Raw genomic sequence first — 112,554 nt, forward strand, 5'->3', positions numbered from 1 at the left:
TCACCACCCAAGAATCTATTTTATATGCCAAACGCATTAACGCGGTTTGGTGCTCAAACAACTCATCCCGGAACAATTTCCGCCACTCTTAATATGTGGCCGCAACAATCACCATCTCCACCTTGAGTGCAGGATTAGCCAATTTCGCCTGAACACACGCCCGCGTCGGAGCAACACCATCGGGCAGCCAATCATCCCAAAGAACATTCATTGCCTCGTAGTCAGCCATATCGGCAAGATAGATGGTCACCATCAACAACCGCGACTTGTCACTCCCTGCCTGCTCCAGCAAGCGCTCGACACCGGATAACAGATTCGACATCTGGGCAGCAATGTCGCCATCACTATTGGAGGGCACCTCGACCAGATAGACTGTGCCATTGTGTACAACACTGTCTGAATAGCGGCGAGTAGTGCCGTTGCGCTTGATGGACATATGAATGGGCTCCCTGAATGCGTGAAGCCCATGCGGTTCAGGCATGGGCTTCTTTTACTGCACCCCGGCACATCAGGCTGGGGTATTCGGCTTTTCGCCGTTACGGAGTACTACACGGTAATCTCAAGAATGCTCTTTGCGAAAACTGCCATAGAATCTCCTGCTACGCAGCAGTACTGGTGCAGCTTGCCGGGGCTTGCTGCTAACCTCGGCACAGGTTCAGATTATCACTCCGGCAAAAAAAAGCTACATCTTTCTCCAACAATTTTCGCTCACCAATTTTCGTTTCGGCTGGCGCTGTCGATTTCCTGCTACAGGGACTTCGCCCCGCACAAATGATGGGTGAGAATAGGCGGATTAACCGATAATTCAGTCATGGATAATCTGTTCAAAGATACCGCAACCCTGGAGCTCTCCTGCTGGCTCGAGCCGGGTGCCGAGTTGCCAGGCTGGGACATCCTCAAGGGCAGTCCCTTTGGTGCAACCCTGTCCGACCCGGAAGGTGGCGAACCCACTCCCGGCGATCAACTGATCACCGTCCAGAATTATTTCGCCGAGTATCACCTCGAGTACTTCCGGCAACGGCGCTACAACCACTTTCCCAGCCGCCTGCATGCGCTCCTCCTGTTTGCGACACGCACAGATGCGATGACCTTCCGCAGCAAGCACCCGCAACGCGTGTTCGGCAAGAACCTGGTCTGCGCCCGCACCAAAGGTGCATATATATGCTCATTCCACGACGCCAGCTGGCTGGACTACCTGCGCCTGCCGCACAGCCTGTCACTGAGCGCACTCGACGAAGTGGCGGAATATTACTGGTCGGGCAAAACAGTCGAGGAAGTCGGCCTGACCTTCATGAACGAACCCTGGCAGGACCCGCCGGTCATCGAGGCCCTTTACCAGGGACCGCTCGAGCCAATCAACAGCCAGGCCCAATCCGGCTGGCTGCCCGGTTTTCGTTAAGGAAACACCCATGCGACGCATCGTCATTATCGCCGTCATCATCACAAGCCTTGGCCTGGCTTACGCCTGGTTCAGCCGCAGCAAGCCAATTCCGGTTGTATTGAAGGAAGTCACCGCCGGCAAGGTTGAGGCGACATTGGCCAACACCCGCGCCGGCACTGTCGAGGCCTGCCTGCGCACCAAGCTGTCTACCATCATTGGCGGGCGCATCGAATTCCTAGGCGTCAAGGAAGGCGACAAGGTCAAGAAGGGGCAATTGCTGCTCAAGCTGTGGAATGACGACCAACAAGCCCAAGCGACTCTGGCCCAGTCGCAGATCGCGCTGGCCGGCAAGCGCACCGATGAAGCCTGTCTGGTAGCGGTCAACGCCGAAAAAGAGGCAAAAAGGCAGGCCGAGTTGCGCGAGAAGGGTTTCGTCTCGCCCAGCCGCGAAGAAGCCGCCCGCACTGAAGCTGAAGCAAGGCGCGCCAGTTGCAATACAGCCAAGGCGGATGTTGCCCAGGCCGAAGCGAAATTCCGCGCCACCCGCGTTGAACAGGGACGGGTCGCACTCTATGCGCCCTTTGACGGCACAGTGGCAAAAATCGTCGGTGAACTCGGCGAATACTCGACCCCGTCCCCCCCTGGCGTCCCCACGCCGCCCGCCATCGATCTCATCGATGACACCTGTCTCTACGTCAAGGCGCCGATGGATGAAGTCGACGCCCCCAAGATAACGGCCGGCCAGCCGGTACGCATCACCCTCGATGCCTTACCGGGCAAATTACTGCCGGGCAAGGTAAGGCGCGTCGCGCCCTATGTCTCGGCCGTCGAAAAACAGGCGCGCACCGTGGATATCGAAGTCGACTTCGCGCAACCGGACGCCACCGGCAAACTGCTGGTCGGCTACAGCGCCGACGTCGAAATCATCCTTGCCGGCCGGGAGAATGTGCTGCGCATCCCGACCGCCGCCATCCAGGAGGGCGGCAAGGTCCTTGTATACAATGTAGATAGCGGCAAACTCGACGAGCGCCAGATCAAGACCGGGCTGAGCAACTGGGAATACACCGAAGTGCTTGAAGGCCTGAGTGCTGGCGAGCGGATTGCGACCTCGCTCGAGAAGGATGGCATCAAGGCGGGCGCCAGTGTCGTTCCGGACGACAAGACCAAGGGCAAATAGCCCATGGCGCTGATCGAACTCAAGGACATCGAACGGGTCTTCCAGCTCGGCGACTCAACGGTCCACGCGCTGGCACAGCTCAATTTGAGCATTGCCGCCGGCGAATACGTCGCGGTGATGGGGCCGTCAGGTTCAGGCAAATCAACGCTGCTCAACCTGCTCGGCCTGCTCGACCATCCGAGCAGCGGCACTTACCGACTGGAAGATCGCGACGTCACGACGCTGTCTCCCGACGAGCAGGCGCAAGTGCGCAGCCAGCGCATCGGTTTCGTTTTTCAGAGCTTTCATCTCGTCCCACGCCTGACTGCCGCCGAAAACATTGCCCTGCCCATGATGCTGGCCGGCATTCCGACAAAGGAGCGCGCACAACGGGTCGAACTGGCGCTCGCCAATTTCGCCCTGGAACATCGCGCCGACCACCGCCCCGACCAGCTTTCCGGTGGGCAGCGTCAGCGTGTGGCAATCGCCCGCGCGACGATAATGCAGCCGGCGCTGATTCTCGCTGACGAACCGACTGGCAATCTCGACCGCCACACCGGCGACGAAGTTGTGCATCTGCTTGAGGGCTTGAACAGCAGCGGCGTCACGCTGGTGGTCGTGACCCACGACCCGGCGCTCGGCGCCCGAGCCAAACGGCAACTGATCATGGAAGACGGCCGCCTGAAACAGGACAGCGCGCATGCGCCTGGCTGACACCTTGCGCTTTGCTCGCGACGCGGCCGCCGGCTACCCGATGCGGACGACGCTTTCGGTGCTCGCCATGTCGATCGGGGTCGCTGCCGTCGTCATTCTCACCGCGCTGGGCGATGGCGCCCGCCGCTACGTCGTCGGCCAGTTTTCCTCGATCGGCACCAATCTGGTCATCGTGCTGCCCGGACGCTCCGGCACCGGTGGTTTCAACCCGGCCAACGCCATCACCAGCACGCCGCGCGACCTGAGCATCGACGACGCCGGCGCGCTGCGCCGCGCCCCCTCCGTCAGTCGCCTCGCACCGCTCGCCGTCGGCACGTCGGAAATCAGCTTCGGCGGCCGCCTGCGCGAAGTCATGGTCGCCGGCTCGACGCATGAATTCCTGCCCATCCGCAATTTCGAACTGGCACAGGGACAGGGGCTGCCGGACGAAGACTGGAATCGCGGCTCGCCGGTCGCCGTGATCGGCGCCACGATCCGCGAGGAAATGTTCGGCAACACACCCGCTGTCGGCCAGTTGATCCGCGTCGGCGACCGTCGCCTGCGCGTGGTCGGCGTGCTCAAGTCGGTCGGCCAGGGCCTGGGCATGAATACCGACGAGCTGGTCATCGTCCCGGTCGCACTGGCCCAGGCGATGTTCAATTCCAACACCCTGTTCCGCATCCTGGTCGAAGCCAAGAGCCGCGAGGCGATTCCCGAGGCCAAGGAACAGGTCATGGAAATCCTCAAGCAACGCCACCGCGGCGAGGAGGACGTCACCGTCATCACCCAGGATGCCATCCTGGCCACTTTCGACAAGCTGCTCGGCGCACTGACCATGGGCGTTGCCGGCATCGCCGCAATCAGTCTGGCCGTCGCCGGCATCCTGGTGATGAACGTGATGCTGGTCGCGGTCACCCAGCGCACCGGCGAAATCGGCCTGCTCAAGGCGCTCGGCGCAACGGCGCGCACGATCCGGCTGGCCTTCCTGGCCGAAGCCGCGATGCTGTCTACTGTCGGTGCCCTGGTCGGCTATCTGCTCGGCCAACTGGGCGCCTTCATCCTGCGCCAGGTCTTTCCGGTTTTTCCGGCTTACCCGCCGGACTGGGCGGTGATCGCCGGCCTCGGCACGGCGCTCGGCACCGGCCTGCTGTTCGGCGTCATGCCGGCCCGCCGCGCCGCCCGGCTTGATCCGGTACAAGCCTTGATGAAGCACTGACCATGCTGCTCGCCGATTCGCTTCGTCTTGCCATTCGCGCCGTCACCGCGCAACGCCTGCGCAGCTTCCTGACCCTTCTCGGCATCGCCGTCGGCATTGCCGCCGTAATCCTGCTCACCTCGATCGGCGAAGGCATCCATCGTTTCGTGCTCGGCGAGTTCACGCAATTCGGCACCAACGTCATCTCGGCGGTGCCCGGCAAGACCAAGACCGGCGGCTCGACTTCCGGCCTGCCATCGAGCGCCCGCCCGCTATCGATCGAAGATGCCCGCTCGCTCGAACGCCTGCCGCACGTCGTCGCCGTCACGCCCAATGTGCGCGGCAATGCCGAGGTCGAGGGCAATGGCCGGACGCGACGCACACTTATATATGGCGTCAATGCGAAATTGCCCCTGATTTTCCGGTCGACCGTCCAGAGCGGCCAGTTTTTGCCACCGGACGACGAAGGCAGCGCCCGCGCCTTCGTCGTGCTCGGCAGCAAGCTGCGCAGCGAGCTGTTCGGCAGCGAAAATCCGCTCGGTCAGCGCCTGCGCATCGGCGGCCTGCATTTCCGGGTGATCGGCGTGATGGCCGCAAAAGGCCAGTTCCTCGGCATCGATCTTGACGACACCGCCTTTATCCCGACCGCACGTGCCCAGGAGTTGTTCAATCGCGAAGGTGTCGATGAAATCAATATTGCCGCCGAAGAAGGCGTGCCATCGAGCATCGTCGCCAACGCGATCAAGCAGCGCCTGATCGCCCGGCACGGACGCGAGGATTTCACGGTGATCTCGCAGGAAGAGATGTTGAAGACGCTCTCCAACATCCTCAACGTACTGACCATGGCAGTGGGCGCGCTGGGCGGCATTTCACTGCTGGTCGGCGGCGTCGGCATCGTCACCATCATGACCATCGCGGTCAGTGAACGCACCGGCGAGATCGGCCTGCTGGTCGCGCTCGGCGCCCGCCGCCGTACCATCCTGCTGCTGTTTCTCGGCGAAGCGGTGGCGCTCTCGGCGATCGGCGGTTTGCTCGGCCTGCTCCTCGGCTTCGGACTGGCGCAGCTGATTCATTTCGTCCTGCCCGCCTTGCCGGTGCACACCCCGCTCAGCTTCGTGCTGCTCGCGGAGGCAATCGCCATCAGCATCGGCCTCGCCGCCGGGGTTTTGCCCGCCCGCCGGGCGGCGCGCCTCGATCCGGTCGAAGCCTTGCGCTCCGAGTAAGGCCTGTCATACCTCCATACGCTGACGTATGCTAGAGTTCATCATTCAAATTTCAATCAGATGATCAGGAGATCAGCATGACCTATTACATCGACCAGCTCGAACCCGGCATGTCGGCCAGCACCTCGAAGACCGTCACCGAAGCCGACATCATCCTGTTTGCCGGCATCTCGACCGACGTCAACCCGGCCCACCTCGACGAGGAATACGCCAAGGGCACCATGTTCGGCACGCGCATCGCCCACGGCATGCTCTCCGCCGGCTTCATCTCGGCCACCCTGGCCAACAAGCTGCCCGGACCCGGCACCATTTACCTGTCGCAAACCCTGAAGTTCAAGGCCCCGGTCAAGCCGGGCGACACCGTCACCGCCACCGTCACCGTGCGCGAAGTCAATGCCGCCAAGAACCGCGTCATTCTCGACACCGTGTGCACCGTGGCCGGCAAGACCGTCATCGAAGGCGAGTGCCTGATGATGCCGCCGGTTCGTCCGGCCGCCTGATTGCAGGCTGCAAAGTAAAAAACGCCGGCTGCGAGCCGGCGTTTTTGTTTGTAGCGGTCGACCGGAAAATTCAGGCCAAAATCAGAAAGCCTCGTCGGCGCGCAGGAAACGCCAATGGCCGAGCGGCAAATCGCCGAGTTTGACCCGGCCGATGCGCACCCGCTTCAAACCGATGACACGCAAGCCGACCAGCTCGCACATGCGGCGAATCTGGCGCTTCTTGCCTTCCTTCAGGATGAAATGCAGCTGATCTTCGTTCAGTTGCTTGACCCAGGCCTTCTTGAGCGGCTTGCCGTCGAGTTCGAGACCGAACTGCAGCAGACGCAGACCACCCGGAATCATCTCGCCGGCAACCCGGACCAGATATTCCTTCTCGGCATCGCTTTCCTCGCCGATCAGCTTCTTGGCGACCCGACCATCCTGGGTCAGGACCAGCAAACCAGTCGAATCGACGTCAAGCCGCCCGGCCGGCGCCAGACCGCGCATCATCCACGGCTTGAATTCCGGATCGCCGGACTGGCGCACCCAGGTTTCCGCCGAAATCAATGTCACCGCCGGCGTAAAGCCCGGCTCGGGCTGACTGGAAACATAACCGACCGGCTTGTTGAGCAGGATGGTGACCTGCTTGGCCTGGTCATGCTTGGCTTCCTTGGTGATCGTGATCTCGGCATTCGGGTCGATGCGCGAACCGAGTTCGGAAACCCGTTCGCCATTGACGAAGACCCAGCCGCGCTCGATCCACAGATCGGCCTCGCGGCGCGAGCACATGGCGCGCTCCGACATCACCTTGGAAAGACGCACACCACTCGGCACATCGGCCGGATCACGCACCGGACGAACTACCGGCTGGCGCACTGGCGGCCGCGCGTCGCGCGTCGGTGCCGCCGTACGCGGCTTGTCCTGCTCGCGTGGGCGATGCTTGTTGCTGTTCAGCTCCGACTTGCGCAAGGGCTTTTTCGCCTCCGAACGCAACGATTCGGCAGACTTGACCGCGCTCAACGTGCCGGTCGGCCGCTCGCGGACCTCAGGCTCTGCAACCGGCATTTCTGCCTTGATTTCAGTGTCGACCGCTGGCGCCGGGCGCGCTGCCGCAACCGGATTGGCAGCGGCTTCCGGCTGGCGCCACTTGGCCCACGGATCGTCACCCGCCGGCGCGGCCGCCGGCTTTTTCGACTTGTAATCGCGCGCGTTATCGCTCATTGCACGGCAAGCAGTTCGACCTCGAAAATCAGCGTCGCATTCGGCGGAATCACGCCGCCGGCACCCCGGGCGCCGTAGCCGAGTTCAGACGGAATGGTCAGCTTGCGGGTGCCGCCGATCTTCATGCCCTGGACACCTTCGTCCCAACCAGCGATCACATGACGCTGACCGAGCGGGAAATCGAAGGGATCGTTACGATCCTTGCTCGAATCGAACTTGCTGCCGTTGGTCAGCCAGCCGGTGTAATGCACGACAACGTGATCGCCAGCCTTGGCTTCGGCGCCTTCGCCAACAACGGTGTCTTCGTAGATCAGGCCGGAGGCCGTGGTAATTTCAGCCATGAATAGCTCCAGGGTTGCCGAGTCGTTCGACTCGCGAATCGCTGTTTGCCCGCCACAAGCGGGATGACAGGATCGGGTGGAAAGAAAGGCGAAAAGTCTACCACAACCCCGGCACAAGACTTTGACTTGCCAGAGAATTTCCGTATAATGCGCGGTTCTTTGTAGCACCCTTTAGATTTATTTTCGGAGTCCAACCCATGTATGCGGTCATAAAAACCGGCGGTAAGCAGTATCGCGTTACCAATGGTCTAAAACTTAAAGTAGAACAGATACCGGCAGACGTTGGCGCAGAAGTTACTCTCGACCAGGTCCTCATGGCAGGCGAAGGCGAGTCGGTAAAGATCGGCGCTCCCTTCCTTGCTGGCGCAACCGTCAAAGCCACCGTGATTTCGCACGGCCGCCACGACAAGGTCAAGATCTTCAAGATGCGTCGTCGTAAGCATTACCAAAAGCATCAAGGCCATCGTCAGAACTACACCGAACTGCGCATCGATTCGATCGCCGCTTAAGTTCAGACAAGGAGCTAATAAATGGCACACAAAAAAGCAGGCGGTAGTTCACGTAACGGCCGCGACTCACAAGCCCAACGACTGGGCGTCAAGCGCTACGGCGGTCAATTCGTCCTGGCTGGCAACATCATTGTTCGTCAGCGCGGCACCGAATTCCATCCGGGCGAAAACGTTGGCTGCGGCAAGGATCACACCCTGTTCGCACTGAAGGACGGCGTGATTCAGTTCTCCGTCAAGGGCTTGAAAAAGCGCCGCGTTGTGACCATCGTTCCGGCTGCCGAATAAATCAGGCACGGCGGAACCCAAGAGCCCTATCCGCCTGGATAGGGCTTTTTTACTTTATGCCACCGATTTTTAGTGGCCCCCAGCAGATGTAGAGGCGGAACATGAAATTTATCGACGAAGCCAAGATTTACCTGAAAGCCGGCGATGGCGGCAATGGCGCGGCGACCTTCCGTCGCGAAAAATACATCCCGATGGGTGGCCCGAACGGTGGCGACGGAGGACGCGGCGGCAGCATCTATGCCGTGGCCGACCGCAACATCAATACGCTGGTCGACTATCGCTACACCCGCAAATTCATCGGCAAGCGCGGTGAAAACGGCGGCGGCGCCGACCAGTACGGCGCCGGCGGCGACGACATCATCCTGCGCATGCCGGTTGGCACGGTGATCTACAACGAGCACACCGAAGAAATCGTTGCCGATCTCTCCGAGCACGATCAGAAGGTCCTGATCGCCAGGGGCGGCAAAGGCGGCCTCGGCAACCTGCACTTCAAGTCATCGACCAACCGCGCCCCGCGCCAGAAAACCAACGGCGAGCAAGGTGAAGAATTCGACCTGCGCCTGGAACTGCGCGTGCTCGCCGACGTCGGCCTGCTCGGCCTGCCCAATGCCGGCAAGAGCACGCTGATCCGCGCCATCTCCTCGGCCCGCCCCAAGGTGGCCGACTACCCGTTCACCACGCTGCACCCGAATCTCGGCGTCGTCCGCGTTGATGACGAAAAGAGCTTCGTCATGGCCGACGTCCCGGGCCTGATCGAAGGCGCCGCCGACGGCGCCGGCCTCGGCATCCGCTTCCTGAAGCACCTGCAGCGCACACGCATCCTGCTGCACCTCGTCGACATTGCCCCGATCGACCCGGACTCCAACCCGGTGCGCGACGCCAAGGCCATCGTCGGCGAACTGATCAAGCACGACCCCGAACTCGCCAACAAGCCGCGCTGGCTGGTCCTCAACAAGCTCGACCTGATTCCGGAAGAAGACCGCGAAAAGGCCGTCAAGGATTTCCTCAAGGCCTACAAGAAAGCCACCAAGTACGATGGCCCCCATTTCTCGATTTCAGCCATCAACGGCGAAGGCACCAAGCCGCTGATTTACGCGATCAGCGAAGCCCTCGAACAGATGGCCAAGCCGGAAATCGGCGACCTTGATGACAACGACGCCGACAGCGACGAAATCCCCGCCAAGCAAGACTGATCATGCAAACCACCCGCCTCGCCTCCGCCAAACGCTTCGTCGTCAAAGTCGGCTCCGCCCTCGTTACCAATAACGGCACCGGCCTCGACCTCGCCGCCATTGATGACTGGGCACGCCAGATCAGCGTCCTGCGCCAGCAAGGCAAGCAGGTGGTAATGGTTTCCTCCGGCGCAATTGCCTGCGGCATGCAGCGCCTGGGCTGGGCGAAGCGACCGCAGTCAGTGCATGAACTGCAGGCGGCCGCCGCCGTCGGCCAGATGGGCTTGGTCCAGGTCTACGAAGGCGCTTTCTCGAAATACGGCCTGCAGACCGCGCAGATCCTGCTCACCCACGACGACCTCGCCGACCGCAAGCGCTACCTGAACGCGCGCTCGACACTGACCACATTGCTTGAACTCGGCGTCGTGCCGATCATCAACGAGAACGACACGGTCGTTACCGACGAGATCAAATTCGGCGACAACGACACGCTGGGCGCCCTGGTTGCCAACCTGATCGAAGCTGACGCCCTGATCATCCTGACCGACCAGATCGGCCTGTTTACCGCCGACCCGCGCAAGGATCCGAATGCCACGCTGATCAGCGAAGCCACAGCCGGCGACGAGTCGCTCGAAGCCATGGCCGGCGGCGCCGGCACCCGCATCGGCACCGGTGGCATGATCACCAAGGTGATCGCCGCCAAACGCGCCGGGCGCAGCGGCGCCCACACCGCCATCGCCAGCGGCCGCGAAACCGACCCGATCATTCGCCTGGCCGATGGCGAAGCGGTCGGCACCCTGCTCGTTTCGCACACGCAGCCGCTCGCCGCGCGCAAACAATGGCTGGCCGACCACCTGCAACTGGCCGGTCGCCTGCTCCTCGATGCCGGCGCGGTCGACGCCCTGAAATCGGGCAAAAGCCTGCTGCCGATCGGCGTCACCGCCGCCGAAGGCGAATTCGAACGCGGCGCAGCCGTCGCCTGCATCAGCCCCGACGGCCGCGAAATCGCCCGCGGCCTGAGCAACTACGGCAGCGGCGAAGCCCGCCTGATCGCCCGCAAGAACACACCGGAGATTGAGAGCATCCTCGGCTATGTCGATGAACCGGAGATCATTCATCGCGACAATCTGATCCTCAGCTGACCAGGGCAACTCATAAACAAAAAGCCTCGGCATGCCGAGGCTTCAGACTGCTGACGCCCCCCGATTTTTCGGGGGGTTTGTTTTTCTGTTTTGGAATTCGGGCGTTTTTCGGATTCAGGCCGAAACAAGGCGGATTCTGGAATTCTCGTGGTGGAGCGCCATCGGCAGGTAATTGCGGGCGAAGTCGGCCGCAAACAGGGCTTGCCCGAGGATTTTGGCCAATAAGGCTGCCGCCTTGCGGGCCAGCAACAGGGCCATCTTCTTCATGTTCTGACAGGCCGCCGAGAGCAGGCACTGCGCTTGCACCTTGGCCAAGCCGCGGAAGCGGGCGTAACGGTGGCCGTGCAACTCCTTGGCATCGGCAAAGCTGCGCTCCACTGTTTCCTTGCGCCGGGCGTACAGCCGTTTGCCCAGGTCGCTCAGGCGATTGGCGTTGATCGCTTCCTTGAAACCTTCCCAGAGATGCCGGGTCACGAGCTTCTGATGATTCCGGCTCTGCGTGCATTGCCCGCGCACGCCACAATCAGCGCAACGGGCGGGATTCGAGGCATATTCCCGATAGCCCAGCCGATTGGTCGTCCGGTACGGCAGAACCTCCCCGGCCGGGCAGCGGTAGCAGTCCTGGACCGCATCGTAGAGATAGTCCCGTTTGTAGAAATAGCCATCGCGGTGTGTGGGTCGCTTGTAGCCCATCACCCCGAACAACTCTCGGTCAAGAATGCCCTTGCAGACTTGCGGGGTGAAATACCCGGCATCGAGCCCGACGGCGCCCACGGCCAGATCAAAGCGCTCCATGACCCGGTCCAGGCGGGCCAGATAGGGCTGGCTGTCATGGACATTGCCCGGCGTGACATGGGTATCGACGATCAGGGCATGCACGCCATCGACAGTCCGGTGATCCAGATAGAAGAAGCCGGTCGGCTTGTTGTCGCGGGCCATGAAACCTGCGTCGGGATCGACCGTGCTGACCTTGACCTCCTTCATCGGCGGTGTCGAATCATCGTCATCACGCTTGAGCGGCTTCTTGCCCGCGGCGGCACGATCCGTTTCGATGGCTGCATCCAGCTCGGCCAAATAGGCCGCCGGTGTTTGCTCGACCTGATGCACCTCAAAATGCCGTTTGTTGGCATTCGCCTTCAGAGGCGTGCTGTCCGTGTAAAGCACCCGCCCGCCAATCAGCTTGTGCTCAATGGCTTGCTCGACAATCCCGTCAAAGATGCGTTGCTCAATGTCCGTCCCGACAAAGCGGCGACGCCGATTCTGCGACAGCGTCGAGGCATCCGGCACTTTGTCCGTCAGCCGAAAGCCGAGAAACCAGCGGTAAGCCACATTGACCTCGATTTCCTTCACCAGCCGTCGCTCGGAGCGAATCCCGAACAGGTAGCCAATGAACAGCATCTTGAACAACACCACCGGATCAATCGCCGGTCGGCCATTGTTCTCGCAATACAGGTGCTGGGTCGCTTCACGAATGAAATCAAACCGGATGTGCTGGTCGAGCAGCCGGAGCAAGTGGTCTTTCGGGACCAATTGCTCCAACGTCACCATCTCCAGTTCCGTTTGGGCAGGGTAGGCAGGCTTGAGCATGTCTGCATTATAAAAAAATAAAGCCCCCAATCGCTTGGAGGCTTTGTCAGCGGTCTGAAGAAACGAGAAAATCTTGAACCACACCCCAGGACCAAGCCGCAATTCAGGCAATAAAAAAGGGCACCGAAGTGCCCTTTGTATCTTTTAATCTAGCTAAGCCAGATTAGAAGGAGTGACGCAGACCAACCGAGAAACCGGTGTAGTCAGAACCGTAGGTCGTCGAAACACCATTGGCGACCGGCAGGTTGTAGAAGTTGTTGTTAACATTTTCACCGTTGTTCAGGCGGCTAACACGAGCGTGCAGCATGGTGCGCTTGCTCAGTTCGTAACCATACATGGCGGTGATGATGTTGGACGAGGTACCGTCAACCTTGCCACCGTCGGTCTTCAGCTTGAAAGACTTGGCATACTCGAGGCCAATGGTGTTCTTGCCGAAGGTCTGGGCAACACCAACCGAAGCAGCGCTACGCTTGAGATAGGAAGTCAAACCAGCAAGGTGATCACCAGTTTCAACCTTGGTGTTGTCGTACAGAGCAGTAACCTTCGTGTTGGTCGGGAAGGTGTAAGCAGCAACAACACGGTAAACACGAGCGTCTTGACCATCTTCTGCCAGAGCCAGATCACCCAGAGCGGTCTTGCCTACGACCAGCAGATCCTTGGCCTTGTGGTAGCCAGCACCAACAAACAGCGGACCATTTTCGTATTGGCCGGCGATTTGATATTGCTTGGAGTTGGTACCCTTGTAAACGGTGTTTTGCAGGGTGTTAACGCCAGTGCTGCCCTTGATTGCCCAAGATTGGACATCAGCTTCGTTAGTCTTGACTTCGCCATTAACGTAGGCACCAATCACGGTGAAACCAGAGAAAGACGGCGAGATGTAAGCAACAGCGTTGGCAGCACGGTCATCAGCACCGGTCTTGATACCAACCAGCGTACCGGTCACGGAAGCGGTCGTACCGAAGCCAGCAGCGCCCGGCAGGAGTTCAACCTTGGCGCCGAAAGCGCGCAGCGGGTGGGTCAGGTTACCGGCAGCAACGGTACCGAAACCACCAGCCAGACCGATGTAGGAATCACGACCACCGGAGAGAGCAGCACCGGCATCAGCAGAGAATGCAGATTCGTAAACGAAGACAGCCTTCAGGCCATTGCCCAGGTCTTCAACACCCTTGAAACCGATGTAGTTGCCATGGGAGTCCAGACGACCAACGGAACCTTGATTGGCGCCATCAACGCCAGACGACTTGACGAAAGCTTGTTGAACATCAACAACACCGTAAACGGTGACGTTGGTTTGTGCGAAAGCAGCGGTAGAGGCCAGAGCGGCAACAGCAACAGCGATAATCTTCTTTTGCATCAGAAAATCTCCTTAGTGGTTAGTTTTTAATCCGATCTTGCGAACTGATTAAGCTTTACCTCTCGGATCGAGAAGTTGGCCCTGATTGTCGCAAAGAGCGGAAGACAAGGGCAACGAGTGTTTCGATGGGGGAAAGAGTTCCGTAAAGTTTTGTTGTTTCGGCGCAACAGAACTCAGGCAAACAGCCGTGCCAGCTCGATTCCCGGCTCTTGCGCCCGCATGAAAGCTTCGCCGACCAGGAAGGTTTCAACCTTGTTGGCGCGCATCAGAGCAACATCCTGCGCGCCGACGATGCCGCTTTCGGTCACCACGATGCGGTCTGACGGCACTCGCGCCAGCAAGCCGAGTGTTGTATCCAGCGTCACTTCGAAGCTGCGCAGATTGCGGTTGTTGATACCGAGCAAGGGCGTTTGCAAGTGCATGGCGGCATCCAGTTCTTCGCCGTTGTGCACTTCAACCAGTACAGCCATGCCGTAGCTGAGAGCCAGAGCTTCCAGTTCCTGCATTTCGGCCAGCGTCAACGCGGCGGCAATGAGCAGAATGCAGTCGGCGCCCATCGCGCGCGCCTCGACCACCTGGTAGCGGTCGACCATGAAATCCTTGCGTAAAACCGGCAAGGCGCAGGCGGCGCGAGCGGCCTGCAGATATTCCGGCGCGCCCTGGAAATATTGGCGATCGGTGAGCACCGACAGGCAGGCGGCGCCATGTTGTTCGTAGCTGCGGGCAATCTCCGCCGGATGAAAATCGGGACGGATGACGCCTTTCGACGGGCTGGCCTTCTTGATTTCGGCGATTACGGCCGGTCGACCGCTGGCGATTTTGGCGCGGATAGCGCCGACAAAATCGCGCGGTGCCGCCTGCGCGGCTGCTTCGACCTCGACTTGCGAGAACGGACGGACCGCGAGCGCGGCAGCGATTTCCTCGCGCTTGGTCGCGATGATCTTGTTCAGGATATCCGACATCAGCGACCCAGCCTTTGCGTGCATTGGACAAAGCTGTCGAGCTGCGCCCGTGCTGCACCTGAGGCAATCGCCTCGCGCGCCCGGACGATGCCGTCAGCGATGCTGTCGGCAACATTGGCGACATACAGCGCTGCGCCCGCATTCAGGCAGACGATCTCGCGCGCCGCCCCCGGCTTGTTGTCCAGGGCGCCGAGCAGCATTGCCTTCGACTCGTCGGCATTGGCGACGCGCAGGTTGCGCAGCGACATCATCTGCAGGCCGAAGTCTTCCGGATGCACTTCGTACTCGCGTACTTCGCCATCCTTGAGTTCGCCAACCAGCGTTGCCGCCCCCAGGGAAATTTCGTCGAGATTGTCCTTGCCATGCACAACCAGGACGCGTTCGGCGCCGAGACGCTGCATGACGCGCACCTGGATGCCGACTAGGTCGGGGTGGAAGACGCCCATCACGGTATTCGGCGCACCAGCCGGATTGGTCAGCGGACCAAGAATATTGAATAGCGTACGCACGCCCATTTCACGCCGCACCGGCGCGACATGCTTCATCGCGCTGTGATGGTTCGGCGCAAACATGAAACCGATGCCGGTTTCCTCGATACAGGCAGCCACCTGTTCCGGCGACAGATTGATATTGGCGCCGAGCGCCTCGAGCACGTCGGCGCTGCCCGAGCTCGACGAGACGCTGCGTCCGCCGTGCTTGGCCACCTTGGCGCCGGCTGCGGCGGCAACAAAAATCGAGGTCGTGGAAATATTGAAGCTGTGAGCAGCATCGCCGCCCGTGCCGACAATATCGACGAAATGCTTGTCGTAGGGCACCTTGACCGGCGTCGCCAGTTCGCGCATGACGCTGGCCGCCGCGGCGATCTCGCCAATGGTTTCCTTCTTGACGCGCAGCCCGGTGACGATCGCGGCAATCATGACCGGCGTGACTTCGCCGCTCATGATCTGGCGCATCAGGGAAACCATTTCATCGTGAAAGATTTCGCGATGTTCGATAACGCGCTGCAGCGCGGCCTGGGGAGTCATTATTTGTGTTCCTCGAGAAAATTCTTGAGCAGGTCGTGGCCGCGCTCGGTCAGGATGGATTCCGGGTGGAACTGCACGCCTTCGACGGCCAGCGTCTTGTGGCGCACGCCCATGATTTCGCCGTCATCGGTCCACGCGGTGATTTCGAGGCATTCCGGCAAACTCTCGCGCTCGATGGCCAACGAGTGATAGCGCGTACAGGTCAGCGGATTGGGCAGCCCGCGGAAAACGCCCATATCTTTATGGTGGACCGGTGAGACCTTGCCATGCATCAGTTGCTTGGCATGCACAATGCGCCCGCCAAAGGCTTCGCCGATTGCCTGATGACCGAGACAGACGCCGAGCAGGGGAATCTTGCCGGCGAAATGCTTGATCGCCGCCAGCGACACGCCGGCCTGGGCCGGGGCGCAAGGGCCGGGGGAAATCACCAGATATTGTGGCTGGAGACGCTCGATGTCGGCAATGGTGATGGCGTCGTTGCGGTAGACCTGCACGTCCTGACCCAATTCGCCGAAATACTGGACGATGTTGTAGGTGAAGCTGTCGTAGTTGTCGATCATCAGCAGCATGCTGTTGATTCCTTGCTCGATACGGTGAACGGCAAATTCTACAACACGCCCACCTGCGCCGGCGCGCCAACCCACCGCGATTCGCCGTATCGCCCCCGCTTTCAAGTTAAAATGCGCGCCTATTTCGCCACTTGCCGCCGGATTCACCCATGAGCGCCGCCCTTTCGATGCCCCCGCACAGCCTTTCCATCGTCGTCCCGTTCTACAACGAGGAAGACAACATCGCGCCGCTGGTCAAGCGCGTACACGAAGCGCTGGTCGGCTACGAAAACCCGTGGGAGCTGGTCCTGGTCGATGACGGCAGCAGCGATGCGACCGTGGACCGGGCGCTCGCATCGGCAAAGGAATACGGCCCGCACGTGCGCATCGTCGAACTGACGCGCAATTTCAAGCAGACCGCCGCCATGCAGGCCGGCATCGACGCGGCGCGTGGCGACGTCATCGTGACCATGGACGGCGACCTGCAGAATGACCCGGTCGATATCCCGCGCATGGTCGCCCGCCTGCTCAACGAAAATCTCGATCTCGTCGCCGGCTGGCGCCAGAATCGCCAGGATGGCCTGTTCCTGCGCAAGATTCCGTCGAAGATCGCCAACAAATTGATCGCCCGCATGACCGGCGTGCATCTGCGCGATTACGGCTGCAGCCTCAAGGCCTTCCGCGGCAGCGTCATCAAGAGCGTGCGCCTGTATGGCGAAATGCACCGCTTTATCCCGGCCTGGCTGGCCACCGTGACGACCCCGCGCCGCATCGCGCAGGAACCGACGACGCACCATGCGCGCACGGCCGGCGTTTCGAAATACGGCATCTCGCGCACCTTCCGCGTCATTCTCGACTTGATCGCGGTGTACTTCTTCATGCGCTTCCGCGCCCGCCCCGGCCATTTCTTCGGCGGCATCGGTCTCGGCCTGACGGCAATTTCCGGCCTGATCATGACCTGGCTGGCCTGGGTCAAGTTCGGTCTCGGCGAGAACATCGGCGGCCGGCCGCTGCTCATCGTCGCGATTGGCGGTCTGATCGCCGGCGTGCACTTCATCACCACCGGTGTGCTGGCCGAACTGCTCGCCCGCATCTATTTCGAGTCCGGCACCATCCGCTCCTACTCGGCACGCCCGGAAAGCCCGCTCGGCGCTGACGAAGGCTGGCACAAAGCGGCGTGAGCGCAGCGGTCGACACCCGTTTTTACGAGAAAACCGGCGCCCGGATTCTTTTTGCGCTGAGCCTGCTGCTGCTCGCCTGGCGCTTTGCCGTCCTGCCGCAACTCGGCATCACGCTCTACATCGACGAAGCGCAGTACTGGACCTGGGCGCAGCACCTCGACTGGGGCTATTTTTCCAAACCACCCGGCGTCGCGGCACTGATCTGGCTGTCTACCGCGCTGTTCGGCGACGACCTGGCCGGCGTCAAGGCGCTCGCCATGCTTTGCTACCCCCTCGCCGCCGGCGCCTGCTGGGCCATCGCACGCCGCCTCTACGACGCGCGCACCGCCTTCTGGTCGGGCCTTGCTGTCCTCACCCTGCCGATGTTTTCCTGGCTCGGCCTGTTCGTCTCGACCGACGCCCTGCTCACCCTGTTCTGGGCACTCGCACTCTGGGCCTACCTGCGCGCCCTCGCCAGTGACAGCTGGCGCGACTGGCTGCTGCTCGGCCTGGTCTGCGGCCTCGGCCTGCTCTCCAAATACACGATGGCGGCCTGGCTGGGCGCCGCCTTCCTGCACCTGCTCGCCTTCGAGCGGCCCCGCCTGAAATCGGCCAAGCCCTGGCTGGCCGCGGCGCTGGCCCTGCTCATCCTGGCCCCGAACATTGCCTGGAACGTCGCACACGACTTCCCGACCCTGAAACACACTGCCGACATAACCCTCAACAAGACCCACAGCGGTGGACCGGCCGCATTGGGCGAATTCTGGGGAGGCCAGTGGGCCGCCTTCGGCCCCGTGCTCGGCAGCGTTTTCTTCCTCCTGCTGGTACGCGTCCGGGAAAGCTGGCGCGATCAACGCACGCGACTTCTGCTCTGGTTCGCCCTGCCCTTGTGGGCGGTCGTTTCGGCGCAGGCGCTCAAGGGTGGCGCCAATATCAACTGGGCGGCGCCCGCCTTCGCGCCAGCCGCGATCGCCGTCGTCGCCTGGCTGTTGCAACGCGGCCGCACGCGCTGGCTGCTCGCCGGCCTGGCCCTGAATGTCGCGCTGGTCGGTACGGTCTATTACTGGCCGACGCTGCTCCAGGTCGCCCAGGTCGACAGTCCGGCGAAGAAAAATCCTTTCCGCCGTGCCGCGGGCTGGGACGAGCTGGGACGGCAGTTGCAGCCGATCATGCAAAACCATCCGGATGCCGTACTGGTCGCAGACAATCGAACATTGATTGCTCACATGCTCTACGAACTTCGCGCCATTCATCCCGCGGCCGCCAGCTGGAATCCAAGCGCAATGGTGCGCGACCATTACAGCATGACCACCAATCTGAACGACTACGTCGGCAAGGATGCGATCCTGATCACCCAGGCGCCGCTCGGCGGCGAGTTCGCTCGGCGTTTCGCCAGCATCGAGAAACTGGCAACGCTCAAGGCGCCGCTCGATGCGACCATGGTCCGCAGCATGGACGTCTATCTTGCCCATGATTTCAAGGGTTACTGAACTGCGCCTGGTCAGCCTGGCCGGCGTCCTGCTGGCCGTGCTGTTCATTGCCTGGCCGCAACTCGACCTGATTGCCAGCCGCGCCTTCTACGAGTCCGGCTGGCAATACCTGATCGAATTCGACGGCCCCTTGCGCACCGCCATCTACTGGGCGACACCACCGCTCGGTCAGGGCCTGCTGCTGATTCTCGCCGTCCTGCTCGGCCTGGCCAGCAGCAAACGCTGGCCACGCCTGCGGGCGAAACGGGCCGTGATCGGTTTTTTGCTGGCCAGCGCCCTGCTCGGCCCGATTCTGCTCGTCGATACGGTGTTCAAGAACCACTGGGGCCGCGCCCGCCCGTCGCAGGTACAGGAATTCGGCGGCAAGCGGCAGTTCACGCCGGCGTTCATTCCGGCCAAGGAATGCAAGCGCAATTGCTCCTTCGTCAGCGGCCATGTCGCGACCGGCGCCTTCCTGATGGCTTTCGGCTGGCTCGGCGCCCCGGCGATCCGCCGGCGCTGGCTGCTGATCGGCCTGGGCACGGCCGCTTATCTGGCATGGACGCGCATGTCGGCCGGCGGCCATTTCCTCTCCGACACCATCTTTGCCTGGTTCGCGACTTATTACGGGCTGTGGCTGACCGAGATTTTCTTCCGCTGGCGCGGCTGGCTGCCACCGCCGCCAAGCGACAAGGCTGAACGGTCGACGTAAAAAAACCGCCTGATTTCAGGCGGTTTTTGCATGTCGACCGGTAGAACTCAGTCGATGCGCGTATCCAGGCCCTGTTCGGCCAGCTCGGCGGCGCGCAGTACGGCGCGGGCCTTGTTCAGGGTTTCGGTCCATTCCGAATTCGGATCGGAGTCGGCAACGATGCCGGCGCCGGCCTGGACGTAGAGTTTCTTGTCCTTGAGCACGGCGGTACGGATCGCGATCGCCACGTCCATGTCGCCGTTGAAGCCGAGATAGCCGACCGAACCGGCGTAGATGCCGCGCTTGACCGGCTCCAGTTCGTCGATGATTTCCATGGCGCGCACCTTCGGTGCGCCGGACACGGTACCGGCCGGGAAGGTGGCGCGCAGCACGTCGAGCGCATCGAGACCGGGTTGCAGCTTGCCTTCGACGTTGGAGACGATGTGCATCACATGCGAGTAGCGCTCGATCACCATGCGATCGGTGAGTTTCACCGAGCCGACACGCGCGACGCGACCGCAGTCGTTGCGTCCGAGATCAAGCAACTGGGTATGCTCGGCCAGTTCTTTCTGGTCGGAGAGCAGTTCTTCGGCGAGGGCCGCATCTTCTTCCGGCGAGGCGCCGCGTTTGCGCGTGCCGGCAATCGGCCGCACGGTGACGCGCTCGCCTTCGAGGCGAACCAGGATCTCCGGCGAGGCGCCGACGACATGGAAGTCCTCGAAATCGAAATAGAACATGTAAGGCGACGGATTCAGGCTGCGCAGTGTGCGATACAGCGCCAGCGGGCTGGCGTGAAAAGGCTTGGTCATGCGCTGCGAAAGGACAACCTGCATGATGTCGCCTTCGGTGATGTAGGCCTTGGCCTTGAGCACCGCCTGCTTGAAGGCAGCCTCACCGAACACCGAGACAGCCGGCTCGGAATGCATCGGCTGTTCGCTGGGCAGATTGACCGGGGTGCGCAGTTTCTGCAGCAATTCCTTGAGGCGGGCGCGCGCCTTTTGATACGCCCCCGGGAAGCCCGGCTCGGCGTAGACGATCAGGGTCAGTTTGCCGGACAGGTTGTCGACGACGGCGATTTCCTCGGAAAGCAACAGGCCGATGTCCGGCGTGCCGATTTCGTCCGGCTTGTTGGTGCGGGTCAGACGGGTTTCGACATAGCGCACGGTGTCGTAACCAAAGCAGCCGACCAGGCCGCCGCAGAAGCGCGGCAGGCCGGACGTGGCCGGCGCGCGGAAGCGCTTCATGTAATTGCCGATGAACTCGAGCGGATTGGTGTCGTCCTCGCGCTCGGCAATGCGGTTGCCGGTCAGGACCAGCACCTGGTGGCCGTTGACGACGATGCGTGTCGACGCGGCCAGGCCGATGATCGAGTAGCGGCCAAAGCGCTCGCCGCCCTGCACCGATTCGAGCAGGTAGGTGTAGGGCGTGTTGGCCAGCTTGAGGTAGATGGAGAGCGGCGTGTCGAGATCGGCGAACGTTTCCAGCGTAACGGGAATACGGTTGTAGCCTTGCGCGGCAAGCGCGTTGAATTCGGTTTCAGTCATGGGAAGCCTCGGAAATGACAGGGGTGTTGCGTACTGGTGCATTGCGCCGCAAGGGCGCGCGAAGGGAGATCAGGGGCGCCAGCGACGCCAACCGTGCCATTCGTTCCAGATGCGCAAAGGAGTCATTTTTTCGTGAGGTCTTTGAAAGTGAGCGCTTGCCGATAGGCGGCAAGCAGGTCAGATACTAGCGCATCGCAATCCGCACTGTCCACCGGCTCGCCCTCGTTGTAGCCGTAGGGCACGGCATAGGCCTGACAACCGGCGGCATGCGCGGCATGGATGTCGTTTTTCGAGTCGCCGATGTGCAGGTTGCGGTCCGGCCGCACGCCAAGGATGCGACAGGCGTGCAGGATCGGTTCCGGATGCGGCTTCTTGTGCGCTGTCGTATCGCCGGAAACGACCACGTCGAAATAGTCGGCCAGCCCCATGTGCTCGAGCAGCGCCTCGGTGAACATGCCCGGCTTGTTGGTGACGACGCCCATCCGGAGTCCGCTCGCCTTCCAGGCGTCCAGCCCGGCGATCACGCCGGGATAAATCGTCGTCAAACGACCGTTGACCGCTGCGTAATGCCGCTTGAACGATACGATCGCCAAATTGAGCTGTTCGACTGACGGCGGCTGCGCATGCGTCAGGCAGCGCTCGACCAGCACTGCCAAGCCCTTGCCGACGAAGCGGTGTACCTCGGCCGGCGAGCGCTGCGGCGCGCCGATTTCGTCGAGCATCAGCCGGCAGGCCTCGGCCAAATCGGCAATGGTGTCGAGCAGCGTGCCGTCGAGATCGAAGGTAACGGAGTGAAAGTGCATTTTAGGATCGAGTTCTTGGATTTTAGGATCGAGGAAAAGCAAAGGGCGCGAGCATTCTGCCTACTCGATCCTAACAGCTAGATCCTCGATCCTGCAGTTCGGCGCGCAGTGCGCCGATGATCGTATCGTAGCGATGCGGGTCTTCGGCCTTGCCGGCACCGTACACGGCCGAGCCGGCGACGAAGGCATCGACGCCGGCGCGGGCGATCTCGGCGATATTGCCAACATTGACGCCGCCATCGATTTCCAGGCGAATGCGCCGACCGCTTTCCTTTTCATAGGCATCCAGCTTGGCGCGCGCCTGACGCGCCTTGGCCAGGGTACCGGGAATGAACTTCTGGCCGCCGAAGCCGGGATTGACGCTCATCAGCAGGATGACGTCGATCTTGTCGAGCACGTAATCCATGTAATCGAGCGGCGTCGCCGGATTGAAAACCAGGCCGCCCTGGCAGCCGGCATCGCGGATCAGCGACAGGCTGCGATCAACGTGATCGGAGGCTTCCGGGTGGAAGGTGATGATATTGGCCCCGGCCTTGGCAAAATCGGGGATGATGCGATCAACCGGCTTGACCATCAGATGCACGTCGATCGGCGCCGTGGTGCACGGGCGGATCGCCTCGCAAACCAGCGGGCCGATGGTCAAATTGGGAACATAATGGTTGTCCATCACGTCAAAGTGAATCCAGTCGGCACCCGCAGCGATGACGTTGGCCACTTCCTCGCCCAGCTTGGCGAAATTGGCGGAAAGAATGCTCGGTGCAATGACGTAATCTTTGACTGACATGATGGTTCCCTGAACAAAAACAGACAAACGAAATTATCCCATGCCCGACACCGACAAGTACTGCATCAAGGTTGAATCCAGCCCGCAATTCATTCCCGAACAATCCGACCCGGAAGCCCATCGCTACCTGTTCGCCTACACCATCACCATCGTCAATGTCGGCGATGTCGCGGCGCAACTGGTGTCGCGGCACTGGATCATCACCGACGCCAACAACGAGGTGCAGGAAGTGCGCGGCCTCGGCGTGGTCGGCAAGCAGCCGCTGCTCAAGCCGGGCGAAAGCTTCCAGTACACCAGCGGCTCGTCGCTGACCACGCCGGTCGGCACGATGAAGGGCACTTACCAGATGGTGGCCGAGGACGGCACGCATTTCGAGGCGGAAATCCCCGAGTTCGTGCTCGCCATGCCGCGCACCCTGCATTGAGCCTGCAGCGCAGCTACACGCTGATCGCGCCGTTCTACGACGCGGCGATTGACCGGGCGACACGGGCGGCCCGCCAGCACAGCCTGCGCGCCTTGCCCGCACAGCCCGGACGCGTGCTGCTGGCCGGCGTCGGCACCGGGCTAGACCTGCCGCACCTGCCGCCGCAACACCATTACATCGGCCTCGACCTGACCCATGCCATGCTGCGCCGTGCCCTGCCGCGCGCCGGCCGGGCCGACTTCGTACCGGTTCAGGGCGACGCCCAGCGCCTGCCCTTTGCCGACCACAGCTTCGACAGCGCCGTACTGCACCTGATCCTGGCGGTGGTGCCGCAACCGGCCTTGTGTTTCGCGGAAATCGCCCGCGTCGTGCGACCGGGCGGCCAGGTTCTGGTTTTCGACAAGTTCCTGCGCGCCGGCCAGCCGGCCTTGTTGCGCCGCCTGGTCAATCCGCTGGTTCGCCGACTGGCGACCCGGCTCGATGTCGTTTTCGAGGAAGTGCTCGCTGCCGCGCCGGATCTGGCGCTGGAGCACGACCAGCCGGCCCTAGCCGGCGGCTGGTTCCGACTGCTCCGCCTGCGCCGGCTCTGAAGGCGGCAAGGGCGCAACCGGCTCGGCGTCACTTTCGTCCTTGCCGAGGCCATCTTCAACCCAGGCCTGCATCAAGGTATAGGTGACGGCGAGCACGACCGGCCCGACGAAAATGCCGACCAGGCCGAAACCGAGCATGCCACCGATAACGCCGGCGAAAATCAGCAGCAGGGGCAGATCGGCGCCGCGCCGGATCAGCATGGGACGCAGGAAATTATCCAGGCTGCCAACAATCAGGCTCCACACCAGCAAGCCCGTCGCCCAGCCCGCATCACCCTGCCAGTACATCCAGCCAACCGCTGGCAGCAACACCAGCATCGGGCCGATCTGGGCGATGCACAGCATCAGCATCAAGGCCGAGAGCAGCGAGGCGAAAGGAATGCCGACCACAGCCAGACCAAGGCCGCCGAGTACCGTCTGGACGATGGCGGTAACACCGACGCCAAGCGCAACGCCATGGATCGCCTGCCCGGCCAGCACGATAGACTTTTCGCCACGCTCACCGGCCAGCCGGCGACCGAAGCGCAAGGCCATGCGCGCGCCGGTCTCGCCCGAGGAATAAAGAATCGCGGCAATCGTCACGACCAGGAAAAACTGGATCAGCATGCCGCCCAGACCACCCACCTGAGCGAGCACCCACTTGCCCGTATCGGCAGCATAGGGCGTCACCTTGGCGATGACGCCGGTGGAACCATCGAGCGCGACTTGCTGCCAGAAAGCGGCGACCGACTCGCCAACCAGCGGCAGCCCGGAGACCCAGGCTGGCGGCGGAGGCAGGCCGTTTTCAGTCAGCGAGCGCCCGGCAGCGGTCAACTGCCCGAAATGCCCGGAAATGGTATCGATTGCCAACCACAGCGGCAGCACCAGCAGAAGCAGCATGGCGAGAGACATCAGCAGCACCGCCGGCAGGCGGCGATTGCCCAGACGGGCTTCGAGCGAGCGGAACAGCGGCCAGGTGGCGACGACGAGCATCGTCGCCCACACCGTCGCCGCCAGGAAGGGCCGCAGAACCCAGAGCGACAGCGCGATCAGGCCGATGATGCAGAAAATGGCCAGCGTGGTACGGGCCAGGTCGCGGCGAATGTCGGTCATGCGAAGCTCCCGGCCCGGACTTGGCTGCTACGAACGGTAATCGGCGTTGATCTTGACGTAGTCGTAGGAAAAGTCGCAGGTATAGACGCTGGCCTGTGCCGCACCGCGCCCGAGATCGACGCGTACGGTGATTTCGGCCTGTGCCATGACGCGGGCGCCGTCCTCTTCCTTGTAGGCCGCCGCCCGACCGCCGTTTTCGGCAACCAGCACATCGTCCAGCCAGACCTTGACGCCATCGACGTCGAGATCGGTGATGCCGGCGTAACCGACGGCGGCGAGAATGCGCCCGAGATTGGGGTCGGAGGCGAAGAAGGCGGTCTTGACCAGCGGCGAGTGACCGATCGCGTAACCGACCTGGCGGCACTCTTCAACCGACTTGCCGCCTTGGACGGCGACCGTGATGAACTTGGTGGCGCCTTCGCCGTCGCGCACGATGGCCTGGGCCAGCTCAACGGAAGCAGCAATGATCGCGGCCTTGACCTCGGCCCAGCCGGCGTCGGTTTCGGCAGCGAAGCTGGCGCCGGACTGGCCGGAGGCGATCATCACGAAGGAATCGTTGGTCGAGGTGTCGCCATCGACCGTGATGCAGTTGAAGGAAGCATCGGCGGCTTCCTTGACCAGCGCATCCAGCAGCGGCTGCGCGATGCCGGCATCGGTGGCAAGGAAACCGAGCATGGTCGCCATGTTCGGCTTGATCATGCCGGCGCCCTTGGAGACGCCGGAAATGCTGATTTTTTTGCCGTTGACCGTCAGGACGCGCGAAGCGGCCTTGGCGACGGTGTCGGTGGTCATGATGCCGTGCGCGGCAGCATGCCAGTTATCCGCCTTCAGATCGGCGAAAACAGCCGGAAGACCGGCCTTGATCCGGTCGACCGGCAAAAGCTCGAGAATTACGCCGGTCGAAAACGGCAGTACCTGGTCCGGCGCAACACCAAGCAGGGCGCCGACCGCATCGCAAGTCTCCTGCGCCGCCTGACGGCCCGGTTCGCCGGTACCGGCATTGGCAATCCCGGTATTGATGACCAGGGCGCGGATTTCCTTGCCGCCCGCCAGATGCTTGCGGCAAATCTGCACCGGCGCAGCGCAGAAGCGGTTCTGCGTGAACACGCCGGCCACGGCACAACCGGCATCGAGCGCCACCAGGGTCAGGTCGCGCCGGTTTTTCTTGCGGATTTCGGCCTCGGCAACACCAAGGCGCACACCGGCCACGGGAAAGAGTTGATCGGCAGCAGGGGTAGCGTAATTGACAGGCATTCTCATGGCTCCAAAAGCATCAAGGCACCACGCGGGTGCCTTGGGGGGAATCAGTAAAAATCAGGACAGTTTTCCGTGGCAGTGCTTGTACTTCTTGCCCGAACCGCAGGGGCAGGGATCGTTGCGACCGATCTTCGGTGCATCGTCTGCCGCGGCGGGGGCTGCGCCGGCCGCATCGGCATCGCCGAGCGCTTCGTCGTAACCGGTGTGCTGGTACTGCACGTTCTGCACGTCGGCATGCGGCGCGGTTTCCTCGACGTCTTCTGCCGAGCGGATCTGCACGGTGAAGACGATGCGGGTGACTTCCTTGCGCACCAGGTCGAGCAGGCCTTCGAACAGCTCGAAGGCTTCGCGCTTGTATTCCTGCTTCGGGTTCTTCTGGGCGTAGCCGCGCAGATGGATGCCCTGACGCAGGTGGTCGAGCGCTGCCAGATGTTCGCGCCAGTGCGAGTCGAGACTCTGCAGCATGACATTACGTTCGAACTGGTGGAAATTCGGACCGCCGACCAGATCAACCTTGGCCTGATAGGCCTCGTCGGCACGATGCACGATGCGCGACAGGATGTCTTCGTCGGACAGCGTCGGTTCGTTCCTGAACCATTCGGCAACCGGCGCTTCGATCAGCAGATCGGCAGCCAGCGCACGCTCCAGGCCTTCCATGTCCCATTGCTCTTCGACCGACTCGGCCGGCACGTAGAGACGGAAGGTCTCGGCGATGACGCTGTGGCGCATCGCGGTGATGGTTTCCGAGATGTCGTCGGTTTCGAGCAGTTCGTTGCGCTGCTGGTAGATCACCTTACGCTGGTCGTTGGCGACGTCGTCGTATTCGAGCAGTTGCTTGCGGATGTCGAAGTTGCGGGCTTCCACCTTGCGCTGCGCCGATTCCAGCGAGCGGGTGACGAGCGGATGCTCGATCGCTTCGCCTTCCGGCATTTTCAGCTTGTCCATGATGGCGCGCAGGCGCTCGCCGGCAAAGATGCGCAACAAGGGATCGTCGAGCGACAGATAGAAACGCGAGGAGCCGGCATCGCCCTGACGACCGGCGCGACCGCGCAGCTGGTTGTCGATGCGGCGCGATTCGTGGCGTTCGGAACCGATGATGTGCAGACCGCCGGAAGCGAGCACCTGATCGTGCGCCTTTTGCCATTCGGCGCGCATTTCGGCGATTTTCGCGTCGCGTTCGGCAGGCGGCAGGGATTCGTCGTGCTTGATCGCCGAGGTCGCCTTTTCGATGCTGCCACCGAGCACGATGTCGGTACCGCGACCGGCCATGTTGGTCGCGATGGTGATCACACCCGGTCGACCGGCTTCAATGACGATTTCTGCTTCGCGGGCATGCTGCTTGGCGTTGAGCACGTTGTGCGTCAGGCCTTCCTTGTCGAGCAGGCCGGAAAGCAGTTCCGAAGCTTCGATCGAGGTCGTGCCGACCAGCACCGGCTGGCCACGCTTGGCGCATTCCTTGATGTCGGCAATGATCGCCGCATGCTTTTCGTCCGCCGTCTTGAAGACCAGGTCGTTCATGTCCTTGCGCACCATGGCGCGATGCGTCGGGACAACGACGGTTTCCAGACCGTAGATCTGGTGGAATTCGTAGGCTTCGGTATCGGCTGTACCGGTCATGCCGGCCAGCTTGCCGTACATGCGGAAGTAGTTCTGGAAGGTGATCGAGGCCAGCGTCTGGTTCTCGGCCTGGATGGCGACGCCTTCCTTGGCTTCGACGGCCTGGTGCAGACCATCCGACCAGCGGCGACCGGACATCAGGCGACCGGTGAACTCGTCGACGATGACGATTTCGCCGTTCTGCACGACGTAATGCTGGTCCTTGTGGAACAGCGTCATGGCGCGCAGGGCGGCATTCAGGTGGTGCATCAGCGTGATGTTGGCGGCGTCGTAAAGGCTGGTGCCTTCCTTGAGGATGCCGTGCTCGGCGAGCAGTTCCTCGGCATGCACGTAACCGGCTTCGGACAGATGGACCTGGTGGCCCTTCTCGTCGACCCAGAAATCGCCTTCGCCATTTTCTTCGGCCGAACGCGACAGCAGCGGCACGATGCCACGCATGCGGACATAGAGATCGGTCTGGTCATCGGCCTGGCCGGAAATGATCAGCGGCGTACGCGCTTCGTCGATCAGGATCGAGTCCACTTCGTCGACGATGGCGAAATTGAGGCTGCGCTGGACGCGTTCACCGGCCGTATAGACCATGTTGTCGCGCAGGTAATCGAAACCGAATTCGTTGTTGGTGCCGTAGGTGATGTCGGCAGCGTAGGCGGCCTGCTTGGCTTCGTGATCCATCTGCGACAGGTTGACGCCGACAGTCAGGCCGAGGAAGCGATGCAGACGCCCCATCCACTCCGAGTCGCGGGTGGCCAGGTAGTCATTGACCGTGATGACATGCACGCCCTTGCCGGAAATGGCATTGAGGTAGGCCGGCAGCGTGCCGACCAGCGTCTTGCCTTCACCGGTGCGCATTTCGGCAATCTTGCCGTAATGCAGCACCATGCCGCCGATCATCTGGACATCGAAGTGGCGCATGCCCAGTTCGCGCTTGCCGGCTTCACGGACGACCGCAAAGGCCTCCGGCAGCAGGTCATCAAGCGTTTCACCGTTGGCATAGCGCTGCCGGAACTCGTCCGTCTTGGCGCGCAGCTGCTCGTCGCTCAAGGCTTCGAGCGAGGGCTCGAGCGCATTGATGCGGCGTACGGTCTGGGAATATTGTTTGATCAGCCGGTCATTGCGGCTGCCGAAAATCTTTTTGAGTAGGCCAGAAATCATCGCGTTCGAAGGTTGGTTGCGCGCTGCAGCAAAGCGCCGATTCTAGCACGCAGTCCTGACCTGACGCTGCCTGGCTGTGTTATGTCTTTATGTCAGTTTGCGGTAGATCAACGGCGCTTGACCTGGGCAAACTCGACACCCTTTTTCAGGAACAGCGCCGGGTCCTGCGCCACACCGAACATCCGCACCTCGAAATGCAGATGCGGACCGGTCGAGCGTCCGGTCGTACCGATCGCGCCGATCAACTGGCCACGCTTGACCAGACTGCCCGGCTTGGCATCGATACGCGACAGGTGGGCATAACGCGAACTCAGGCCTTCGCCGTGGTCGACGTCGATGACATTGCCGAAATCAGGGTGATATTCCGCCGAAAGAACGACTCCATCCGCCGCCACGACCACCGGCGTGCCGGTTTCAGCGGTGAAGTCGATGCCTTCGTGCATGGCACGCAAACCGGCAATCGGATCGCTGCGATGGCCAAAGGGAGAACCCAGCGTAGCGTCCTTGACTGGCAAGGTGGTCGGCAACAGGCGATCACGCACTTTCTTTTCGAGCAGGCGCGATTCGAGCACGGCGAGCTCGTCGGTCTTGCGCTCGACCGTCGCCATCAGCCGCTCGATTTCGCCCTGCAACGCGCTTTCCGTCATCGGCGCCGGCAAGTAAGGACCGCCCTGCCCTGCTTTCGCGCGGGCCACCGGGGCTTCGCGCTTGATGCCGGAAAGATTCGCCACCCGTTCGCTCAGGGCATCGAGTTGCAAGACCTGCGCCTGCAGTTCGCCGAGCCGGGTCGCCATCAGTTGCAGGTTGTTGCTGACATAGTCGCGCGACTTCTGCGACTCCTGGCGCTGCAACGACAGCATCAGGTCCTCGACCAGCGGCAGACGGAAATGCACCGACAGCCAGGAAAAGATCGCCGAGGCGGAAAAGACCAGGGTCAGCACGACGGCAAGCACCGCCACGACATGACGAGGCATAATGGTGATTGTGCGCGCCGCCTTCAGATGGCGCGAAACCAGAATAATCTGCATGGAACCTCCTATGTACAACGGGCCAGAGCACTATCTCGACCGTGACGCCGCCAGTGGCCGCTTCATGGCCCACGCACGCCTTTTGCTCCAGCTCTCACGCCACTTCGAAACGATTGCACCAGCGGCTTTTCAGCACTCGGCGCGGGTCGCCAATTACAAGTCGGGGAAAATCGTTATCCACACCGACAACGGTGCGGTCGCCGCCAAAATTCGCCAGATGAGTCAGCGCCTGTGCAGCGAGTTATCGAAAGGAGGGGCGGAGTGTAGCGTCATGGAAGTAAAAGTTCAACCCCGCGAAATTCTTTCGCAATCAACCACTTCCACGCAGAAGCCGATTTCCGGCAAGGCCTGCGACGCGCTGCGGTCAAGCACCGAAAAACTGCCAAAAGGCCCGCTGCGCGAAGCGCTCGACCGTCTGCTCGAACGCGCAATCCGGCGCGACTGAGCCGTATCCGGCACGCCTCGGCGTAGCGGTCGACCAACAAAAAACAGGGAAAACCGGCCGCCGCTGCGACCGGAAAATCAGGCCGGCTGATTCAGCCAGCGCGTGACGCCAACCGGTGCCTGCTCGGCGACATCGAAGGAAGCGAACTCCCAGGATTCCTGATGATTGAGCAGTTCGCGCGCCAGCTGATTGTTCAGCGCATGCCCGCCCTTGTGCGACGAATACGCGGCAAGCAGCGGATGCCCGAGCAGATAGAGATCGCCGACGGCATCAAGGATCTTGTGCTTCACGAACTCGTCACCGTAGCGCAGGCCATCCTGGTTGAGAACGCGGAATTCGTCGAGCACGATCGCGTTTTCCAGACCACCGCCCAGCGCCAGACCGTTTTCACGCAGGTATTCGACTTCCTGCATGAAGCCGAAGGTGCGCGCCCGCGCCACTTCGCGCGTGTAGGACTGCTCAGCGAAGTCGATGACGGCCTTTTGTGCCGACTTGTCGATGGCCGGGTGATTGAAAACGATGGAAAAAGCCAGTTTGTAGCCGTCGTAAGGTTCGAAGCGCGCCCACTTGTCGCCATCGCGAACTTCGATGGGCTGCGTGACGCGTATGAATTTCTTGGCGGCATTCTGTTCCTCGATACCAGCGGACTGGATCAGGAAAACGAACGGTGCAGCCGAACCGTCAAGGATGGGCACTTCCGGCGCATCCAGGTCTACCCAGGCGTTATCGATACCGAGACCGGCAAAGGCCGACATCAGGTGTTCGATGGTGCCTACTTTCACCCCGTCCAGTTCCAGACAGGAGCACATGCGGGTGTCGCCGACCATGAAGGCCTTGGCAGGAATATCCACCGGCTCGGGCAAATCGACGCGACGAAAGACGATGCCGGTATCGGGGGCAGCCGGGCGCAGGGCCATATTGACCTTGACGCCGCCATGCAGGCCAACACCTGAGGCGCGAATAACTGTCTTGAGCGTGCGTTGCTTGAGCATGCAAGTGCTTGAATAATTTGGGGAGCGGCGCATTGTAACACAACGCGCCGCCGCCCTTTTTCAGAGAAAGGCTTTGTTACATCAATCCGCCTGCTTGCGCAGGAAAGCCGGAATGTCGTAACGATCCACACCACTGTTGGCCAGCGCCTCGACCGTCACGTTGCGCTTGCGCACCACGGCCGGGACATCGGCGATCTGGTTGTAGTCGATGGCCGAACCGCTGGAGAAGGCCACGGCATCGTGCGTACCGGTGGCCTGCGCCTGCAGGACCGGGGTATTGATGACTTCGAAAGTCTGACGCTTGGCAACCGCCTGGCCGAGACCGGTGGCAACCACGGTGACGCGCAGCTGGTCACCCATCAGTTCGTCGTACACGGCGCCGAAGATGATGTGTGCGTCTTCGGCCGCAAAGGCCTTGACGGTGTTCATCACTTCATTGACTTCCTTCATCTTCAGGCCGCCCTTGGCAGCCGTGATGTTGACCAGCACGCCCTTGGCACCGGACAGGTTGACGCCTTCGAGCAGCGGAGAAGCGACGGCCTGTTCAGCAGCGATGCGGGCGCGATCAACGCCGGCAGCGGCAGCGGAACCCATCATGGCGCGGCCCATTTCACCCATCACGGTACGCACGTCTTCAAAGTCGACGTTGACCAGACCCGGGTAGGTAATGATTTCGGCAATACCGCCGACGGCGTTTTTCAGCACATCGTCAGCAGCCTTGAAGCAATCGTCGACATCGGCATCGTCGCCCATGACTTCCATCAGCTTGTCATTGAGGATGACGATCAGCGAATCGACATGCTTGGAGAATTCGGCAATACCGGCTTCGGCGGACTTCATCCGCTTGTTGCCTTCAAAACTGAACGGCTTGGTCACGACACCCACCGTCAGGATGCCCATTTCGCGGGCAATTTCGGCGACCACAGGCGCGGCACCGGTACCCGTGCCACCGCCCATGCCGGCGGTGATGAAAGCCATGTGGGCGCCTTCCAGCGTCGCACGGATTTCGTCGCGATGCGCCTGGGCAGCTTCCTGGCCCTTTTCCGGCTTGGCGCCAGCGCCCAGACCGGTCTTGCCGAGCGACAGCTTGCTCGACGCAGCATTGCGGCTGAGCGCCTGTGCGTCGGTGTTGGCGGCGATGAATTCAACGCCGTTCACGCCTTCGCGAATCATGTGCTCGATGGCATTGCCACCGGCCCCGCCGACCCCGAACACCTTGATGATCGTGCCGACTTCTTCGTCTTTCTCGATGATCTCAAACATGACTACCTCCTCTGAAAAAACTGTTCAAATACAAATCAAAAATTCTTTACGAACCAGGACTTCATTCCCTGGAAGACATCCATGAAGCCCTGCTTTTCCTGGATCTTCTGACCGCGCTTCCTTTGCGCCTGGGCTTCGAGCAACAAGCCGTAGGCGGTCGAGAAACGCGGGTTCTGGACAACATCGGCCAGGCTGCCGTGGTATTTCGGGTTGCCGAGACGGACCGGCATGTGGAAGATTTCCTCGCCCAGTTCGACCATGCCCGGCATGACGCTGGCGCCACCGGTCAACACGATGCCGGAGGACAAAACCTCCTCGAAGCCGGCGCGGCGCAGTTCGTTCTGGATCAGCTCGTAGAGCTCCTCGACGCGCGGCTGGATAACGTCGGCCAGCGCCCGGCGGCTCAACTTGCGGCTCGGCCGGTCGTCAACGCCGGCGACTTCCATGTTCTCGGCAGCATCGGCCAGTTGCGACAGGGCACAGCCGTACTTGCACTTGATGTCTTCGGCCTCGCGGGTCGGCGTACGCAGCGCCATGGCGATGTCGTTGGTGATCTGGTCGCCGGCGATGGGGATCACCGAAGTGTGGCGGATGGCGCCCTGCGTCCACACGGCGAGATCGGTCGTGCCGCCGCCGATATCGATCAGGCAGACACCGAGATCCTTTTCGTCTTCGGAGAGCACGGCGTAGCTGGAAGCGAGCGGTTGCAGCACAAGGTCATTCACTTCCAGGCCGCAGCGGCGCACGCACTTGACGATGTTCTGGGCAGCCGAAACGGCGCCGGTGACGATATGCGTCTTCACTTCCAGGCGCATGCCGCTCATGCCGATCGGCTCGCGGATGCCATCCTGGCCGTCGATGACGAATTCCTGGGTCAGGATGTGCAGGATTTCCTGATCGGCCGGAATCGGCATCGCCTTGGCGGTCTCGATGACGCGCTCGACGTCGGACGGCGTCACTTCCTTGTCCTTGATCGCAACCATGCCGTTCGAGTTGAAACTCTTGATGTGACTGCCGGCGATCCCGGTATAGACGTCGCGCACCTTGCAGTCGGCCATCAGTTCGACCTCCTGCACGACGCGGCTGATGGTGTGCACCGTTTCCTCGATGTTCACCACGACGCCCTTTTTCAGGCCGCGCGAATCCTGCGAGCCCATGCCGATCACGTTCAGCTGGCCTTCCTGGTTGATCTCGGCGACCAGCGCGACGATCTTCGACGTCCCGATGTCCAGACCAACGACCAGATCCTTGTTATCCCTGCTCATATGCCTACTTTCCCTTCCCTTCGCCCGCGACTCGCATCGCGAAGCCGTTCGGATAGCGCAAATCCACCACTGCCGGCCGTATCGCCCGCTTGGCGACCGTTTCCGGATAAACCTCGATAAAGCGTTGCAGACGCACTCCGAGCGGCGCCTTGGCCTGCTCGCGCCCCATGTCCACCAACATTCCGTTCTCCAGCTTCAACTGCCAGGCCAGCCGCGGCGACAGGGTCACCTGCACCGGTTTCTCGCCGACCGTCCGGAAGCTGCCGACCAGATCGCTGTAACGCCGCAGCACTTCCTGCGAACTGCCAGCCGGACCGGCCAGCAAAGGCAGCACGGCGAGTTCCGAGTCGCCGAGCACGGCAGTGAAAACCTCGCCATAACTGTTCACCAGCTCGCCCCGCCCCTCGCCCCAGCGCGCCACCGGCCGATGCTCCTCGATCCTGACTTCCAGCCGGGCCGGCCAGACGCGCCGCACATCGACCTTGCGCACCCAGGGCAGCTTCTCCAGCGTGCCGCGCACGGCTTCCAGATTCAGACTGAAGAAATTTCCCTTCAGCGTTCCCGGCAAGACCTGCTCGATTTCCAGACGCCGCGTATGCGGCAGCACGTCGGCGAAAACCACCTGGCGCACCGGCAAGGACGGCACGCGCACCAACCAGACCGCCGCTGCGGCGAGCAAGGCAGCCGAAGCGACCAGCATCAGCAGGTCGGCAATGGCGTTCAGCAGGTGCGGTTTGTTCCACATTCATCCACTCAATCGTTGGCAGCCATTTCGAGAACGCGACGCACCAGCGCCGGGTACTCCATGCCGTTCACGCGGGCCGCCATCGGCACCAGCGAGTGATCAGTCATGCCCGGTGCGGTGTTCACTTCCAGGAAATAGTGATTGCCGTCTTCATCCATCAGGAAATCGACCCGTCCCCAGCCGCGGCCACCGAGGATGCGGAAGGCCTCGAGGGCGCCCTTGCGGATTTCCAGTTCCTTGGCTTCCGGCAGGCCGCAGGGGCAGAGGTAGCGCGTGTCGTCGCGGTTGTATTTGGCTTCGTAGTCGTACCACTCGGAAGCCGGCTCGATCTTGATGATCGGCAGGGCCTGGTCGCCGAGGATGCCGACCGTGTATTCGCCGCCCATGACGCCGCGCTCGGCGATCACCAGCGAGTCGTACTTGGCGGCCTCGGCATAGGCGGCGCGCAGTGTGCCGCGCTCCTTGACCTTGCTGATGCCAATCGACGAACCTTCATGCGCCGGCTTGACGAAAATCGGCAGGCCAAGCTCTTCCTCGACTTCATCGAAATCCGAATCGGCGGCAAGCAGCGCGTAATCGGGAATCGGCAGGCCGGCGGCACGCCACAGCAGCTTGGTGCGGAATTTGTCCATGCCGAGCGCCGACGCCATCACGCCGGAACCGGTGTAGGGAATGTGCATCAGCTCGAGGGCGCCCTGGATTGTGCCGTCTTCGCCGTGTCGACCGTGCAGCGCGACGAAGGCGCGGTCATAACCCTTGAGCGCATCGAGCGGCTGCTCGGCCGGATCGAACGGATGGGCGTCGATGCCCTGCCCCTGCAATGCGGCGAGCACGCGCGAACCGCTGTTGAGGGAAACCTCGCGTTCGGCGGACGTACCGCCGAAAAGGACTGCGACTTTACCGAAACCGCTCATTTGAACTCCACCACCTTGCCCGGAACGGCGCCGATCGAACCGGCGCCCATGCACAACACCACGTCGCCGTCACGCGCGACATCCATGATCGTTTGCGGCATCGCCGCGATATCTTCGACAAACACCGGCTCGACCTTGCCGCCGACGCGCAGCGCGCGGGCCAGCGAACGGCCATCGGCAGCGACAATCGGCGCTTCGCCGGCGGCGTAGATTTCGGCCAGTAAAAGCGCGTCGACCGTTGAGAGCACCTTGATGAAGTCCTCAAAGCAATCGCGGGTGCGCGTATAGCGGTGCGGCTGGAAGGCCAGCACCAGGCGACGACCGGGGAAAGCACCACGGGCGGCAGCCAGGGTCGCGGCCATTTCGACCGGGTGATGCCCGTAGTCGTCGACCAGCGTGAAGGAACCGCCCGAAGTACCGTCCTCACTGCGCAGGGCCACTTCGCCATAGCGCTGGAAACGGCGACCAACGCCCTTGAACTCGGCCAATGCCTTGACGATGGCAGCATCCGGCACCTGCACTTCGGTCGCCACGGCAATCGCCGCCAGCGCATTGAGCACGTTATGCATGCCCGGCGTGTTGAGCGTGATCGACAGGCGCGACACCGAACCATTGACCCGCACGCAATCGAAACGCATCTGGCCGGCGTCGGCCACGATGTTCTCGGCGTAGAAATTGCACTCGCTGGACAGGCCGTAAGTGATGGTCTGCTTGGCCACCTGCGGCAGGATGGCGCGCACGTTGGCGTCGTCGCCGCAAACCACGGCCACGCCATAGAACGGCAGACGGTTCAGGAAATCGACGAAGGCACCCTTGAGGCGCTCGAAGTCGTGACCGTAGGTTTCCATGTGGTCGGCGTCGATATTGGTAACCACCGAGATGACCGGCGACAGGAACAGGAAGGACGCATCCGACTCGTCGGCCTCAGCCACGATGAAGTCGCCGGAACCGAGGCGGGCATTGGCACCGGCCGCATTCAGACGCCCCCCGATGACGAAGGTCGGATCGATGCCGCCTTCAGCGAGGATGCTGGTCACCAGACTGGTCGTCGTCGTCTTGCCGTGCGTGCCGGCAATCGCGATACCGCGTTTCAGGCGCATCAGTTCGGCCAGCATCAGGGCACGCGGCACGACCGGGATGTGCCGTTCGCGCGCCGCGACCACTTCCGGGTTGTCGGCCTTGACCGCGGTGGACACGACGACAGCCTGGGCGCCCTGGATGTTTTCGGCGGCATGGCCGATCGTCACCTGGATGCCTTCGCCTTCAAGACGGCGGGTCGTCGCGCTGGCCGCGATGTCGGAACCGCTGACCGTGTACCCCAGATTGACCAGCACTTCGGCGATGCCGCTCATGCCGGAACCACCGACACCGACGAAATGGATGTGTTTGACTTTATGTTTCACTTGGCACTCTCGGCGCAAATATTGGCCACTTCTGCGGTGGCGTCGGGCTTGGCCAGGCTGCGGGCCTTTTCGGCCATTTCCAGCAGCTGGCTGCGGCTGTAGTTCCGGATTAGCGCAATCGCTTCCGGCGTCAATTCGGTTTGCGGCAGCAGGAAGGCGCCGCCGACATTGACCAGGAATTTCGCATTCCCGGTCTGGTGATCGTCGACCGCATGCGGGAAGGGCACCAGGATGCTGGCGACGCCGGCCGCAGCCAGTTCCGCAACGGTCAACGCGCCGGAACGGCAAATAACCAGATCGGCCCATTCGTAGGCGCCCGCCATGTCCTCGATGAAAGGCACGCAGTGCGCCTGCACACCGACGGCGGCGTAATTGGCCTGCAGGGCTTCGATATGTTTCTCGCCGGCCTGATGCACGATCTGCGGCTGCTGGTCGGCAGCGAGCAGCGCCATCGCCTTGGGCACGGACTCATTGAGCACCTGGGCGCCGAGACTGCCGCCAATGACCAGCAGGCGCAGGGCGCCAGTACGCTCGGCAAAACGCTCGGCGGGTGCGGCAATGGCGGCGATTTCCGGGCGCACCGGATTACCCGCCCAGACACAGCCCTTGAGCACGTCGGGGAAACCGCTCACCACCTTGTCGGCAACACCGGCCAGGACGCGGTTGGCCAGCCCGGCCACGGAATTCTGTTCATGCACGACCAGCGGCTTGCCCAGCAGGGCCGCCATCATGCCGCCCGGGAAGGTGATGTAGCCGCCCATGCCGAGCACGACGCTGGGCTGCACCTGACGGATCGCCTGCCATGCCTGCCAGAAACCACGCAGCAGGTTGATCGGCAGCAGCAGCTTGCGCAGCAGACCCTTGCCGCGCAGCGCGGCAAACTTGACCCAGACCATCTCGAAGCCGTGCTGCGGCACCAGGCGGGCTTCCATACCATCCGGATTACCCAGCCAGACGACGCGCCAGCCGGCATCGCGGAGCTTGTGAGCAACTGCGAGGGCCGGGAAAATGTGGCCGCCAGTACCGCCGGCCATGATCATGATGGTTTTGCTCATAGTTTGCCTCCCCGCATGAGTTGCCTGTTCTCCCAGTCAACCCGCAAGAGAATCGCCAGCGCCACGCAGTTGGCGAAGATGCCGGAGCCGCCGAAGCTCATCAGCGGCAGGGTCAGGCCCTTGGTCGGCAGCAGGCCCATGTTGACGCCCATGTTGATGAAGGACTGCACGCCGAACCAGATGCCCATGCCCATCGCGACCAGCGCCGGGTAAAGGCGGTCGAGCTGGACGCACTGGCGGCCGATGGCGAAGGCACGCTGGACGAGCAGCGCGAACAAGCCGATCACCGCGACAACGCCGAAGAAACCCATCTCCTCGGCAATCACGGCGAGCAGGAAGTCGGTATGCGCTTCCGGCAGGTAGAACAGTTTCTCGACGCTGGCACCGAGGCCGACGCCGAACAGCTCGCCACGACCGAAGGCGATCAGCGAGTGCGACAGCTGGTAGCCGCGCCCGAAGGCATCGGCCCACGGATCCATGAAGCCGAAGACGCGGTCGCGCCGGTAGGGCGAGACGATGATCATTACCGTGAAGGCGATCAGCAGGCCGACGATGAGCAGCGCAAACAGCCGCGCCCGCAGGCCGCCGAGGAAGAGGATGCCCATGGCGATCGAGATGATCACGACGAAGGCACCGAAGTCCGGCTCCTTCAACAACAGCATGCCGACGATGGCCATCGCGCCGAACATCGGCAGGAAGGCCTGTTTCAGGTCATGCATGACGTTGATCTTGCGGACGGTGTAGTCGGCCGCATAGAGCACGGCGAACATTTTCATCAGTTCGGACGGCTGCAAATTGGCAAAGCCGAGCGGCAGCCAGCGGCGGGCGCCATTGACGTCGCGGCCGAGGCCGGGAATCAGGACGATGGCGAGCAGCACGACGCCGATCATGAACAGGTAGGGCGAATATTTCTGCCACAGGCTGATCGGCACCTGGAAGGTGACGGCGGCGGCAACCATGCCGATGCACAGGAAGATGCCATGCCGGATCAGGTAGTAGGCCGGCTGATGATTGGTGAAGCGGCCACCTTCGGCCGTCGCGATCGAGGCCGAATAAACCATGACCAGGCCGATGAAGAGCAGGATCAGCACGCTCCACAGCAGCGCGTAATCGATCTCGGCCACCTGGCGGCGCGGCGCGTCGAGGGCACCAATCATCATGCCGTCAGCCCTCCCACCGCGTCGATGAAAGCCTGTGCCCGGTGCGCGTAATTCTTGTACATGTCGAGGCTGGCACAGGCCGGTGAGAGCAGCACGCAGTCGCCGGCTTCGGCATGACCGGCCAGCCAGCGCACGGCGGCTTCCATGTCGCCGAGGATGCGGGTCGGCACGCCGCTGCCTTCGAGGGCCATGCCGATCGCGGCCGCATCGCGGCCGATCAGCGCCACGGCACGGCCATGTTTTTCCAGCGCCGGCTTCAAGGGCGAGAAGTCCTGGCCCTTGCCGTCGCCGCCAAGCACGATGGCGACCTTGCGCCCCATGCCTTCGATGGCGGCCAGCGTGGCGCCGACATTGGTGCCCTTGGAGTCATCGACGTAGAGCACGCCAGCGATCTCGGCAACGGTTTCGACGCGGTGCGGCAGGCCGGCAAAATTCTGCAGCGGCTCGACCAGACGTTCCGGTGCGACGCCAACCGCCTCGCACAGCGCCAGCGCCGCCATCGCGTTGGCGGCATTGTGCAAACCGGACAGTTTCAGACGGTCGACCGCTACCAAAGCCTCTTTTCCACGGCAGATGGCGCCATCGACCAAACCGTAATCGACGCCGCGCGGCGCAGCATTCAGGCCGAAGGTGATCATCTTGCGGCCACAGCGACCATTCGCCATCGACCAGTCGTCATCGCGATTGAGGATCATCGCACCCTTGCCCTGGAAAACGCGCGACTTGGCCTCGGCGTAATTGGCAAGGCTACCCTCGTAGCGATCGAGATGATCTTCCGAGATATTGAGCACGGTCGCGGCGGCAGCGTTCAGGTGATGCGTCGTTTCGAGCTGGAAGCTGGACAACTCGACCACCCAGACTTGCGGCAAAGCGCCGGCATCCTGCGCGTCCATCAGCGCATCGAGCGCCGACGGCGAGATGTTGCCGCAGGCAATCGCCGGCACGCCGGCCGCATTCAGCAGATAGGCGGTCAGCGCCGTGGTCGTCGTCTTGCCGTTGCTGCCGGTAATCGCAATGATCTGCGAGCCCGCCACCTGTTCGCGCACGCCGGCGGCAAACAGCTCGATTTCGGAGATCAGGGGCAGGTCGACCGCAGCAATGGCCGGCGTCGCCTTGGGCACGCCCGGCGACAGCGCGACCAGTTCGCAACCGGCAAACGTGGCCGGCGTGAACTCGCCGGCGAGCAGCTCGGCGCCCGGCGCCACCGCTTGCAGGGCATCGACGTTCGGCGGGTTGGCGCGCGAATCGACGACACGGACGCACGCGCCCTGACGATGCAGCCACTTGGCCATCGCCAGTCCGGACTCACCGAGCCCGATTACCAGAACGCGTTTGCCCTTGAGTTCCATGTTTACCGCAGCTTCAACGACGACAGCCCGACCAGCACGAGCATGATGGTGATGATCCAGAAGCGGACGACGACTTGCGTCTCCTTCCAGCCGGTCTGTTCGAAATGGTGGTGCAGCGGCGCCATGCGCAGGATGCGGCGGCCCTCGCCGTATTTTTTCTTGGTGTATTTGAACCAGCTGACCTGCAGCATCACCGACAGGGTTTCGACGACGAAGACGCCACCCATGATCAGCAACACGATTTCCTGGCGGATGATCACGGCCACGATGCCGAGCGCAGCGCCGAGCGCCAGCGCACCGACGTCGCCCATGAAGACTTCGGCCGGATAGGCGTTGAACCACAGGAAGCCGAGGCCGGCCCCGGCAATCGCACCGAGGAAGATGCACAGCTCGCCAGCGCCCGGCACGTAGGGAATCAGCAAATATTTGGCGTACACCGCATGGCCGGTAACGTAGGCGAAGAGCACGAAGGCCGAGGCGATCATCACGGTCGGCATGATCGCCAGGCCGTCCAGGCCGTCGGTCAGATTGACCGCATTGCTGGTGCCGACGATGACGAAATAGGTCAGCGTGATGAAGCCGATGATCCCCAGCGGATAGGCGACCGACTTGAAGAAGGGCACGATGAGCTGGGTTTCGGCGCCGGACTTGGCAGAGAAGGCAAGGAAGAGCGCGGCACCGATGCCAAGCACCGATTGCCAGAAGTATTTCCACTTGGCGGCCAGGCCGGCCGGATCGCGATAGACCACCTTCTTCCAGTCGTCGTACCAGCCGACGATGCCGTAGCCGAGCGTAACCACCAGCACGGTCCACACGTATTTATTGGTCAAATCGCCCCACAGCAACGTCGTGATGCCGATCGCGATGAGGATCAGGACGCCGCCCATGGTCGGCGTACCGGATTTGACGAGATGCGTCTGCGGCCCGTCGGTGCGCACCGCCTGACCGATCTTCTTGGCGGCCAGCCAGCGAATGACGCCGGGGCCGGCGGCAAAGGAGATGAGCAGCGCGGTCATCGCCGCCAGCACGGTACGCAACGTGATGTAGTTGAACACGTTGAAGAAACGCACGTCCTGTGCGAGCCATTGGGCCAATGCGAGCAGCATCAGTGGTTCTCCTGCGGGGTTGCAACGGCGGCGAGCGCATCGGCGACCCGTTCCATTTTCATGAAGCGCGAGCCCTTCACCAGTACGGTGGTTTCCGGGCCCAATTCCTTGTCGACCGCTGCGATCAGCTTTTCGACATTGCAATAGTGACGGGCGCCTTCACCGAAGTTGCGCACCGCCTGCTGTGCCGCATCGCCCAGCGCGTACAGGCGGTCGATACCCTGGCTCTTGGCATAGCCGCCGATCTCGTCGTGATACTGGCCGCTCGCTTCACCGATTTCGCCCATGTCGCCAAGAACGAACAGTTTGCGACCGATGGTCGCGGCGAGCACGTCGATGCCGGCGCGCACCGAATCCGGATTGGCGTTGTAGGTGTCGTCGAGAATCTCGGCGCCGTTCTTGCCGCTGCGCCGCTGCAGACGGCCCTTGACGCCGGCAAAGCTCTCCAGGCCGGCGAGCACCGCCGACAGCGGCAGGCCGGCGGCGAGGCAGGCGGCAGCAGCAGCCATCGCGTTGCGCGCGTTGTGGCGGCCGGGAATGCTCAGGCGGATCGCCGCTTCGCCTTCCTGCGCACAAACTTCGAGCGCCGTTTCCAGGCCATGCTGGCGCACCTTGCCGAACACGTCGGCGGCATGATCGACGCCGAAAGTACGCACCGCATGCGGCGCCGCCATCGCGCGCCAGGTCTCAGCATAAGCGTCGTCGGCGTTGATCACGGCGACACCGTTGGCCTGCAGGCCGGCAAAGATGCTGCCTTTTTCCCGGGCCACTTCGTCGAGATCGCCCATGCCTTCGAGGTGGGCACGCTGCGCGTTGGTGACCAGCGCCACGGTGGGCGCGCCGAGCGGTGCCAGGTAGGCGATTTCACCGGGATGGTTCATGCCCATCTCGATCACCGCGGCACGATGCGTCGCGTTGAGGCCGAGCAGCGTCAGCGGCAGACCGATATCGTTGTTGAGGTTGCCGCGCGTCGCCAGCACGGCATCGCCGAAGGCAGCCTTGAGGATGGCGGCGATCATTTCCTTGGTCGTCGTCTTGCCGTTCGAACCGGTTACGGCGATCACCGGAATATCGAACTGGGCGCGCCAGGCGGCGGCGAGACGACCGAGGGCCAGCCGCGTGTCGTCCACGACCACGGCCGAAACACCGGCCGGCAGCTTCGTTTCGTCAGCTACCAGCAGCGCCGTTGCACCACTGGCAACGGCCGGCGCGAGGAAGTCGTGCGCATCGAAACGTTCGCCGCGCAGCGCGATGAACAGTTGGCCGGCGGCAATGGCGCGCGTATCGGTCGACACGCCGGAAAGGGGCAAATCCGCCCCGACGAGACGGCCATCTACAGCCTGGGCAACACGGGAAAGCAGCCAGTTCATGCGGCAACCTCCTTGGTTTGGGTCTGACGCAAGGCAAGCGCGGCCTGCGCTTGCTCGAGATCGGAAAAGTGATTGCGCACGCCGGCCACTTCCTGGTACTGCTCGTGGCCCTTGCCGGCGAGCAGGATGACGTCGCGGGCGTCGGCTTCGAGAATGGCGCGCCGGATCGCGGCGGCACGATCAGCCTCGACGTCGGGCGCATTCATGCCGGCAGTGATTTGTTCAATGATGGCTTGCGGCGCTTCGCTGCGCGGATTGTCGCTGGTCACCAGCACGCGGTCGGCCAGGGCAGCCGCCACAGCGCCCATCTGCGGACGCTTGCCGGGATCGCGATCGCCGCCGCAGCCGAAGACTGCGCAGAGCTTGCCGCCCCGCGTTTCGGCGGTCGGACGCAGGGCGCCGAGCGCATTTTCCAGCGCGTCGGGCGTGTGGGCGTAATCGACGACGACCAGCGGCTCGCCATTGCCCCCCAGGCGCTGCATGCGGCCGGCCGGTGCGGTCAGTTCGGACAGGCGACGCACCACTTCCATCGCCGAGACGCCGGCATCGTGCAGCACGGCCGCCACGGCAAGCAGGTTGGAGATGTTGTAACGCCCGACCAGCGGCGTATCAACCGTACCGCGACCGTTCGGCAGATGCAGGCTGAAGCGCTGACCGAACGGGGTTTCGACCAGATTCTCGGCCCGAACCAGCGCCGGGAAATCGCGCTTCGCCTCGCCAATCGCGTAACCGAGCACGCGCATTGCCGTCGTTTCGCGAATCAGCTTCAGGCCCAGCTCGTCGTCCAGATTGATGATCGCGGTGCGCAGGCGCGGCCAGGCAAACAGCTTTTCCTTGGCGGCGGCGTAAGCCTCCATGCTGCCGTGGTAGTCGAGGTGATCGCGGGTGAAATTGGTGAACACGGCAACATCGACGCGGGCGCCGTTCATCCGCCCTTCCTCGATGCCGATCGAACTGGCTTCGAGGGCACAGGCGGCAGCACCGGCGGTGCGGAATTGCGCCAGATAGCGCATCAGCGTCGTTGCTTCCGGCGTCGTGAAGCCGGTTTCGCTCAGCGCATCGGGGAAGCCGGCGCCGAGCGTGCCGATCACCGCACACGGCTTGGCATAAGCCTGGGCAATGCACTGGCTGATCGTCGTCTTGCCGTTGGTGCCGGTAATCGCGATCAAGGACAGGCCTTCGCTCGGATGACCATAAACGGCGTGCGCCAGCGGCCCGGCCAGCGGGCGCAGGGCGGCATGCGCGAAATTCGCAACGGTCAACGCCGGATTCCAGGCAAAATCGCCGCCCGGCTGCCAGACCACGGCGACCGCGCCACGCGCGACGGCATCGGCGATGTAGCGACGACCATCGGCCAGATCGCCGGGATAAGCCAGGAAAAGATCACCGGGCTGCACCTGGCGGCTGTCGTCAGCGACACCGGTCGGCACGACATTCATGCTTTCCAGGCGATCGAGGATTTCGCGCGGCATGCTCACAGCGCCCCCTTTGCGGCGGTCGACTCGGCCACCTGGACCGGCGCATCCTGCGGCACGCCAAGCGTGCGCAAGGCGCCACTCATGATCTGGGAAAAGGCCGGCCCCGCCACATCGCCACCATAGTGGGCACCGCCGGATGGCTCGTCGATCATCACCGCAACGACCAGGCGCGGCTCGCTGATCGGTGCGATACCGACGAAAGATGCCACGTACTTGCGGGCATAAACACCGCCTTCGATCTTGTAGGCTGTACCGGTCTTGCCGCCCACCCGGTAACCGGCGACGCGCGCCTTGGGTGCGGTACCCTCGGGCTGCACGGCCATTTCCAGCATGGCGCGCACTTCGCGCACGGTCTGCGGCGAAAAGATCCGGATGCCATGCACCGGCGTATCGTCGAGACGGATCAGCGAGAGCGGCATCAACTCGCCGTCGCGGGCAAAAACGGTATAAGCCCGGGCCAACTGGACCAGGCTGACGGCAATGCCATGTCCGTAGGACATCGTGGCCTGCTCGATCGGTTTCCAGGTTTTCCAGGGGCGCAGCCGGCCATTGACCTCGCCGGGGAAACCAAGGTTGGGCGCCTGACCAAATCCGACGCTGTCGAACATTTCCCACATTTCCTTGGGCGGGAAGCCGAGCGCGATCTTGGCGGTACCGACGTTGGACGATTTCTGGATGACCTGGGCCACGGTCAGCGCCCCGTGCGGGTGAGCATCGGAAATGGTCGCCGTGCCGATGGTCAGCTTGCCCGGCGCAGTATTGATCACGGTATCGAAACGCACCTTGCCGCGATCAAGCGCCAGGGCGGCCGTAAACGGCTTCATCACCGACCCCGGCTCGAAGGTGTCGGTGATGGCGCGGTTACGCAGTTGCGCACCGGACAGGCTGTGCCGGTTGTTCGGGTTGTAGGTCGGCCAGTTGGCCAGGGCGAGGATCTCGCCGCTGCGGGCATCGATGACGATGGCGCCACCTGCCTTGGCGTTATTGGTATCGACCGCAGCCTTGAGATTGCTGAAAGCGAGATACTGGATTTTCGAATCGAGCGCCAGGCGGACATCCTTGCCATCCTGCGGCGGCTTGGTCGCGCCGACGTCTTCGACAATGCTGCCACGGCGGTCGCGGATGACGGTGCGACTCCCCGGATGGCCAAGCAGGCTCTGCTGGAAAGCCAGCTCGACGCCTTCCAGACCCTTGTCGTCCACGCCGGTAAAGCCCACGATGTGGGCGGTCATATCACCGGTCGGGTAGTAGCGACGGTATTCAAGCTCCTGATGCACGCCGGGCAGCTTCAGCCTGGCGATGCGATCGGCAGTCTCCGGCGGCACCTGGCGCTTGACGAAGGTGAAGGTCTTTTCCGAGGCGAGCTTGCCATCGAGTTCGCGCGGACTCATTTCGAGCAGCGCGGCCAGTTGCTTCTTCTGGTCGGCAGCCATCGTCCGCGCATCGCCGGGAATCGCCCAGATCGACTTCATCGGCGTAGATACGGCCAGCATGTCGCCATTGCGATCGGTAATCTTGCCGCGCGAAGCGGAAACCTCGATGTCGCGGCGATAACGGGAATCGCCCTTTTCCTGCAGGAAATCGTTATTGATGACCTGCAGATAGAAACCACGCGCCACCAGCGCCAAAAAAGCCGCCATCAGCAGCAAGCCGACCGTGCGCGAGCGCCAGCCCTGCAGGGCTAGTTGCAGCACCGGGCTTTCGGTAAAACGATGACCGCGTTGCGGACGACGACGCACAACCATCAGCGCGCTCCCTTGGGCAGCGGCGCCACGACACGCCCGGCCGCATCCGGCAGCACCATGTGCAGGCGACTGCGGGCAATCTGCTCGACGCGCGGATGCGTTGCCCAGGTCGACAGCTCAAGCTGCAACTGACCATATTCAACATCAAGCTGACGCGCCCGCTCCTGCTCGCTTTCGAGATCCTGGAACAGCTTGCGCGCGCGGTGCTGAGAGGTCACCACACCCAGCGCGCAAACAACCGCAATCAGGAGAAGGATCATGTTGAAGCGAACCATCACAGCTTCTCCGCCACCCGCATCACGGCGCTGCGCGCCCGCGGATTGGCTGCGATTTCAGCCGCCGACGGCTTGATCATCTTGCCGACCAGGCGCAACTTGGGCTGCGGCAACTGATCGGCACGCAGCGGCAAGCCCTTGGGCAGGGTGTCAGCGGTCGACTGCGCGCGCATGAAGTTTTTGACGATACGATCTTCCAGAGAATGGAAGGAAATCACCACCAGACGCCCGCCCGGCTTGAGCAGCTCGAGCGCCTGCGGCAGGGCTACCTCCAGCTGGCGGAGCTCTTGATTGATATGAATCCGTAAAGCTTGAAAGCTGCGCGTCGCCGGGTCCTGCCCTGGCTCACGGGTGCGCACGGTCTCGCGTACGAGAGTCGCGAACTGGCCTGTTGTGACAATTGGTTGTTCGAGCCGAGTAGCCACAACCTTCTTTGCAATCTGGAAAGCAAACCGTTCTTCGCCATAATTTCTGATGACCTCCGTAATTTCCCTTATTTCGGCCCGCGCCAGCCACTCGGCCGCCGTCTCGCCCTGCGTCACATCCATGCGCATGTCGAGCGGCGCGTCGTAGCGGAAGCTGAAACCGCGCTCCCCGTCGTCGATCTGCGGCGACGACACCCCCACATCAAAAAGGATTCCATCGACGTCGCGCACACCGGCTTCGGCCGCCGCTTCGGCGATTTCACCGAAAGCGCGATGCACCAGCAGGAAACGGGAGTCGGCAATGGCCGCACCGGCCGCAATCGCGTGCAGGTCACGGTCGACCGCCACCAGGCGGCCTTTTTCATTCAGTTTGGAAAGAATCCGGCGGCTGTGCCCGCCGCGCCCGAAGGTGGCATCCATGTAGACGCCATCCGCCTTGATCGCCAGGGAATCTACCGCCTCATCAAGCAGCACCGTGACGTGGGTGCTACCCGCGGTCACAGCACCAGATCCCCGAAGCCCGGCGGCAGGTCGCCGGACAGCGCCTCCGCAGCCAGATCGTTTTGCGCCTTCCAGCCGGCCTCGCTCCAGATTTCGAAGTGCGTACCCATGCCCACCAGATAGACCGTCTTGCCGAGATTGGCGTATTCGCGCAACTCGGTAGAAACCAGCAGACGGCCGGCGGAATCAAGCTCTTCGGTACGCGCATTACCGACCAACACACGCTTGATCGAGGCAATTGCCGGATTGAGGCTGGAGCCCTTGAGAATCTGGTCGCGGATCGGCTGCCAGGCCGGCGACGGGTAAAGCAGCAAACAGCGATGCGGGTGCGCCGTCAGGACGAGCGAGCCCTCAGCGGCGGCGAGCAGGGACTCGCGGTGTCTTGCCGGTATGGCAAGCCGCCCCTTCGCATCCAGACTGATTGCTGCAGCCCCTTCAAACATCCCTTGCCTCACTCCCCGTTTACCCACTTTTCAACACGTTTTCCCACTTTAGAGCAACAACACTGCTCAGTCAATAGAAAAATCGGGAATTTTTTCTTATGCAACAAGGACTTAGCTGCACTTTGCAAGGTGGTTTTATTGAAATTTTTCCCTTAAAAATCAAGGCCGGGAAAACAACACTTAAAGTGACTTGTAAGGATTGCAACAAAGTGGGAAAAGGCCGCAAGACAGCCATGCCGACGTGTTAATTCGCGGCATGCGTACGCCCTTCATCCGGTCAGCCAGAGGCAAACGACAAATAAAAAAGGGGCGACCTTCGGTCGCCCCTTTTTTTCCAACCCGCTGCGGGTTTATTTGGTCTGGCTCAGCTTCTGCTCGATACGCGCCAGCGGCACCGCACCGGGAACCCGCTCGCCGTCTGCGAAGAAAATGGTCGGCGTACCGGTGATGTTCAGCTTGCGACCGAACTCCTGGTTTTTGGCCACGGCAGAAACGTCACAATCTTCCTTGGCGGCAGGCGCCTTGCCATCGATCATCCAGTCGTTCCAGGCCCGCGCACGATCAGCAGAACACCAGATCTGACGCGACTTGCGCACCGAGTCCTCGGACAAGATCGGGTAAAGGAAGGTGTAGACCGTTACGTTCTCGAGTTTCTGCAGGTCCTTGGCCAGACGCTTGCAGTAACCGCAGTTCGGATCCTCGAAAGTTGCCAGAACGCGCCTGCCATCACCCCGCACATGCTTGATGGCCCGCTCAAGCGGCAATTCATTGAATTTGATCGCAGTCAGCTTGCGCATCCGCTCGTCGGTGACATTCTTCATGCTCCGGGCGTCAATCAACTGCGCACCGACCATGATCGCCGTAACCTTGTCGTCCGTGTAGAAGATATTGCCGTCGGCGTAAACCTCATAGAGGCCGAGATAGCCGGACTTGGCAACACTTTCGACCTTGGTCCCGAGCTTGGCCTCCATCGTCCGCCGAATTTCAGCTTCGTCAGCAATGGCAGCCAGCGAAAACACCAAACCGAGGGCCAGCGACAACAATTTTCCGCGCATGCAGTTCTCCTAGAGGGCGCCGAGTGCGTAGCGCACCAGGGCATTTTTTATGAAGGGCAGACCGTCAGTCAAAGTCAGCCCGATGTTTCGCAAGGGACGCAGACCGGGCGTCGAAGCCCGGAAAAAGCGTCGCAGGGTATCTGTAGTGGTCTGCATGAGGACGGTTTCCTCACGCCTGGCCCGCTGGTAGCGCTGCAGAAAACGCAGATCACCAATATCGTGCCAGGGCTGCGTCGCTGCCAGCAGCGCGGCAAGCTCACGGGCATCCTGAAAACCGAGATTGATGCCATGCCCGGAAAGCGGATGAATGCCGTGTCCGGCATCGCCAACCAGCGCCAGACGCGGTGCAACCGTTTGCGGCACACGCATCAGGCGTAGCGGGAAGGCGGCAGCCGGCGTCAGCAATTCAAGCTTGCCCAAGGCATGACCGCCGGCCTCCGCAACGCGGTCGCAAAGGGTTTCCGGCGCAAGCGCACAGAGCTGGTCAGCATGTTCATCCGGAGTAGACCAGACAATCGAGATACGGTTTCCCGGCAGGGGCAAATAAGCCAGCACGCCATCGTCACGGAACCACTGGTGAGCAATGTTGTGATGCGGCTTTTCGCAGGCGAAATTGGCCACCAGGCCTTTTTCGCCATAAGGCGTATTGAGCGCAGCCAGCCCTGCCGCCTGCCGCACCCAGGAGTCGCGACCATCGGCAGCCACCAGCAGACGCGCCGAAAGCACCGCGCCATCAGCAAGATGCAGGTGAGCCGCATCATGGCGAAACTCGAGTTGCGCCGGGCGCGCCGGACAAAGAATGCTCAGATTGGCCTGACGCTTGGCGCTTTCCCAAAGCTCACAGGCCATCAGGGAAGATTCAAGAATCCAGCCCAGTTCACTGACACCGGTATCGAATGCAGAAAATGCGAGCTTGCCGCCGGCATCCCCGAGTACGGACATGCCGCGAATCGGCGCCATGCGCGCCGCATCGAGATGCTTCCAGGCACCAATCGTTTCCAGGAACTCGACATTGCTCGGGCTGATCGCGTAGATACGCGCATCCCAGCCAGCAGGCCGAACAGGAGGCTGGTGCTCGACCAGGGCGATACGCAGACGTGTATCGCGCAGGGCTACCGCCAGACTGGCGCCGGCCAGCCCACCACCCACGATGATCAGGTCAAAATGCTGCATGCCGGCGATTATGCCGATTTAGCGCTGCAGGGCAATACCGGTCAGGCCGGATTTCCGCCTGAAGGCGGCTTGTTCTGGCGCGGACGACGATTGTTGTTATTGTTGTTGGTGCGCGGCCGATGCTTTTTCTGCTGACCACCGGGACCACCACCAGGCTTGCCGTGATGCGGCTGACCACCACCGGAACTGCCGGGGTGTTCGTTGCCGGAAATACGATTACCGGGCGCAAGCTGGATTTCCAGCTCGATGATTTCATCCCATTGCTCGTCTGTCCGATCTCGTTCGGGAATGGACAGAAGCTCACGCAGACGACGACGGTTGTCATTGACGGGCGGAGCGGGCGGCGCAACTACGGGCGGATTTTCTGGGTTTGAATTAGTCATTGCAACAGTAAAAAGCGGAGCCCGTGATAGCGAGCCCCGCATTCGTTAATGCCAGATTACTTCTTCTTGGCAACGGGTTTCTTGGCAGCAGTTTTCTTGGCAGCAACCGCAGCCTTGAAGGCAGTACCGGCTGAGAACTTCGGCACCGTGGTCGCCGGAATTTTCAGCGTCGCACCGGTCTTCGGATTCTTGCCGGTACGTGCGGCGCGCGCGGCAGACTTGAACGTACCGAAACCGACCAGGGTAACAGACTCCCCCTTCGACACGGTCTGAACAACCGCACCAATGATAGCAGACAGCGCCTTGTCAGCGGCAGCCTTGGTAATACCAGCTTCTTTTGCAGCAACTTCGACCAGCTCGGATTTATTCATCTAAGTGACTCCTGTTACTTGTTAGTAGTTAAGAAAACTGGCCGTCGGAACGGCAGCGCAATAAAAGTAGCATACCTGACGCGATAAGTGTTGGTACGGAAAGGCTTATTTCAGGCAGACAGCATGATTTTTTGCGATTTTCACACGTTGACCGCAACCGGGCGCCGCCAAAGCCCGATCAACTGCAGCTTGCCGGCTTTTCCACCCCGCCGGCAAGGCAATGTCATGCACCAAAAAGGTTCAGAAAACAGCCAGCGGAGCGCCGCACCTGATCGCCGCTGACAAGGGCATCGAAGGCGCTTGCCAGACATTCGGCAGTAGCTGTTGCGCGACCGGCTTATTTTTCAAGCGATCTGTTCGGCGACAAACAGACCAATAGCAAACCTCAATACACGATATACACGTAATCAATTAGCCCAATCAATCTGCCATCCTTAATATTGCGTTGTCTTCACTTTCCAACCCACAGGAGAAACACCATGTCGAACATCAACACCGAAATCAAACCGTTCAAGGCCACCGCTTTCCACGCTGGCAAATTCGTCCCGGTCAGCGACGCCGACCTCAAGGGCAAATGGTCCATCGTCTTCTTCTACCCGGCCGACTTCACCTTCGTTTGCCCGACCGAACTGGGCGACATGGCTGACGTCTATCCGGAATTCCAGAAGCTGGGCGTCGAAGTGTACTCCGTCTCGACCGACACGCACTTCACCCACAAGGCCTGGCACGACACCTCGGACACCATCAAGAAGATCGCCTACCCGATGATCGGCGACCCGACCGGCGTCATCACCCGCAATTTCGGCGTGATGATCGAGGAAGAAGGCCTGGCACTGCGCGGCACCTTCGTGATCAATCCGGAAGGCGTCATCAAGGTTGCCGAGATTCACGACCTGGGCATCGGCCGTGATGCATCCGAGCTGCTGCGCAAGGTCAAGGCCGCCCAGTACGTTGCCTCGCACCCGGGTGAAGTGTGCCCGGCCAAGTGGCAGGAAGGCGACGCCACCCTGGCCCCGTCGCTCGACCTGGTCGGCAAGATCTAAGTAGCAAGCGCTTTTCGCAAACGAGGATCGCGCGCCGTTGCTGGCGCCGGTCCTCCCCGGATTTCAGCGTTTTTGGACGGTCGACCGTCCAAAAACAGTGAAATTCAGCACAGGGAGAACAACATGCTCGACAGCAACATCAAGACCCAGCTCAAGGCTTATCTCGAAAAACTGCAGCGCCCGATCGAACTCGTCGCCTCGCTCGACGCCAGTCCGGCCGCCCGGGAAATGCTCGGTCTGCTCACCGACATCGCCGAACTCTCCGCCAAGGTCAGCCTGCGCGAAGATGGCAATGCCGCATTGCGCCCGTCCTTCGCCATCGGCCAGCCCGGCGAAACGCCGCGCATCACTTTCGCCGGCATCCCGATGGGCCACGAATTCACCTCGCTGGTCCTTGCCCTGCTCCAGACCGGCGGCCATCCGCCCAAGGTCGACGCGGCCGTGATCGAGCAGATCAAGGCCCTGCCCGGCAATTTCCGCTTCGAGACCTTCATTTCGCTGTCCTGCCACAACTGCCCGGATGTCGTGCAGGCGCTCAACCTGATGGCCGTGCTCAACCCCGGCGTGACGAGCACGATGATCGACGGCGCGCTGTTCCAGGATGAAGTCGAACGGCGCAAGATCATGGCGGTGCCGACCGTCTTCCTCAACGGCGAGGAATTCGGCGCCGGGCGCATGAGCGTCGAGGAAATCATCGCCAAACTCGACACCGGTGCCGCGGCGCGTGACGCCGAAAAGATCGCCGCCAAGGAAGCTTTCGACGTCCTCGTCATCGGCGGCGGTCCGGCCGGCGCCTCGGCCGCCATCTACGCGGCGCGCAAGGGCATCCGCACGGGCCTCTTGGCCGAGCGCTTCGGCGGCCAGGTGATGGACACGGTCGGCATCGAGAACTTCATTTCGGTCAAGGCCACCGAAGGCCCGAAACTGGTTGCCGGCCTGGAAGAGCACGTCAAGGAATACCCGGTCGACGTGATGAACCTGCAGCGCGCCAGCCAGCTGATCCCCGGCGAACTGATCGAGATCAAGCTGGAAAACGGCGCCTCGCTGAAGAGCAAATCGGTGATCCTCGCCACCGGCGCCCGCTGGCGCGAGATGAACGTGCCCGGCGAACAGGAATACCGCGGCAAGGGCGTTGCCTACTGCCCGCACTGCGACGGCCCGCTATTCAAGGGCAAGCGCGTTGCGGTGATCGGTGGCGGCAATTCCGGTGTCGAGGCAGCAATCGACCTGGCCGGCATCGTCGGTCATGTCACCTTGCTCGAGTTTGACGGTCAACTGCGCGCCGATGCCGTTTTGCAGAAGAAACTGCACAGCCTGCCCAATGTCACGGTGATTACCAAGGCGCTATCGACCGAAGTCACCGGCAATGGCGAGAAGGTGAACGGCCTTGTTTACAAGGATCGCGACACCGACGAGGTGAAGCGCATCGAGCTCGAAGGCATCTTCGTGCAGATCGGCCTGCTGCCCAACACCGACTGGCTCAAGGGCACGGTCAACCTGTCAAATCGCGGCGAAATCGAGATCGACGCCAAGGGCCAGACTTCCGTACCCGGCGTTTTCGCGGCCGGCGACTGCACGACGGTGCCCTACAAGCAGATCATCATCGCCATGGGCGCCGGCGCCACCGCTTCGCTGAGTGCCTTCGACCACCTGATCCGGAGTTCGGCCCCGGCCTGAACGCAAGCCGGCAACCGCGACGCGGTTGCCGGCTTTTTTACAAGGATGCGTTGCATTTCCGGGCCGCTCCCCTCACCATGACCGACATGTTTCAGCCCGCCGCAACAACGCATTAAGGACGTCATGGTTCGCCTCCGCTTCTCGATCAGTCTCAATTACGAAATCCTCGACCGCCCCGCCGATTTCATCTTCAACATCCAGGCCGCCCACACCGACTGCCAGACCGTCCTCAACGAATCGCTGCTGGTCAGCCAGGCCGTACCGACGACGATCCATTACGACCCCGTCCTGCGCCACCGCCTGCTGCGCCTGCGCGCCGAACCCGGCCTGCTCGGCATCAGCTACCAGGCCGAGGTCAATATCCGGCACCACCAGGAAGCGCCGGAAAAAATCCGCGAGCTGCCGATTGCCGAGTTGCCGACCGAAGTCCTGCCCTACCTCTACCCGAGCCGCTACTGCGAGTCGGACAAGCTGACCCTGATCGCCAACCAGGAATTCGGCCACCTGCCGACCGGCTATCAGCGCGTCGAACACATCCGGCGCTGGGTCAACCAGCGCACCCGCTTCGCGCCGGGCAGCACCAACTTCAACACCTCGGCAGTGGACACGCTGCACCAGCGCGCCGGCGTCTGCCGCGACTTCGCCCACCTGATGATCGCCCTGTGCCGGGCCCTCAACATCCCGGCCCGTTTTTCTTCCGGTCTCGATTACGGCGCCGACCCGGCACTCGGCCCGACCGATTTCCACGCCTACGTCGAGGTCTTTCTCGACGGCCGCTGGTACATCTTCGACCCCTCGGGTACGGCAATGCCCATGGGTTTCGTGCGCATCGGCACCGGGCGCGATGCGGCCGACATTTCCTTTGCCACCATTTTCGGTGCCATCAAGTCGGAAGTGCCGCTGCTCAACATCGAAGCCATCGAAGACCCGGCGCGCCAGCTGATCCTGCCCTTTCACTGCCAGGATGGGCTGTCCACCGACGCACCGAATCGCTGAATACCGCCCCCGGAAAGCAAAAAAGGACGGCCGCGGCCGTCCTTTTCTTTGCGCGACGAAGACTCAGCCCTTCAGATACTCGGCAGCATCGAGCGCAAAGTAGGTCAGGATGCCGTCGGCCCCGGCCCGCTTGAAGGCAAGCAGGCTTTCCAGCACGACCGACTTTTCGTCGAGCCAGCCATTCAGCGCTGCCGCCTTGATCATCGCGTATTCGCCACTGACCTGATAGGCATAGGTCGGCACGCCGAACTCGTCCTTGACCCGGCGCACGATGTCGAGATAGGGCATGCCGGGCTTGACCATGACCATGTCGGCACCTTCCTCCAGATCGAGCGCCACTTCTTTCAGCGCCTCATCCGAATTGGCCGGGTCCATCTGGTAGGAATACTTGTTGCCCTTGCCCAGATTGGCCGCCGAACCCACCGCATCGCGGAACGGACCATAGAAGGCGGAAGCGTACTTGGCCGAGTAGGCGAGGATGCGCGTATGGATGAAACCGCCACCGTCGAGCGCCGCCCGGATGCTGCCGATGCGGCCGTCCATCATATCGGAAGGCGCGACGACATCAACGCCGGCTGCCGCATGGCAGAGCGCCTGCTTCTGCAGCACAGCCACCGTCTCGTCGTTGAGCACGTAGCCGCTGGCGTCGATCAAGCCGTCCTGGCCGTGCGTTGTGTACGGATCGAGCGCCCCATCGGTAATCACACCCAGCTCGGGAAATTCGCGTTTCAGGGCACTGACCACGGTCGGCACCAGGCCGTCCGGATTGAATGCCTCTTCGGCACCCAGCGACTTGCGCGACGCATCCACCACCGGAAACAACGCAATCGCCGGAATACCGAGCTTGACCGCGCGCTCGGCCGTCTTGAGCAGAACATCGAGCGACTGGCGCTCGACGCCGGGCATCGAAGCCACCTTTTCGACCCGGCCTTCGCCTTCAAGGACGAAAACGGGGTAAATGAAGTCGTCGACCGTCAGGACCGACTCGCGCATCAGACGCCGTGAAAAATCGTCACGCCGCATCCGGCGCATGCGCGTCCCAGGAAAACGTCCGGTAGAACTCATGCTTGATCCTCGATTAATTCGAAACAAAAATTTTCGCACCCTGCGGAACTTTTGCCATTGACCTACGTCAGAGTCTGCAGATGGCACGCGCTGTCTCCCGCTTCACCTCCCTGAGCGGGCAGCCTTGACCCTGTTAAGGCTTTTTGGCCCCCGGACCCCCCTTATCCGGGGGCCTTTTGTTTTCCTTGGGCTTGATTTCCTTCGGTTTCATTTCCTTGGGCTTGATTTCGATGTCAAGCCAGCCGGCGAGGACGCCTTCGCATTCCTCGACGCCCGCCTTCTTGAGGCTGGAAAACAGCTGCACGGAATACAGTTCGGCATCGCCCCAGGTCGCCACTTCCGCCGTCACGGAGCGCAGGGCCTTGGTCTGTTCCTGCCGGCTCAGCTTGTCGGCCTTCGACAGCAGGATGTGAATCGGCCGCCCGGTCGGCCGGAACCAGTCGATCAACTTCAAATCGAGATCGGTCATCGGCCGACGGATGTCCATGATCACCACCAGCCCGGCCAGCTGGTCGCGCTTGCTGAGATAGGGGCCGATCAGGCCTTCCCACTGCGAGCGGATCGCCTCCGGCGCCTTGGCGTAGCCATAACCGGGCAAGTCGACAAAATACTTGCCGTCAGCCAGCGTGAAATAATTGAGATGCTGCGTCCGGCCCGGCGTCTTGCTGACGTAGGCGAGGCGCACCCGCCCGGCCAGGGTATTGATGGCGGAGGATTTGCCGGCATTGGAACGCCCCGCGAAAGCGACTTCACGGATGGAATCCTGCGGCAGATCACGCAGATTGGCGACGGTGGTAAGAAAAACGGCCTGTTGGAACAGAGGCATAAAAAACTCGGAAGACGCGCCAAGAGGGCGACGAACTAATATAGAATAGCAGGTTTGAAACTTCCGTTCCGGCCAAAGCGCCCACAAACGCGTACAAGGAGCTCGAAAATGATTCGTACCGCGGCACTGGCAATCCTTTTTGCCACCAGTTTGATCGCCAATGCATCCGAACAAGCCAAGGTCAAGGCTGATCCCGCCAAGGGCAAAGTCATCGCCGAAACCGTCTGTGTCGCCTGCCATGGTGCCGACGGCAACAGCGCCGTGTCTGCCAACCCGATTCTGGCAGGTCAGGTTCCGGAATACCTTGCCAAGCAACTGCACAACTTCAAGTCGGTAGACGGCAAGCCCGCCGTCCGCAACAACGCCATCATGGCCGGCATGGCCGCCGCGGTGCCGGATGAAGAAATCGCCAACGTCGCCGCCTGGTTTGCCAGCCAGAAAATCAAGCCGGCCGCCGCCAAGGACGAAAAGCTGATCGCACTCGGCCAGAAGATCTGGCGCCAGGGCGACTTCAAGAAGGGCGTTCCCGCCTGTGCCGGCTGCCACGGCCCGTCTGGTGCCGGCCTGCCCGCCCAGTATCCGCGTCTGGCTGGCCAGTTCCAGGAATACACCGAAGCCCAGTTGAAGGCCTTCCGCTCCGAAGAGCGCGCCAACGACCCGGAAAAGATGATGCGCACCATTGCCGCCAAGCTTTCCGACCCGGAAATCAAGGCAGTTGCCGAGTACATCGCCGGCCTGCGCTAAACCGGCCCGCTCCGCAAAAAGGCAGCTTCGGCTGCCTTTTTCATTTTGGGTAATGAAAGCTTGGCAGTCTCCTCGCTCGGGCATAGACTCACCCCGCAGCCCCCAACCTCAGAGAGGAGACATCCGATGAAAACACTCAAGCAGATGCTTGCCGACAAGCAGCACGCACTCGCCGTCGTCGCCCCCGGCGACACGGTATTTCATGCCCTGTCCGTGATGGCCGCAAACAATGTCGGTGCCTTGCTCGTCCTTGAAGGCGAACAACTGGTCGGCATATTTTCCGAACGCGACTATGCCCGCAAGGTCATCCTGCACGGCAAGTCGTCAAAGGAAACGCCGGTCCGCGAAATCATGAGCGACAAGGTCGCCTACGTGACACCCGGCACCAGCCTCGACGAATGCATGGCGCTGATGACCGAAAAGCATTTCCGCCACCTGCCCGTACTCAACGAGGACAGCAGCGTTGCCGGCATCATTTCGATCGGCGACCTGGTCAAGGAAACGATCAGTTCGCAACAATTCACCATCGCCCAGCTTGAGCATTACATCTCCAGCAGACCAGATTTGCCGGGCGATGGCGCAACTGCCTTGAACGTTCCATCGCCCCGGCAGTCCGAGCAGCAGCCGGCAGTTTGCCGGCATTGATCTGCGAAAGAAGCACAATTCATGAACCGCCCACCCGATCCCCGCCTGCTTGCCTTAATCAAGGGCAGCCTCTTCCTGATCTGCCTGCTGCCTTTCGTGCGCTTGCTGTGGCTGAGCCAGCACAGCTTCGGCATGGCGGAAGACCCCGTCGAGCTGGTGCAGCAATCAACCGGTAGCTGGACGCTCAATTTCCTGCTGCTGACGCTGTGCATCTCGCCGCTGCGCGCCATCACACAGCAACACTGGCTGTTGCGCCTGCGCCGCATGTTCGGGCTGGTCACCTTCTTTTACGCCAGTTTGCACCTGCTCGCCTTCATCGGCTTCGAGCACGAATTTGCGGTCGACCAGATTTCCCGCGGCATTTTCAAGCATCCTTTCGTCAGCGTCGGCTTTGCCGCTTTCCTGCTCCTGATCCCGCTTGCCGCCACCTCCAACCAGTGGGCGATTCGCGCACTGGGCGGGCGCAAATGGCAGGAACTGCACCGCAACATCTATCTGGTCGGGATTCTCGCCTGCGTACATTATTTATGGCTGAGCAAGCTGAGCGAAATGATCTGGCCGCTGCTCTACACGGGCGCCCTCGCCGCCCTGCTCGCCTGGCGCATCCGTGAGCGGCGACGCAAGGCGACTCCGGTAACCCCCCAGGACACGGCCAAACCGCTGCGCTTCTTCAAGCAACGCCCGGAATAATTACCCGGCAGCAACACCGGACAAGGCCAGACTACTTCTGGCGCGGCGTATCGAAACGGACGATGGCGCGCCCGTCGGCAGTCTGTTTTGCTTCGGCCTTCCAGGCATGGCCGTAGACCACTTCAAACGTCGCCGGCAACTTGCCGTCGCGGCGCAGCCCTTCATAAGCGGCGCGCGCCGCCGCCCAGGCCCGGCGCCCGCTCAGCCCGTGTCGACGTGCGACCATGGCACAGCCGGAACCGGCGGCACGCAGATCGGCAAACATCGCATCAAGATCGGCGTAAGTCAGGGTGATGACTTCCATGTCCATGACCGGATCGGCAAAACCGCAACCGACCAGCATGTCACCGAGATCGTGCATGTCGATGAAACGCTGGGTGTGGGCATAGCCGTCGGCAAAGGCCGTGCGCAGTTCCTTGAGCGAATCCGGACCGAGCGTCGAGAACATCAGCAGGCCGCCGACCTCGAGCACGCGATGCGCCTCGGCCAGCACCGGCAAGGGATCATCCAGCCAGTGCAGCAGCAGATTCGACCAGACCAGGGCGGTCGACCGTGTTTTCAGGGGCAATTTCGCCGCATCGGCAGCCAGGCGTTGCGGTCCGGCCGACTTGGCGAGACCGAGCCGGCGCAACCAGCCGGCCGGCGCCTGATCCTGCGCCAGCATGGCCGGCGCCAGATCGAGGCCGAGCAGTTCGGCCTGCGGGTAGCGTGCCGTCAGGCCGGCAAAACTGCCGCCGCGACTGCAACCGAGATCGAGAATGCGACCCGGCTCGAGCTTGACGTAATCAAGCCGCTCCTGCATGCGCCGATCCACCTCGCGGGCGAAAAAATCGCCTTGCGGGTAGCTGGCGGCGGCACGCGAGAAACGTCGACCGACCTGCTGCCGGTCGACGAAGGCAGCGCTCAAATCGCCTTGATGCCGAGACGGGCGAACAAGGCGTCGTCGCGATCGGCTTCCGGATTGCCGGTGGTGAGCAGGAAGTCGCCGTAGAACATCGAGTTGGCACCGGCCAGGAAGCACAGGGCCTGCAGCTCGTCGCTCATTTCCTGACGGCCAGCCGACAGGCGCACCCAGGATTTCGGCATGGTGATGCGGGCGGCGGCGATGGTGCGCACGAACTCGAAGGGATCGAGACGCGCGGTATCGGCCATCGGCGTGCCGGGAATCGGCACGAGGTTGTTGATCGGCACGGATTCCGGCGGCTGCGGCATGTTGGCGAGCTGGACGATCAGCGCAGCGCGGTTCTTGCGCGACTCGCCCATGCCGATGATGCCACCCGAACAGACATTGATGCCGGCGTCGCGCACCTGGTCGAGCGTATCGAGACGATCTTCCTGGGTATGCGTCTTGATGACCTGACCGTAGAACTCCTTGTCGGTATCGAGATTGTGGTTGTAATAGTCGAGGCCGGCTTCCTTGAGCTTTTCGGCCTGGCCTTCCTTGAGCATGCCGAGCGTGACGCAGGTCTGCATGCCGAGCGCCTTCACTTCGCGCACCATGTCGAGCACGCGATCGAGATCGTTGTCTTTCGGCCCCTTCCAGGCAGCACCCATGCAGAAACGCGAGGCGCCCTTGTCCTTGGCGGCCTGCGCGGCGGCGACCACCTGGTCGAGCGGCATCAGACGCTCGCGCTCGGTGTCGGTGTCGTAGCGGGCCGACTGCGAACAGTAGCTGCAATCCTCCGAGCAACCGCCGGTCTTGACCGAAAGCAGCGTCGAGCGTTGAATGGCGTTCGGATCGAAATTCTCGCGATGCACGCCCTGGGCGCGCCAGATCAAGTCCATCAACGGCAGGTCGTACAGCGCAAGCACCTCGGCGAGCGTCCAGGGAGGAACGGCTTCAGTCGGTGAAACAGCAGGAACGGCGGCGAGGGAGCTAGCTTGTTGCATGGAAGGCCTTGCGTGAAAAATGCGATAAAAATCAGATACGAAGCGTATCGGTAATTATGGATTATCGAAGACGCTGCTAGAGGATGTCAATTTTAACCCAGCCCCATTCGCTGCGACAGCTTGCCGGCCAGTTCCTCGACGAGCTGCTCCCGGCCAGTTGCCTGCTGTGCAGCGCCGACAGCGGCGGCAGCCTGCTCTGCCCGGCCTGCGCCGACGATCTGCCGCTGCTGCCGACGGCGCTCTGTCCGCAATGCAGCCTGCCGACCACCTTTGGCGAGCGCTGCGGCGCCTGCCTGCACGAGCCGCCGCACTTCGATGCCACATGCTCCCTTTTTCGCTATGATTTTCCGCTCGACCGTATCGTGCATGCGCTCAAGTACGGACACCAGCTAGCCGTCGCCGAGTGGCTGGGCGACACGCTGGCGGCGCGCCTGACCGGGCAAACATTCGAACTGATCGTGCCGCTGCCTCTGCATGCGCAACGCCTCGCCGAACGCGGCTTCAACCAGGCGGCGGAAATCGCCGCACACCTGGAAAAACACCTGAAAATACCGGTCGACCGCTACAACCTGCAGCGCACGCGCGCCACGCCGGCGCAGGCCGAATTGCCGCTCAAGGAACGCCACAAAAATGTGCGCGGCGCCTTCGAATGCCGCAGCGATTTCAGCGGCAGACACCTCCTGCTGCTCGACGACGTGATGACCAGCGGCGCCACCGCCAGCGAATGTGCCCGCGTCCTCAAGCTGCATGGCGCGGCAAGCGTCACTGTGGCCGTCGCAGCACGCGCCCTGAAACATTCGGCGCGCCATTCGTGATCTAATCCGCAACCCAGCCCAGCCAACGAAACCCGCAACGTGTTCGCCGTCGTCCTCTACCAGCCCGAGATCCCGCCCAACACGGGCAATATCATCCGCCTGTGCGCCAATACCGGCGCCGAACTGCATCTGGTCGAGCCGCTCGGCTTCGACATCACCGACAAGCATCTGCGCCGGGCCGGCCTCGATTATCACGAATACGCGCGCGTCGTCCGCCACCCGGACTGGACGGCGTGCAAGGCCGCACTGGCCGGACGCCGCCTGCTGGCGATGACGACCAAGGGCAGCAGCAACCTGTTTGCGCAGGTTCTGCAAAAGGATGATGTGTTTGTTTTTGGTCGCGAGACCAGCGGCCTGCCGCCGGAAGTGCTCGCCGAATTCGCGCCGGAAGCGCGTCTGCGCCTGCCCATGCAGGCCGGCCAGCGCAGCCTCAATCTGTCGAATGCGGCGGCGGTGACCGTATTCGAAGCCTGGCGCCAGGCCGGCTTCGCTGCAAGCTTTTAAGCGAGCTCTTCCTTCGGATCGCGCGCCATCAGCTGATCGACCGCCTGCGCCGCCGTCAAACGGCCATCCAGAACGGCAGCAACCGCGGCACTGATCGGCATCTCGACACCCAGCTTGCGCGCCAGCTGATCGACTTCGCGGGCGGTATAGACGCCCTCGGCAACGTGCCCGAGTTCTTCGAGAATCTGCGGCAGCGACTTGTTCTCGGCGAGCGCCAGACCAACCCGCCGATTGCGCGAAAGATCGCCGGTACAGGTCAGGATCAGGTCGCCCATGCCGGCCAGGCCCATGAAGGTGTCGCGCTGGGCGCCAAGCGCCAGGCCGAGACGGGCAATTTCGGCCAGGCCACGGGTAATCAGCGCGGCCCGTGTATTCAAGCCCAGACCGAGACCATCGCAGGCACCGGTCGCAATCGCCAGGACATTCTTGACGGCACCGCCGACTTCGACGCCAACCAGATCGTCGTTGGCGTAGATGCGCAGGCGCGTGGTGTGCAACTGGCGCGCCGCTTCGCGGGCAAAGGCCGGATTGTTGGCCGCCAGCGCCACGGCGGTCGGCTGACCTGTTGCGACTTCCTCGGCAAAACTCGGCCCGGACAAAGCGCCACAGACCACATTCTCGCCGAGCACTTCCATGACTACCTGATGCGGCAGCTTGCCGCTGCCCGCTTCAAAGCCCTTGCACACCCAGAGTATGGGTTGCGTCGAAGCCATCGCGTGCAGCAACTCGACGGTGGGCCGCAGGCCGGCAATCGGCGTCGCGATGACCAGCAGATCGGCGCCGCTGACCGCATCGGCAAAATCGATCGAGACCGCCACTGAAGGCGGCAATTTGTGACCGGGGAAGAAACGACGGTTTTCCCGGTTTTTCAACAGGTCGACCGCTACGTCCTCCTCGCGCGACCAAAGTGTCACATCATGCTTGCCGGCAAAGGCAATGGACAATGCGGTGCCCCAGGCACCGGCCCCCAACAGCGTTATTTTCATAGACCCCAGACCTGCGCCGAACGGATATAACCGGTCGCGCCATCGCGATGGCGCACCTTGGCCCAACCGGGCGAAGCAGTTTCGATGAACTCGACCGCGACCCATTTGTCGAGTTCGGCCACGACCGCCGACTCCGGCTTGTCGGATTGACGGATTTCCGCCTTCGGCGCCGTCACCACCAGCATCCGGCGTTCGCTGACCTGGCGTGACTCTATCCAGGCCAGCGTCCCTTCGGCATCGCGAACCTTGAGCCAGCCATCAAGACGCACCACCACCTCGACCGGCGTCTGCGCCTTGATCAGATAGAGCTTCTTGCCCTTTTGCGACGGGGCATCGTAAAGAATCGCCGCCGGCACATCGACCGAACGATAGTCGAGTGCCGCCGCCGTACCTGCGATACCGAGCAGGAAAAGGCTGGCCAGAGTCCGCCGGATGTTCATGATTTACTGCAGGGTGTTTTCGGTCGAAGCCGCGGCCTGGGCTTCCTGCAGGCGCTGCATGTACATGGCTTCGAAATTGACCGGCTGCAGCACGATGGGCTGGAAGCCGGCGCGCGTCACGGCATCGGAAATCGCTTCGCGGGCATACGGGAAGAGAATGTTCGGGCAAGCCACGGCAACCAGCGGCTCGACCTGCTCATCCGGCACATTGACGATGCGGAAGATGCCGGCCTGACCCACTTCGACCAGGAACACCGTCTTTTCGCCCAGGGTCGCCGTCACAGTCACCGTCAGCATGACTTCGAAAACACCTTCACCGACGCCACGGCCATTCGAATTGAGCTTGATCTCGACTTGCGGCGCATCGTGCTCAAGGAAGATTTCCGGTGCATTCGGCACTTCGATGGAAAGATCCTTGACGTAGAGTTTTTCGATACCGAAGATGGGCTGTTCGTTTTGTTCCATGATTCTCTTTCTGTAAGTTGATGGGTTTCAGGCGCCGGCTGCAAGCAGGGGCGTCAGTCCGCCCGCGGCATCCAGCGCGTAAAGATCGTCGCAGCCGCCGACATGGGTTTCACCAATGTAGATTTGCGGCACGGTGCGGCGCTTGGTGCGCTGCATCATTTCATCACGCCGCTCGGGATCGATATCGATGCGGACTTCCTCGATTGCGGTCACGCCACGCGCCGCCAGCAATTGCTTGGCACGCGTGCAGTAAGGGCAGACCGCCGTGGTGTACATCAGGACATGGGCGCTCATTTGTTGCGGCTGCCTTTCTTGATCGGATAACCGGCCCCGACCCAGGCATCGACGCCACCGGCCAGGCTGTGCGTGCGGGTGAAACCGAGCTTGGCCAGTTGGCCGCAGCCCTTGGCCGAGCGCATGCCGGCCGTGCAGCAAACGATCAGCGGCTTGTCCTTGTACTTCTCGATTTCGCTCACCCGGTCCGCCAGCTTGCTCAGGGGAAGATTGCGCGCATCCGGCAGATGGCCGGCAGCGAACTCATCGGCTTCGCGCACGTCGATCACGATCGCATCCTCGCGATTGATCAGCAGGGTTGCCGCGGCCGGATTGACCTCGTTGGCGGAAGACCCCATGAACATCGGCCAGACAAGGCCGACGCCGCTGATCACGATGATCGAGATGAGCAGGATGTTCTGGTTGATAAAGTCCATCGGAATCGGCATCTGTTAATTCTCCACACCACAAAAAACTTCGCGCATCATTCCGACGAGCTGCAGGGTGCGCTGGTCGCCCACCCGATAAAAAACACGATTGGCATCCTTGCGCGTCAGCAAAACGCCCTTCTCGCGCAAAATAGCCAGATGCTGCGAAATGTTGCTTTGCGAGGTACCGACCGCATCGACGATTTCCTGAACGCAGGCTTCCTGGTCGCCAACCACGCAAAGGATCTTCAGGCGGAGCGGATGGGCAATGGCCTTGAGGGCGCGCGCTGCCATCTCGATATGCTCCTGCTTTTCGATCAGGTTGAAGCTTGGCTTGTCCAAAATAATAAAACCTCGTTGTCGGCTAATGGGCCATTATAAAATAATGGTCTGCGTTTCGCCGACCTTAATCAGCCCCGAGAATCCGTGCCCGCCATTTCGCCCCATGCTTTCCGTCAGGGTTCCCAACCCGGGCCATCCGCCAGGCCGGCACTGCGCCGGAAGTACGGTGCGCTGCTGGCAAGCTTGCTGATTACGCTCTGCCAGGTTGCCGCACCGGTCGACGCCCGGGAAAACACGAAAAAGAAAGCGGAGGCCAGCTCATCTCCGCCGGAAATCGCCGAAAAGCAGGCTGACCTCGGCGAATTGCGCAGCCGCATTGAAGGCCTGCGCAAGGACCTGAACAGCAGCGAGGAAAGCAAGGCCGATGCGGCCGACCGCCTGCACGAATCGGAACGCAAGATATCCCGCCTGCAGCGCGAACTGCTCGAATTGTCGGAGCAACGCGGTCAACTCGAAAAAAAGCTGAAAAATCTCGAACAACAGTCGCAGGAACTGGGCAGCACGCTCGGCCAGCAGCAGTCGCAACTGGAAAAGCTGCTTTACAAGCAGTATCTGCGCGGCACGCCCGACTCGCTGCAACTGCTGCTCAACGGCAACGACCCGAACCAGATGGCGCGCGACCTGCACTATCTGTCTGCCATCGCCCTGTCCCGCGCCGAACTGATGGGCGAGATCAACGCCACGCTGGATCGCAAGAAGGCGCTGGCCGCCGACGCCAAGGAACGCGCCGACGAACTGCAGGAAGTCGCCGCCCAGCAGCAGCAACGCCACGCCGAATTGCAGAAGCAGCGCGAAGAACACCAGAAGCTGTACGCCCAGATTTCCGACAAGGTCAAAGCGCAGCGCAAGGAAATCGGCAACCTGCAGCAAAACGAAAAGCGCCTGACCCAGCTGATCGACCGCCTATCGACCATCCTTGCCAAGCAGGCCGCGGCAGCGGCCAAGGCAGCAGCGGCCGCACGTGCCGCGGAAGCCGCCCGCCAGGCAGAAGCGGCTAAGCAAAAGAACAGCAAACCGGCGAACAATGAATCGCGCGAAAACTCACGCCCGCCGCCTGTAACCGAACCGCCCCGCCCGCGAACCGCCGAAGCCGAGAACCGCTACGAACCGGTCGCCAGTGACGGCAGCTTTGCGCGTCAGCGCGGCAACCTGCGCCTGCCAGTGCGCGGCTCGGTGCTCGGCCGCTTCGGCTCGCCACGCGAAGGCGGCGGCACCTGGCGCGGCCTGTTCATCAAGGCAGGCAATGGCAGCGAAGTCAAGGCGGTAGCCGGCGGCAAAGTCGTCTTTGCCGACTGGATGCGCGGTTTTGGCAATCTCCTGATCGTCGACCACGGCGACGCCTATCTGTCGATCTACGGCAACAACGATTCCCTGCTCAAACAGGTCGGCCAGGCCGTCAAGGGTGGGGAAACTTTGGCCACCGTGGGCAATAGCGGGGGCAATCCGGAATCCGGTTTATACTTTGAGCTCCGCCACCAGGGGCAACCGATCGACCCGATGAAATGGTCCAGTTTGAAATGAGCAAAACAAAAACTATCAGCTTGGCATTAGGCGGCTTCGTCGCCGGCGCACTCATCAGCCTGCACATCCCGGCCCTGGCCGAGAAGGATGTCAAGGCAGGCTTGCCGATCGAGGAGTTGCGCACCTTTGCCGAGGTCTATAGCGCCATCAAGCAGGGCTATGTCGAGCCGGTCGAAGACAAGAAAATGATCGCCAACGCGATCTCCGGCATGCTCTCCAATCTCGACCCGCATTCGTCCTACCTCGACGCCGATGCCTTCAAGGACCTGCAGGTCGGCACCCAGGGCGAGTTCGGCGGCCTGGGCATCGAAGTCGGCATGGAAGAAGGCCTGGTCAAGGTCGTTTCGCCGATCGAGGATACGCCGGCCTACCGCGCCGGTCTGAAGGCAGGCGACCTGATCTTCAAGCTCGACGACGCCCCGGTCAAGGGCCTGACCCTCTCCGATGCGGTCAAGAAAATGCGCGGCAAGCCGAAGACGCCGATCAAGCTGTCGATCATCCGCAAGGGCGAAAACAAGCCGATTGAAGTGACCCTGATCCGCGAAGTGATCAAGGTGCAGAGCGTCAAATCCAAGTTGGTCGATGGCTACGGCTGGATCCGCATCACCCAGTTCCAGGAAAACACCGTCGCCGAAGTCGCCAAGGCGGCCGCCAATCTGTACAAGGACGGCAACAAGGTAAATGGCCTCGTGCTCGACCTGCGTAACGATCCGGGCGGCCTGCTCAACAGCGCGATCGGCGTTTCCGCCGCCTTCCTGCCGCCGGATGCCAAGGTCGTCTCGACCGATGGCCGCACCGCGGATGCCAAACAGGAGTTCCGTGCCCGCGCCCAGGATTACCTGCGCGGCAGCAAGGAAGACCCGCTCAAGGGCCTGCCGGTCGACATCAAGAAGGTCGCCATGGTCGTTCTGGTCAATGGCGGCTCTGCCTCGGCTTCCGAAATCGTTGCCGGCGCGTTGCAGGATCACAAGCGGGCGATCATCCTCGGCACCCAGACCTTCGGCAAGGGCTCGGTGCAGTCTGTCCTGCCGCTGCCCGGCAACACCGCGATCAAGCTGACCACGGCCCGTTACTACACGCCGGACGGCCGCTCGATCCAGGCCAAGGGTATTGTTCCCGACATCGTTGTCGAAGAAACGGCCAATGGCAGCAGCGGCATGCAAATCCGCGAAGCCGACCTCGACCGCCACCTGATCAACGACAAGGAAAAGGAAGCCGCCAAGGAGGCTGCCAAGCAGGAAAGCAAGGCTCAGCCGGCCAAGACACAGGGCAAATCCGGCAAGGACAAGAAGGACGAAAACGACGAAGAAGCGCCGGTCCGCATGGAGTACGCCAGCAAGAGCGACTACCAGTTCCAGCAGGCGGTCAATCTTCTCAAGGGCCTGCAGATCATGCAGAATAAGGCGAAGGAATAGCCCGTCCGGGAGGCATGATGACTTCTACCGATCTGAAGAAACATCGCGAAATCCTTTTCTCGAAATTTCCGCCGGGCCAGGTGCCGGAGGCCGCCGACGACCTGAAGCGACTGGAAGAGGTGGAAGTGGCCGCGCGCACCGAGAAACGCGCGGTCGGAGTCACTTACGAGCTGCAGCAGCACACCCTCGAGGAACTCGAAGGTCACCTCGAGGACAAGGGCTACCACCTCGACAACACACTGATGAGCAAGCTGACGCGCGCCCTGATCCATTACGTCGAGGACACCCAGTTGCACAACCTTGGCGCCCCGGAAAAACGCCTCAAACGCTCGGCCGACGAAGCCTACGTCAAGGCCTGGGAACACCGTCCACACGGCGACCATGACGACACACCGCCAGAGTGGCGGGAATACAAGTAGCACACAGGATCGAGGATCGAGCTGTCAGCAAAACCTCTCGATCCTGACGACTCGATCCTGAAATGACCGACGACCAACTCCTCCGTTACAGCCGCCACATCCTGCTCGACGCCATCGGCATCGAGGGGCAGGAACGTATTCTTGCCACGCATGCGCTGATCATCGGCGCTGGCGGCCTCGGTTCGCCGGTCGCACTCTACCTGGCATCAGCCGGAATCGGCAAAATCACGCTGGTTGATGACGACACGGTCGATTTCACCAACCTGCAGCGCCAGATCCTGCACGTCCAGTCCCGCGTTGGCATCGCCAAGGCGGAATCCGGCAAACAGGCACTCGCCGCGATCAACCCGACGGTCGACGTCGTCCCAGTGCAAAAAAGGCTGGCCGGCGCCGAGCTCGATGCACTGGTCGCAACGGCCAACATCGTGCTCGACTGCACCGACAACTTCTCCACCCGGCACGCCATCAACCGCGCCTGCGTGCATCACAGGAAGCCGCTGGTATCCGGTGCCGCGATCCGCTTCGACGGCCAGATCAGCGTTTACGACCAGCGCCGCGACGACGCGCCGTGTTACCACTGCCTGTTTCCCGAAGCCGAGGATGTCGAGGAAGTGCGTTGCGCGGTGATGGGGGTGCTGGCGCCGCTGACCGGCATCATCGGCAGCATGCAGGCGACCGAGGCCTTGAAGCTGGCGGCCGGTATCGGTCAGTCGCTGAGCGGGCGACTGTTGCTGCTCGATGCACTGGATATGGAATGGCGCAGCGTCAAATTCCGGAAAGATCCGGACTGTGCGGTATGCGGCCCTAACGGGGACGCGCGAGCAGGCGAATATCTTCGCCGAGCTGACGTAGATCGCGAATCTGCAACTGCTGCTTGCCGGCTAGCGTAGTCAGTGCCGGCAGGTTGAACAGGCCGCTCGCATCGTGGCCGATCAGGCAGGGCGCCAGGTAGAGCAGCAACTCGTCGACCAGACCTTCGCGCAGCAATGAACCATTGAGCTTGAAACCGGCCTCGGCATGCACTTCGTTGATGCCGCGCCGACCCAATTCTTCGAGCAAATCCTTGAGTTCAACTTTGCCGGCGGCGTTGGGCAGAATCACGACTTCCGCACCGGTCGACCGCAGCAAATCGGCCTTTTTCAGGTCGTCGACCGCCGCCGCGACCAGGACTGGCCCGCCTAGCAGAATCCTCGCCGTGAGCGGCGTTTCCAGCCGGCTGTCGACGATCACGCGCAACGGCTGGCGTGACGTCGGCAGGTCGCGCACATTGAGTTGCGGATCGTCGTCGCGCACCGTGCCGATGCCGGTCAGCACGGCGCAGGCCCGCGCCCGCCAGCGCTGGCCGTCAAGGCGCGCCTGCGGCCCGGTGATCCACTGGCTGACGCCGTTGTTGAGCGCCGTCTTGCCGTCCAGGCTGGCCGCCGCCTTGAGGCGCAACCAGGGCCGGCCGCGCGTCATGCGCGAGACGAAACCGATGTTCAGTTCGCGCGCCTCGTTTTCCAGCAAACCGCTGGCGGTTGCGATACCCGCAGCCTCAAGCAGGGCCAGCCCTTTGCCGGCAACCAGCGGATTGGGGTCGGTCATCGCCGCGACAACGCGCGCGACACCGGCCTTGATCAAGGCTTCGGCACAGGGCGGCGTGCGCCCGTAATGACTGCACGGCTCAAGCGTGACGTAAGCCGTCGCCCCCTTGGCCTTTTCCCCCGCCTGGCGCAGGGCATGCACCTCGGCATGCGGCTCGCCGGCCTTCTCGTGCCAGCCTTCACCGACGATTTCGCCATCGCGGACCAGCACGCAGCCGACGCGCGGATTGGGCGAAGTCGTCCACAGGCCGCGCTCGGCCAGTTGCAGGGCGCGCGCCATCATGCCGTGGTCGACGGCGGCAAAACTCATTTTTTCTTCTGGGAAGGCGAGACTTCGCGGATGGCGCGGGAAAACGCATCCACGTCTTCAAAATTGCGATAGACCGAGGCAAAGCGGATGTAAGCGACCTTGTCGAGCTTCTTCAGCTCGCGCATGACGAACTCGCCCAACTGTTGCGTCGACACTTCCCGCTCACCGGCGGAAAGCAGCATTTCCTCGATATCGGCGACCGCGGTATCGACCGACTCGATCGACACCGGCCGCTTGCGCAGCGCCAGTTCGAGACTGGCGCGCAGCTTGGCACGACTGAACTCGGTGCGCAGGCCGTTCTTCTTGACCACCTGCGGCAACTGGATTTCGGCCCGTTCATAGGTCGTGAACCGCTTGTCGCAGGCATTGCACTTCCTGCGGCGCCGCACGACATCGCCGTCATCGTTGAGACGGGTATCGGCAACCGCCGTATCTTCAGCACCGCAGAAAGGGCATTTCATGGATAGGATCCAGGATCGAGTTATCAGGATCGAGTGTTCTTGCTAACAGCTCGATCCCAAATCCTCGATCCAATCAGGCGCCGTACACCGGGAACTTCCTGCACAGCTCGGAAACCTTGGCACGCACGGTGGCGGCAACGGCCTCGTCGTTCGGTGCATCGAGAACGTCGGCGATCAGGTGGGCGATGGTCTCGGCTTCGATTTCACGGAAACCGCGCGTCGTCATGGCCGGCGAACCGATGCGGATGCCCGAGGTGACGAAGGGCTTCTGCGGGTCGTTCGGGATGCCGTTCTTGTTGACCGTGATGTGGGCACGGCCGAGTGCGGCTTCGGCTTCCTTGCCGGTGATGTTCTTGGCACGCAGGTCGAGCAGGAAGACGTGGCTCTCGGTACGACCGGAAACGACGCGCAGGCCGCGCTCTTCACCCAGCACGCGGGCCATGACGCGGGCGTTGTTGATGACCTGTTCCTGGTAGTTCTTGAATTCCGGCGTTGCGGCTTCCTTGAAGGCAACGGCCTTGGCCGCGATGACGTGCTCCAGCGGTCCACCTTGCAAACCCGGGAAAATTGCCGAATTGATGGCCTTTTCGTGCTCGGCCTTCATCAGCACCACGCCACCGCGCGGGCCGCGCAGGGTCTTGTGCGTGGTCGTGGTGACGACATCGGCGAAAGGCACCGGGTTCGGGTAGAAGCCGGCAGCGATCAGGCCGGCGTAGTGGGCCATGTCGACCCAGAAAATGGCGCCGACTTCCTTGGCGACCTTGGCGAAGCGTTCCCAGTCGATGCGCAGCGAATAGGCCGAGGCACCGGCCACGATCAGACGCGGCTTGTGTTCGCGGGCGAGGGCTTCCATCTTGTCGTAGTCGATGGCTTCGTTGGCATCGAGGCCGTAGGAAACGACGTTGAACCACTTGCCGGACATGTTGAGCGGCATGCCGTGGGTCAGGTGACCGCCTTCGGCCAGGCTCATGCCCATGATGGTGTCGCCGGGCTTGCAGAAAGCCATCAGCACGGCCTGGTTGGCCTGCGAGCCGGAGTTCGGCTGGACGTTGGCGGCATCGGCACCGAACAGCGCCTTCAGGCGATCGATGGCGATCTGCTCGGTCACGTCAACGTGTTCGCAGCCACCGTAGTAGCGCTTGCCCGGATAGCCTTCGGCATACTTGTTGGTGAGCTGGGAGCCCTGGGCTTCCATGACTGCGTTGCTCACGTAGTTTTCGGACGCGATCAGTTCGATGTGGTCTTCCTGACGCTGGACTTCGGCCTGCATGGCCTGCCAGAGTTCAGGGTCAACTTTTGCCAGGGTGTCTTTCGCGGAAAACATGGGGAATGCCTCAAGCCATTGAAAAGGGCGTGAATTTTATCACGCCGGAAGCTCATCAAGGGCGCCTGGCGCCAGATGATCGGTTTCGGCCCAGCTTTCGATGTGCCAGCGGCCGTCGACCGTTGCGATCCAGTTGAGGCCGGCATTCGGGATCAGGAAATCGCGCTGCATCTCGAGGCTGTTGCCGCGCACGAAGCGGTTGATGATGTCGAGCACGCCGCCATGCAGCACGACCGCCACCGTCTGGCCGGCATGTGCCGCGGCAATTGTCTGCAGCTTACCGGTGACGCGCGCGAACATCACTTGCAGGCTCTCGCCGTTTTCGAAGGCGTAGTCGGCATTGCGCCCTTCAAATGCGGCGTAACCGTCGGGAAACTTCTGCTGCGCCTCGGCGTAGGTCAGGCCTTCGAACACGCCATAACGCCGTTCGCGCATCTCCGGCGCAGCGTGCGGCACCAGACCGAGAGCCGAACCTATCGCCTGCGCCGTCGTCCAGGCACGCTTGAGATCGCTGCTGTAAAGGGCGACAATGCCGGTCCCCTGCAGCCAGCGACCGGCCGCCTCGGCCTGGCGCACGCCATTTTCGTTGAGCCCGATATCGATCTGCCCCTGGATGCGGCGCTCGGCATTCCATTCGGTCTCGCCGTGTCGCACCAGGCAGATGCGGGTCGGCTGGCTTGTAGGGATTTCCACCATGGTTGCTGCGCACCCTTCGCTGTAAATTTGGCCCAATGGGATTTCCATCAACCCCGGACACTTCAGAAGCCGGGAATTTTATCAACCGAGGAGGACTTTTCGTGACCCTTCTGCTCAAGCTCTCGCAGCTGATCGACTGGCTCAACGAGCGGGTCGGCAAAGCAGCGTTCTGGCTGGTACTGCTGATGACCATCTTCAGCGCCGGCAATGCCACCGTCCGTTTCATCTTCAACTACAGTTCCAACGGCCTGCTGGAAATCCAGTGGTACCTGTTTGCCGCTGTCTTCATCCTGTGTTCGCCCTATACCCTGCAAAAGAACGAGCACGTCCGCATCGACGTGCTGGCCGGCAAATTGTCGCCCAAGGGCCAGGCCGTGATCGACATCATCGGCACCCTGTTCTTCCTGCTGCCCATGGTCATCGTCGTGCTCTGGCTGTCGCTGCCCCTGGTCGCTGAATCCTACAGGATCAACGAAATGTCCTCCAATGCCGGCGGCCTGATTCGCTGGCCGGTCAAGGTGCTGCTGCCGATCGGCTTCACGCTGCTCGCCCTGCAGGGCATTTCCGAACTGATCAAGCGCATCGCCTTCCTGGCCGGCCTGATCGAAGACCCGAACAACAAGGCAAAGGGTCCGACCCCCGAAGAAGAACTGGCTGCCGCCATTGCCGCCGCCAATGCCAAGGAGGCCAAATAATGGAATGGATTATCGGCAACATGGCGCCACTGATGTTCGGCGCCCTCGTCCTCTTCCTGCTTTTCGGCTACCCGGTCGCCTTCGCGCTGGCCGCCAACGGCATCGTCTTCGGCCTGCTCGGCATCGAACTGGGCCTGCTCCAGCCGGCGCTGTTCCAGGCGCTGCCGGAGCGCATCTTCGGCATCATGGCCAATGACACGCTGCTCGCCATCCCCTTCTTCACCTTCATGGGGCTGGTTCTGGAGCGATCCGGCATGGCGGAAGACCTGCTCGACACGATCGGCCAGCTGTTCGGTCCGATGCGTGGCGGCCTGGCCTACGCGGTGATTTTCGTCGGCGCGCTGCTCGCCGCGACGACCGGCGTGGTTGCCGCTTCGGTGATCTCGATGGGCCTGATCTCGCTGCCCATCATGCTGCGCTACGGTTACGACAAGCGTCTCGCTTCCGGCGTCATCGCCGCCTCCGGCACGCTGGCCCAGATCATTCCGCCGTCACTGGTCCTGATCATCATGGCCGACCAGCTCGGCAAGTCGGTTGGCGACATGTACGAAGGCGCCATGATCCCCGGCCTCATCCTGACCGGTCTCTATGTCGGTTACGTTGCGATTCTCACCGTCATCAAGCCGAATGCTGCCCCGGCCCTGCCGCCGGAAGCCCGCAGCCTGCGTGGCGCCAAGCTGCTGCTGCGCGTATTGACGACGCTGGTGCCGCCGCTGGTCCTGATCTTCCTGGTCCTCGGCACCATCTTCCTCGGCATCGCGACGCCGACCGAAGGCGGCGCCATGGGTGCTGCCGGCGCACTGATCCTCGCTGTCGCCCGCAAGCGCCTGTCCTGGAAGCTGCTCAAGCAAGCCATGGAAACCACCGGCAAGCTGTCTTCCTTCGTGGTCTTCATCCTGGTCGGCTCGACGGTCTTCGGTCTGGTCTTCCGCGCGGTCAATGGCGACCTCTGGGTCGAGCACCTGCTGCTTTCGCTGCCCGGCGGCCAGCTCGGCTTCCTGATCGTGGTCAACATCCTGGTCTTCCTGCTTGCCTTCTTCCTCGACTTCTTCGAACTGTCCTTCATCATCGTGCCGCTGCTCGCACCGGTGGCGGACAAGCTGGGCATCGACCTGATCTGGTTCGGCGTGCTGCTCGGGGTGAACATGCAGACTTCCTTCATGCATCCGCCCTTCGGCTTCGCGCTGTTCTACCTGCGCTCGGTGGCCCCTGCCTCGATCAAGACGACGGATATCTACTGGGGCGCCATTCCCTTCGTCTGCATCCAGATCCTGATGGTGGCGATCATCATCATCTTCCCGGGCGTGGTCAGCTATGGCGACGAGGCGCAGCGCGAAGCGGCCCGTCTCGAACGCAGCGGCGAAGGTCCTGCCCCGATCGACCTGAACACCCTGATGCAGGACGATGCCAACGAAGGCTCGAAGCAACAGGACCCGAGTGCCGACCTGCTGAAGAACCTGCAGGGCGAGAAATAAGCAGCACCATCCTTATCGACAGCAAAAAGGCGGGGTTTCGACCCCGCCTTTTTTATTTATAGTGCCCACCTATCCGCCGGATAAGCACAAATGATTGGCTGCGCAGGACATCTGGCGGCAAAATGGCTTCAACGTCTCAAGCGGCAAGCCAGGGTGGCAGGCCGTTTTCCTACAACCAGAAGGGAGTGCATCATGGATATCGGTATCAGCAAGAAAGATCGCGAAAAAATCGCCGACGGGCTGTCTCACCTGCTCGCCGACTCGTACACCCTGTACCTGAAGACCCACAACTTTCACTGGAACGTCACCGGCCCGATGTTCAACACGCTGCACGTGATGTTCATGGGGCAATACACCGAACTGTGGAATGCGCTCGACCTGATCGCCGAACGCATCCGCGCCCTCGGCTTTCCGGCCCCCGGCACCTACAAGGAATTCGTCGCGCTGACCGTGATCAAGGAAAGCGAAGGCGTGCCGAATGCGACGGAAATGCTCAAGCAGCTGCTCGCCGGCCAGGAAGCCGTGACCAAGACGGCACGCAGCATCTTCCCGCTGGTCGACAAGGCCGGCGACGAGCCGACCGCCGACCTGCTGACCCAGCGCATGCAGATCCATGAAAAGAATGCCTGGATGTTGCGCAGCATGCTCGAAAGCTGAGCCGGAAATCCTGGCCAAAAAAAACCCGCGAAATTCGCGGGTTTTTTGTTGTCGACCGGTACGGCTTACTTGTGCGACTGCAGGAAGGAATCCATGCGGTGCTCGGCAACGCTGAACCAGGCGTTCTGCGTCTTGCGATACTTTTCGTACTCGGTGTACACCTTCTTGAAGGCCGGATTCTTCGCCGACTCATCGGAGTACAGTTGCTGCGCGGCCTTGTAAGCGGCTTCGAGGATCTCGTCCGAGTACTTCTGCAGCTTGACGCCGCTTTGCAGCAGCTTGGACAGGGCGATCGGGTTCTTGTGGTCGTACTCGGCCAGCATCGTGACATTGGCTTCGTAGGCGGCCGCCTGGAAGGCTTCCTGGTATTCCTTCGGCAGCTTGGCCCATTCGGCCTTGTTCACGAAGAAATGGATGGTCGGGCCCGGTTCCCACCAACCCGGGTAGTAGTAGTTCTTGGCAACCTTGTAGAAGCCGAGCTTTTCGTCATCGAAGGGGCCGACCCATTCGGCGGCATCGATAGTGCCCTTTTCCAGCGCCGGGTAGATGTCGCCACCGGCGATCTGTTGCGGCACGACGCCAAGCGCCGAGAAAACATTGCCACCGAGACCGGCGATGCGCATCTTCAGGCCGTCGAGGTCTTTCAGGGTCTTCACTTCCTTGCGGAACCAGCCGCCCATCTGGGTACCGGTGTTGCCGCCGGCGAAAGACAGGACGTTGTAGTTCGAATAGAAATCGTCAAGCACCTTCTGGCCGCCACCGTAGTAGATCCAGGCATTCATCTGGCGGGCATTCATGCCGAACGGCACCGAGGTACCGAAGCCGAAGGTCTTGTCCTTGCCGACATAGTAGTAGGAACAGGTGTGGCAGACTTCGACGGTACCTTGCTGCACGGCATCCAGGGCCTGCAGGCCGGGGACGATTTCGCCGCCGGCGAAGACGCGGATATCGAACTTGCCGTTGGTGATTGCACGCACGCGGTTGGCCAGCACTTCGGCGCCACCGTAAATGGTGTCAAGGCTCTTCGGGAAGCTGGAAGTCAGGCGCCATTTGACGGTCGGCGAGGACTGGGCGATGGCCGGGGCGGCGATGGTCGCTGCAGCGCCGGCAGCGGCGCCGACGGAAGCTTTTTTCAGAAAGTCACGACGTTGCATATTGTCTCCTTCGTGTTAGTTGGGTACATCAGGCAGTCTAGCGATTCAATTCTAATCAAAGCGGCAACTTTGGCGAGTTGCGGAAAACCCTTATAACTTATTCACCCGCAACCGTCATGCGATCGATCAGGATGGAACCCGTCTGCTTGGAGCCGCGCACCACCACATCGTTCCCGACCGCAACGATGCCGGCCAGCATGGCCTTGAGATTGCCTGCAATGGTGATTTCCTCGACCGGGTAGGCGATCTTGCCATTCTCCACCCAGTAGCCGGCGGCACCGCGCGAGTAGTCGCCGGTGACGTAATTGATGCCGTGCCCGAGCAGTTCGGTGACCAGCAGGCCGCGCCCCATTCTGGCGAGCAGGCCGTCCAGGTCGAGTTCGCCGGGCTGGATGATCAGATTGTGGCTGCCGCCGGCATTGGCCGTGGTCGGCATGCCCAGCTTGCGGCCGGTATAGGTACTGAGGAAATAGCCCTGCAGGATGCCGCCGGTCACGATGTCGCGATCGCGCGTTGCGACGCCGTCGCTGTCAAAGGAGCCGGAACCGAGACCGCGCAGGATGTGCGGCCGTTCGCAGATATTGACGAAGTCCGGCATCACCCGCTTGCCGAGATGATCGAGCAGGAAGGACGACTTGCGGTACAGCGCCCCACCGCTGACGGCATGCACCAGGCTGCCGAGCAGGCCGCCGGCAAGCGGCGCTTCGAAGAGCACCGGGAATTCGCCGGTCTTGACCTTGCGCCCACCAAGACGCGCCACCGCGCGCTCGGCGGCAATCCGGCCGACGCTGGCGGCGTCGTCGAGTTCAGCCGCACAACGGCGCGTCGTGTACCAGTCGTCGCGCTGCATGGCGTCCTGCTCACCGGCTATCACCGAGCAGGAAATGTAGTGGCGCGAGGTCGGATAACCGCCCATGAAGCCGAGGCTGTTGGCCGAAACGAAATGCGCCTGCTGCGTTGACACCGAGGCGCCTTCGGAATTGCTGACCAGCGGACTGGCGGCAAACGCTGCCTGTTCGCAACGACGGGCCGTCTCGATCGCATCCTCAACGGTCAACGCCCAGGGATGGAACAAATCCAGATCAGGGCAATCCTTGGCCATCAAGGCCGCATCGGCCAAGCCGGCACAGTCGTCTTCGGCGGTGAAGCGGGCGATGTTGAGCGCCGCCTCGACCGTTTCGCGCAAAGCCTGCGGCGAGAAGTCGGAGGTACTGGCGTAACCCTTGCGCTGACCGGAATAGACGGAAATACCGATGCCCTTGTCGCGGTTGAATTCGATGGTTTCGACCTCGTCGCAACGCACCCCGACCGACTGGCCGAAACCTTCCGAGACATCGACCTCACAGGCGGTCGCCCCCTTTTCCCGGGCATGTTTGAGCACATCCTCGGCCAGTTGCTGCAAGGTCGAAAAAGCGTAGGAAAAGCTGGCGACTTCAGGCATGAAAGGGGCGTCCGAACGGGAAAGTCGCTATCATAGCAGCCCATCAATGCCCGCCTGCGACCGCGCCCCATGCAAGAAGAAGATTTCACCGAGAGTACCAGCCGCCCTTCGAAGACCAAGAAGAAGGAGGCCATGCATGAACTGCGCGACCTCGGCGCCGAACTGGTCGAGCTTTCCGTCGGCCAGCTCAAGAAGATCAAGCTGCCGGAAGAGATTTACGACGCCGTGCGCGAATGCCAGAAGATCACCGCCCACGGCGCCCACCGCCGCCAGGTTGCCTATCTCGGCAAGCTGATGCGCAATGTCGACGACGAACCGATCCGCGCCGGCCTGGCGCTGCTGCGCGGCGAATCGTCGGCCGAAGTGGCGCGTATCCACCGCCTCGAACGCATGCGCCAGCGCCTGATCGACGACGAAGGCGCCCTGCCCGAGTTGCTCGCACTGTGGCCCGGCCTCGACATGCAGCAGTTGCGCCAGCTGCGCCGCAACGCGCTCAAGGAACAGGAAGGCAACAAGCCGCCGAAGAGTTTCCGCGCCATTTTCCAGCTGCTGCAGGAACAGGACGGCAAGCCGGCACCGGAAGCTGCGGAAACGGATGATGAGTGAACAACTGATCATCGGCTTGGTCTCGATCAGTGACCGCGCCTCGACCGGCATCTACGAAGACAAGGGTATCCCGGCCCTGCAGGAATGGCTGGGCGGCGCGCTGAGCACGCCCTGGCGCGCCGAAACGCGCTTGATCGCCGACGATCAGCCGACGATTGAAAATACCCTGATTGAACTGGTCGACCGCTGCGGCTGCCATCTGGTGCTGACCACCGGCGGCACCGGCCCGGCGCTGCGCGACGTGACGCCGGAAGCAACACTGGCCGTCGCCGACAAGGAAATGCCGGGTTTCGGCGAGGAAATGCGCCGGATCAGCCTCAACTTCGTGCCGACCGCGATCCTGTCGCGCCAGGTGGCGGTGATCCGCAAGCAGGCCCTGATCATCAACCTGCCCGGCCAGCCGAAGTCCATCAAGGAAACGCTTGAAGGCGTCCGCAATGCCGCCGGCGAAGTCACGCACGTCGGCATCTTTGCCGCCGTGCCCTACTGCATCGACCTGATCGGCGGCCCCTACGCCGAAACCGACCCGGCGGTGATCAAGGTCTTCCGCCCGAAGTCGGCGATCCGCCCGGCTTAACTGATCAGCCCGCGGCGGTAGCGCGCCAGTTCGTACTCGCCGGTCTGTTCCAGCAAGGCCACCGGCGCGAGCAGGAAACGCTGGCCATTGCGGCTGTAATCGAGACTTTCGCGCAGGTCGAACGAATTGGGCGGCAACACCAGACGCACCTCACCGGCTTCGCAACCGTCCTCGATCAGCAAACTGGGCAGGCTGGCGGCAGCACCGTACTTGGAGGCCGTGCGCGGTGTCACCTCGACCGAGCAGACTTGCCGGGCGAGCGCCTGGATTCCGACCCGGGCCTCACTCTCGGTTTCGCGGTGATAACGCCGGACGATGCCGAGCAACCAGTTGTCGCCGCCATCCGGCTGCAGGGCGAGCAACGCCCCGACGCGCAACCACTCGGCGGAAATATTGCTGAGCACGGCCCCGAAGCCGCCACGACTGACATTTTCGACGACCCAGCTTTCGATCGGCAAGCCAGCCGGTCGACCGCCAAATTCACCCGAAAACACCACGAAGGCATTGACCAGCCCGTTCATCACCGACATCCGGTGCTTGACGCGATGCCGGTCATGCCGGCGCTGCGGCGGAATGGGCGCGAGATAAGCCGCGAGATGACGCAACACCGGCAACACGGCACGCACCTGATACTGCCCGCCGAGATTGATGTCGGGCGGAATGTCGCCGCCCTGCTCGAGGTCGTGCAGCACGGCACGCATGGCCGCGTTGGCTTCGCCTGGCTTGAAAAAGCGCTGGCTGGGCTCGGCCCGTGCGGGCATCCTGGCCAGGCGCAACGGCGGCTGGGCGAGATGCAGGTCGACCCAATAGACGCTGTCTTCGTGCGCCACGTTGGCAAAGATGAATGAGGGCAGGAAATGCATGATCAGGCGCTCGGCCAGTTCGATCTCGAGCGGCATCAGGCTGTCCATCGACGCGGCCTGGAACGCCACGGCCTTGACGTATTCCTGCTGTGCACTGGACATGCCGCCCTGCAGCGACAACATCACCCGCTTGCCGGCAACGCCCGCCGCCTCGGCCATTTCCATGGCCCGCCCGAGACGCAGCCAGATGGCGCCCGGCGTCGGACCATAATGAAACTGTTCCCACTTGATGATCGCCCCCAGCGCGGCAATCAGACGCGTCGTCAGCGCCGGCAGCAGCAGCTTCAGGGTTTCGGCGGCGCGGGGCTTGTCGGACGGCGTGTACAGGCAGCGCTCATAGGCCGCCGCGAGCAAGGTCCAGAAACCGTAATTGATCGACCACAGACGCTTTTCATCATTGCGCGTCAGGCGCAGGGTATGCAGATATTCGCGGGAAAGGCGCTTGAGGTGCGGCAGGGCGGCATCTTCCAGCTGACTCGCCGCATCGAAAACACGATCCAGCGGAAACTCGTCCGCGGCCAGCAGAGACTCCAGCCAACCGGCGATTTCATCGAGCGCCTTGAAAGCGTTATCACCGGGCAGCTCACCGATCACCCGGCGCAACTCGCGTGCGTCGGCCAGCGGGTGTTCCGCCTTCTGACTGAGCAGCCTTCCCAGCCCTGGCATCTTGTCAAGCACCATTCTCTCCCTCTCCAGCAGTTCAGCTCCCGATTCTAGTCGCTGATCAAGGATAGGGGCATAAATAATTTAATTCGCCAGTCGCCCGGGTGCCGGCCAAACACTCTTGTCACAGTGTGATCCGCAGCGTCGCCGGGACTGGTAAAATCCAAGGATCATTCATCCGGCCAGCCGATACCCATGCAGCAATACCTCGACCTGATGCGCCACGTTCTCGACCAGGGCCATGACAAGTCCGACCGTACCGGCACCGGCACCCGCTCGGTCTTTGGCTGGCAGATGCGCTTCGACCTGGCCAAGGGATTCCCGGCGGTTACCACCAAGAAGCTGCACCTCAAGTCGATCATCCACGAACTGCTGTGGTTCCTGCAGGGCGACACCAACATCGCCTACCTCAAGGAAAACGGCGTCCGTATCTGGGACGAATGGGCCGATGAGAATGGCGATCTCGGGCCAGTCTACGGCAAACAGTGGCGCCGCTGGGAAACCCCGGACGGGCGCGTCATCGACCAGATCGGTCAACTCGTGCACAGCCTGAAAAACAATCCGGACTCCCGCCGTCACATCGTCTCGGCCTGGAATCCGGGCGATGTGGACAACATGGCCCTACCGCCCTGCCACTGCCTGTTCCAGTTCTACGTCGCCGACGGCAAACTGTCCTGCCAGCTCTACCAGCGCAGTGCCGACATCTTCCTCGGCGTGCCCTTCAACATCGCTTCCTACGCCCTGTTGACGCTGATGCTGGCGCAAGTTTGCGGCTACCAGCCGGGCGATTTCGTGCATACCTTCGGCGACGCCCACATCTATTCCAACCACTTTGCCCAGGCGCAACTGCAACTCGCCCGCGAGCCCCGCCCGCTGCCGCAGATGTGGATCAATCCGGACGTCACGGATCTGCTGGCCTTCCGCTTCGAGGATTTCCGTCTCGACGGCTACGACCCGCACCCGCACATCGCTGCGCCGGTCGCTGTTTAGGCCATGCCCATGCGTCTTACTGAAACCTCGGGCTGGCGTGCGCTCGCCGACCATGTCAAACAACTACGCCAGAAGCATCTGCGCAGCCTGTTTGCTGACGACCCAAGCCGTTTCGAGCACCTTTCCTGCCGCCACGGCAACCTGCTGGTCGACTACTCAAAACAGCGCCTGACCGGCGAAACCATGCAGCTGTTGCGCCAACTTGCCCAGACCGCGGATATTGCCGGCTGGGCCAGGCGCATGCGTAGCGGCGAAGCGATCAACCACACCGAACAACGCGCGGTACGCCATGTCGATCTGCGCGCCGGCGACGCAGCACCACCCGAAGTGCGTAACGTGCTGACACGCATGCAAGCCTTCTGCGAACGTGTCCATAGTGGACAGTGGCGCGGCTATAGCGGCGAACGCATTACCGACATCCTGAACATCGGCATCGGCGGCTCCGACCTCGGCCCGCACATGGCGGTTCAGGCTCTCGCCGCACGCCAGCACCCGGACATCCGCGTCCACTTCGTCTCGAACCTCGATGGCGCCGATCTGGCCAACATGCTGCAGCACCTCAGTCCGCGCAGCACGCTGTTCGTGATCGCCAGCAAGACCTTCACCACCCTGGAAACCATCACCAACGCCCGTACCGCCCGCGACTGGCTGCTCGCCGCCTGCGGCGACCCGAGCATGGTGGCCAGGCACTTCGTCGCGGCCTCGACCAATCTCAAGGCCACCGGCGAATTCGGCATTGCCCCGGAAAACGTCTTCGAATTCCAGGACTGGGTCGGAGGCCGCTTCTCGCTGTGGTCGGCGATCGGCCTGCCGATCGCGCTGGCTGTCGGATTTGCCAATTTCAAGGAGTTACTGGCCGGCGCCCGCGACATGGACGAGCACTTTTTCAGTGCCCCCGCCGAATCCAACCTGCCGCTGACCCTCGCCCTCCTCGCCCTGTGGAATACCAATTTCCTCAAGGCGCACAGCCATGGCGTCTTCCCGTACAGCCATTCGCTCGGTCTGCTGCCGGCCCACCTGCAACAGCTGGAAATGGAAAGCAACGGCAAGCATGTCGATCGCCAGGGCCTGCCGGTCGACATCGCTACCGCCCCGATTCTCTGGGGCACCGCCGGCACCAACGGGCAGCACTCGTTCTTCCAGTTGCTGCATCAGGGCAGCGAGCTGGTTGCCAGCGACTTCATCGCACTGGCTCGCTCCGATTTCCCGCTCCCCGGCCATCACAGCAACCTGCTCGCCAACTGTCTCGCGCAATCCTCCGCCCTGGCCTTCGGTCAGACCCAGAAGGAAGCCCGTCAGGCCGGCATCCCGGAAAGCTTGCTGCCCTATCGGACCTTCCCCGGCAACCAGCCTTCGACCACCATCGTGCTGCCCGAACTGAGCCCCTTCACGCTGGGCCAGCTGGTCGCGCTTTACGAGCACAAGGTGTTCTGCCTCGGTGTCTTGTGGAATCTCAATTCTTTCGACCAGTGGGGTGTCGAACTCGGCAAGCAGCTGGCCAGCCGTCTCGCCCCCTGCCTGCGCGGCGAAGCAGCCAGTGACACGCTGGACAGCTCGACACGCGGCCTGATCGACCACCTTCGCCAGTTTCGGACCTGAACATGCCTGACATCATCATCATCGCCGCCGTCGCCAGCAACCGGGTCATCGGTCGCGACAACCAGCTGCTCTGGAACATCCCGGAAGACATGGCACATTTCAAGGCCCTGACTGCCGGTCAGACCGTGGTCATGGGCCGCAAGACCTGGGAATCGCTGCCGCCGCGTTTTCGCCCGCTGCCCGGCCGGCGCAACATCGTGATCACCCGCCAGGGCGACTATGTCGCCCCCGGTGCCGAAATCGCCGGCTCGCTGGAAATCGCCCTAAAAATCGCGTCGACCGCTGGTGCAGACGACCAGCCGGCTGACAAGCATATTTTCGTGATTGGTGGCGGGGAGATCTATCAACAGGCGATGGCGTTCGCAACCCGCCTCGAACTGACCGAGGTCGATGATGCGCCGCAAGGAGACACCCGCTTCCCGGAGGTATCTCCAAACGACTGGCAAGCCGAGCAACGCAAGCCGCTGAGCAGCGCCAGCGGCCTGCAGGGACATTTCGTCAGCTACCGCCGGCAGCACTGAAGCAGGAACGACGACTAGCGCTTGAAGGCTACAGCCCCTGAAAGACTGTAGCCACCGACGTAAGAGCTGTAGGTTGCTCCGGCGTAGGCAGCATTGACACCTGAGAACAAGCCGCCACCCGTTGCACCAACGCCCCAAGTGAAATGAGACGCTAGCGGCACAGAACCCGTTGAGGCGGTGATCGTGTTGACGCCTGATCCGACACCAGAGGTATACGGCACCTGCAGCGCCATTGACACAGTCATCGTACTCGCCCCAAAGCTCGCGGTCAGCGTCCCGGTCGGAGAACCCAGAACAGTACCGGCCGGCGCCCCTGTTGGCGCGGTATAACCAATCAACCGATAAGTCGCGGTGACACCGTTCAGTGCAGCCAGCTGGCTGGCCGGCGTTTCCCGCCCGACCACATAATGGAAATCGGTCAGCGGCGTACTCAACGGATCAGTTGCCGTCGCCCAGCGTCCCCAGCCAATCGCCCCATCAGCCGAGCCTGACTCACCCAGGGTCTGGCCGGCAAAAGTCCCGCTCTGGTTGGTTGCCGTAAGCAACTGGCCCGACGCCCCGAACTGGGTTGTGGCATCGCTCGCGAGTCCGCCGGAAAAACCATGCGACCAGGCCAGCGCGTAGCCGGGCCCGGAAGTCAGCCGGTTGGCATTGATCTGGATCGCACCATCCTGGTTGCGGAAATCACTGCTCGAGAACAGCGGCAGCAGTTGCTCCCCGGGCTGGGTCGGCGCCAGTTGCGGCCGGAATTCGACGCGGCGCAGCGCACCGTTGGGGCCTTCGATCACCGCCGAGTCACCACTGACCAGGATGGCACAGCCGCCACCGTTGCAAACCTCGATCGCGCCATCACCGGTTGCCACGGCGATGCTTTCGGCGCCGAGATAACTCAGCGTGTATTCGGTGCCGCGAATACCGATGGTCGCCACCGAGGTGGTCACCTTGTAGCTGTCCCTGTTGAAGCGTCCGACCAGTCCGGTCAGGGTACGCAAGCTGCCCTTGAGCAGCGTGAAGAAGCCCTGCTCCTTGCCATCCGGCTGACCGCTGAAGTGATAGCTGTCGATGCGAAACTCGGTATTGGGCTGCAGCGAAATGATTGCACCATCATCAAAACGCAACTGGGCACGCCCCTCGCCGGTGCGCACGGTTTCGCCACTGACAACTTTCGCCCCCTTGCTCAGGCTGCGGCTGCCGGCGGCGGCACTGAGGGCCTGCACATCGCCGATGGCAAAATCGATATTGGCCGCACCTGCCGCCAGGCAGGACAAGGGCGCCAGCAAGGCAAGCGCCGGCAAAAGACGAAACGGGCTCATGACATTGCCTCCAGCCATCAGAATTCACGCCGAATGGTCACGGAAACCATTTCGCGGTGGTAATCGTTGAGTGCGGTATTCGAATCGTTCAGACCCAGCAACAGTTGCGGCGTCAGCGTCCAGTCCTTCTCGACGGCATAGCTGGCCCCCAGCAACATGCTGTACTGCGCATCACGCCTTTTGACCAGGAACGAGGGGTCGACCGCATCGTATTGCCGGAACTCGCCGGACAGGCTGCCGAACAGCGTGGTTTTAGCACCGAGGCTGGCGCGCGCCCCGAAACGCAACCCAACGCCATCAAAGGAAAGGTAATCGACATTCGCCGCATGCACCTTCTCGCTGACCAGATAGGCGCTGGCATAAGCGACCGCACTGTCCCGCCACATATGGGCATAGGCCGCGCCGGCCACCCAGCGGTCGGCATCGCGCACCGACTGCGTCAGGTATTGCAGGTTGCTGTACTGGCCATAGACACTGATCTGGTTGCGCGCATCGTAGTTGTGCTGCCACTGCGCAGTCAGCCCGTTGGCCATGCGAAAACGCTCTTCATCGACGCTGATGTGATTGGACTGCCCCATCAGCGTATAGACATTTTTGCCCTGGCTGACGACCACACCGACGTTGGCGTCGATATTGCCCAGATCGAAGCGATCGGTCCGGCCGTTGAACCGGTCAGTCCCCGACACCCCGGCCAGCACGGCAATACCCGGCGCGACCGGAACACGTACATTGAAGCCGCCCCCCAGCTGGGCAAAATAATCGGCATTCGCCTTGCTGTCCTTGGAAAGGGTGGCCGGCAAGGGGCTCAGGCCGGGAATGACCACCGAATTGCGGTTCGGCCCCAGATTCAGATTGGTGTCGTAACCCAGCGCCAATTCAAGATAACCGTTGGTCGTGGTTTTTGACTGGTTCTGCACCTGACGGGCAGCGCTGATATAGCGCTCCAGGGTCAGCGAGACATCGGCCGGGACGCCCAGTTTCTGGACGGTTTCGAATTCCTTGCGGGCGGTATCGGCTTCGCCGAGCGCCAGATAAGCACGGGCAATCTCGGCCCGCGCCCGGACATGGTTCGGCTCGACAGCGAGCACCCGCTCCAGCGCGAACACGGCGCGGGTATTCTGACCGACATCAATCGCGGCCAGGCCCAGCAGAAAATCGTAATACGGCTCGCCGGCCCGATTGCTTTCCTGCGCTTCGAGCAGGGCAAAAGCCTGCACCGGTTTGCCGGCATCGAGCAGCAAGCGCGCCTGATCGGTCAGCGTGTCGGCTTGCGCCAGGGGCATCTGCAAGGCAAGAAGGAGCACAGCGGCGAGGCCGGCCCGTAGTCGGAACTGCTGGATCAGCGCTGGAGCCCGCATGACACTATTTCCCTGAAGGAGAGGTTATGGGCGAGCGACTGGCCGACATCGGATCGGCCGTTGTCGTGGTCGGGCTCCCCCCTGACACCGGAACATTAACGACAGTCGGCGCCTGCGGCAAGTCAGGCTGAACGGCTGCACCGGACAGGGCACCACTACGCGGCTCGAATTGCGGCCGCTGGTTGCGCTCGTAAACCCAGACCGTTTCACCCGGACCGATCTGCTGGCAACCGGCATCGCTGCACACCTCGACCCGCCCGGCATAGGTCGTCACGGCCAGGCCGGTGCCATCAAAGACGGCGCCGTACTCGGTGCCGCGCACGCCGATCGTTGCCACCGAAGTGCCGACGCGGTACTGGTTGTAATCTTCCTTGCCAAGCAGGCCGGTAATGGTGCGCATCGCGCCCTTGATCAGGGTCATCACCACACCATCGCCACTGCTCGCGCGATTGCCGCGGTCGACGAAGCGAAAGGCATCAATCCTGAAATTGCTGCCTGGCTTCAGCGACATGCTGGCACCGTCGGCAAAGCGCAACTGCACCTGGCCATCCAGCGTATTGATCGTGTCGCCGGCCTGCAACTCACTGCCACGAACCAGGGGACGGGCAGGCACTCCGGGAACCGTCACGGTTGGCGAGCCGGTGACAAAAACCACTCTCGCCGCCGCTTCGGCAAAGGCCAATGCCGGCATCAACAAAATCAGGAGAGCCAGCAAGCAGCTCCATTGTTTCGTCATTGCCGGCATCATGTTTACCTCACACAATCAACGTAATAGCGCCCGTCATCCCCCTTGACCAGACCATGGACGTCGGTCTCGAAACCGGGGAATGCCGCATTGAATTCTCGGGCGAATTTCAGATAACTGCAAATGGTCCGATTGAAGCGCTCGCCCGGAATCAGCAGCGGAATGCCCGGCGGGTACGGCGTCAGCAACACGGCCGTAACACGCCCTTCCAGTTCATCGACCGGTACGCGCTCGATGTCGCGGTGCGCCATCTTGGCGAAGGCATCGGCCGGGCGCATCGCCGGCACCATGTCCGACAGGTACATTTCGGTGGTCAGGCGGGCCACATCGTTCTGCTTGTAAACGCTGTGGATCTGCGTGCACAGATCGCGCAGGCCGACGCGCTCGTAGCGCGGGTTCTTCTGCACGAACTCGGGCAGCACCTTCCACAGCGGATGATTCTTGTCGTAATCGTCCTTGAACTGCTGCAGCGCCGTCACCAGCGTGTTCCAGCGGCCCTTGGTGATGCCGATGGTGAACATGATGAAGAAGCTGTACAGGCCGCACTTCTCGACGATGACGCCGTGCTCGGCGAGGTACTTGGTGACGATGGCGGCCGGAATGCCGAATTCGTCAGCGAAGTCGCCATCGACATCAAGGCCCGGGGTAATGATGGTCGCCTTGATCGGGTCGAGCATGTTGAAGCCGTCGGCCAGATTGATGAAACCGTGCCAGCGCTCGCCCGGCTTCAGCATCCAGGCATCGCGTTCCTCGATGCCTTCTTCGGACAGGTCGTCCGGACCCCAGACCTTGAACCACCAGTCGGCGCCCCACTCTTCATCGACCTTGCGCATGGCGCGACGGAAATCGAGGGCCTCGGCGATCGATTCCTCGACCAGTGCGGTACCGGCCGGCTCTTCCATCATCGCCGCCGCCACATCGCAGGAGGCGATGATCGAGTACTGCGGCGAGGTCGAGGTGTGCATCAGATAGGCTTCGTTGAAGATGTCGCGGTCGAGCTTCTGATTCTCGGCATCCTGCACCAGGATCTGCGAGGCCTGGCTCAAACCGGCGAGCAGCTTGTGCGTCGATTGCGTCGAGAAAACCATGGACTCCTTGCAGCGCGGGCGATCCGCACCAATCGCGTGGTAATCGCCGTAAAAGTCGTGGAAGGCGGCGTGCGGCAGCCAGGCTTCGTCGAAATGCAGGGTATCGATCTTGCCGTCGAGCTCTTCCTTGATGTCCTCGACGTTGTAGAGAATGCCGTCGTAGGTCGATTGCGTAATCGTCAGCACACGCGGCTTGGCCGTCTTGTCGGTAATGAACGGATTGGCGGCAATTTTCTTCTGGATGCTTTCCCAGGCAAATTCGCTCTTCGGGATCGGGCCGATGATGCCGAAGTTGTTGCGCGTCGGCATCAGGAAAACCGGGATCGCGCCGGTCATCATGATCGCGTGCAGGATGGACTTGTGGCAGTTGCGGTCAACGACGACGATGTCGTTCGGCGCCACGGTCGAGTGCCAGACGATCTTGTTCGAGGTCGAGGTGCCGTTGGTCACGAAATACAGGTGATCGGCATTGAAGATGCGCGCCGCGTTGCGCTCGGAAGCGGCGACCGGGCCGGTATGGTCGAGCAGCTGGCCGAGTTCCTCGACGGCGTTGCAGACGTCCGCGCGCAGCATGTTCTCGCCGAAGAACTGGTGGAACATCTGGCCGACCGGCGACTTCAGGAAGGCGACGCCGCCCGAGTGGCCGGGACAATGCCAGGAATACGAACCGTCGGCCGCGTAATGCACCAGCGCGCGGAAAAACGGCGGCGGCAGCGAATCGAGATAGGCACGGGCTTCGCGCTTGACGTTGCGGGCGATGAATTCCGGCGTGTCCTCGAACATGTGGATGAAACCATGCAGTTCGCGCAGCACATCGTTCGGGATATGGCGCGAGGTACGCGTTTCACCGTGCAGGAAGATGGGAATCTCGGCGTTGCGATTGCGGATTTCGCTGACGAAGGCGCGCAACTCGGCGAGGGTTTCTTCCGGCTCCAACGCCAGCTCCTCGTCGTCGATCGACAGGATGAAGGCCGAGGCCCGGCTCTGCTGCTGGGCAAATGAGGTCAGATCGCCGTAGCTGGTCACCCCCAGCACTTCCAAACCTTCCTTTTCGATGGCTTCGGCGAGCGCCCGGATGCCAAGACCGGAGGTGTTCTCCGAGCGAAAGTCTTCGTCGATGATGATGACGGGAAAGTGGAAGCGCATTGTGTATCCTTGAAAAGCGGCGACCCGCCGCAGCGGGTCACAGAATAAGACGGTTTTGTTACAGCCTAGCGAAAATCCGCGGGCATTCCATTTTCAGATCAATTGTGACGCGAAGACAAGCCGAAGACGACCATCGGAAGTCCCTGTGGGACAGTGCGATTAGCACGGCGAGGTGAAGTCGACAAAGTCACGGTTGGTCTGAGAATGGAATCAGATTTTGGGCAGGGTCACGCCGACCTGCCCCTGGTACTTGCCGCCGCGGTCCTTGTACGAGGTCTCGCAGACTTCGTCGGATTCGAAGAACAGGACCTGGGCACAACCTTCGCCAGCGTAGATCTTGGCCGGCAGCGGCGTCGTGTTGGAGAACTCGAGCGTCACGTAGCCTTCCCATTCCGGTTCGAAAGGCGTCACGTTGACGATGATGCCGCAGCGCGCATAGGTCGACTTGCCGAGGCAGACGGTCAGCACCGAACGCGGAATGCGGAAATATTCCATGGTGCGGGCCAACGCGAAGGAGTTCGGCGGAATGATGCAGACATCGGACTCGATCTCGACGAAGGACTTCGGGTCGAAGTTCTTCGGATCGACCACGGTCGAGTTGATGTTGGTGAATACCTTGAATTCGCGGGCACAGCGGATGTCGTAACCGTAGCTGGAGGTGCCGTAGGAAACGATCTTCTCGCCATTGGCCTCGCGCACCAGTTCCGGTTCAAACGGCTCGATCATGCCGTGCTCTGCCGCCATGCGGCGGATCCATTTGTCTGATTTGATGGCCATTTTTCCCTGCTACGGTCGACAAAAATAAAGGCGGGATTTTACCCGCCTTTATGTGGGGTTTTGGCAAAAACTTAGGTGTTCTGCACCACGATGTTCGGGAACTTCGAAGTCATGTCCTTTGCCTTGTCGGCGATCTTGACCGCGACCCGGCGGGCGATGCCGCGATAGATCTCGGCCGTGCGGGAATCCGGCGCGCCGACCACGGTCGGCTTGCCGCCGTCGGCCATCTGGCGAATCGCCATTTCCAGCGGCAGGCTGCCGAGGAACTCGACGTCGTAATCATCGCCCATGCGCTGACCGCCGCCTTCGCCGAAGATGTGCTCGGCATGACCGCAGTTCGAGCAGATGTGAATGCTCATGTTTTCGACAATGCCGAGAATCGGAATATTCACTTTCTCGAACATCTTCAGACCCTTGCGCGCATCGATCAGGGCGATGTCCTGCGGCGTGGTGACGATCACGGCGCCGGTTACCGGCACCTTCTGCGCCATCGACAGCTGGACATCGCCGGTACCCGGCGGCATATCGACGATCAGGTAATCGAGATCGTGCCAGTTGGTCTGGCCGAGCATCTGGTCAAGCGCCTGGGCGACCATAGGGCCGCGCCAGACCATCGGCGTCTCGACATCGACCATGAAACCGATCGACATCGCCTGCAAACCATAGGCCTCGAGCGGCTCCATGCTCTTGCCGTCCTTCGACTCGGGCTGCTCGCCAGCCAGGCCAAGCATCTGCGGCTGCGAAGGGCCATAGATATCGGCGTCGAGAATGCCGACGCGGGCGCCTTCCTGAACCAGCGCCAGGGCCAGGTTGACCGCCGTCGTGCTCTTGCCGACGCCGCCCTTGCCGGAGGCAACGGCAATGATGTTCTTGACGCCGGGTAGCAGCTTGACGCCGACCTGCACACTATGGGCGACGATCTTGCTGTACACATTGGCCACAACCTTGCCGACACCCGGCACACCGGCGACGGCCGCTTGCACCTGCTGGCGGATCACTTCGATCTGGGTTTTGGCCGGATAACCGAGCTCGATGTCGAAGGAGACATCGGCGCCATCAATCCGGATGTTCTTCACCGCTTTGCCGGTGACGAAATCCTTGCTGGTATTGGGGTCGACCGCCGCAGAAAGTGCAGCCTTGACTTGCTGTTCTGAGAGACTCATGAAAACTCCGGTTGGGGCGCTTTGGACAAGCCGGGAAATACCCGAGCTATTTTGTCCAGTATACCGCAAGCGGCGAACTGCTTCAGCCTTGCTGCACGGTATCCAGACGATAACCCTGACCATAAACGGAAGTCAGCATCAGGCCGCTTTCGCCGGCCAGGCCGAGCTTCTTGCGCAGGCGACTGGCGTGCGTGTCGACGGTGCGCGTATCGACTTCGTTGTCGCGTACCCAGACGCTGGAAAGCAGCTCTTCACGCGGCAGGACACGACCGATATTGCGCAGCAGGACGACAGCCAGATCGAATTCGCGCTGCGTCAGATCCACTTCGACACCGGCCAGGGTGACACGCCGCCCTTCGAGATCCATTTCGATACCACCGATGCGCAGCGGCCCCGGCCGGGCCGACTTGCGCCGGCGCAGCAGCCCCTGGACACGGGCCATGAATTCCATGTAACGGATCGGCTTGGGAATGAAGTCATCGGCGCCGAGACGCAGAATGTCGGCTGCGCTTTCTTCTTCGGTGCGCGCCGTGCAGAAGACGACCGGCACATCCCAGCCACACTTCTCGCGGATATGTTTCAGGACCTCATCACCGCCGATATCCGGCAAGGTCCAGTCGACGACGAAAAAATCGAAGGAGCGGGTCTTCATGGCCTCAATGCAGGCCAGCCCTTCGCTGAACACCTCGACCTGGTGTCCTTCGCTCTTGAGCAGGGCTTTCAGCACTTCAGCCTGACTACGGCTGTCTTCAATGACGGCAAAATTCATGGTATCCCCTTTAAAGGCGGATTTTGCCGCCTTGCATGCGCATCGGCAATACGCAGACTGACTAATTTTACCAAGCCAACACAATCGTTTACCTTTCTGACACAAGTCCGGAAATTGGGGGCGCATGCGTTAAACGGCCGGGAAAGTGACGCATCGCGGTAAAATCGCGTTTTATTCATTCGCCTTCCGCCTCCCATGTCGCGCAAAATCCTCGTCACCTCTGCCCTGCCTTACGCCAACGGCGCCATTCACCTCGGCCACCTGGTCGAGTACATCCAGACCGACATCTGGGTCCGCTATCAGAAGATGGCCGGCAACGAATGCTGGTACGTCTGCGCCGACGACACGCACGGCACGCCTATCATGCTGCGCGCCGAGAAGGAAGGCATCACGCCGGAGCAACTGATCGCCCGCGTGCATGGCGAGCACTCGCGCGACTTCGCCGGCTTCCATGTCGGCTTCGACAATTTCTACAGCACGCACTCGCCGGAAACCCGCGAATGCGCCAACGACATCTACGCCAAGCTGAAAGCCAGCGGCCTGATCGAGACGCGCACCATCGAGCAGTATTACGACCCGCAGAAACAACTCTTCCTGCCCGACCGTTTCATCAAGGGCGAATGCCCGAAGTGTCACGCCAAGGACCAGTACGGCGACAACTGCGAAGTCTGCGGCGCCGCCTATGCGCCGACCGACCTGATCGAGCCGTACTCGGCCATTTCCGGCGCCAAGCCGGAGCTGCGCAACTCGGAACACTATTTCTTCAAGCTCTCCGACCCGCGCTGCGAAGCTTTCCTGCGCCAGTACACCAGCAAGGCCAACGGCACGCTGCAGGCCGAAGCCGCCAACAAGATGCAGGAATGGCTGGGCGCGCCGGGCGAAAACAAGCTGACCGACTGGGACATCTCGCGCGATGCGCCCTACTTCGGCTTCGAAATTCCCGATGCGCCGGGCAAGTATTTCTACGTCTGGCTCGACGCGCCGATTGGCTACATGGGCTCGTTCAAGAACCTGTGCGCACAAAAGGGCCTCGACTTCAACGAGTGGTTCAAGCCGGACTCGACGACCGAGCTCTACCATTTCATCGGCAAGGACATCCTCTACTTCCACGCGCTGTTCTGGCCGGCCGAACTGGCCCACGCCGGCTACCGCACGCCGAGCAAGATCTTCGCGCATGGTTTCCTGACGGTCGACGGCGCCAAAATGTCGAAATCGCGCGGCACTTTCATTACCGCCGAGAGCTTCCTCAAGACCGGCCTCAATCCGGAATGGTTGCGTTATTACTTTGCCGCCAAGCTGTCGAACACCATGGAAGACATCGACCTCAACTTCGACGACTTCTGCGCCCGCGTCAATTCCGACCTGGTCGGCAAGTACGTCAATATCGCCAGCCGCTCGGCCGGCTTCATCAGCAAGCGCTTCAACGGTCAACTGGCGCCAGCCGATGAAAACCTGCCCGCCATCAAGGCGATCCAGGAAGCGGCCGGACGCATTGCCGATCTTTACGAAGCCCGCGAATTCGGCAAGGCGATGCGCGAAGTCATGGCCCTGACCGACGGTGCCAACCAGTACGTCGATAGCGTCAAGCCCTGGGAACTCGCCAAGCAGGAAGGCAAGGAGGCCGAACTGCACGCCGCCTGCTCGAACGCGCTCAACCTGTTCCGCCTGCTCACCGTGTTGCTCAAGCCCATCCTGCCGATCATCGCCGGCAAGGTCGAAGCCTTCCTCAACATTGCGCCGCTGACCTGGACCGACACGCAAGGCCTGCTTGCCGCCGGGCACGGCATCAACACCTACGAGCACCTGATGACGCGCGTCGATCCCAAGCTGATCGAGAAGCTGGTCGAGGCCAACAAGGAGTCTCTGGCCCCGGCCGCCGAAGTCGCAGCGGTCGACGTCAAGAAAACGGCAAAAACCGAAGCGGCCGCCGGCAAGAAGGAAGCCGCGCCGGTCGCCGATGGCCTGTGCAGCATCGATGACTTCATGAAGATCGACCTGCGCATCGCGCGCATTGCCAACGCCGAACATGTCGAAGGCGCCGACAAGCTGATCCGCCTGTCGCTGGATATCGGCGAAGAGCAGCCGCGCCAGGTCTTCGCCGGCATCAAGGCCGCCTACGACCCGGCAACGCTGATCGGCCGCCTGACCGTGATGGTCGCCAACCTGGCACCACGCAAGATGAAGTTCGGCATGTCGGAAGGCATGGTCATGGCCGCCTCCGATCCGGATGGCAAGACGCCGGGCATCTACCTGTTGTCTCCCGACTCGGGGGCGCAACCGGGCATGCGAGTCAAATAATCCGGAACCGAAAAAAGGGCCTGAATTTCAGGCCCTTTTTTTATTGCAGCGCAGCAAACCCCGGCCCAAACCTCAAGTAACACTTTAAGTTAGCAAGCCAATCCAGCCTCCAGTTTTGTCCTTTTCAAACTATCCACAAAAACTGTGGATAAGTCTGTGAATGAATCGTGGGTGAATGCGCTAAGTCACCGTCCCACAAGGCTTTTCCTTACCCTGCCTCAAACTTGAGCTAAACACTAAGCCATTGATTTAATTGAATATATTAAATCGATATGTAATTTAACAAATCCGTCATCGTCAAGGGGTTGGCGCAAAAAAATATTGTGCCCACTGTGTATAAGTCGAGGCTTGACTTCATGGTTGTCAAGCGATTTCACAACATTTTTTTACAGTGTCAGGCAAAAAAAAGCCCGCAGCGCACCGACATCATCGGGCACCGCGGGCGGCAGCAAGCGCGCTGCGCTGCGTCAGATCAATCCTTGAGCAACACCCACTTGCCACCCTTGACGGTCATCATCACGCGCGAACGCTGATCCATGCCATTGTGATTCTGGGCCGTCATGTTGAACACGCCCTGCGCACCAACCACCTCCTTCGACTGTTCGAGCACATCGCGCAGCGCGATCCGGAACTCCGGCGTGCCCGGCTTGGCCTTTTTGAGCGCCAGGGGAATCGCCTTCTGCAGCAGCAGACCGGCATCCCAGGTATTGGCGCCGAAGGTGGACATCGTCCCGACCCCGTAGCGACCTTCGTAAGCCTTGATGTAGCCGAGCGCCACCGCCTTGATCGGGTTGCTGTTCGGCAGATCGTCGGCGGCGAGCAAGGGCCCGCCCGCCATCAGCGTGCCTTCGACCACCTTGCCGCCGAGGCGGATGAAGTCGTTGGTTGCGACGCCGTGCGTCTGGTAGATGCGGCCCTTGTAGCCCTTTTCCTGCAAACCGGCCTGCGGCAGCACGGCCGGGCCGCCGGTCGCGGCGATGAACACGGCATCCGGACGCGCCGCAATCACTTTCAGCACCTGGCCGGTCACCGACTGGTCGGTGCGGCTGAAGCGTTCGTTGGCAATGATGCTCAGACCGGCCTTTTCAGCCAGGCCGCCGAAGACCTTGAACCAGTTTTCGCCGTAGGGATCGTTGAAACCGATGAAGCCCAGCGTCTTGACGCCATTGGCCGTCATGTGGGCGATCACCGCCTCGGCGATCAGATCGTCGTTCTGCGTCGTCTTGAACACCCACTTCTTCTTGTCGTCCATCGGCAGCACCACCGACGAAGAACCGACCGTGGTCAGCAGCGGCGTCTTCGACTCGGCGACGAAATCGAGGATGGCCAGCGCGGCCGGCGTCGTCGTCGGGCCAATCAGCGCATCGACCTTGTGTTCGGCGAGCAGTTTCTTGACACCGGTCACCGCATTGGTCGGATCGGAGGCATCGTCGAGCACGATGTACTCGATCTTCTGGCCGGCGATCTCATTCGGCAGCAGGGCGACGGTGTTCTTTTGGGGAATGCCGACCACGGCGGTCGGACCGGTCGACGAAGCGACAACGCCGATTTTGATGTCGGCCTGGGCGACACCGGCCAGAACGAGCAGCGCGGCAAGCAGGGAAAACCTTGAAAGCATGGAAACACCTCTTGAGGCAGAATGAGCGATTCCGCATTATAGCGACCACAAATGTTCAATTCGCCAATTCGCCCGCCCCGCCCGAGCCTGACCGGGCCGATTTTTCTCTACGCCCTGGCCGATGTGTTCGGGCTTTCCTGCGTTGCCATCGGCGGCAGCTGGTTTGCCGGCGGCAAGGGCGCGATTTTTACCGGTTTTCCGACGTCGACCGCTGAGGCCGTGGCCTGCACGCTGGGCGGCGCGGCCGTGATGTTCTGGGCAATGGGCAAGATCCTGCGCGAGATTGCCAAACAGACACCGGCGATGCAGGCCCGCTACGACGCCTATATCGCCGCGCACCATCCGGACAAGGTGCGCCCGAAGGCGCCCGAGTCAAGCGCCGACTGACTATTCGCCGGCCTTGCCGGCCGGCTTCAGCCAGACCGGCAGCTCGCGTTCGCCGGCATTGTCGAGGATGTACTGCCGGATCAGCCGGCGCACGACCTGCGACGGCGTCAGGTCCTGGCTCGCACATATTTCTTCGAAAATCTGCTTCTTTTGCGGGTCGATCAACAGGGTCAGGCGGGCGGTGCGCTTTTCCATCGCAGCCTCCAGGGAATCAGATTGCATCATGTTAACATATGATTAACATTGACGAATAACCGGCTGCTCATATAATCACCGGCTCACTCCCCGAGCGCGCGCCATGAAAATCGCCTTCCATCCCAAGTTGCTGGATTGCCTGCCCGGCTACAACCGCGCCCAGTTTGCCAAGGACCTGGCCTCGGGAATCACCGTCGGCGTCCTCGCCCTGCCGCTCGCCATGGCCTTCGCGATCGCCTCGGGCTGCTCGCCGGCGGCCGGCATCTGGACGGCGATCATCGCCGGTTTCATCACTGCCGCCCTGGGCGGTTCGCGCGTCCAGATCGGCGGACCGACCGGCGCCTTCATTCCCATCGTTTATGGCATCGTCGCCCTGCATGGCTACGCCAACCTGATGGGCGCCACCATCCTCGCCGGCATTTTCCTGCTCGCCATGGGCCTGGCACGCATGGGACAGCTGATCCGCTTCATCCCGGTCAGCGTCGTCATCGGCTTCACCAACGGCATCGCGGTGGTGATCTTCCTCGCCCAGATCAAGGATTTCTTCGGCCTGAAGATCGACAACCTGCCCGCCGAATTCTTCCACCGCATCAAGGCCCTGGCCGCCAACGCCCACAGCGTAGACCTGCCGACCCTGGGCCTGGCCAGCGCCTGCTTCATCTTCCTGATTTCCTACAACCGCCTGGCGCAGCACGTCGCTTTGCTGCGCCGGGCGCCCGGCCCGCTCGCCGTGCTCATCGTCGGCACGCTGGTTTCCTTCCTGTTCGACCTGCCGGTGGAAACCATCGGCAGCCGCTTCCATGGCATCCCGCAGGAACTGCCGGCGCTCGGCTTCCCCGACCTGTCGATCCACGATTTCGGCAAGCTGATCTCGCCGGCGATCACCATCGCGCTGCTTGGCGCCATCGAATCGCTGCTCTCGGCGCGCGTCGCCGACGGCCTGATCGACGACCGCCATGATCCCAACCAGGAACTCGTCGCGCAGGGACTTTCCAACATCGCCGCCCCCTTCTTCGGCGGCTTCGCGGCGACCGGCGCCATCGCGCGCACCTCGACCAACGTCAAGACCGGCGGCCGCACACCGATTGCCGGCATCATCCACGCCCTCGTCCTGCTCGGCATCGTGCTGATCGCCGCACCGCTCGCCTCCTACGTACCACTCGCCACGCTGTCGGCGATCGTTATGGTCGTCGCGGTCAACATGGGCGAATGGCACGAATTCATGGAGTTGCGCCGCTACACCAATAATTACCGGGTGATCCTGCTCGCCACCTTCCTGGTCACCGTGATCTTCGACCTGACCATTGCCGTCGAGCTTGGCATGGTGCTGGCCTGCCTGTTCTTCATCTACCGCATGTCGGAATTGACCCGTATCGAGCGTCGACCGCTGCGCGAGGAAGCCGATGATCCGCATCTGCTCTATCCGGACGGCACGATGCGCGTCGCCGCCTGGCAGATGTTCGGCTCGCTGTTCTTCGGCGCGGTGAACAAGCTGGAAGTCCTGCTCGACCCCGCGGCCGGCCACCCGGAAGTCGTCATCCTCGACATGACGCAACTGATCCAGCTCGACACCACCGGCCTCGAAGGTCTGGAAAGCCTGCTCGACAAGCTGAAGAAGCGCGGCTGCACGCTGCTCGTCTGCGGCATGAACTCGCAACCGGGCTCGCTGCTCCAGCGCTCAGGCTTCATCGATCAACTCGGCGACAACAACGTCTGCGCCGATCTCTCCGCCGCCCTCAAGCGCGCCTACATCCTGCTGCCCGATCTGATGGGCGGCAACGAAGAAAATTACTGAAAAGGAAAAACCGATGTCCCTGCCCAACTGCCCGCAATGCAAGTCCGAATTCACCTACGAAGACGGCGCCATGTACGTCTGCCCGGAATGCGCCCATGAATGGAGCAAGGACGCCGCAGCCGACGCCGGCGAACAGGCCAAGGTCTGGAAGGACGCCAACGGCAACGTCCTGCAGGACGGCGACACCGTCACCGTGATCAAGGATCTCAAGATCAAGGGCTCGTCGTCGGTCGTCAAGGTCGGCACCAAGGTCAAGAACATCCGCCTGATCGACGGCGACCACGACATCGACTGCAAGATCGACGGCATCGGCGCCATGCAATTGAAGACCGAGTTCGTCAAGAAGGTCTAAGATCCGGAATCAAACCAGGCAAGGAGAACGGCCATGACCGCAGACCAACTGAAGGAAGCTTTCACTTCACCCTGGCCGTTCTTTGGCGTCAGCCCGCACGGCGACGTGCTGGCGCGCTACGTGCCGTTCGGCCCGGTCTTTCGCTGGAGCCGCAACCAGATGATCCCGATGCCTGTCCAGGGCAGCGACCTGTGCTGGCTGCTCCAGGCCGCGGCCGAAGAAGGCCACTCGATCACCGACACCGAAGCGCCCCGCAAGAAATAGGCGCTCAGCGCCCGAGCCCGGCCGCCCAGGCTTCCGCCGCCGGGCGGACAATCTCTATCCAGGGTCCGGGATAGATGCCGATCCCGGCCACCATCGCAATCAAGGCCACCAGCACCAGCCATTCGCGCGGCCGCAGGTCTTCGGCCTGCGCCACTTCCGGCCGCGTCAGCGGCCCGAAGAAAGCCTTGCGGTAAAGCGACAAAAAGCCGCCGGCCGCGATCGACAGCGCGAACAAGGCAGCCAGCCCGGCACCGGTATGGCTGTGCAGGGTCGCGATGATCAGCATGAATTCCCCGGGAAAGCTGCTCGTTCCCGGCATGCCGACCCCGGCCAGACCGCAGATCAGGAAACCGCTGGCCAACAGCGGCATCGTCTTCGCCGCGCCACCCAAACTATTGATATCGGTCGACCCGGTGCGCTGGCGCAAAAACTCGAGCAGGATGAAAGCGCCGCCGGTCGCCACGGCAAAGCTGAGCAGCAGCGAAATCGCGCCCTGCGCCGCCTGCGCGGTGAACGCCGACAGACCGAGCACGGCAAGGCCGACGTGGCAGATGCTGGCATAGGCCAGACCGACGCGCAGGTTGCTCTGCGCCAGCATGCCGACCGCGCCGTAGAGCAGCGCCAGCGTGCCGAGACCGGCAAGCAGCCAGTGCAGATCCTGCGCCGCCAGCGGTGCGAGCGGAATGGCGAAGCGCACCAGGCCGAAGGCGCCGATTTTCAGGCCGACCAGCAGTGCGGTCAGCGAGCCCGGCGCGGCGAGCGCGAACTGCGGCAGCCAGGTATGCAGCGGCACGAAGGGCACCTTGAGGCCGAAGCCGAGCAGCAGGAGCAGGAAGACCGCGTACTGGGTCGAGCGTGGCAGGTCGGCGGCGAGCAGCAGGCTCAGATCGAAGGTCGGCACTGGCTGGCTGGCGGCAAGCAGGATGAAGGCAAGCAGCAGCGGAATACCGCCGGCCAGCATGATCAGGAAATAGCGCGCCGCAACGCGGCCGGCATCGACTGTCGCGCCCCAGCGCCCGAGCAGGAAATAGATAGGCAACAGCGTTGCTTCCCAGAAGACGAAGAAGAGCAGCGTGTCGAGGGCGCAGAAAATGCCCAGCGTCGCGCTCTGCAACAGCAGCAACAGGCTGTAATGCAGGCGGCGATTTTCTTCGATGCTGTTCCAGCAGGCGACCAGCGAGCCGAGGAAGAGCAGCGCCGTAGCCGGCAAAAAGAGCACGGAAAGACCGTCGACCGCTACGAAATACTGCACATTCAGTCCGGCGATCCATACCGCCCGCTCGACGAACTGGAAAGGCTCGCCGGTCGGCACGAAAACGAACAGGATCCAGGTCGCGAGCAGCAGGCTCAGCGTCATGCCGGCCGCCACCAGATGCCGGGTCAGGCGCGCCGGCAGCAGCCAGAGCAGCGCTGCCGTTGCCAACGGCAGGAAAATGAGCAGGGAAAGCAGCGGCAGCTTCATCGCACAAACCTCGTGGCGATCGCCTGACTGGCGGCTTCCGTCAGATGCAGCCAGGGTTCGGCAAAGAAGCCGATAACCAGCAGGGCAAGCAGCGCAATGCCGCAAACGACGTACTCCATCAGCTGCGTATGTTCGACCTCGACCGCCCCCGTCTGCCGCTGGCTGAGGAAGGCGCGCTGGAAAGCCCAGAGCAGGAAGCCGGCGGCAGCGACGTTGCCGAGCGCAGCGGCGACTGTGGGCAGGGCGCCGAAATTGTCGATGGCTGCTTCGAGCACCAGGTGGGCGGCATCGAAACCGGGCGTGCCGGGCATGCCGACGATGGCCAGACCGCAGCCGAGGAAGGCAATGGCGAGGAAGGGAATGCGCTCGAACAGGCCGGACAGCTCATGCAGCTCGGTGGTGCCAGTGCGCCGGAAAACAAAGCCGACGATGAACCACATGCCGGTCACCGCCAGCCCGAAATTGGCGGCGAGCAGCACGGCACCCTGAATGCCGGATTCGTGCAGGCTAAACACACCGATCACCAGCAGGCTGGTATGGCTGACCACGGCAAAGGCAAGCAGCCGGCGCAGGTCGGACTGCTGGAAGGCGAGCGCCGCGGTGAAGAAGATCCCGGCCATCGCGAAGCCGACGACGTAGGGCTGCCAGTAGGCGACCGCCGTTGGCGTCAGCGGCAGCACGAAGCGCAGCATGCCGTAGATGCCGACCTTGACGCCGACCATCAGCGCCGGCGCGACGGCGATCAGCCCGTGCTGCGCCATGTTGGGCAGCCAGCCGTGCAGCGGAAAGAGCGGCGTGCGCACGGCAAGGCCGTAGAACAGCAGGTAGAAGGCGGCGGTCTGGAACTTCCCGACCGGCAGCGTCTGCTGCAGGTCGAACAGGTCGAAGCTCCAGCGCCCGGCATGCGCCTCGGCATGCCCCCAGCCGAGCACGACGCAACCGGCGGCAAAGAGCGCCCAGCCGAACGCCTGATACTGGACGAAGCGCGCCAGCGCCTGCGTCTCGACGCGTGAGGCCGCCCAGTGCCGGAGCAGGAAAACGACCGCCCACAACTCGAGCGCCGAGAAAGCGGCAAACCAGGCCAGGTTCAGGGTCAGCAGCATGCCGACCAAGCCGCCTTCGGCGAGCAGCAGCACACTGAACAGCAGACCCGGCGAGATGCGGCTGCGGCTCATGCCGTACAAGGTCATCAACAGCGTCAGCAAGGCGGCGAGCAGCAAAAAGACCAGACTGATGCCGTCGACCGCCACATGCCAGGCAAGCGGCGCGAAACGCTCGGCCAGTTGCAGCGCCGGCGAAGTCGGATCGATGCGCCCGACGACGTAGACGAGCAGCAGCAATTCGGCCAGCGCCAGGCATTTTGCCGCCAGCGCAGCGGTCGACCGCTGGCGCAGGGCCAAAACCAGCGCCGCGCCGAACAGCGGCAGCAGTTGCACGAGCAACAGCAGCGGCAGGCTGCCCTGCTGCGTCCAGAAAATTTCAGTCAGCACCGTATTCACAGGATCACCACGAAAGTCGCCATCACCGCCATCATCAAATAGCGCGGTTGTTCAAGCAGGTTTTCCAGCGTCCGCAGGTAGCTGCCCAGATGCTGCAACAGGCGTTCGGCCGTGCCGCCGCGACCGCGCAGCAGCAGGCGGTTCTCGATCCGTTGCAGGAGGTCGGAAACGCCCGCCAGGGCCCGGCCGGGCAGGCCATCGACGCGCACCAGCGGGCGCTCCGGCTGCACCGCGTGGCCGGCGCCGGGCTGGCCGATGGCGCGGTCGATGAAATGTTCCTCGAGGCCGCGCACGTCGCGTGCGAAGGATTCGGTCGGCTGCACAAACAGCTTGTCGGCCAGCGTATCCAGCCAGAAACGCTGTAGCGCGGCGGTGTACAGCCATTGCCGGCGCTGCAGCCAGGCCGGTGGCGGCGCCGGGCGGGCGCGCGTCAGGTCCAGCCAGGACGGCGCCAGCAGGAAGTGCCAGACGCGCCAGCCGGCATGCAGGCAGAGATGAATCAGCGCCAGCGTCGTCCAGCCGAGGCCGATCTCGACGAACATCAGGCCGACCTGGAAGACAGTGGCGAAGATCAGCGCCGACTTGACGTCGCTCTGCACCAGGCCGCACAGCCAGGCGTAGATGGCCGTCGCGGCGCCGGCCACGACCAGCCCGAGCATGACGTCGGGCACTTCGACGAGGAGCGGTTCGAGGCGCAGCATCAGGTAGACGCCGGCATGCACCATGACCGCGCCGTAGAAGATCGCCGAGGACGGCGTCGGGCCTTCCAGCGCGCGCGTGATCCACGGCGTGAAGGGCAGTTGCGCCGACTTGGCGAGGGCGGCGATAACGAAACCGATGATCAGCAGGCGGGCATTGACGACGCTGATCTGGTGCGCCTTCGACAAGGCCGTCCACTCGAAACCGCCGAGCCAGGCCGCGGCAAGCGCCAGCGCCAGCAGGAAACCGGCATCGCCGCCGCGATTGGTGACGAAGGCGAACAGCGCATTGCCGGTCGCCACCGGCCGGTGCCAGGCGTAACCGATGAGCAGGAAGGACGAGACGCCGCACATTTCCCAGCCGACGAAGGCGAGCAGGCCGTTGCCGGCGAGCAGCACGAGCTGGATGCCGGCCAGGAAGAAGGACAGCGCGATGAAGAAACGATGGAAGCCGGCCTCGCGATGCAGGTAATTGGCCGAGAAGCGCGTCACCAGCCAGCCGATCAGCGCGGTCAGCGTGCCGAGCGTCAGCGACAGCGGGTCAAGCATGAAGGAGAAGGTCGCCTCCCAGTTGCCGGTGCCGAACCAGTGGCCGAGCCGGTGATGGCCGGGCGCGCCGTGCAGCAGCGCATGCAGGTCGATGGCGAGGAGCAGCAGCAGGCCGGCGAAAGCGGCCAGCGACGCCAGATTGGCGGTCAGCGGCTCGCTGGCATCGCCTTTGGCGAGACCGAGCAGGACGCGCGCCGCGTTGACGGCGACAGCGAGCAGCGGCAGGGCCGGCACCAGCCAGATCCAGTCGTGCAGGGCGGCAAGCATTTCCAGCATCAGGCAGCTCCGAGAATGATGGCCGGGGCCAGCGGCTCTGATTCGCCGGCAAACCAGTCGGCCGAACGCGCCACCTGCGGCAGCGCGCTACCGCCGTCCCAGGGCAACCAGCCACGGCGCGGGCAATATTGTTCGAGCGCACCGGTCAACGGGTCGCAGGCGGCCAAAACGACCCAGGCATTGCCGATCAGTTCCTGCAGCGCCGGCTGGCGGTACAGGATGGCGGTCAGCACGGCCGGCGTCTGTTCGACGACGACGAGCAGGCGCATCGGCTCGTGGATTTCGACCATTTGCAGCGGTAGGCCGGTACGCAGGTCGGAATCGGCACCTTCCATGACACCGAACAGGCCGGTGATGTTGTGGGTGATCTTCGAGCCGCAGCCGAAGACATCGTTATTCACCGTCGAGAAGTAATATTCGAGCGAAATCCCGGCCCCGACCGGACCGGCCGCAAGCAGGATGCCTTCGACGATTTTTCCTTCGTCGTCGCCGACCGGATCATAGGAAATCAGGAAGACGCGACGATCGAGGAAGAGGCCGCGGCTCATCGTGCGGCGGCCGATGAAGGCGGCGGCATTGGTCGCATGGCCGAGTTCCGGCCGCGCCTGCGAGATGTCGTTGGCGCGGCCGCGCATGTGGCGCAGCGCCAGCCAGGGATTCGGCCGCTCCGGTGCCGAGGCGAGCCGGCGGCAGCGCTCGGCGGCATGCGCCCGGCAGGCCTCGCCGACTTGCCGGACCAGGGTTTCCAGCGCCCCCTGAAAGACGGTCGGCACGGTGTCGAGGTCGTACCATTCGACGCCGTCGTCGCAGGTGTTGTGCTCGGCGGCGACGAACCAGCAAGAGTCGGGAATGCTCAGGCCGCGCGCCGCCAGCCCGGCGCGCACTGCCGGCCGGTTGGCCATGCTGGCGAAAACGCGGGCATTGGCGCCGCCATGCTTGCCGGAACAGGCGCCGCAGGCGTAGGCCGAGTAATGGGGATTGTTGCGGCTGCCCGAGCCATGGCCGAACATCAGAACCAGCGGCGCAAAATTGTCGGTCAGGCCGATCATGCGCAGGAAGGCTTCCACCCGGTCGACCTGCTCCAGATCGGTAAAACCGGCCTGCGGTTGTGCCGGGGTACCGGGACTCGCCTCTTCGGCGGTCAGCGCCAGTTGCGTCGGCAGGCGCCCTTCGAACCATGTTCGCCAGCGCTTGACGGCAGCGCCGAACCAGCCCGGCGCCAGCGTCGTTGCGGTCAGCGCGGCGAGTGCCGGCACGCCGGCCAATGCCGTCAGCAGCGGCCCGCCCAAAGCCCGCCGGCGGGTTGCCTGGTAGAGGCGTTCGCGCCAGCGCAGGCGGCTTTCACGCTGCGCGACATGCCGGGCCAGCCCGGCCACCGCGGCGGGCCGGACGGTCTCGCGCACGAGGTGGGTCGGTTGCACGACGACCGGGCAGAGCGCACTCTTCTCCGGATCGTCGAGGCCCTGCCACCACATCGGCACGCCGAAGAAACCGGCAGCGCCATAGGTCATGATGTCCGGCGCGATTTCCTCGAGATGACGGCGCGTCCCCTCCTCGCGGTCGTCCATGCACATCACGACCTGGGCGGCCGGTGCCGCAATGGGGAAGTGGCGATACTGGTTGGCACGCAGGCCGGCGAACAACTGCTCGCGATAATGCCGCTCGTAGGCGAGCAGCCAGAGCTGGCCGCGCTCTGCATCAGAGAGTTCGGCGGCAACGGCGAGCAGACGCTGCGCCGCAGCCGGCGTCAGCGCGTCGAGCACCGCGGGCGGCAAGGCCAGGTGACGCAGCAGGCCCGCCAGGCGCGAGGCGGATGAGACTTCGACCGGGCGAGCCGCGGCGATCTGCGCCGCCATTTCTGCCCATTTCTTCTCGTCGACCGCCTGCTGCTCATCGGCCAGCAACAAACGTCCGGCAGCATGCTGCAAGGCCTCGTCCAGACCGCCACGGCGAATGGCATCGCGCACGTAGAACTCGGCCGCCTCGGCCAGGTAATAGCCCTGCAGTTCGTCGAATTCCATGGCCGAGCCGGTCAGCCGGCGCAGCAGGTCTTCGCAGAGCAGGCGCTCAAGCAGCACACGCACCGCCAGGTAATCGACCATCGCGATGCGGCTGCCGTCACCGAAGCCGGGATGCCGGTCGCGCCACAGGAACATGCCGGACCAGCCCGGCTGCTCCAGCGCCAGGCGTTCGAGATAGACCGGCCAGTGCGCCTCGTCCGGCAGCAGGCGGGCCAGTTCGGCGAGCAGCACCTCGCCGGGGTCGTCCGGCAGCTGCGCGATCTCGTCGCGGATACTGTGCAGGTCGCCAATTTCCCAGAAGGCATCCGACGCCGCCGAGGCGCGCCAGGCGGCATAGAAGCCCTGTTCGCGCGCCGGGTTGCGCCAGGCCGCGACGCCGAGGTCGAGATGCGCGGCGAGCTGTCGCTGCAGCATGCTGCGCACCGTTTCCAGCACATCCTCGCCACTCAGGTGTTGCAGCAGACTGCGCAGCGTCCACTCCTTGCCGACCCGGGCACACAGCGCCAGCCAGCGCTGTCTGGCAACGGCAGGCCAGTCCTCGCCAGACGCCGTGTCGGCTGCGCCTGCGGTCAACGCCGTGGCGCGGGCAAAAAACGGATCGTCGCGCATGCCTTCCCGCGCCAGCCAGCCCTGGCGACTTGCCGTCGGTGCGTCACCCGGCGTCAGCAAACTGGCGAGCAGCACGTCGCGCCGCGTACAGCCGGCAGCGATCAATTCGTCCAGACCGCTCAGGCCGAGCTCAGCGAACGCGGCCTGCAGATCGCCGGCGTCGATCCGCCCGGCCGCATATGCCGCCCGAAAACGCTCTTCCGGCCAGTACATGCGGGCGCCAGTCAGTTCATTGACACTGGCCAACGCTTCGGCAAAAGGCAGATGCTGGAATCCGTGCAGCGTGTTGTGATGGACGAAATCGCGGATCGGCGCCTGCGCCGGCAGGATGTGCGTCAGGTGCTCGATCCAGTGCTGCAAACGTTCGCGGATGGGCAGTTCGGCAGCGACGTGCATCTCAGGCTCCGAACAGGCGGGCAAGCTGGCCGACGCTGCCGGCGACCAGTTCGAGCAGCGGGGCCGGCCACAGGCCAAGCCCGACGATGGCAAAAGCCAGGATGCCGGCCGCGCTCATCTCGGTGCGCGTCATGTCGGCCAGTTGCATCGGTTCGCCCTTGAGGCAGAGGCGGCCGATCACGCGCAGGCTGTAGGCGGCGCCGATCAGCATGGCGATGCCAAGCAGCAGCACCCAGCCCTGCCAGCGTGCGAAACCGCCGATCAGCGCATGCAGTTCGGCGATGAAGCCGGCGCTGCCCGGCAAGCCCAGCGCGGCAAGCAGCGCGAAGGCGATGAAGAAGGCGAAGCGCGGCGCCTGCCCGGTCAACGCGCCGTAATCGGCCAGATCGCGACTGTGCGTGCGCTGGTACAGCAGGCCGACAAGCAGGAAGAGCAGGCCGGCGGTCAGGCCGTGCGCCACCATCTGCATCACCGCGCCGGTCAGGCCGGTGACGTTGAGCGTTGCGATGCCGAGCAGCACGATCCCCATGTGCGAGATCGACGAATAGGCGACCATCGCCTTGAGATCCTGCTGCCGCCAGGCAAGAATGCCGCCGTAGAGCAGGCTGACGCAGGCGAGCAGGGCCAGCCAGTCCTGCGTCGCGAGCAAGGCGGCAGGCAGCGTTTCGGCAGCGCGGATCAGGCCGTAGGCGCCCATCTTGAGCAGCACGCCGGAGAGCAGGATGGACACCGGACTCGGCGCCTCGACGTGGGCCAGCGGCAGCCAGCCGTGCAGCGGAAAGACCGGCATCTTGACGCCGAAACCGATGAACAGGCCGGCGAAGATCAGCAATTGCATGTTGAGCGGCAAGCCGCGCCCGCCGGCCGCCATGTCGGCCATCGCGAAACTGTGGCCGGGTGCCGCGTCGTACAAAAAGAGCAGCGCGACCAGCATGAATACCGAGCCGCCCAAGGTGTACAGGAAGAAATTGAGCGCCGCCTTTTGCCGGTTCGGCCCGCCCAGGCGGTCGATCAGGAAGAACAGCGGCAGCAGCGTCGCTTCCCAGAACACGTAGAACAGCGACCAGTCACGCGCGGTGAATACGCCGAACATCGCCGATTCGAGGAGCAGGACGAGCATGAAATAGAGGCGGGCGCCCTCTTCCATACGGCGCGAGACAAGCACCGCGATCAGGGTCAGCAGGGCGGTCAACAGCACCATGGCGAGCGAAATGCCATCGACGCCGAGCGCAAAATAAGAGCCCAGACGCTTGTTCCAGGCCTGGCTTTCGAACATCTGGATGGCGGCACCGGCCGGCTCGAATTGCGCGGCCAACCAACCCGAATAGGCCAGCGCGGCCAGCGCGAAGAGCATGGCCGTCTGCCAAAGCGGCAGGGCGCGCCGGGCCGGCAGCAAGGCAACGGCTGCCGCCCCGAGCACTGGCATGAAAACCAGCACCTTCAACACTCCCAGATTCCCCCGGCGGTTTGTGTAACCGTCATTTTTTGCATTCCATAATTATGCCAGCGCCCCCACGGCAAAAGGCAAACAGAAAGTGGTTTGACAGCCCCTGCCCGCTTCGCTAAATTGGTTGTTTCCCCCAACCCCCAGATCACATCTTAATAAGGAGATCACCATGGCCGTTCTCGTCGGCAAGCAAGCCCCGGATTTCACCGCCACCGCCGTCTTTGGCAACAATGAAATCAAGGACCTGAAACTCTCCGATTTCAAGGGCAAGCCGGTTGTCCTGTTCTTCTACCCGCTCGACTTTACCTTCGTCTGCCCGTCCGAGCTGATCGCCTTCGATCACCGCCTGGAAGAGTTCAAGCAGCGTGGCGTTGAAGTGATCGGCGTCTCGATCGACTCCCAGTTCACCCACCTGGCCTGGAAAAACACCGCAATCAAGGACGGCGGCATCGGCCAGGTCGGCTACCCGCTGGTTGCCGACGTCAAGCATGACATCTGCCGCGCCTACGACGTCGAACTCGAAAGCGACGGCGTCGCCCTGCGCGGTTCCTTCCTGATCGACAAGACCGGTGTCGTCATGCACCAGGTCGTCAACATGCTGCCGCTCGGCCGCAACATCGACGAAATGCTGCGCATGGTCGATGCCCTGCAGTTCTTCGAAGAACACGGCGAAGTCTGCCCGGCCGGCTGGAACAAGGGCAAACCGGGCATGACCGCCTCGACTGAAGGCGTTGCCGCCTACCTCGCGAAGAACGCCAAGAAGCTGTAATTCGCCGCTGTCCCCCTGACGGGACGGAACAAAAAGCCCCGAATGCCGCACCAATGGCAGGCGGGGCTTTTTTTATCCTGACAAAAAATCCCGGAAGGGACTAAAATTTGACACTTTTGCAAGTTCTGGATCAAAAGCAATCATGGCAGACACGGAATTTCTCAGCACCCGCCAAGCAGCGCTACGCCTTGGCGTATCCCTCGGCACCGTACAGAACATGGTGGAAAGCGGCGCCCTTGACGCCTGGAAGACGGCCGGCGGGCATCGCCGCATTCCCGCCACCTCGGTCGAGGCCATGCTGGCCAGGCGCAAGAGTCAGAGCGCCTCACCGGAAACAGTCGCCAGCCTCGACATCCTGATTGCCGAAGACGACCCCATCCTGCAAAAGCTTTACCAGGCAACCTTCGAGCGCTGGAACCTGCCGCTCCAGCTGCGCATCGTCGACAACGGTTTTGAAGGTCTGGTCCAGGTCGGCCAGCGCATGCCCGATGTCCTGATCGCCGACCTGATGATGCCCGGCATGGACGGTTTCGAGATGATTCGTCGCCTTCGCGCCAACCCGGATCTCGCCGCCATGGACATCGTCGTGATCAGTGCCATCGACAGCGCCGAGATCGCCCAGCAGGGTCTGCCGGAAGACGTCACGGTATTTGCCAAGCCGATTCCCTTCCACGAAATCAAGGGCTTCATGCTCGGTCGCCTGGCCTCGCGCCAGCGCCCCGTGCGCTGATCCCGCAGCACAGTGACAGACCGCCAAACGGCGGCGTATTATCGGGCGCAACGCTGCCGCCCTATCCCGGTCGCAGCAACACATAATAAGCAGGAGACGAAAATGGGATTTTTTGGCAACAATGGCGCGCTCGACAAGATCGACCGCGATATTTCGGCAATTGCCGATGGCAGCGCCGATCTCTCGCTGGCGGTCGGCAACTCCGGCAACGATGCCACCGGGCGCATCTCCGGCAACATCAACCGCTTTTTCAGCCGCGTCCGCGATCTGATTTCCCATGCGCGAGTCCGCAGCGTCAGCATTGCCGCCGACGCTGCCCGCATGAATCACCTCGTGCAACAGACCGACGATGCCGTGCGCCGCCAGGAATCCCTGGCCGGCGCTGTTTTCGAGTCGAGCAACCGGGTCAACCAGGCGGTCAGCGAGGTAGCGACCAACGCCGACGCCATCCAGGCCTCGACCCAGAACAATCTCGATCTCGCGCAACGTTCCCTCGAACAGATGGAAACCGTGGCAAGCACGATGCGCTCGACCAACGAACACATCGAACACTTTTCCTCGACGGTCAGCGAACTGCATACCAGCTCGATGAAGATCAACGAGATCGTCTCGCTGATCAACGACATTTCCGACCAGACCAATCTGCTCGCGCTCAATGCGGCGATCGAAGCCGCACGCGCCGGCGAAGCCGGGCGCGGCTTCGCGGTGGTTGCCGACGAAGTGCGCAAGCTGGCCGAGAAGGTCAAGACCGCCACCCAGGTGATCGGCCAGAACACCCAGTCGATGATCAACCTGGTTGCCGACACCTCGAGCAAGACGCAAACCATAGTCGGCGAGGTCACGCGCGCCAACGAATACATCGAAACTTCGGCCGCCGACCTGACCACCATGGTCGGTGACTTCAAGCGCACCACCGAACAGCTGACGACGATTGCCGGCGCCATCTACAACCTGCGCGAAAGCAACCAGAGCATCCACGGCGAAGTCGAGGAAATCCGCAACCACTCACTGGACATTTCCGGCCGCATGAAACAGTGCCTGGGTTCGGCCAAGACCTTGCGCGAATCGACCGAAGACCTGCAATGCACGCTGGCCGACTTCCGTACCGGCAACAGCATGTTCGACACCCTGCACGACAAGTGCACCGGCTTCCGCGATCAGGTGACAGCAGTCCTGCAGCGCCTGAGCGACCGTGGCGTCAATGTCTTCGACCAGGCCTACAAGGACATTCCCGGCTCCAACCCGAAACGCTTCACGACCGCCTATGATGGCCAGTGTGACAGCGAGCTGACCCGGATGTACGACGATCTGCTGCGTGACATGCAAGGCCTGACCTATTCGCTGGCGGTTGATACCAACGGCTACGCGCCGGCCCACAACGGCGTGTTCTCGAACCCGCCCAGCGGCGACCCGGCAATCGACCTGACCAAGTGCCGCCACAAGCGCATCTTCAACGATCCGGTCGGCCTGAAACTGGCCAAGAACCAGAAGTCTTCGCTGTTCCAGACCTACGTCCGCGACACCGGCGAAATCCTCAACGACCTGTCGATGCCCATCATCATCAACGGCCGCCACTGGGGCGCCGTGCGCATCGGCTTCAAGACCGATCTGGTAGTTTAGGATCGAGTTGCCCAGGATCGAGGGGTTTGAGCTAACAGCTCGATCCTCGATCCTAGGCAACTAATAAACGATCTCGACGTTTTCCGGCTGCAGCCAGCCCCTGAGTGCTTCGAGCAGCATGTCGTCGAGGCGCACGCGGTAGTTGTCGCCGAGCATGATGTCGCACTCGGCCTGACCGTTGTTGTAGTGGATGCGCACCGGCGCCGGCCCCGGCGCAAAAGGTTGCAGCAGCGACTTCAGCTTGCGCGCATCGGCCGTATCCTTCATCTGCAACAGCAGATACTTCGAAAAACGGGCGCGCGCTTCGCCTATGGTCATCAGCTTGTCGGCAGTCACGCTGTTGCCGCCGGAAAACTCGTCGTAGCGGACGCGGCCTTCGATGATCAGCACTTCGTCGGTGACGATCTTGCTGCGTTCGGCCTCGAACAATTCATTGAAGACCGTCACCTCGATCATGCCGGTGCCGTCGTCGAGCTGCACGAAGAGCATCTTGCCGCGCCGCGTCATCTGCGTGCGCACGCCCACCACAACCCCGGCCAGTGCCGTCGTTTCCTTGGACGGCTCGAGGCGGTTCAGCGGTCGCCGGATGAAACGCGACAATTCCTTCTTGCAGGTGTTGTACGGGTGGCCCGAGAAGAAGAAACCAAGCGCCGTCTTTTCCTGCATCAGCAGTTCTTTTTCATCCCACGGCTTGACCGTCAGGTACTGCGGCGCATGTTCCTCGGCGACCGAACCGATGTCGAACAGGCTGGTCTGCATCGCATTGCGCTCGGACTGCTCGGCGAACTCCATGGCAATGCCGACCGAAGCCAGCAACTTGTGGCGATCCGTATCGATGCAGTCGAAAGCGCCGGCCTTGATCAGCGCCTCGGTGGTGCGCCGATTGACCATGCGCTTGTCGCAGCGCTTGCAGAAGTCGAACAGGTCCTTGAACGGCCCGCCGGCATCGCGGGCGCGCAGGATGTCATTGACCGCCTGCTCGCCGGTACCCTTGACGGCGCCCAGACCGTAACGGATGGTCTGGCGGTCGACCGGCTCAAAACGGTAATTTGAGGCGTTGACGTCCGGCCCGAGCATCTTGAGCTTGTTGGCCGGCCCCACGGCATCTTCGTAGAAGATTTTCACCGAGTCGGTGTTGTCCATGTCGGACGACATGGTTGCCGCCATGAAGGCGGCGCAGTGGTGCGCCTTTAGCCAGGCAGTGTGATAGGTGACAACGGCGTAGGCGGCGGTGTGCGACTTGTTGAAGCCGTATTCCGCGAACTTGGTCATCAGGTCGAACAGCTGCTCGGCGAGCGCCGGGTCGTAGCCCTTTTCCTTGGCACCGGCGGCGATCGTCTCGCGGTGCTTGGCCATTTCCTCGGGCTTCTTCTTGCCCATCGCCCGGCGCAGCATGTCGGCACCACCCAGCGTGTAGCCGCCGATGATCTGCGAGATCTGCATCACCTGTTCCTGGTACACGATGACGCCGTAGGTCGGCGACAGGCAGGCGGTCAGGTCGGGGTGGAAATAATCAATCTTCTGCTGGCCCTTTTTCCGCAAAATGAAGTCGTCGACCATCCCGGAACCCAGCGGGCCGGGACGATAAAGCGCGAGCACAGCGATGATGTC

The 112,554-nt window shown here is 62.3% G+C and carries 112 protein-coding genes (1 of these 112 only partly in view); 46 read left to right on the forward strand and 66 right to left on the reverse strand.

Annotated features, from left to right (window positions below; translation table 11 throughout):
* Window positions 1–88: 88 nt before the first annotated feature.
* Window positions 89–436 (reverse strand): RidA family protein, encoded by a 348-nt coding sequence (locus KI612_RS16720; RefSeq protein WP_226441195.1) that lies wholly within the window; start codon window positions 434–436, stop codon window positions 89–91.
* A gap of 375 nt (window positions 437–811) precedes the next feature.
* Here KI612_RS16720 and KI612_RS16725 point away from each other — a divergent pair, with 375 nt between their 5' ends.
* From KI612_RS16725 to KI612_RS16750, 6 genes are all read left to right on the forward strand, one after another.
* A complete protein-coding gene (locus KI612_RS16725) occupies window positions 812–1,399 on the forward strand; it encodes a hypothetical protein (protein WP_226441196.1) in 588 nt (195 codons plus the stop codon).
* A gap of 10 nt (window positions 1,400–1,409) precedes the next feature.
* Window positions 1,410–2,558 (forward strand): efflux RND transporter periplasmic adaptor subunit, encoded by a 1,149-nt coding sequence (locus KI612_RS16730; protein ID WP_226441197.1) that lies wholly within the window; start codon window positions 1,410–1,412, stop codon window positions 2,556–2,558.
* Between the two features lie 3 nt (window positions 2,559–2,561).
* Window positions 2,562–3,251 carry an ABC transporter ATP-binding protein gene (locus KI612_RS16735; protein ID WP_226441198.1) on the forward strand — a complete coding sequence of 230 codons (690 nt, stop codon included), beginning with the start codon at window positions 2,562–2,564 and terminating at the stop codon, window positions 3,249–3,251.
* Window positions 3,238–4,446: an ABC transporter permease gene (locus tag KI612_RS16740; RefSeq protein WP_226441199.1), complete on the forward strand. Its 1,209-nt coding sequence runs from the start codon at window positions 3,238–3,240 to the stop codon at window positions 4,444–4,446. The genes KI612_RS16735 and KI612_RS16740 overlap by 14 nt, the downstream gene beginning before the upstream one ends.
* A gap of 2 nt (window positions 4,447–4,448) precedes the next feature.
* The gene (locus KI612_RS16745; RefSeq protein ID WP_226441200.1) at window positions 4,449–5,648 is read left to right on the forward strand and encodes an ABC transporter permease; all 1,200 of its coding nucleotides are present in this window, start codon (window positions 4,449–4,451) and stop codon (window positions 5,646–5,648) included.
* A gap of 77 nt (window positions 5,649–5,725) precedes the next feature.
* Window positions 5,726–6,148, forward strand: a complete 423-nt coding sequence (locus tag KI612_RS16750; protein WP_226441201.1) for a MaoC family dehydratase — start codon at window positions 5,726–5,728, stop codon at window positions 6,146–6,148.
* 81 nt (window positions 6,149–6,229) lie between these two features.
* Here the strand turns inward: KI612_RS16750 and KI612_RS16755 are convergent, their stop codons facing one another.
* Window positions 6,230–7,348, reverse strand: a complete 1,119-nt coding sequence (locus KI612_RS16755) for a pseudouridine synthase (protein ID WP_226441202.1) — start codon at window positions 7,346–7,348, stop codon at window positions 6,230–6,232.
* The gene (locus KI612_RS16760; protein ID WP_226441203.1) at window positions 7,345–7,689 is read right to left on the reverse strand and encodes an FKBP-type peptidyl-prolyl cis-trans isomerase; all 345 of its coding nucleotides are present in this window, start codon (window positions 7,687–7,689) and stop codon (window positions 7,345–7,347) included. Before KI612_RS16760 ends, KI612_RS16755 begins: the two co-directional genes overlap by 4 nt.
* 197 nt (window positions 7,690–7,886) lie before the next feature.
* Here KI612_RS16760 and rplU point away from each other — a divergent pair, with 197 nt between their 5' ends.
* From rplU to proB, 4 genes are all read left to right on the forward strand, one after another.
* Window positions 7,887–8,198 (forward strand): 50S ribosomal protein L21, encoded by a 312-nt coding sequence (gene rplU / locus KI612_RS16765; protein WP_066882854.1) that lies wholly within the window; start codon window positions 7,887–7,889, stop codon window positions 8,196–8,198.
* Between the two features lie 21 nt (window positions 8,199–8,219).
* The gene (gene rpmA / locus KI612_RS16770; protein WP_153149269.1) at window positions 8,220–8,483 is read left to right on the forward strand and encodes a 50S ribosomal protein L27; all 264 of its coding nucleotides are present in this window, start codon (window positions 8,220–8,222) and stop codon (window positions 8,481–8,483) included.
* A gap of 101 nt (window positions 8,484–8,584) precedes the next feature.
* Window positions 8,585–9,676 carry an Obg family GTPase CgtA gene (gene cgtA / locus KI612_RS16775; protein WP_226441204.1) on the forward strand — a complete coding sequence of 364 codons (1,092 nt, stop codon included), beginning with the start codon at window positions 8,585–8,587 and terminating at the stop codon, window positions 9,674–9,676.
* A gap of 2 nt (window positions 9,677–9,678) precedes the next feature.
* A complete protein-coding gene (gene proB / locus KI612_RS16780; protein WP_226441205.1) occupies window positions 9,679–10,797 on the forward strand; it encodes a glutamate 5-kinase in 1,119 nt (372 codons plus the stop codon).
* A gap of 114 nt (window positions 10,798–10,911) precedes the next feature.
* Here proB and KI612_RS16785 read toward each other — a convergent pair whose 3' ends face one another.
* The 5 genes from KI612_RS16785 to KI612_RS16805 all read right to left on the reverse strand — a co-directional run bounded on the left by KI612_RS16785 (window position 10,912) and on the right by KI612_RS16805 (window position 16,294).
* Complete coding sequence (locus KI612_RS16785; protein ID WP_226441206.1) at window positions 10,912–12,384, reverse strand: IS1182 family transposase; 1,473 nt, start codon at window positions 12,382–12,384, stop codon at window positions 10,912–10,914.
* A gap of 163 nt (window positions 12,385–12,547) precedes the next feature.
* Window positions 12,548–13,738, reverse strand: coding sequence for a porin (locus KI612_RS16790; protein WP_226441207.1), 1,191 nt, complete (start codon window positions 13,736–13,738; stop codon window positions 12,548–12,550).
* A 173-nt stretch (window positions 13,739–13,911) separates the two neighbouring features.
* The gene (gene trpC / locus KI612_RS16795; RefSeq protein WP_226441208.1) at window positions 13,912–14,700 is read right to left on the reverse strand and encodes an indole-3-glycerol phosphate synthase TrpC; all 789 of its coding nucleotides are present in this window, start codon (window positions 14,698–14,700) and stop codon (window positions 13,912–13,914) included.
* A complete protein-coding gene (gene trpD / locus KI612_RS16800) occupies window positions 14,700–15,725 on the reverse strand; it encodes an anthranilate phosphoribosyltransferase (protein ID WP_226441209.1) in 1,026 nt (341 codons plus the stop codon). Before trpD ends, trpC begins: the two co-directional genes overlap by 1 nt.
* The gene (locus tag KI612_RS16805; RefSeq protein WP_226441210.1) at window positions 15,725–16,294 is read right to left on the reverse strand and encodes an aminodeoxychorismate/anthranilate synthase component II; all 570 of its coding nucleotides are present in this window, start codon (window positions 16,292–16,294) and stop codon (window positions 15,725–15,727) included. The genes trpD and KI612_RS16805 overlap by 1 nt, the downstream gene beginning before the upstream one ends.
* 149 nt (window positions 16,295–16,443) lie before the next feature.
* On the opposite strand from KI612_RS16805, the gene KI612_RS16810 reads away from it, so the two are divergent.
* From KI612_RS16810 to KI612_RS16820, 3 genes are read left to right on the forward strand one after another with little or no spacing between them, the layout of a single operon-like run.
* Window positions 16,444–17,454: a glycosyltransferase family 2 protein gene (locus tag KI612_RS16810; RefSeq protein WP_226441211.1), complete on the forward strand. Its 1,011-nt coding sequence runs from the start codon at window positions 16,444–16,446 to the stop codon at window positions 17,452–17,454.
* Complete coding sequence (locus KI612_RS16815) at window positions 17,451–18,923, forward strand: glycosyltransferase family 39 protein (protein ID WP_226441212.1); 1,473 nt, start codon at window positions 17,451–17,453, stop codon at window positions 18,921–18,923. Before KI612_RS16810 ends, KI612_RS16815 begins: the two co-directional genes overlap by 4 nt.
* Complete coding sequence (locus KI612_RS16820) at window positions 18,904–19,614, forward strand: phosphatase PAP2 family protein (RefSeq protein WP_226444279.1); 711 nt, start codon at window positions 18,904–18,906, stop codon at window positions 19,612–19,614. Before KI612_RS16815 ends, KI612_RS16820 begins: the two co-directional genes overlap by 20 nt.
* A gap of 47 nt (window positions 19,615–19,661) precedes the next feature.
* On the opposite strand, the gene trpE is transcribed toward KI612_RS16820, so the two are convergent.
* From trpE to rpe, 3 genes are all read right to left on the reverse strand, one after another.
* Window positions 19,662–21,137, reverse strand: a complete 1,476-nt coding sequence (gene trpE, locus KI612_RS16825; protein WP_226441213.1) for an anthranilate synthase component I — start codon at window positions 21,135–21,137, stop codon at window positions 19,662–19,664.
* 122 nt (window positions 21,138–21,259) lie between these two features.
* On the reverse strand, window positions 21,260–21,940 hold the full coding sequence (locus KI612_RS16830; RefSeq protein ID WP_226441214.1) for a phosphoglycolate phosphatase: 681 nt from the start codon (window positions 21,938–21,940) through the stop codon (window positions 21,260–21,262).
* 70 nt (window positions 21,941–22,010) lie between these two features.
* The gene (gene rpe / locus KI612_RS16835; RefSeq protein WP_226441215.1) at window positions 22,011–22,724 is read right to left on the reverse strand and encodes a ribulose-phosphate 3-epimerase; all 714 of its coding nucleotides are present in this window, start codon (window positions 22,722–22,724) and stop codon (window positions 22,011–22,013) included.
* 40 nt (window positions 22,725–22,764) lie between these two features.
* Between rpe and apaG the strand changes: the two genes are divergently transcribed.
* Both apaG and KI612_RS16845 read left to right on the forward strand, forming a co-directional pair.
* Window positions 22,765–23,148 (forward strand): Co2+/Mg2+ efflux protein ApaG, encoded by a 384-nt coding sequence (gene apaG / locus KI612_RS16840; protein WP_226441216.1) that lies wholly within the window; start codon window positions 22,765–22,767, stop codon window positions 23,146–23,148.
* Window positions 23,145–23,738, forward strand: coding sequence for a class I SAM-dependent methyltransferase (locus tag KI612_RS16845; protein WP_226441217.1), 594 nt, complete (start codon window positions 23,145–23,147; stop codon window positions 23,736–23,738). The genes apaG and KI612_RS16845 overlap by 4 nt, the downstream gene beginning before the upstream one ends.
* Here the strand turns inward: KI612_RS16845 and ydiK are convergent.
* The 4 genes from ydiK to KI612_RS16865 form a co-directional block, all read right to left on the reverse strand.
* On the reverse strand, window positions 23,694–24,830 hold the full coding sequence (gene ydiK, locus KI612_RS16850) for an AI-2E family transporter YdiK (RefSeq protein WP_226441218.1): 1,137 nt from the start codon (window positions 24,828–24,830) through the stop codon (window positions 23,694–23,696). The two genes, KI612_RS16845 and ydiK, sit on opposite strands and share 45 nt — an antisense overlap.
* 27 nt (window positions 24,831–24,857) lie before the next feature.
* Window positions 24,858–26,084 carry a bifunctional glutamate N-acetyltransferase/amino-acid acetyltransferase ArgJ gene (gene argJ / locus KI612_RS16855; RefSeq protein ID WP_226441219.1) on the reverse strand — a complete coding sequence of 409 codons (1,227 nt, stop codon included), beginning with the start codon at window positions 26,082–26,084 and terminating at the stop codon, window positions 24,858–24,860.
* Window positions 26,085–26,144: 60 nt separating this feature from the next.
* A complete protein-coding gene (gene secA / locus KI612_RS16860; protein WP_319002961.1) occupies window positions 26,145–28,856 on the reverse strand; it encodes a preprotein translocase subunit SecA in 2,712 nt (903 codons plus the stop codon).
* A gap of 107 nt (window positions 28,857–28,963) precedes the next feature.
* Window positions 28,964–29,884, reverse strand: a complete 921-nt coding sequence (locus tag KI612_RS16865; RefSeq protein ID WP_226441220.1) for a M23 family metallopeptidase — start codon at window positions 29,882–29,884, stop codon at window positions 28,964–28,966.
* Here KI612_RS16865 and KI612_RS16870 point away from each other — a divergent pair.
* Window positions 29,883–30,329, forward strand: a complete 447-nt coding sequence (locus KI612_RS16870; RefSeq protein ID WP_226441221.1) for a DciA family protein — start codon at window positions 29,883–29,885, stop codon at window positions 30,327–30,329. The genes KI612_RS16865 and KI612_RS16870 overlap by 2 nt on opposite strands.
* 77 nt (window positions 30,330–30,406) lie before the next feature.
* Here KI612_RS16870 and lpxC read toward each other — a convergent pair whose 3' ends face one another.
* The 18 genes from lpxC to KI612_RS16960 all read right to left on the reverse strand — a co-directional run bounded on the left by lpxC (window position 30,407) and on the right by KI612_RS16960 (window position 50,046).
* The gene (gene lpxC / locus KI612_RS16875; RefSeq protein WP_226441222.1) at window positions 30,407–31,321 is read right to left on the reverse strand and encodes a UDP-3-O-acyl-N-acetylglucosamine deacetylase; all 915 of its coding nucleotides are present in this window, start codon (window positions 31,319–31,321) and stop codon (window positions 30,407–30,409) included.
* Between the two features lie 81 nt (window positions 31,322–31,402).
* On the reverse strand, window positions 31,403–32,584 hold the full coding sequence (ftsZ, locus tag KI612_RS16880) for a cell division protein FtsZ (protein ID WP_226441223.1): 1,182 nt from the start codon (window positions 32,582–32,584) through the stop codon (window positions 31,403–31,405).
* 35 nt (window positions 32,585–32,619) lie between these two features.
* Window positions 32,620–33,849: a cell division protein FtsA gene (ftsA, locus tag KI612_RS16885; protein WP_226441224.1), complete on the reverse strand. Its 1,230-nt coding sequence runs from the start codon at window positions 33,847–33,849 to the stop codon at window positions 32,620–32,622.
* A 4-nt stretch (window positions 33,850–33,853) separates the two neighbouring features.
* Window positions 33,854–34,594 carry a cell division protein FtsQ/DivIB gene (locus KI612_RS16890; RefSeq protein WP_226441225.1) on the reverse strand — a complete coding sequence of 247 codons (741 nt, stop codon included), beginning with the start codon at window positions 34,592–34,594 and terminating at the stop codon, window positions 33,854–33,856.
* Between the two features lie 8 nt (window positions 34,595–34,602).
* Window positions 34,603–35,508, reverse strand: coding sequence for a D-alanine--D-alanine ligase (locus tag KI612_RS16895; RefSeq protein ID WP_226441226.1), 906 nt, complete (start codon window positions 35,506–35,508; stop codon window positions 34,603–34,605).
* The gene (gene murC / locus KI612_RS16900) at window positions 35,505–36,911 is read right to left on the reverse strand and encodes a UDP-N-acetylmuramate--L-alanine ligase (RefSeq protein ID WP_226441227.1); all 1,407 of its coding nucleotides are present in this window, start codon (window positions 36,909–36,911) and stop codon (window positions 35,505–35,507) included. The genes KI612_RS16895 and murC overlap by 4 nt, the downstream gene beginning before the upstream one ends.
* A complete protein-coding gene (murG, locus tag KI612_RS16905; protein WP_226441228.1) occupies window positions 36,908–37,966 on the reverse strand; it encodes an undecaprenyldiphospho-muramoylpentapeptide beta-N-acetylglucosaminyltransferase in 1,059 nt (352 codons plus the stop codon). Before murG ends, murC begins: the two co-directional genes overlap by 4 nt.
* The gene (gene ftsW / locus KI612_RS16910; RefSeq protein ID WP_226441229.1) at window positions 37,963–39,126 is read right to left on the reverse strand and encodes a putative lipid II flippase FtsW; all 1,164 of its coding nucleotides are present in this window, start codon (window positions 39,124–39,126) and stop codon (window positions 37,963–37,965) included. The genes murG and ftsW overlap by 4 nt, the downstream gene beginning before the upstream one ends.
* Window positions 39,123–40,475 (reverse strand): UDP-N-acetylmuramoyl-L-alanine--D-glutamate ligase, encoded by a 1,353-nt coding sequence (murD, locus tag KI612_RS16915; protein ID WP_226441230.1) that lies wholly within the window; start codon window positions 40,473–40,475, stop codon window positions 39,123–39,125. The genes ftsW and murD overlap by 4 nt, the downstream gene beginning before the upstream one ends.
* A gap of 2 nt (window positions 40,476–40,477) precedes the next feature.
* Window positions 40,478–41,581, reverse strand: a complete 1,104-nt coding sequence (gene mraY, locus KI612_RS16920; RefSeq protein ID WP_226441231.1) for a phospho-N-acetylmuramoyl-pentapeptide-transferase — start codon at window positions 41,579–41,581, stop codon at window positions 40,478–40,480.
* A complete protein-coding gene (locus KI612_RS16925; RefSeq protein WP_226441232.1) occupies window positions 41,581–42,951 on the reverse strand; it encodes a UDP-N-acetylmuramoyl-tripeptide--D-alanyl-D-alanine ligase in 1,371 nt (456 codons plus the stop codon). The genes mraY and KI612_RS16925 overlap by 1 nt, the downstream gene beginning before the upstream one ends.
* Window positions 42,948–44,423, reverse strand: coding sequence for a UDP-N-acetylmuramoyl-L-alanyl-D-glutamate--2,6-diaminopimelate ligase (locus KI612_RS16930; protein ID WP_226441233.1), 1,476 nt, complete (start codon window positions 44,421–44,423; stop codon window positions 42,948–42,950). Before KI612_RS16930 ends, KI612_RS16925 begins: the two co-directional genes overlap by 4 nt.
* Before the next feature lie 2 nt (window positions 44,424–44,425).
* A complete protein-coding gene (locus KI612_RS16935) occupies window positions 44,426–46,174 on the reverse strand; it encodes a peptidoglycan D,D-transpeptidase FtsI family protein (RefSeq protein WP_226441234.1) in 1,749 nt (582 codons plus the stop codon).
* Window positions 46,174–46,449 (reverse strand): cell division protein FtsL, encoded by a 276-nt coding sequence (ftsL, locus tag KI612_RS16940; protein WP_226441235.1) that lies wholly within the window; start codon window positions 46,447–46,449, stop codon window positions 46,174–46,176. Before ftsL ends, KI612_RS16935 begins: the two co-directional genes overlap by 1 nt.
* Window positions 46,449–47,375 (reverse strand): 16S rRNA (cytosine(1402)-N(4))-methyltransferase RsmH, encoded by a 927-nt coding sequence (rsmH, locus tag KI612_RS16945; RefSeq protein WP_226441236.1) that lies wholly within the window; start codon window positions 47,373–47,375, stop codon window positions 46,449–46,451. Before rsmH ends, ftsL begins: the two co-directional genes overlap by 1 nt.
* Entirely contained in the window at window positions 47,372–47,818 is a 447-nt protein-coding gene (gene mraZ / locus KI612_RS16950) for a division/cell wall cluster transcriptional repressor MraZ (RefSeq protein WP_226441237.1), read from the reverse strand. The genes rsmH and mraZ overlap by 4 nt, the downstream gene beginning before the upstream one ends.
* 350 nt (window positions 47,819–48,168) lie before the next feature.
* Entirely contained in the window at window positions 48,169–48,873 is a 705-nt protein-coding gene (locus KI612_RS16955; protein WP_226441238.1) for a DsbC family protein, read from the reverse strand.
* Between the two features lie 9 nt (window positions 48,874–48,882).
* Entirely contained in the window at window positions 48,883–50,046 is a 1,164-nt protein-coding gene (locus KI612_RS16960; RefSeq protein WP_226441239.1) for a UbiH/UbiF family hydroxylase, read from the reverse strand.
* Here KI612_RS16960 and KI612_RS16965 point away from each other — a divergent pair.
* Entirely contained in the window at window positions 50,038–50,181 is a 144-nt protein-coding gene (locus KI612_RS16965; RefSeq protein WP_226441240.1) for a hypothetical protein, read from the forward strand. The two genes, KI612_RS16960 and KI612_RS16965, sit on opposite strands and share 9 nt — an antisense overlap.
* Window positions 50,166–50,420, forward strand: a complete 255-nt coding sequence (locus KI612_RS16970; protein WP_226441241.1) for a hypothetical protein — start codon at window positions 50,166–50,168, stop codon at window positions 50,418–50,420. Before KI612_RS16965 ends, KI612_RS16970 begins: the two co-directional genes overlap by 16 nt.
* Window positions 50,421–50,485: 65 nt before the next feature.
* On the opposite strand, the gene KI612_RS16975 is transcribed toward KI612_RS16970, so the two are convergent.
* Window positions 50,486–50,800, reverse strand: a complete 315-nt coding sequence (locus tag KI612_RS16975) for an HU family DNA-binding protein (protein ID WP_226441242.1) — start codon at window positions 50,798–50,800, stop codon at window positions 50,486–50,488.
* A 479-nt stretch (window positions 50,801–51,279) separates the two neighbouring features.
* Here KI612_RS16975 and ahpC point away from each other — a divergent pair, with 479 nt between their 5' ends.
* The 3 genes from ahpC (at window position 51,280) to KI612_RS16990 (ending at window position 54,516) form a co-directional block, all read left to right on the forward strand.
* Window positions 51,280–51,843 (forward strand): alkyl hydroperoxide reductase subunit C, encoded by a 564-nt coding sequence (gene ahpC, locus KI612_RS16980; RefSeq protein WP_226441243.1) that lies wholly within the window; start codon window positions 51,280–51,282, stop codon window positions 51,841–51,843.
* A gap of 123 nt (window positions 51,844–51,966) precedes the next feature.
* Window positions 51,967–53,520 (forward strand): alkyl hydroperoxide reductase subunit F, encoded by a 1,554-nt coding sequence (ahpF, locus tag KI612_RS16985; RefSeq protein ID WP_226441244.1) that lies wholly within the window; start codon window positions 51,967–51,969, stop codon window positions 53,518–53,520.
* A gap of 123 nt (window positions 53,521–53,643) precedes the next feature.
* On the forward strand, window positions 53,644–54,516 hold the full coding sequence (locus tag KI612_RS16990) for a transglutaminase-like domain-containing protein (protein WP_226441245.1): 873 nt from the start codon (window positions 53,644–53,646) through the stop codon (window positions 54,514–54,516).
* 63 nt (window positions 54,517–54,579) lie between these two features.
* On the opposite strand, the gene hemB is transcribed toward KI612_RS16990, so the two are convergent.
* Both hemB and yihA read right to left on the reverse strand, forming a co-directional pair.
* Window positions 54,580–55,581 (reverse strand): porphobilinogen synthase, encoded by a 1,002-nt coding sequence (gene hemB / locus KI612_RS16995; protein WP_226441246.1) that lies wholly within the window; start codon window positions 55,579–55,581, stop codon window positions 54,580–54,582.
* 133 nt (window positions 55,582–55,714) lie between these two features.
* Window positions 55,715–56,407, reverse strand: a complete 693-nt coding sequence (gene yihA, locus KI612_RS17000; protein ID WP_226441247.1) for a ribosome biogenesis GTP-binding protein YihA/YsxC — start codon at window positions 56,405–56,407, stop codon at window positions 55,715–55,717.
* A 108-nt stretch (window positions 56,408–56,515) separates the two neighbouring features.
* On the opposite strand from yihA, the gene KI612_RS17005 reads away from it, so the two are divergent.
* The 3 genes from KI612_RS17005 (at window position 56,516) to KI612_RS17015 (ending at window position 58,486) form a co-directional block, all read left to right on the forward strand.
* Window positions 56,516–57,151, forward strand: a complete 636-nt coding sequence (locus KI612_RS17005; RefSeq protein WP_226441248.1) for a c-type cytochrome — start codon at window positions 56,516–56,518, stop codon at window positions 57,149–57,151.
* 126 nt (window positions 57,152–57,277) lie between these two features.
* A complete protein-coding gene (locus KI612_RS17010; RefSeq protein WP_226441249.1) occupies window positions 57,278–57,796 on the forward strand; it encodes a CBS domain-containing protein in 519 nt (172 codons plus the stop codon).
* Window positions 57,797–57,817: 21 nt separating this feature from the next.
* Window positions 57,818–58,486, forward strand: coding sequence for a protein-methionine-sulfoxide reductase heme-binding subunit MsrQ (locus KI612_RS17015; RefSeq protein WP_226441250.1), 669 nt, complete (start codon window positions 57,818–57,820; stop codon window positions 58,484–58,486).
* Window positions 58,487–58,517: 31 nt separating this feature from the next.
* Here the strand turns inward: KI612_RS17015 and KI612_RS17020 are convergent, their stop codons facing one another.
* Both KI612_RS17020 and bioB read right to left on the reverse strand, forming a co-directional pair.
* The gene (locus tag KI612_RS17020; RefSeq protein WP_226441251.1) at window positions 58,518–59,393 is read right to left on the reverse strand and encodes a methyltransferase domain-containing protein; all 876 of its coding nucleotides are present in this window, start codon (window positions 59,391–59,393) and stop codon (window positions 58,518–58,520) included.
* Window positions 59,390–60,376: a biotin synthase BioB gene (bioB, locus tag KI612_RS17025; protein WP_226441252.1), complete on the reverse strand. Its 987-nt coding sequence runs from the start codon at window positions 60,374–60,376 to the stop codon at window positions 59,390–59,392. The genes KI612_RS17020 and bioB overlap by 4 nt, the downstream gene beginning before the upstream one ends.
* 83 nt (window positions 60,377–60,459) lie before the next feature.
* Between bioB and KI612_RS17030 the strand changes: the two genes are divergently transcribed.
* Window positions 60,460–61,191 (forward strand): ComF family protein, encoded by a 732-nt coding sequence (locus KI612_RS17030; protein WP_226441253.1) that lies wholly within the window; start codon window positions 60,460–60,462, stop codon window positions 61,189–61,191.
* 39 nt (window positions 61,192–61,230) lie between these two features.
* Complete coding sequence (locus KI612_RS17035) at window positions 61,231–61,695, forward strand: tRNA (cytidine(34)-2'-O)-methyltransferase (protein WP_226441254.1); 465 nt, start codon at window positions 61,231–61,233, stop codon at window positions 61,693–61,695.
* Here KI612_RS17035 and KI612_RS17040 read toward each other — a convergent pair.
* From KI612_RS17040 to KI612_RS17065, 6 genes are read right to left on the reverse strand one after another with little or no spacing between them, the layout of a single operon-like run.
* Window positions 61,692–62,681 (reverse strand): NAD(P)H-dependent glycerol-3-phosphate dehydrogenase, encoded by a 990-nt coding sequence (locus tag KI612_RS17040; RefSeq protein ID WP_226441255.1) that lies wholly within the window; start codon window positions 62,679–62,681, stop codon window positions 61,692–61,694. The two genes, KI612_RS17035 and KI612_RS17040, sit on opposite strands and share 4 nt — an antisense overlap.
* On the reverse strand, window positions 62,678–63,121 hold the full coding sequence (locus KI612_RS17045; RefSeq protein WP_226441256.1) for an SH3 domain-containing protein: 444 nt from the start codon (window positions 63,119–63,121) through the stop codon (window positions 62,678–62,680). Before KI612_RS17045 ends, KI612_RS17040 begins: the two co-directional genes overlap by 4 nt.
* Before the next feature lie 3 nt (window positions 63,122–63,124).
* A complete protein-coding gene (gene secB / locus KI612_RS17050; protein WP_226441257.1) occupies window positions 63,125–63,586 on the reverse strand; it encodes a protein-export chaperone SecB in 462 nt (153 codons plus the stop codon).
* Between the two features lie 27 nt (window positions 63,587–63,613).
* Entirely contained in the window at window positions 63,614–63,880 is a 267-nt protein-coding gene (gene grxC / locus KI612_RS17055; RefSeq protein WP_226441258.1) for a glutaredoxin 3, read from the reverse strand.
* On the reverse strand, window positions 63,877–64,308 hold the full coding sequence (locus KI612_RS17060) for a rhodanese-like domain-containing protein (RefSeq protein ID WP_226441259.1): 432 nt from the start codon (window positions 64,306–64,308) through the stop codon (window positions 63,877–63,879). Before KI612_RS17060 ends, grxC begins: the two co-directional genes overlap by 4 nt.
* Before the next feature lie 3 nt (window positions 64,309–64,311).
* Window positions 64,312–64,581 carry an ArsR/SmtB family transcription factor gene (locus KI612_RS17065; RefSeq protein WP_404817902.1) on the reverse strand — a complete coding sequence of 90 codons (270 nt, stop codon included), beginning with the start codon at window positions 64,579–64,581 and terminating at the stop codon, window positions 64,312–64,314.
* A gap of 231 nt (window positions 64,582–64,812) precedes the next feature.
* Here KI612_RS17065 and KI612_RS17070 point away from each other — a divergent pair, with 231 nt between their 5' ends.
* From KI612_RS17070 to KI612_RS17085, 4 genes are all read left to right on the forward strand, one after another.
* Window positions 64,813–66,150 carry a murein hydrolase activator EnvC family protein gene (locus tag KI612_RS17070; protein ID WP_226441261.1) on the forward strand — a complete coding sequence of 446 codons (1,338 nt, stop codon included), beginning with the start codon at window positions 64,813–64,815 and terminating at the stop codon, window positions 66,148–66,150.
* Window positions 66,147–67,565: a S41 family peptidase gene (locus KI612_RS17075; RefSeq protein WP_226441262.1), complete on the forward strand. Its 1,419-nt coding sequence runs from the start codon at window positions 66,147–66,149 to the stop codon at window positions 67,563–67,565. The genes KI612_RS17070 and KI612_RS17075 overlap by 4 nt, the downstream gene beginning before the upstream one ends.
* 14 nt (window positions 67,566–67,579) lie before the next feature.
* Complete coding sequence (locus KI612_RS17080; RefSeq protein WP_226441263.1) at window positions 67,580–67,984, forward strand: hypothetical protein; 405 nt, start codon at window positions 67,580–67,582, stop codon at window positions 67,982–67,984.
* A 62-nt stretch (window positions 67,985–68,046) separates the two neighbouring features.
* A complete protein-coding gene (locus KI612_RS17085; RefSeq protein ID WP_226441264.1) occupies window positions 68,047–68,874 on the forward strand; it encodes a HesA/MoeB/ThiF family protein in 828 nt (275 codons plus the stop codon).
* Here KI612_RS17085 and ribD read toward each other — a convergent pair.
* The 4 genes from ribD to KI612_RS17105 all read right to left on the reverse strand — a co-directional run bounded on the left by ribD (window position 68,789) and on the right by KI612_RS17105 (window position 72,358).
* Window positions 68,789–69,877 carry a bifunctional diaminohydroxyphosphoribosylaminopyrimidine deaminase/5-amino-6-(5-phosphoribosylamino)uracil reductase RibD gene (gene ribD / locus KI612_RS17090; protein ID WP_226441265.1) on the reverse strand — a complete coding sequence of 363 codons (1,089 nt, stop codon included), beginning with the start codon at window positions 69,875–69,877 and terminating at the stop codon, window positions 68,789–68,791. The genes KI612_RS17085 and ribD overlap by 86 nt on opposite strands.
* Window positions 69,874–70,338: a transcriptional regulator NrdR gene (nrdR, locus tag KI612_RS17095; protein WP_226441266.1), complete on the reverse strand. Its 465-nt coding sequence runs from the start codon at window positions 70,336–70,338 to the stop codon at window positions 69,874–69,876. The genes ribD and nrdR overlap by 4 nt, the downstream gene beginning before the upstream one ends.
* 73 nt (window positions 70,339–70,411) lie before the next feature.
* Window positions 70,412–71,662, reverse strand: coding sequence for a serine hydroxymethyltransferase (gene glyA / locus KI612_RS17100; RefSeq protein WP_226441267.1), 1,251 nt, complete (start codon window positions 71,660–71,662; stop codon window positions 70,412–70,414).
* Window positions 71,663–71,701: 39 nt separating this feature from the next.
* Window positions 71,702–72,358: a histidine phosphatase family protein gene (locus KI612_RS17105; RefSeq protein ID WP_226441268.1), complete on the reverse strand. Its 657-nt coding sequence runs from the start codon at window positions 72,356–72,358 to the stop codon at window positions 71,702–71,704.
* 101 nt (window positions 72,359–72,459) lie between these two features.
* On the opposite strand from KI612_RS17105, the gene KI612_RS17110 reads away from it, so the two are divergent.
* The 3 genes from KI612_RS17110 (at window position 72,460) to KI612_RS17120 (ending at window position 75,185) form a co-directional block, all read left to right on the forward strand.
* On the forward strand, window positions 72,460–73,053 hold the full coding sequence (locus tag KI612_RS17110; RefSeq protein ID WP_226441269.1) for a TRAP transporter small permease subunit: 594 nt from the start codon (window positions 72,460–72,462) through the stop codon (window positions 73,051–73,053).
* Entirely contained in the window at window positions 73,050–74,528 is a 1,479-nt protein-coding gene (locus KI612_RS17115) for a TRAP transporter large permease (RefSeq protein ID WP_226444283.1), read from the forward strand. The genes KI612_RS17110 and KI612_RS17115 overlap by 4 nt, the downstream gene beginning before the upstream one ends.
* Before the next feature lie 192 nt (window positions 74,529–74,720).
* Window positions 74,721–75,185 (forward strand): Dps family protein, encoded by a 465-nt coding sequence (locus KI612_RS17120; RefSeq protein ID WP_226441270.1) that lies wholly within the window; start codon window positions 74,721–74,723, stop codon window positions 75,183–75,185.
* A 65-nt stretch (window positions 75,186–75,250) separates the two neighbouring features.
* On the opposite strand, the gene KI612_RS17125 is transcribed toward KI612_RS17120, so the two are convergent.
* Entirely contained in the window at window positions 75,251–76,339 is a 1,089-nt protein-coding gene (locus KI612_RS17125; protein ID WP_226441271.1) for a TRAP transporter substrate-binding protein, read from the reverse strand.
* Window positions 76,340–76,436: 97 nt separating this feature from the next.
* A complete protein-coding gene (gene pmbA / locus KI612_RS17130; protein WP_226441272.1) occupies window positions 76,437–77,780 on the reverse strand; it encodes a metalloprotease PmbA in 1,344 nt (447 codons plus the stop codon).
* A gap of 69 nt (window positions 77,781–77,849) precedes the next feature.
* Between pmbA and yjgA the strand changes: the two genes are divergently transcribed.
* Together yjgA and mog are read left to right on the forward strand one after the other, a co-directional pair.
* Complete coding sequence (gene yjgA / locus KI612_RS17135; RefSeq protein WP_226441273.1) at window positions 77,850–78,386, forward strand: ribosome biogenesis factor YjgA; 537 nt, start codon at window positions 77,850–77,852, stop codon at window positions 78,384–78,386.
* Window positions 78,379–78,963, forward strand: coding sequence for a molybdopterin adenylyltransferase (mog, locus tag KI612_RS17140; protein WP_226441274.1), 585 nt, complete (start codon window positions 78,379–78,381; stop codon window positions 78,961–78,963). The genes yjgA and mog overlap by 8 nt, the downstream gene beginning before the upstream one ends.
* On the opposite strand, the gene KI612_RS17145 is transcribed toward mog, so the two are convergent.
* Entirely contained in the window at window positions 78,960–80,507 is a 1,548-nt protein-coding gene (locus KI612_RS17145; RefSeq protein WP_226441275.1) for a hypothetical protein, read from the reverse strand. The genes mog and KI612_RS17145 overlap by 4 nt on opposite strands.
* A gap of 177 nt (window positions 80,508–80,684) precedes the next feature.
* Here KI612_RS17145 and KI612_RS17150 point away from each other — a divergent pair, with 177 nt between their 5' ends.
* The 3 genes from KI612_RS17150 to KI612_RS17160 are packed head-to-tail and all read left to right on the forward strand — an operon-like array spanning window position 80,685 to window position 83,599.
* A complete protein-coding gene (locus tag KI612_RS17150; protein ID WP_226441276.1) occupies window positions 80,685–81,479 on the forward strand; it encodes a thymidylate synthase in 795 nt (264 codons plus the stop codon).
* A 9-nt stretch (window positions 81,480–81,488) separates the two neighbouring features.
* Window positions 81,489–83,078, forward strand: coding sequence for a glucose-6-phosphate isomerase (gene pgi / locus KI612_RS17155; RefSeq protein WP_226441277.1), 1,590 nt, complete (start codon window positions 81,489–81,491; stop codon window positions 83,076–83,078).
* A gap of 2 nt (window positions 83,079–83,080) precedes the next feature.
* Window positions 83,081–83,599 (forward strand): dihydrofolate reductase, encoded by a 519-nt coding sequence (locus KI612_RS17160; protein ID WP_226441278.1) that lies wholly within the window; start codon window positions 83,081–83,083, stop codon window positions 83,597–83,599.
* A 14-nt stretch (window positions 83,600–83,613) separates the two neighbouring features.
* Here the strand turns inward: KI612_RS17160 and KI612_RS17165 are convergent, their stop codons facing one another.
* The 7 genes from KI612_RS17165 to KI612_RS17195 all read right to left on the reverse strand — a co-directional run bounded on the left by KI612_RS17165 (window position 83,614) and on the right by KI612_RS17195 (window position 91,958).
* Entirely contained in the window at window positions 83,614–84,912 is a 1,299-nt protein-coding gene (locus KI612_RS17165; RefSeq protein WP_226441279.1) for a FecR family protein, read from the reverse strand.
* 17 nt (window positions 84,913–84,929) lie between these two features.
* The gene (locus KI612_RS17170; protein WP_226441280.1) at window positions 84,930–86,270 is read right to left on the reverse strand and encodes a surface lipoprotein assembly modifier; all 1,341 of its coding nucleotides are present in this window, start codon (window positions 86,268–86,270) and stop codon (window positions 84,930–84,932) included.
* Window positions 86,271–86,274: 4 nt separating this feature from the next.
* Complete coding sequence (locus tag KI612_RS17175; RefSeq protein ID WP_226441281.1) at window positions 86,275–86,985, reverse strand: FecR family protein; 711 nt, start codon at window positions 86,983–86,985, stop codon at window positions 86,275–86,277.
* 35 nt (window positions 86,986–87,020) lie between these two features.
* A complete protein-coding gene (locus KI612_RS17180) occupies window positions 87,021–89,249 on the reverse strand; it encodes an arginine/lysine/ornithine decarboxylase (RefSeq protein WP_226441282.1) in 2,229 nt (742 codons plus the stop codon).
* 210 nt (window positions 89,250–89,459) lie between these two features.
* Window positions 89,460–90,026, reverse strand: coding sequence for a dCTP deaminase (gene dcd / locus KI612_RS17185; protein ID WP_226407771.1), 567 nt, complete (start codon window positions 90,024–90,026; stop codon window positions 89,460–89,462).
* 71 nt (window positions 90,027–90,097) lie between these two features.
* Complete coding sequence (gene apbC / locus KI612_RS17190; protein ID WP_226441283.1) at window positions 90,098–91,189, reverse strand: iron-sulfur cluster carrier protein ApbC; 1,092 nt, start codon at window positions 91,187–91,189, stop codon at window positions 90,098–90,100.
* Between the two features lie 82 nt (window positions 91,190–91,271).
* Window positions 91,272–91,958 carry a response regulator transcription factor gene (locus tag KI612_RS17195; RefSeq protein ID WP_226441284.1) on the reverse strand — a complete coding sequence of 229 codons (687 nt, stop codon included), beginning with the start codon at window positions 91,956–91,958 and terminating at the stop codon, window positions 91,272–91,274.
* Window positions 91,959–92,153: 195 nt separating this feature from the next.
* On the opposite strand from KI612_RS17195, the gene metG reads away from it, so the two are divergent.
* Window positions 92,154–94,256: a methionine--tRNA ligase gene (gene metG, locus KI612_RS17200; RefSeq protein ID WP_226441285.1), complete on the forward strand. Its 2,103-nt coding sequence runs from the start codon at window positions 92,154–92,156 to the stop codon at window positions 94,254–94,256.
* Between the two features lie 472 nt (window positions 94,257–94,728).
* Here metG and KI612_RS17205 read toward each other — a convergent pair whose 3' ends face one another.
* The gene (locus KI612_RS17205) at window positions 94,729–95,874 is read right to left on the reverse strand and encodes an ABC transporter substrate-binding protein (RefSeq protein ID WP_226441286.1); all 1,146 of its coding nucleotides are present in this window, start codon (window positions 95,872–95,874) and stop codon (window positions 94,729–94,731) included.
* 51 nt (window positions 95,875–95,925) lie between these two features.
* On the opposite strand from KI612_RS17205, the gene KI612_RS17210 reads away from it, so the two are divergent.
* A complete protein-coding gene (locus KI612_RS17210; RefSeq protein ID WP_226441287.1) occupies window positions 95,926–96,261 on the forward strand; it encodes a hypothetical protein in 336 nt (111 codons plus the stop codon).
* Here the strand turns inward: KI612_RS17210 and KI612_RS17215 are convergent, their stop codons facing one another.
* On the reverse strand, window positions 96,262–96,456 hold the full coding sequence (locus KI612_RS17215; protein WP_226441288.1) for a CopG family transcriptional regulator: 195 nt from the start codon (window positions 96,454–96,456) through the stop codon (window positions 96,262–96,264).
* Window positions 96,457–96,559: 103 nt separating this feature from the next.
* Here KI612_RS17215 and KI612_RS17220 point away from each other — a divergent pair, with 103 nt between their 5' ends.
* Genes KI612_RS17220 through KI612_RS17230 form a run of 3 tightly spaced genes read left to right on the forward strand, consistent with a single transcriptional unit; the run spans window position 96,560 to window position 98,867 of the window.
* The gene (locus KI612_RS17220; RefSeq protein ID WP_226441289.1) at window positions 96,560–98,251 is read left to right on the forward strand and encodes a SulP family inorganic anion transporter; all 1,692 of its coding nucleotides are present in this window, start codon (window positions 96,560–96,562) and stop codon (window positions 98,249–98,251) included.
* 13 nt (window positions 98,252–98,264) lie between these two features.
* Window positions 98,265–98,603, forward strand: coding sequence for a zinc ribbon domain-containing protein YjdM (locus tag KI612_RS17225; protein WP_226441290.1), 339 nt, complete (start codon window positions 98,265–98,267; stop codon window positions 98,601–98,603).
* Between the two features lie 33 nt (window positions 98,604–98,636).
* Window positions 98,637–98,867 carry a hypothetical protein gene (locus KI612_RS17230; protein ID WP_226441291.1) on the forward strand — a complete coding sequence of 77 codons (231 nt, stop codon included), beginning with the start codon at window positions 98,637–98,639 and terminating at the stop codon, window positions 98,865–98,867.
* A gap of 4 nt (window positions 98,868–98,871) precedes the next feature.
* On the opposite strand, the gene KI612_RS17235 is transcribed toward KI612_RS17230, so the two are convergent.
* The 5 genes from KI612_RS17235 to KI612_RS17255 are packed head-to-tail and all read right to left on the reverse strand — an operon-like array spanning window position 98,872 to window position 107,824.
* A complete protein-coding gene (locus KI612_RS17235; RefSeq protein WP_226441292.1) occupies window positions 98,872–100,329 on the reverse strand; it encodes a complex I subunit 4 family protein in 1,458 nt (485 codons plus the stop codon).
* On the reverse strand, window positions 100,326–101,819 hold the full coding sequence (locus tag KI612_RS17240; RefSeq protein ID WP_226441293.1) for a complex I subunit 4 family protein: 1,494 nt from the start codon (window positions 101,817–101,819) through the stop codon (window positions 100,326–100,328). Before KI612_RS17240 ends, KI612_RS17235 begins: the two co-directional genes overlap by 4 nt.
* A gap of 5 nt (window positions 101,820–101,824) precedes the next feature.
* Window positions 101,825–103,351: a proton-conducting transporter transmembrane domain-containing protein gene (locus tag KI612_RS17245; protein ID WP_226441294.1), complete on the reverse strand. Its 1,527-nt coding sequence runs from the start codon at window positions 103,349–103,351 to the stop codon at window positions 101,825–101,827.
* On the reverse strand, window positions 103,351–106,377 hold the full coding sequence (locus KI612_RS17250) for a DUF2309 domain-containing protein (RefSeq protein ID WP_226441295.1): 3,027 nt from the start codon (window positions 106,375–106,377) through the stop codon (window positions 103,351–103,353). The genes KI612_RS17245 and KI612_RS17250 overlap by 1 nt, the downstream gene beginning before the upstream one ends.
* A 1-nt stretch (window position 106,378) precedes the next feature.
* On the reverse strand, window positions 106,379–107,824 hold the full coding sequence (locus KI612_RS17255) for a complex I subunit 4 family protein (protein WP_226441296.1): 1,446 nt from the start codon (window positions 107,822–107,824) through the stop codon (window positions 106,379–106,381).
* Window positions 107,825–107,993: 169 nt separating this feature from the next.
* Between KI612_RS17255 and KI612_RS17260 the strand changes: the two genes are divergently transcribed.
* The 3 genes from KI612_RS17260 to KI612_RS17270 all read left to right on the forward strand — a co-directional run bounded on the left by KI612_RS17260 (window position 107,994) and on the right by KI612_RS17270 (window position 110,943).
* Entirely contained in the window at window positions 107,994–108,593 is a 600-nt protein-coding gene (locus KI612_RS17260; protein WP_226441297.1) for a peroxiredoxin, read from the forward strand.
* 142 nt (window positions 108,594–108,735) lie between these two features.
* The gene (locus KI612_RS17265; protein WP_226441298.1) at window positions 108,736–109,323 is read left to right on the forward strand and encodes a response regulator; all 588 of its coding nucleotides are present in this window, start codon (window positions 108,736–108,738) and stop codon (window positions 109,321–109,323) included.
* Between the two features lie 102 nt (window positions 109,324–109,425).
* Window positions 109,426–110,943 carry a methyl-accepting chemotaxis protein gene (locus KI612_RS17270; protein WP_226441299.1) on the forward strand — a complete coding sequence of 506 codons (1,518 nt, stop codon included), beginning with the start codon at window positions 109,426–109,428 and terminating at the stop codon, window positions 110,941–110,943.
* 60 nt (window positions 110,944–111,003) lie between these two features.
* Here KI612_RS17270 and dnaE read toward each other — a convergent pair whose 3' ends face one another.
* A protein-coding gene (gene dnaE, locus KI612_RS17275; protein ID WP_226441300.1) for a DNA polymerase III subunit alpha crosses the window boundary here: on the reverse strand, window positions 111,004–112,554 show its 3' portion. The gene runs 1,899 nt beyond the window's last position; 1,551 of the gene's 3,450 nt are visible here — the last part of the coding sequence; the start codon falls outside the window, past its right edge; it ends in the stop codon at window positions 111,004–111,006.

The organism is Quatrionicoccus australiensis (assembly GCF_020510525.1).
Lineage (GTDB): Bacteria > Pseudomonadota > Gammaproteobacteria > Burkholderiales > Rhodocyclaceae > Azonexus > Azonexus australiensis_B.

Coding starts and splice junctions, on each gene's coding strand:
- KI612_RS17165 (WP_226441279.1), bottom strand. CDS start 84,912: ATGAGCCCGTTTCGTCTTTTGCCGGCGCTTGCCTTGCTGGCGCCCTTG.
- KI612_RS16805 (WP_226441210.1), bottom strand. CDS start 16,294: ATGCTGCTGATGATCGACAACTACGACAGCTTCACCTACAACATCGTC.
- KI612_RS17260 (WP_226441297.1), top strand. CDS start 107,994: ATGGCCGTTCTCGTCGGCAAGCAAGCCCCGGATTTCACCGCCACCGCC.
- KI612_RS17180 (WP_226441282.1), bottom strand. CDS start 89,249: ATGCGCTTCCACTTTCCCGTCATCATCATCGACGAAGACTTTCGCTCG.
- KI612_RS16990 (WP_226441245.1), top strand. CDS start 53,644: ATGGTTCGCCTCCGCTTCTCGATCAGTCTCAATTACGAAATCCTCGAC.
- pmbA (WP_226441272.1), bottom strand. CDS start 77,780: ATGCCTGAAGTCGCCAGCTTTTCCTACGCTTTTTCGACCTTGCAGCAA.
- grxC (WP_226441258.1), bottom strand. CDS start 63,880: ATGAGCGCCCATGTCCTGATGTACACCACGGCGGTCTGCCCTTACTGC.
- KI612_RS16865 (WP_226441220.1), bottom strand. CDS start 29,884: ATGCAGATTATTCTGGTTTCGCGCCATCTGAAGGCGGCGCGCACAATC.
- argJ (WP_226441219.1), bottom strand. CDS start 26,084: ATGCCTGTCAATTACGCTACCCCTGCTGCCGATCAACTCTTTCCCGTG.
- KI612_RS17270 (WP_226441299.1), top strand. CDS start 109,426: ATGGGATTTTTTGGCAACAATGGCGCGCTCGACAAGATCGACCGCGAT.
- dcd (WP_226407771.1), bottom strand. CDS start 90,026: ATGGCCATCAAATCAGACAAATGGATCCGCCGCATGGCGGCAGAGCAC.
- KI612_RS17230 (WP_226441291.1), top strand. CDS start 98,637: ATGACCGCAGACCAACTGAAGGAAGCTTTCACTTCACCCTGGCCGTTC.
- secB (WP_226441257.1), bottom strand. CDS start 63,586: ATGGAACAAAACGAACAGCCCATCTTCGGTATCGAAAAACTCTACGTC.
- KI612_RS16740 (WP_226441199.1), top strand. CDS start 3,238: ATGCGCCTGGCTGACACCTTGCGCTTTGCTCGCGACGCGGCCGCCGGC.
- ydiK (WP_226441218.1), bottom strand. CDS start 24,830: ATGACCGACATTCGCCGCGACCTGGCCCGTACCACGCTGGCCATTTTC.
- cgtA (WP_226441204.1), top strand. CDS start 8,585: ATGAAATTTATCGACGAAGCCAAGATTTACCTGAAAGCCGGCGATGGC.
- hemB (WP_226441246.1), bottom strand. CDS start 55,581: ATGAGTTCTACCGGACGTTTTCCTGGGACGCGCATGCGCCGGATGCGG.
- KI612_RS17125 (WP_226441271.1), bottom strand. CDS start 76,339: ATGCAACGTCGTGACTTTCTGAAAAAAGCTTCCGTCGGCGCCGCTGCC.
- KI612_RS17105 (WP_226441268.1), bottom strand. CDS start 72,358: ATGGTGGAAATCCCTACAAGCCAGCCGACCCGCATCTGCCTGGTGCGA.
- KI612_RS16725 (WP_226441196.1), top strand. CDS start 812: ATGGATAATCTGTTCAAAGATACCGCAACCCTGGAGCTCTCCTGCTGG.
- yihA (WP_226441247.1), bottom strand. CDS start 56,407: ATGCCTCTGTTCCAACAGGCCGTTTTTCTTACCACCGTCGCCAATCTG.
- KI612_RS16895 (WP_226441226.1), bottom strand. CDS start 35,508: ATGAGCGGTTTCGGTAAAGTCGCAGTCCTTTTCGGCGGTACGTCCGCC.
- KI612_RS17060 (WP_226441259.1), bottom strand. CDS start 64,308: ATGCCGATTCCGATGGACTTTATCAACCAGAACATCCTGCTCATCTCG.
- KI612_RS16930 (WP_226441233.1), bottom strand. CDS start 44,423: ATGCCGCGCGAAATCCTCGATCGCCTGGAAAGCATGAATGTCGTGCCG.
- ribD (WP_226441265.1), bottom strand. CDS start 69,877: ATGAGTTTTGCCGCCGTCGACCACGGCATGATGGCGCGCGCCCTGCAA.
- KI612_RS17030 (WP_226441253.1), top strand. CDS start 60,460: ATGTCAATTTTAACCCAGCCCCATTCGCTGCGACAGCTTGCCGGCCAG.
- murG (WP_226441228.1), bottom strand. CDS start 37,966: ATGAGCAAAACCATCATGATCATGGCCGGCGGTACTGGCGGCCACATT.
- KI612_RS17170 (WP_226441280.1), bottom strand. CDS start 86,270: ATGCGGGCTCCAGCGCTGATCCAGCAGTTCCGACTACGGGCCGGCCTC.
- proB (WP_226441205.1), top strand. CDS start 9,679: ATGCAAACCACCCGCCTCGCCTCCGCCAAACGCTTCGTCGTCAAAGTC.
- KI612_RS17015 (WP_226441250.1), top strand. CDS start 57,818: ATGAACCGCCCACCCGATCCCCGCCTGCTTGCCTTAATCAAGGGCAGC.
- lpxC (WP_226441222.1), bottom strand. CDS start 31,321: ATGCTCAAGCAACGCACGCTCAAGACAGTTATTCGCGCCTCAGGTGTT.
- metG (WP_226441285.1), top strand. CDS start 92,154: ATGTCGCGCAAAATCCTCGTCACCTCTGCCCTGCCTTACGCCAACGGC.
- apaG (WP_226441216.1), top strand. CDS start 22,765: ATGCCCGACACCGACAAGTACTGCATCAAGGTTGAATCCAGCCCGCAA.
- ahpC (WP_226441243.1), top strand. CDS start 51,280: ATGTCGAACATCAACACCGAAATCAAACCGTTCAAGGCCACCGCTTTC.
- KI612_RS16975 (WP_226441242.1), bottom strand. CDS start 50,800: ATGAATAAATCCGAGCTGGTCGAAGTTGCTGCAAAAGAAGCTGGTATT.
- KI612_RS16820 (WP_226444279.1), top strand. CDS start 18,904: ATGATTTCAAGGGTTACTGAACTGCGCCTGGTCAGCCTGGCCGGCGTC.
- KI612_RS17010 (WP_226441249.1), top strand. CDS start 57,278: ATGAAAACACTCAAGCAGATGCTTGCCGACAAGCAGCACGCACTCGCC.
- KI612_RS16955 (WP_226441238.1), bottom strand. CDS start 48,873: ATGCGCGGAAAATTGTTGTCGCTGGCCCTCGGTTTGGTGTTTTCGCTG.
- bioB (WP_226441252.1), bottom strand. CDS start 60,376: ATGCAACAAGCTAGCTCCCTCGCCGCCGTTCCTGCTGTTTCACCGACT.
- glyA (WP_226441267.1), bottom strand. CDS start 71,662: ATGTTTTCCGCGAAAGACACCCTGGCAAAAGTTGACCCTGAACTCTGG.
- KI612_RS16760 (WP_226441203.1), bottom strand. CDS start 7,689: ATGGCTGAAATTACCACGGCCTCCGGCCTGATCTACGAAGACACCGTT.
- KI612_RS16830 (WP_226441214.1), bottom strand. CDS start 21,940: ATGCACTTTCACTCCGTTACCTTCGATCTCGACGGCACGCTGCTCGAC.
- KI612_RS17195 (WP_226441284.1), bottom strand. CDS start 91,958: ATGAATTTTGCCGTCATTGAAGACAGCCGTAGTCAGGCTGAAGTGCTG.
- nrdR (WP_226441266.1), bottom strand. CDS start 70,338: ATGAAATGCCCTTTCTGCGGTGCTGAAGATACGGCGGTTGCCGATACC.
- KI612_RS16810 (WP_226441211.1), top strand. CDS start 16,444: ATGAGCGCCGCCCTTTCGATGCCCCCGCACAGCCTTTCCATCGTCGTC.
- mraY (WP_226441231.1), bottom strand. CDS start 41,581: ATGCTGCTCGCATTGGCCCAATGGCTCGCACAGGACGTGCGTTTCTTC.
- KI612_RS16785 (WP_226441206.1), bottom strand. CDS start 12,384: ATGCTCAAGCCTGCCTACCCTGCCCAAACGGAACTGGAGATGGTGACG.
- mraZ (WP_226441237.1), bottom strand. CDS start 47,818: ATGTTTGAAGGGGCTGCAGCAATCAGTCTGGATGCGAAGGGGCGGCTT.
- ahpF (WP_226441244.1), top strand. CDS start 51,967: ATGCTCGACAGCAACATCAAGACCCAGCTCAAGGCTTATCTCGAAAAA.
- KI612_RS16745 (WP_226441200.1), top strand. CDS start 4,449: ATGCTGCTCGCCGATTCGCTTCGTCTTGCCATTCGCGCCGTCACCGCG.
- KI612_RS17005 (WP_226441248.1), top strand. CDS start 56,516: ATGATTCGTACCGCGGCACTGGCAATCCTTTTTGCCACCAGTTTGATC.
- KI612_RS17205 (WP_226441286.1), bottom strand. CDS start 95,874: ATGCTTTCAAGGTTTTCCCTGCTTGCCGCGCTGCTCGTTCTGGCCGGT.
- KI612_RS16720 (WP_226441195.1), bottom strand. CDS start 436: ATGTCCATCAAGCGCAACGGCACTACTCGCCGCTATTCAGACAGTGTT.
- KI612_RS17145 (WP_226441275.1), bottom strand. CDS start 80,507: ATGGTGCTTGACAAGATGCCAGGGCTGGGAAGGCTGCTCAGTCAGAAG.
- rpe (WP_226441215.1), bottom strand. CDS start 22,724: ATGTCAGTCAAAGATTACGTCATTGCACCGAGCATTCTTTCCGCCAAT.
- KI612_RS17225 (WP_226441290.1), top strand. CDS start 98,265: ATGTCCCTGCCCAACTGCCCGCAATGCAAGTCCGAATTCACCTACGAA.
- pgi (WP_226441277.1), top strand. CDS start 81,489: ATGCGTCTTACTGAAACCTCGGGCTGGCGTGCGCTCGCCGACCATGTC.
- KI612_RS17080 (WP_226441263.1), top strand. CDS start 67,580: ATGATGACTTCTACCGATCTGAAGAAACATCGCGAAATCCTTTTCTCG.
- KI612_RS17160 (WP_226441278.1), top strand. CDS start 83,081: ATGCCTGACATCATCATCATCGCCGCCGTCGCCAGCAACCGGGTCATC.
- KI612_RS16935 (WP_226441234.1), bottom strand. CDS start 46,174: ATGGTTGTGCGTCGTCGTCCGCAACGCGGTCATCGTTTTACCGAAAGC.
- ftsZ (WP_226441223.1), bottom strand. CDS start 32,584: ATGTTTGAGATCATCGAGAAAGACGAAGAAGTCGGCACGATCATCAAG.
- KI612_RS17065 (WP_404817902.1), bottom strand. CDS start 64,581: ATGGCAGCGCGCGCCCTCAAGGCCATTGCCCATCCGCTCCGCCTGAAG.
- KI612_RS17265 (WP_226441298.1), top strand. CDS start 108,736: ATGGCAGACACGGAATTTCTCAGCACCCGCCAAGCAGCGCTACGCCTT.
- apbC (WP_226441283.1), bottom strand. CDS start 91,189: ATGAGTCTCTCAGAACAGCAAGTCAAGGCTGCACTTTCTGCGGCGGTC.
- KI612_RS16890 (WP_226441225.1), bottom strand. CDS start 34,594: ATGTGGAACAAACCGCACCTGCTGAACGCCATTGCCGACCTGCTGATG.
- yjgA (WP_226441273.1), top strand. CDS start 77,850: ATGCAAGAAGAAGATTTCACCGAGAGTACCAGCCGCCCTTCGAAGACC.
- KI612_RS17245 (WP_226441294.1), bottom strand. CDS start 103,351: ATGCTGGAAATGCTTGCCGCCCTGCACGACTGGATCTGGCTGGTGCCG.
- trpC (WP_226441208.1), bottom strand. CDS start 14,700: ATGTCGGATATCCTGAACAAGATCATCGCGACCAAGCGCGAGGAAATC.
- KI612_RS17120 (WP_226441270.1), top strand. CDS start 74,721: ATGGATATCGGTATCAGCAAGAAAGATCGCGAAAAAATCGCCGACGGG.
- KI612_RS16735 (WP_226441198.1), top strand. CDS start 2,562: ATGGCGCTGATCGAACTCAAGGACATCGAACGGGTCTTCCAGCTCGGC.
- KI612_RS17235 (WP_226441292.1), bottom strand. CDS start 100,329: ATGAAGCTGCCGCTGCTTTCCCTGCTCATTTTCCTGCCGTTGGCAACG.
- KI612_RS17250 (WP_226441295.1), bottom strand. CDS start 106,377: ATGCACGTCGCTGCCGAACTGCCCATCCGCGAACGTTTGCAGCACTGG.
- ftsL (WP_226441235.1), bottom strand. CDS start 46,449: ATGGTTCGCTTCAACATGATCCTTCTCCTGATTGCGGTTGTTTGCGCG.
- KI612_RS17075 (WP_226441262.1), top strand. CDS start 66,147: ATGAGCAAAACAAAAACTATCAGCTTGGCATTAGGCGGCTTCGTCGCC.
- KI612_RS17085 (WP_226441264.1), top strand. CDS start 68,047: ATGACCGACGACCAACTCCTCCGTTACAGCCGCCACATCCTGCTCGAC.
- KI612_RS16750 (WP_226441201.1), top strand. CDS start 5,726: ATGACCTATTACATCGACCAGCTCGAACCCGGCATGTCGGCCAGCACC.
- trpD (WP_226441209.1), bottom strand. CDS start 15,725: ATGACTCCCCAGGCCGCGCTGCAGCGCGTTATCGAACATCGCGAAATC.
- rplU (WP_066882854.1), top strand. CDS start 7,887: ATGTATGCGGTCATAAAAACCGGCGGTAAGCAGTATCGCGTTACCAAT.
- KI612_RS16755 (WP_226441202.1), bottom strand. CDS start 7,348: ATGAGCGATAACGCGCGCGATTACAAGTCGAAAAAGCCGGCGGCCGCG.
- KI612_RS16960 (WP_226441239.1), bottom strand. CDS start 50,046: ATGCAGCATTTTGACCTGATCATCGTGGGTGGTGGGCTGGCCGGCGCC.
- KI612_RS17045 (WP_226441256.1), bottom strand. CDS start 63,121: ATGAACATCCGGCGGACTCTGGCCAGCCTTTTCCTGCTCGGTATCGCA.
- KI612_RS16790 (WP_226441207.1), bottom strand. CDS start 13,738: ATGCAAAAGAAGATTATCGCTGTTGCTGTTGCCGCTCTGGCCTCTACC.
- KI612_RS17150 (WP_226441276.1), top strand. CDS start 80,685: ATGCAGCAATACCTCGACCTGATGCGCCACGTTCTCGACCAGGGCCAT.
- trpE (WP_226441213.1), bottom strand. CDS start 21,137: ATGACTGAAACCGAATTCAACGCGCTTGCCGCGCAAGGCTACAACCGT.
- ftsW (WP_226441229.1), bottom strand. CDS start 39,126: ATGATGATTGGTGCCCTCGACGCGCCGCGCCGCCAGGTGGCCGAGATC.
- rpmA (WP_153149269.1), top strand. CDS start 8,220: ATGGCACACAAAAAAGCAGGCGGTAGTTCACGTAACGGCCGCGACTCA.
- murD (WP_226441230.1), bottom strand. CDS start 40,475: ATGGAACTCAAGGGCAAACGCGTTCTGGTAATCGGGCTCGGTGAGTCC.
- ftsA (WP_226441224.1), bottom strand. CDS start 33,849: ATGAGCAGGGATAACAAGGATCTGGTCGTTGGTCTGGACATCGGGACG.
- KI612_RS16970 (WP_226441241.1), top strand. CDS start 50,166: ATGCTTTTTCTGCTGACCACCGGGACCACCACCAGGCTTGCCGTGATG.
- KI612_RS17210 (WP_226441287.1), top strand. CDS start 95,926: ATGTTCAATTCGCCAATTCGCCCGCCCCGCCCGAGCCTGACCGGGCCG.
- KI612_RS16730 (WP_226441197.1), top strand. CDS start 1,410: ATGCGACGCATCGTCATTATCGCCGTCATCATCACAAGCCTTGGCCTG.
- KI612_RS16870 (WP_226441221.1), top strand. CDS start 29,883: ATGGAACCTCCTATGTACAACGGGCCAGAGCACTATCTCGACCGTGAC.
- KI612_RS17215 (WP_226441288.1), bottom strand. CDS start 96,456: ATGGAAAAGCGCACCGCCCGCCTGACCCTGTTGATCGACCCGCAAAAG.
- secA (WP_319002961.1), bottom strand. CDS start 28,856: ATGATTTCTGGCCTACTCAAAAAGATTTTCGGCAGCCGCAATGACCGG.
- KI612_RS17040 (WP_226441255.1), bottom strand. CDS start 62,681: ATGAAAATAACGCTGTTGGGGGCCGGTGCCTGGGGCACCGCATTGTCC.
- KI612_RS16965 (WP_226441240.1), top strand. CDS start 50,038: ATGCTGCATGCCGGCGATTATGCCGATTTAGCGCTGCAGGGCAATACC.
- KI612_RS16925 (WP_226441232.1), bottom strand. CDS start 42,951: ATGAACTGGCTGCTTTCCCGTGTTGCCCAGGCTGTAGATGGCCGTCTC.
- mog (WP_226441274.1), top strand. CDS start 78,379: ATGAGTGAACAACTGATCATCGGCTTGGTCTCGATCAGTGACCGCGCC.
- KI612_RS17220 (WP_226441289.1), top strand. CDS start 96,560: ATGAAAATCGCCTTCCATCCCAAGTTGCTGGATTGCCTGCCCGGCTAC.